At 66.3% G+C, this 115,343-nt stretch carries 94 protein-coding genes (2 of these 94 only partly in view); 59 read left to right on the plus strand and 35 right to left on the minus strand.

Translation table 11 applies throughout. The annotated features are described in order from the left end of the window. From PDM29_RS07375 to PDM29_RS07415, 9 genes are all read left to right on the plus strand, one after another. A protein-coding gene (locus PDM29_RS07375; RefSeq protein WP_311193202.1) for a 2-keto-4-pentenoate hydratase crosses the window boundary here: on the plus strand, positions 1-306 show its 3' portion. 516 nt of this gene lie to the left of the window's left edge; 306 of the gene's 822 nt are visible here — the last part of the coding sequence; its start codon lies off the left edge, out of view; the stop codon is at positions 304-306. Between the two features lie 37 nt (positions 307-343). Further along, a complete protein-coding gene (locus PDM29_RS07380; protein ID WP_311193203.1) occupies positions 344-1,345 on the plus strand; it encodes a TRAP transporter substrate-binding protein in 1,002 nt (333 codons plus the stop codon). 11 nt (positions 1,346-1,356) lie between these two features. After that, on the plus strand, positions 1,357-1,890 hold the full coding sequence (locus tag PDM29_RS07385; RefSeq protein WP_311193204.1) for a TRAP transporter small permease: 534 nt from the start codon (positions 1,357-1,359) through the stop codon (positions 1,888-1,890). Positions 1,891-1,893: 3 nt separating this feature from the next. Beyond that, a complete protein-coding gene (locus tag PDM29_RS07390) occupies positions 1,894-3,177 on the plus strand; it encodes a TRAP transporter large permease (protein ID WP_311193205.1) in 1,284 nt (427 codons plus the stop codon). An 8-nt stretch (positions 3,178-3,185) separates the two neighbouring features. Continuing rightward, positions 3,186-4,769: a family 43 glycosylhydrolase gene (locus PDM29_RS07395; protein ID WP_425508725.1), complete on the plus strand. Its 1,584-nt coding sequence runs from the start codon at positions 3,186-3,188 to the stop codon at positions 4,767-4,769. Positions 4,770-4,810: 41 nt separating this feature from the next. Then, on the plus strand, positions 4,811-5,869 hold the full coding sequence (locus tag PDM29_RS07400) for a LacI family DNA-binding transcriptional regulator (RefSeq protein ID WP_311193206.1): 1,059 nt from the start codon (positions 4,811-4,813) through the stop codon (positions 5,867-5,869). A gap of 181 nt (positions 5,870-6,050) precedes the next feature. Continuing rightward, the gene (kduI, locus tag PDM29_RS07405) at positions 6,051-6,899 is read left to right on the plus strand and encodes a 5-dehydro-4-deoxy-D-glucuronate isomerase (RefSeq protein ID WP_311193207.1); all 849 of its coding nucleotides are present in this window, start codon (positions 6,051-6,053) and stop codon (positions 6,897-6,899) included. Between the two features lie 66 nt (positions 6,900-6,965). Further along, complete coding sequence (gene kduD / locus PDM29_RS07410) at positions 6,966-7,721, plus strand: 2-dehydro-3-deoxy-D-gluconate 5-dehydrogenase KduD (protein WP_311193208.1); 756 nt, start codon at positions 6,966-6,968, stop codon at positions 7,719-7,721. Between the two features lie 121 nt (positions 7,722-7,842). Then, positions 7,843-8,949: a GDSL-type esterase/lipase family protein gene (locus PDM29_RS07415; RefSeq protein ID WP_311193209.1), complete on the plus strand. Its 1,107-nt coding sequence runs from the start codon at positions 7,843-7,845 to the stop codon at positions 8,947-8,949. Positions 8,950-9,139: 190 nt separating this feature from the next. Here PDM29_RS07415 and phhA read toward each other — a convergent pair whose 3' ends face one another. Then, entirely contained in the window at positions 9,140-10,036 is an 897-nt protein-coding gene (gene phhA, locus PDM29_RS07420) for a phenylalanine 4-monooxygenase (RefSeq protein ID WP_311193210.1), read from the minus strand. A gap of 126 nt (positions 10,037-10,162) precedes the next feature. Here phhA and PDM29_RS07425 point away from each other — a divergent pair, with 126 nt between their 5' ends. The 5 genes from PDM29_RS07425 to PDM29_RS07445 all read left to right on the plus strand — a co-directional run bounded on the left by PDM29_RS07425 (position 10,163) and on the right by PDM29_RS07445 (position 14,767). Beyond that, on the plus strand, positions 10,163-10,645 hold the full coding sequence (locus tag PDM29_RS07425; protein ID WP_311193211.1) for an Lrp/AsnC family transcriptional regulator: 483 nt from the start codon (positions 10,163-10,165) through the stop codon (positions 10,643-10,645). Between the two features lie 129 nt (positions 10,646-10,774). After that, positions 10,775-11,629 (plus strand): hypothetical protein, encoded by an 855-nt coding sequence (locus PDM29_RS07430; RefSeq protein WP_311193212.1) that lies wholly within the window; start codon positions 10,775-10,777, stop codon positions 11,627-11,629. Then, complete coding sequence (locus PDM29_RS07435) at positions 11,629-12,912, plus strand: XVIPCD domain-containing protein (protein WP_311193213.1); 1,284 nt, start codon at positions 11,629-11,631, stop codon at positions 12,910-12,912. Before PDM29_RS07430 ends, PDM29_RS07435 begins: the two co-directional genes overlap by 1 nt. A gap of 21 nt (positions 12,913-12,933) precedes the next feature. Continuing rightward, positions 12,934-13,827: a hypothetical protein gene (locus PDM29_RS07440; protein ID WP_311193214.1), complete on the plus strand. Its 894-nt coding sequence runs from the start codon at positions 12,934-12,936 to the stop codon at positions 13,825-13,827. 124 nt (positions 13,828-13,951) lie between these two features. After that, positions 13,952-14,767, plus strand: coding sequence for a hypothetical protein (locus PDM29_RS07445; protein ID WP_311193215.1), 816 nt, complete (start codon positions 13,952-13,954; stop codon positions 14,765-14,767). A 75-nt stretch (positions 14,768-14,842) separates the two neighbouring features. Here PDM29_RS07445 and PDM29_RS07450 read toward each other — a convergent pair whose 3' ends face one another. Continuing rightward, entirely contained in the window at positions 14,843-15,841 is a 999-nt protein-coding gene (locus PDM29_RS07450) for a patatin-like phospholipase family protein (protein WP_311193216.1), read from the minus strand. A 564-nt stretch (positions 15,842-16,405) separates the two neighbouring features. Beyond that, complete coding sequence (locus tag PDM29_RS07455) at positions 16,406-17,434, minus strand: TIGR00266 family protein (RefSeq protein ID WP_311193217.1); 1,029 nt, start codon at positions 17,432-17,434, stop codon at positions 16,406-16,408. A 213-nt stretch (positions 17,435-17,647) separates the two neighbouring features. Between PDM29_RS07455 and PDM29_RS07460 the strand changes: the two genes are divergently transcribed. Continuing rightward, entirely contained in the window at positions 17,648-19,915 is a 2,268-nt protein-coding gene (locus PDM29_RS07460; RefSeq protein WP_311193218.1) for a TonB-dependent receptor, read from the plus strand. 258 nt (positions 19,916-20,173) lie between these two features. On the opposite strand, the gene PDM29_RS07465 is transcribed toward PDM29_RS07460, so the two are convergent. Continuing rightward, a complete protein-coding gene (locus PDM29_RS07465) occupies positions 20,174-21,022 on the minus strand; it encodes an acid phosphatase (RefSeq protein ID WP_311193219.1) in 849 nt (282 codons plus the stop codon). A 232-nt stretch (positions 21,023-21,254) separates the two neighbouring features. Here PDM29_RS07465 and PDM29_RS07470 point away from each other — a divergent pair, with 232 nt between their 5' ends. Then, a complete protein-coding gene (locus tag PDM29_RS07470) occupies positions 21,255-22,136 on the plus strand; it encodes a lipase family protein (RefSeq protein ID WP_311193220.1) in 882 nt (293 codons plus the stop codon). A 10-nt stretch (positions 22,137-22,146) separates the two neighbouring features. Next, entirely contained in the window at positions 22,147-23,355 is a 1,209-nt protein-coding gene (locus PDM29_RS07475) for a DUF4785 domain-containing protein (protein ID WP_311193221.1), read from the plus strand. Between the two features lie 80 nt (positions 23,356-23,435). Here the strand turns inward: PDM29_RS07475 and PDM29_RS07480 are convergent, their stop codons facing one another. Further along, a complete protein-coding gene (locus PDM29_RS07480; RefSeq protein WP_311193222.1) occupies positions 23,436-24,260 on the minus strand; it encodes an ABC transporter ATP-binding protein in 825 nt (274 codons plus the stop codon). Positions 24,261-24,406: 146 nt separating this feature from the next. Between PDM29_RS07480 and PDM29_RS07485 the strand changes: the two genes are divergently transcribed. The 6 genes from PDM29_RS07485 to PDM29_RS07510 all read left to right on the plus strand — a co-directional run bounded on the left by PDM29_RS07485 (position 24,407) and on the right by PDM29_RS07510 (position 32,261). Then, positions 24,407-25,609 (plus strand): DesA family fatty acid desaturase, encoded by a 1,203-nt coding sequence (locus tag PDM29_RS07485; protein ID WP_311193223.1) that lies wholly within the window; start codon positions 24,407-24,409, stop codon positions 25,607-25,609. Next, positions 25,606-25,941 carry an EF-hand domain-containing protein gene (locus PDM29_RS07490; protein WP_311193740.1) on the plus strand — a complete coding sequence of 112 codons (336 nt, stop codon included), beginning with the start codon at positions 25,606-25,608 and terminating at the stop codon, positions 25,939-25,941. Before PDM29_RS07485 ends, PDM29_RS07490 begins: the two co-directional genes overlap by 4 nt. Before the next feature lie 292 nt (positions 25,942-26,233). Next, complete coding sequence (mutM, locus tag PDM29_RS07495; RefSeq protein ID WP_311193224.1) at positions 26,234-27,046, plus strand: bifunctional DNA-formamidopyrimidine glycosylase/DNA-(apurinic or apyrimidinic site) lyase; 813 nt, start codon at positions 26,234-26,236, stop codon at positions 27,044-27,046. Between the two features lie 62 nt (positions 27,047-27,108). Then, positions 27,109-27,675, plus strand: a complete 567-nt coding sequence (locus PDM29_RS07500; protein ID WP_311193225.1) for an ECF-type sigma factor — start codon at positions 27,109-27,111, stop codon at positions 27,673-27,675. Between the two features lie 30 nt (positions 27,676-27,705). Further along, positions 27,706-30,579, plus strand: a complete 2,874-nt coding sequence (locus tag PDM29_RS07505; RefSeq protein ID WP_311193226.1) for a protein kinase domain-containing protein — start codon at positions 27,706-27,708, stop codon at positions 30,577-30,579. Positions 30,580-30,659: 80 nt separating this feature from the next. Further along, complete coding sequence (locus tag PDM29_RS07510) at positions 30,660-32,261, plus strand: OpgD/OpgG family glucan biosynthesis protein (RefSeq protein WP_311193227.1); 1,602 nt, start codon at positions 30,660-30,662, stop codon at positions 32,259-32,261. 114 nt (positions 32,262-32,375) lie between these two features. On the opposite strand, the gene PDM29_RS07515 is transcribed toward PDM29_RS07510, so the two are convergent. Next, positions 32,376-32,996 (minus strand): thymidine kinase, encoded by a 621-nt coding sequence (locus PDM29_RS07515; protein ID WP_311193228.1) that lies wholly within the window; start codon positions 32,994-32,996, stop codon positions 32,376-32,378. Positions 32,997-33,109: 113 nt separating this feature from the next. On the opposite strand from PDM29_RS07515, the gene PDM29_RS07520 reads away from it, so the two are divergent. Together PDM29_RS07520 and PDM29_RS07525 are read left to right on the plus strand one after the other, a co-directional pair. Further along, positions 33,110-35,086: a UvrD-helicase domain-containing protein gene (locus PDM29_RS07520; protein WP_311193229.1), complete on the plus strand. Its 1,977-nt coding sequence runs from the start codon at positions 33,110-33,112 to the stop codon at positions 35,084-35,086. A gap of 8 nt (positions 35,087-35,094) precedes the next feature. Further along, the gene (locus tag PDM29_RS07525) at positions 35,095-35,628 is read left to right on the plus strand and encodes a GNAT family N-acetyltransferase (protein WP_311193230.1); all 534 of its coding nucleotides are present in this window, start codon (positions 35,095-35,097) and stop codon (positions 35,626-35,628) included. A gap of 135 nt (positions 35,629-35,763) precedes the next feature. Here PDM29_RS07525 and PDM29_RS07530 read toward each other — a convergent pair whose 3' ends face one another. After that, entirely contained in the window at positions 35,764-36,417 is a 654-nt protein-coding gene (locus PDM29_RS07530; protein ID WP_311193231.1) for a YceH family protein, read from the minus strand. 102 nt (positions 36,418-36,519) lie between these two features. On the opposite strand from PDM29_RS07530, the gene PDM29_RS07535 reads away from it, so the two are divergent. The 5 genes from PDM29_RS07535 to plsB all read left to right on the plus strand — a co-directional run bounded on the left by PDM29_RS07535 (position 36,520) and on the right by plsB (position 42,927). Beyond that, positions 36,520-37,446 carry a 5'-nucleotidase, lipoprotein e(P4) family gene (locus PDM29_RS07535; protein WP_425508726.1) on the plus strand — a complete coding sequence of 309 codons (927 nt, stop codon included), beginning with the start codon at positions 36,520-36,522 and terminating at the stop codon, positions 37,444-37,446. Further along, positions 37,443-38,162, plus strand: a complete 720-nt coding sequence (pyrF, locus tag PDM29_RS07540; RefSeq protein ID WP_311193233.1) for an orotidine-5'-phosphate decarboxylase — start codon at positions 37,443-37,445, stop codon at positions 38,160-38,162. Before PDM29_RS07535 ends, pyrF begins: the two co-directional genes overlap by 4 nt. A 214-nt stretch (positions 38,163-38,376) precedes the next feature. Then, positions 38,377-39,213: a S1 family peptidase gene (locus PDM29_RS07545; RefSeq protein ID WP_311193234.1), complete on the plus strand. Its 837-nt coding sequence runs from the start codon at positions 38,377-38,379 to the stop codon at positions 39,211-39,213. Positions 39,214-39,292: 79 nt separating this feature from the next. Then, positions 39,293-40,261 (plus strand): hypothetical protein, encoded by a 969-nt coding sequence (locus tag PDM29_RS07550; RefSeq protein ID WP_311193235.1) that lies wholly within the window; start codon positions 39,293-39,295, stop codon positions 40,259-40,261. After that, positions 40,261-42,927 (plus strand): glycerol-3-phosphate 1-O-acyltransferase PlsB, encoded by a 2,667-nt coding sequence (gene plsB, locus PDM29_RS07555; protein WP_311193236.1) that lies wholly within the window; start codon positions 40,261-40,263, stop codon positions 42,925-42,927. Before PDM29_RS07550 ends, plsB begins: the two co-directional genes overlap by 1 nt. Before the next feature lie 35 nt (positions 42,928-42,962). On the opposite strand, the gene PDM29_RS07560 is transcribed toward plsB, so the two are convergent. Then, positions 42,963-43,166, minus strand: a complete 204-nt coding sequence (locus PDM29_RS07560; protein WP_311193237.1) for a YdcH family protein — start codon at positions 43,164-43,166, stop codon at positions 42,963-42,965. 97 nt (positions 43,167-43,263) lie between these two features. On the opposite strand from PDM29_RS07560, the gene ttcA reads away from it, so the two are divergent. From ttcA to PDM29_RS07575, 3 genes are read left to right on the plus strand one after another with little or no spacing between them, the layout of a single operon-like run. Beyond that, positions 43,264-44,127: a tRNA 2-thiocytidine(32) synthetase TtcA gene (gene ttcA / locus PDM29_RS07565; protein WP_311193238.1), complete on the plus strand. Its 864-nt coding sequence runs from the start codon at positions 43,264-43,266 to the stop codon at positions 44,125-44,127. Between the two features lie 13 nt (positions 44,128-44,140). After that, positions 44,141-45,046, plus strand: a complete 906-nt coding sequence (locus PDM29_RS07570) for a recombination-associated protein RdgC (RefSeq protein WP_311193239.1) — start codon at positions 44,141-44,143, stop codon at positions 45,044-45,046. Between the two features lie 55 nt (positions 45,047-45,101). Further along, positions 45,102-45,878, plus strand: coding sequence for a M48 family metallopeptidase (locus tag PDM29_RS07575; RefSeq protein WP_311193240.1), 777 nt, complete (start codon positions 45,102-45,104; stop codon positions 45,876-45,878). A gap of 11 nt (positions 45,879-45,889) precedes the next feature. Here PDM29_RS07575 and PDM29_RS07580 read toward each other — a convergent pair whose 3' ends face one another. Next, positions 45,890-46,759 carry a methylglyoxal synthase gene (locus PDM29_RS07580; protein WP_311193241.1) on the minus strand — a complete coding sequence of 290 codons (870 nt, stop codon included), beginning with the start codon at positions 46,757-46,759 and terminating at the stop codon, positions 45,890-45,892. A 217-nt stretch (positions 46,760-46,976) separates the two neighbouring features. Between PDM29_RS07580 and PDM29_RS07585 the strand changes: the two genes are divergently transcribed. After that, complete coding sequence (locus PDM29_RS07585; RefSeq protein WP_311193242.1) at positions 46,977-47,267, plus strand: hypothetical protein; 291 nt, start codon at positions 46,977-46,979, stop codon at positions 47,265-47,267. A gap of 10 nt (positions 47,268-47,277) precedes the next feature. Here the strand turns inward: PDM29_RS07585 and PDM29_RS07590 are convergent, their stop codons facing one another. From PDM29_RS07590 to PDM29_RS07600, 3 genes are all read right to left on the minus strand, one after another. Next, on the minus strand, positions 47,278-48,723 hold the full coding sequence (locus PDM29_RS07590) for an FAD-dependent oxidoreductase (RefSeq protein WP_311193243.1): 1,446 nt from the start codon (positions 48,721-48,723) through the stop codon (positions 47,278-47,280). A gap of 67 nt (positions 48,724-48,790) precedes the next feature. After that, positions 48,791-53,245, minus strand: coding sequence for a glutamate synthase large subunit (gene gltB, locus PDM29_RS07595; RefSeq protein WP_311193244.1), 4,455 nt, complete (start codon positions 53,243-53,245; stop codon positions 48,791-48,793). Positions 53,246-53,423: 178 nt separating this feature from the next. Continuing rightward, complete coding sequence (locus tag PDM29_RS07600) at positions 53,424-53,837, minus strand: I78 family peptidase inhibitor (RefSeq protein ID WP_425508727.1); 414 nt, start codon at positions 53,835-53,837, stop codon at positions 53,424-53,426. Positions 53,838-53,974: 137 nt separating this feature from the next. Here PDM29_RS07600 and PDM29_RS07605 point away from each other — a divergent pair, with 137 nt between their 5' ends. Continuing rightward, entirely contained in the window at positions 53,975-55,027 is a 1,053-nt protein-coding gene (locus PDM29_RS07605; RefSeq protein WP_311193245.1) for a DNA topoisomerase IB, read from the plus strand. 22 nt (positions 55,028-55,049) lie between these two features. On the opposite strand, the gene PDM29_RS07610 is transcribed toward PDM29_RS07605, so the two are convergent. Beyond that, positions 55,050-55,391 carry a hypothetical protein gene (locus tag PDM29_RS07610; RefSeq protein WP_311193246.1) on the minus strand — a complete coding sequence of 114 codons (342 nt, stop codon included), beginning with the start codon at positions 55,389-55,391 and terminating at the stop codon, positions 55,050-55,052. 154 nt (positions 55,392-55,545) lie between these two features. Between PDM29_RS07610 and PDM29_RS07615 the strand changes: the two genes are divergently transcribed. Then, positions 55,546-56,526, plus strand: coding sequence for an SDR family oxidoreductase (locus PDM29_RS07615; protein WP_311193247.1), 981 nt, complete (start codon positions 55,546-55,548; stop codon positions 56,524-56,526). Positions 56,527-56,549: 23 nt separating this feature from the next. On the opposite strand, the gene PDM29_RS07620 is transcribed toward PDM29_RS07615, so the two are convergent. Continuing rightward, complete coding sequence (locus PDM29_RS07620; protein ID WP_311193248.1) at positions 56,550-57,767, minus strand: Fic family protein; 1,218 nt, start codon at positions 57,765-57,767, stop codon at positions 56,550-56,552. 168 nt (positions 57,768-57,935) lie between these two features. On the opposite strand from PDM29_RS07620, the gene PDM29_RS07625 reads away from it, so the two are divergent. Continuing rightward, entirely contained in the window at positions 57,936-58,322 is a 387-nt protein-coding gene (locus tag PDM29_RS07625; RefSeq protein ID WP_311193249.1) for a BlaI/MecI/CopY family transcriptional regulator, read from the plus strand. 15 nt (positions 58,323-58,337) lie between these two features. Then, entirely contained in the window at positions 58,338-60,164 is a 1,827-nt protein-coding gene (locus tag PDM29_RS07630; protein WP_311193250.1) for a M56 family metallopeptidase, read from the plus strand. An 80-nt stretch (positions 60,165-60,244) separates the two neighbouring features. Here the strand turns inward: PDM29_RS07630 and PDM29_RS07635 are convergent, their stop codons facing one another. The 3 genes from PDM29_RS07635 to PDM29_RS07645 all read right to left on the minus strand — a co-directional run bounded on the left by PDM29_RS07635 (position 60,245) and on the right by PDM29_RS07645 (position 64,325). After that, positions 60,245-60,577 carry an I78 family peptidase inhibitor gene (locus tag PDM29_RS07635; RefSeq protein ID WP_311193251.1) on the minus strand — a complete coding sequence of 111 codons (333 nt, stop codon included), beginning with the start codon at positions 60,575-60,577 and terminating at the stop codon, positions 60,245-60,247. A 218-nt stretch (positions 60,578-60,795) separates the two neighbouring features. Continuing rightward, positions 60,796-61,854, minus strand: coding sequence for a ribonuclease H-like domain-containing protein (locus tag PDM29_RS07640; RefSeq protein WP_311193252.1), 1,059 nt, complete (start codon positions 61,852-61,854; stop codon positions 60,796-60,798). Further along, positions 61,851-64,325: a DEAD/DEAH box helicase gene (locus tag PDM29_RS07645; RefSeq protein ID WP_311193253.1), complete on the minus strand. Its 2,475-nt coding sequence runs from the start codon at positions 64,323-64,325 to the stop codon at positions 61,851-61,853. Before PDM29_RS07645 ends, PDM29_RS07640 begins: the two co-directional genes overlap by 4 nt. A 192-nt stretch (positions 64,326-64,517) precedes the next feature. On the opposite strand from PDM29_RS07645, the gene PDM29_RS07650 reads away from it, so the two are divergent. After that, the gene (locus PDM29_RS07650; RefSeq protein ID WP_425508728.1) at positions 64,518-65,000 is read left to right on the plus strand and encodes a hypothetical protein; all 483 of its coding nucleotides are present in this window, start codon (positions 64,518-64,520) and stop codon (positions 64,998-65,000) included. 21 nt (positions 65,001-65,021) lie between these two features. Here the strand turns inward: PDM29_RS07650 and PDM29_RS07655 are convergent, their stop codons facing one another. Genes PDM29_RS07655 through PDM29_RS07695 form a run of 9 tightly spaced genes read right to left on the minus strand, consistent with a single transcriptional unit; the run spans position 65,022 to position 77,382 of the window. Then, the gene (locus tag PDM29_RS07655) at positions 65,022-66,848 is read right to left on the minus strand and encodes a hypothetical protein (protein ID WP_311193255.1); all 1,827 of its coding nucleotides are present in this window, start codon (positions 66,846-66,848) and stop codon (positions 65,022-65,024) included. Beyond that, positions 66,845-69,010, minus strand: a complete 2,166-nt coding sequence (locus PDM29_RS07660; protein ID WP_311193256.1) for a hypothetical protein — start codon at positions 69,008-69,010, stop codon at positions 66,845-66,847. The genes PDM29_RS07655 and PDM29_RS07660 overlap by 4 nt, the downstream gene beginning before the upstream one ends. Next, positions 69,007-70,131, minus strand: a complete 1,125-nt coding sequence (locus tag PDM29_RS07665; RefSeq protein WP_311193257.1) for a BatA domain-containing protein — start codon at positions 70,129-70,131, stop codon at positions 69,007-69,009. The genes PDM29_RS07660 and PDM29_RS07665 overlap by 4 nt, the downstream gene beginning before the upstream one ends. Next, entirely contained in the window at positions 70,128-71,018 is an 891-nt protein-coding gene (locus PDM29_RS07670; protein WP_311193258.1) for a DUF58 domain-containing protein, read from the minus strand. Before PDM29_RS07670 ends, PDM29_RS07665 begins: the two co-directional genes overlap by 4 nt. Positions 71,019-71,025: 7 nt before the next feature. Continuing rightward, positions 71,026-72,012, minus strand: a complete 987-nt coding sequence (locus PDM29_RS07675; protein ID WP_311193259.1) for an AAA family ATPase — start codon at positions 72,010-72,012, stop codon at positions 71,026-71,028. Between the two features lie 13 nt (positions 72,013-72,025). Next, positions 72,026-72,727, minus strand: a complete 702-nt coding sequence (locus PDM29_RS07680; RefSeq protein WP_311193260.1) for a DUF4159 domain-containing protein — start codon at positions 72,725-72,727, stop codon at positions 72,026-72,028. Positions 72,728-72,740: 13 nt separating this feature from the next. Beyond that, on the minus strand, positions 72,741-74,075 hold the full coding sequence (locus PDM29_RS07685; protein ID WP_311193261.1) for a TldD/PmbA family protein: 1,335 nt from the start codon (positions 74,073-74,075) through the stop codon (positions 72,741-72,743). 20 nt (positions 74,076-74,095) lie between these two features. Next, positions 74,096-75,730: a TldD/PmbA family protein gene (locus tag PDM29_RS07690; protein ID WP_311193262.1), complete on the minus strand. Its 1,635-nt coding sequence runs from the start codon at positions 75,728-75,730 to the stop codon at positions 74,096-74,098. Positions 75,731-75,753: 23 nt separating this feature from the next. Further along, positions 75,754-77,382 (minus strand): TldD/PmbA family protein, encoded by a 1,629-nt coding sequence (locus tag PDM29_RS07695; RefSeq protein WP_311193263.1) that lies wholly within the window; start codon positions 77,380-77,382, stop codon positions 75,754-75,756. A 141-nt stretch (positions 77,383-77,523) separates the two neighbouring features. Here PDM29_RS07695 and PDM29_RS07700 point away from each other — a divergent pair, with 141 nt between their 5' ends. Beyond that, positions 77,524-78,144 (plus strand): DUF938 domain-containing protein, encoded by a 621-nt coding sequence (locus PDM29_RS07700; RefSeq protein WP_311193264.1) that lies wholly within the window; start codon positions 77,524-77,526, stop codon positions 78,142-78,144. On the opposite strand, the gene PDM29_RS07705 is transcribed toward PDM29_RS07700, so the two are convergent. The 3 genes from PDM29_RS07705 to PDM29_RS07715 form a co-directional block, all read right to left on the minus strand. Beyond that, entirely contained in the window at positions 78,145-79,470 is a 1,326-nt protein-coding gene (locus tag PDM29_RS07705) for a type II toxin-antitoxin system HipA family toxin (protein WP_311193265.1), read from the minus strand. A 2-nt stretch (positions 79,471-79,472) separates the two neighbouring features. Then, on the minus strand, positions 79,473-79,730 hold the full coding sequence (locus PDM29_RS07710; protein ID WP_311193266.1) for a helix-turn-helix domain-containing protein: 258 nt from the start codon (positions 79,728-79,730) through the stop codon (positions 79,473-79,475). Between the two features lie 200 nt (positions 79,731-79,930). Next, positions 79,931-83,626 carry an indolepyruvate ferredoxin oxidoreductase family protein gene (locus PDM29_RS07715; RefSeq protein ID WP_311193267.1) on the minus strand — a complete coding sequence of 1,232 codons (3,696 nt, stop codon included), beginning with the start codon at positions 83,624-83,626 and terminating at the stop codon, positions 79,931-79,933. Positions 83,627-83,796: 170 nt separating this feature from the next. Here PDM29_RS07715 and PDM29_RS07720 point away from each other — a divergent pair, with 170 nt between their 5' ends. Beyond that, positions 83,797-84,435 (plus strand): tetratricopeptide repeat protein, encoded by a 639-nt coding sequence (locus PDM29_RS07720; protein WP_311193268.1) that lies wholly within the window; start codon positions 83,797-83,799, stop codon positions 84,433-84,435. Positions 84,436-84,442: 7 nt separating this feature from the next. Here the strand turns inward: PDM29_RS07720 and PDM29_RS07725 are convergent, their stop codons facing one another. Next, positions 84,443-85,930 carry an AAA family ATPase gene (locus PDM29_RS07725; protein WP_311193269.1) on the minus strand — a complete coding sequence of 496 codons (1,488 nt, stop codon included), beginning with the start codon at positions 85,928-85,930 and terminating at the stop codon, positions 84,443-84,445. 133 nt (positions 85,931-86,063) lie between these two features. Here PDM29_RS07725 and PDM29_RS07730 point away from each other — a divergent pair, with 133 nt between their 5' ends. The 9 genes from PDM29_RS07730 (at position 86,064) to PDM29_RS07770 (ending at position 94,969) form a co-directional block, all read left to right on the plus strand. Next, positions 86,064-86,693 (plus strand): nucleotide-binding protein, encoded by a 630-nt coding sequence (locus tag PDM29_RS07730; protein WP_311193270.1) that lies wholly within the window; start codon positions 86,064-86,066, stop codon positions 86,691-86,693. Positions 86,694-86,709: 16 nt separating this feature from the next. Beyond that, complete coding sequence (locus tag PDM29_RS07735) at positions 86,710-87,186, plus strand: SixA phosphatase family protein (protein ID WP_311193271.1); 477 nt, start codon at positions 86,710-86,712, stop codon at positions 87,184-87,186. Positions 87,187-87,285: 99 nt separating this feature from the next. Then, positions 87,286-87,816: a YceI family protein gene (locus PDM29_RS07740; protein ID WP_311193742.1), complete on the plus strand. Its 531-nt coding sequence runs from the start codon at positions 87,286-87,288 to the stop codon at positions 87,814-87,816. Then, complete coding sequence (locus PDM29_RS07745) at positions 87,813-89,879, plus strand: phospholipase D family protein (protein WP_311193272.1); 2,067 nt, start codon at positions 87,813-87,815, stop codon at positions 89,877-89,879. The genes PDM29_RS07740 and PDM29_RS07745 overlap by 4 nt, the downstream gene beginning before the upstream one ends. 26 nt (positions 89,880-89,905) lie before the next feature. Continuing rightward, a complete protein-coding gene (locus tag PDM29_RS07750; protein WP_311193273.1) occupies positions 89,906-90,334 on the plus strand; it encodes a hotdog fold thioesterase in 429 nt (142 codons plus the stop codon). A gap of 42 nt (positions 90,335-90,376) precedes the next feature. Next, positions 90,377-91,168, plus strand: coding sequence for a lysophospholipid acyltransferase family protein (locus tag PDM29_RS07755; protein ID WP_311193274.1), 792 nt, complete (start codon positions 90,377-90,379; stop codon positions 91,166-91,168). A gap of 57 nt (positions 91,169-91,225) precedes the next feature. Beyond that, on the plus strand, positions 91,226-92,215 hold the full coding sequence (locus tag PDM29_RS07760; protein WP_311193743.1) for a YheT family hydrolase: 990 nt from the start codon (positions 91,226-91,228) through the stop codon (positions 92,213-92,215). 62 nt (positions 92,216-92,277) lie between these two features. Continuing rightward, entirely contained in the window at positions 92,278-94,347 is a 2,070-nt protein-coding gene (locus PDM29_RS07765) for a tetratricopeptide repeat protein (protein WP_311193275.1), read from the plus strand. Positions 94,348-94,357: 10 nt separating this feature from the next. Further along, positions 94,358-94,969, plus strand: a complete 612-nt coding sequence (locus tag PDM29_RS07770) for a YbhB/YbcL family Raf kinase inhibitor-like protein (protein ID WP_311193276.1) — start codon at positions 94,358-94,360, stop codon at positions 94,967-94,969. 117 nt (positions 94,970-95,086) lie between these two features. On the opposite strand, the gene PDM29_RS07775 is transcribed toward PDM29_RS07770, so the two are convergent. Together PDM29_RS07775 and PDM29_RS07780 are read right to left on the minus strand one after the other, a co-directional pair. Beyond that, a complete protein-coding gene (locus PDM29_RS07775; RefSeq protein ID WP_311193277.1) occupies positions 95,087-95,917 on the minus strand; it encodes an META domain-containing protein in 831 nt (276 codons plus the stop codon). Between the two features lie 72 nt (positions 95,918-95,989). Next, a complete protein-coding gene (locus PDM29_RS07780) occupies positions 95,990-96,784 on the minus strand; it encodes an undecaprenyl-diphosphate phosphatase (RefSeq protein WP_125360950.1) in 795 nt (264 codons plus the stop codon). 244 nt (positions 96,785-97,028) lie between these two features. Here PDM29_RS07780 and glnA point away from each other — a divergent pair, with 244 nt between their 5' ends. From glnA to PDM29_RS07825, 9 genes are all read left to right on the plus strand, one after another. After that, positions 97,029-98,438 carry a type I glutamate--ammonia ligase gene (gene glnA, locus PDM29_RS07785; RefSeq protein ID WP_282297721.1) on the plus strand — a complete coding sequence of 470 codons (1,410 nt, stop codon included), beginning with the start codon at positions 97,029-97,031 and terminating at the stop codon, positions 98,436-98,438. 301 nt (positions 98,439-98,739) lie between these two features. After that, a complete protein-coding gene (locus PDM29_RS07790; protein WP_185750173.1) occupies positions 98,740-99,078 on the plus strand; it encodes a P-II family nitrogen regulator in 339 nt (112 codons plus the stop codon). Positions 99,079-99,099: 21 nt separating this feature from the next. Further along, a complete protein-coding gene (gene amt / locus PDM29_RS07795) occupies positions 99,100-100,539 on the plus strand; it encodes an ammonium transporter (RefSeq protein ID WP_311193278.1) in 1,440 nt (479 codons plus the stop codon). Between the two features lie 243 nt (positions 100,540-100,782). Beyond that, a complete protein-coding gene (locus PDM29_RS07800; RefSeq protein WP_311193279.1) occupies positions 100,783-101,523 on the plus strand; it encodes an N-acetylmuramoyl-L-alanine amidase in 741 nt (246 codons plus the stop codon). Positions 101,524-101,669: 146 nt separating this feature from the next. Beyond that, positions 101,670-104,396 carry a TonB-dependent receptor gene (locus PDM29_RS07805; protein ID WP_311193280.1) on the plus strand — a complete coding sequence of 909 codons (2,727 nt, stop codon included), beginning with the start codon at positions 101,670-101,672 and terminating at the stop codon, positions 104,394-104,396. 11 nt (positions 104,397-104,407) lie between these two features. Further along, positions 104,408-105,298, plus strand: coding sequence for an endonuclease/exonuclease/phosphatase family protein (locus PDM29_RS07810; protein WP_311193281.1), 891 nt, complete (start codon positions 104,408-104,410; stop codon positions 105,296-105,298). Then, positions 105,298-108,612 carry a GH92 family glycosyl hydrolase gene (locus PDM29_RS07815; protein WP_425508729.1) on the plus strand — a complete coding sequence of 1,105 codons (3,315 nt, stop codon included), beginning with the start codon at positions 105,298-105,300 and terminating at the stop codon, positions 108,610-108,612. The genes PDM29_RS07810 and PDM29_RS07815 overlap by 1 nt, the downstream gene beginning before the upstream one ends. A 160-nt stretch (positions 108,613-108,772) precedes the next feature. Beyond that, a complete protein-coding gene (gene mltA / locus PDM29_RS07820; RefSeq protein WP_311193282.1) occupies positions 108,773-109,930 on the plus strand; it encodes a murein transglycosylase A in 1,158 nt (385 codons plus the stop codon). 102 nt (positions 109,931-110,032) lie between these two features. Beyond that, on the plus strand, positions 110,033-110,551 hold the full coding sequence (locus PDM29_RS07825) for a hypothetical protein (RefSeq protein WP_311193283.1): 519 nt from the start codon (positions 110,033-110,035) through the stop codon (positions 110,549-110,551). A 237-nt stretch (positions 110,552-110,788) separates the two neighbouring features. Here the strand turns inward: PDM29_RS07825 and PDM29_RS07830 are convergent, their stop codons facing one another. The 3 genes in view from PDM29_RS07830 to PDM29_RS07840 are tightly spaced (each overlapping or abutting the next) and all read right to left on the minus strand, a layout consistent with a single transcriptional unit that may run on beyond the window. Beyond that, complete coding sequence (locus tag PDM29_RS07830; RefSeq protein WP_311193284.1) at positions 110,789-113,158, minus strand: response regulator; 2,370 nt, start codon at positions 113,156-113,158, stop codon at positions 110,789-110,791. Further along, positions 113,151-113,624 (minus strand): response regulator, encoded by a 474-nt coding sequence (locus PDM29_RS07835; RefSeq protein WP_311193285.1) that lies wholly within the window; start codon positions 113,622-113,624, stop codon positions 113,151-113,153. The genes PDM29_RS07830 and PDM29_RS07835 overlap by 8 nt, the downstream gene beginning before the upstream one ends. Beyond that, positions 113,621-115,343: the 3' portion of an ATP-binding protein gene (locus PDM29_RS07840; protein WP_311193286.1), read on the minus strand. 515 nt of this gene lie beyond the right edge of the window; the window shows 1,723 of its 2,238 coding nt (coding positions 516-2,238); the start codon falls outside the window, past its right edge — the gene reads right to left on this strand; it ends in the stop codon at positions 113,621-113,623. The genes PDM29_RS07835 and PDM29_RS07840 overlap by 4 nt, the downstream gene beginning before the upstream one ends.

Here is a 115,343-nt window from a genome sequence, read left to right on the forward strand (position 1 = left end):
GGCCTGGTGCTGGGGCCGGAGATTCCGAACTGGACCGCGCTGGACGATGCCCAACTGCGCGCCGAAACCCTGATCGAGGGCACCGTGGTCGGCACCGGCGGTGCCAGCAACCTGCCCGGCGGCCTGCGCGCGGCGTATGCGTTCGCGCTGGCCCGTTCGGCCCGCCGCGGCCGCCCGCTGAAGGCAGGCGAGCTGATCGCCAGTGGTAATGCCACCGGTATCCATGACATCGCCGTAGGCCAACAGGCACTGATCCGTTTCGCCGGTTACGGCGACATTACCTGCAGGGCCATTGCTGCCGGGTAATCCAGCAGCCATGGCGAGTCCGCTTGGGAGGGCGCAGATGTTTACTCGCAGAAAATTCCTGGCCACCGGCGTCGGCGCGCTCAGCGTGCCGCTGTTGGCCGCCTGTTCCAAAGAAGCCGCGCTGCCGGCAGGTGGCCAGCTGCTCACCGCCACCGACGTGCACGTGGCCGATTACCCCACCGTCACCGCGGTGAAGTGGATCGGCCAGCAGCTGGAAGAAAAAACCGGCGGCCGCCTGCGTCTGCGCCAGTACCACTCCGGCCAGCTGGGTCGCGAAAGCGAGGCCATCGACATGGCCCGCTTCGGGGCCATCGATATCACCCGTGTGTACTCGGGCGCGCTGAACAACGCGTTTCCGCTGACCCAGGCGCTGTGCCTGCCGTATGTGTTCGAGTCGGTGGAGCACATGCGCCGCGCGATGGACGGCGGCGTGGCCGAACAGGTGCTGCGCGGCTTCGAAACCCGTGATCTGGTCGGCCTGGCCATTTACGATTCGGGCGCGCGCTGCTTCTACAACACCAAGCATCCGATCGTGGAACCGAAGGACCTCCACGGCCTGAAGCTCCGTGTAGCGAACTCGGACATCTTCATCCAGCTGATGCGTCTGCTGGGCGCGAATCCGACTCCGATGTCGCTGGGCGACACCTTCTCGGGCATGGAAACGCACATGATCGACGGTGCGGAGAACAACCTGCGCAGCTTCCACTCCAGCCGCCACTTCGAAGCGGCGCGCTACTGGTCGCAGAGCGACCACTCCTACGCGCCGGATGTGCTGCTGATCTCGCGCCGCACCTTCGAATCGTTGAGCCCGGCCGACCGCCAGCTGCTGGTGGAAACCGCACGCGCCTCGGTGCAGGTGATGCGGGAACAGTGGGACGCCTCGGAAAGCGTGGCGCGCAAGGCGGTGACCGACTTCGGCATCCAATTCAACGAGGTCGACATGCCGGCCTTCCGCAAGGCCGCTGATCCGCTGTTGCAGCAGTATCTGCAACGCCCGGAGATCGCCGCCCTCACCCGTCGCATCCGCGACTTCGCCTGAGGACTCCGATCATGTCCGAGACGAATGCTGAAACCACCGTCGATACCCGCAGCATGCCGCAGCGTGCGCTGGATCTGATTGCCGACATTGCCATCCATATCGCCGTGCTGGCCCTGCTCGGGCTGGTGGTGGTGCAGGGCTGGCAGGTGTTTGCCCGCTATGTGATCAACGATTCGCCCAGCTGGACCGAACCGGTCACGCTGCTGCTGCTGGCCACCGCGATGAGCCTGGGCGCGGCCACTGGCGTGCACACGCGCCGTCACTTCGGTTTCTTCCTGCTGGCCGCGCACATGAAGCCCGGCCTGCGCCGCATCAACGAGATGGTGTGCTCGCTGGTGGTGGCGGTGCTGGGCGTGGTTATCGCCTGGTGGGCGGGCGTGCTGCTGCTGGATGGTCTGGATATCAAGACCGCCGGTGCCAACCTGCCACAGAGCATCAACTACCTGCCGCTGTCCATTGGCGGCGCGCTGATGGCCGTATTCGCGTTGAACCAGATCGTGCAGGCCACGCAGCCGGCGGTTGAAGAAGCCGAGGGGGACCGCTGAGTCATGGGAATCACCATTCTTTTTGCTGTATTTGCGCTGTTGCTGCTGATGGGTGTGCCGGTGGCCTATGCCTTGGCTGCCGCTGCACTGGCAACCCTGTGGTATCTGGACCTGCCCACCGTGGTGCTGGTGCAGCAGATCTCCGCCGGTACCGGTTCGGCGTCGCTGATTGCAATTCCACTGTTCATCTTCGCCGGCGAGATCATGATGCGCGGCGGCATCTCCGAGCGGTTGATCGGGCTGGCGTCGTCGCTGGTGGGTCGCCTGCGCGGTGGCCTGGGCCAGGTGTCGATTCTGTCCTCGCTGTTCTTCGGCGGCGTGTCGGGTTCGGCCATTGCTGACGTCTCGGCGGTAGGCGGCACGATGATTCCGCAGATGGTCAAGCGCGGCTACGACCGCGACTTCGCGGTCAACGTCAGCATCACCGCCGCGCTGGTCGCACTGCTGGTGCCGCCATCGCACAACCTGATTCTGTTTTCGGCAGCGGCAGGCGGCGGTCTCTCCATCGCCGACCTGTTCGCGGCCGGCATCATGCCCGCGCTGCTGATGACCGTGGCGCTGATGGTCACCGGCTATGCGGTGGCGCGCAAGCGTGGCTATGGCGTGGAAATCTTCCCGGGCTGGCGCGCGGTGCTGTTGCGCATGGTCTCCGCCCTGCCCGGCCTGGGCCTGGTCGCGCTGATCTTCGTCGGTATCCGTGCCGGCATCTTCACCGCCGTGGAAAGCGCCGCGATCGCCGTGGTCTATGCATTGCTGGTGACCACGGTGCTGTACCGCCAGCTCAACTGGCGCGAGTTCATGGGCACGGTGACCCATGCCGCGCGCAGCACCGGCGTGATCCTGTTCGTGATCGCCACTGCGGCCGTGTTCGGCTGGCTGCTGGCCTACCTGCAGGTCCCGGCCGCGGCCGTGGAGTTCCTGCAGTCGTTCGCGCACAGCAAGGTGATGGTGCTGCTGATGATCGTGGTCATGCTGCTGCTGCTGGGCACCTTCATGGACCTGGCACCGATGATCCTGATCTGCACCCCGATCTTCCTGCCGGTGGCCAAGGCCTATGGCATCGACCCGATCCACTTCGGGCTGGTGCTGGTGCTGACCGGCGGCCTGGGTCTGGTGACCCCGCCGGTGGGCTCGGTGCTGTTCATCGGCACCGCCATCGGCAAGATCAGCGTCGGCGAAAGCATGAAAAGCATCTGGCCGTTCTGGTTCGCCGCGCTGCTGGTGCTGATGATCGTCACCTTCTTCCCGCAGCTGTCGCTGTGGCTGCCCCAGCTGCTGCGCGCGTGAGGACCACCATGCATATGAAATCCCTTCTGGCCCCGGTGGCCGCCATCGCCCTGCTCTGGTCGGCCACCACCCACGCCGCCGAATCCACCTCCCCCACCTGGAAGCGCGGTATCGAAAACCAGCGCCAGGCGGATCTGGGCAACGGCACCTTCCTCAATCCGGTGTTCGCCGGTGACCGCCCGGACCCGTCGGTGCTGAAGGACGGCGAGGACTACTACCTCACCCTGTCCTCGTTCGACGCCTACCCCGGCCTGCCGATCTGGCACTCGCGCGACCTGGTGAACTGGCAGCCGCTGGGCCATGCCATCACCAAAAACGTGGGCGCGATCTGGGCCCCGGACATCGTCAAGCACGAAGGCCGCTACTACATCTACTTCCCGGCCCGCACCGCCGAGGCGCGCAGCAACTTCGTGGTCTGGTCCTACAGCATCAACGGTCCGTGGAGCGAGCCCATTGACCTCGGCCTGGCCGGCTACATCGACCCGGGTCATGCGGTGGGTGAAGACGGCAAGCGCTACCTGTTTCTCAGTGGTGGGGACTACGTGCAGCTGGCCGACGACGGCCTGAGCGTGGTCGGCACGCCCAAGCATGTGTACGACGGCTGGAAGTACCCGGAAAGCTGGGACGTCGAGGCGTACGCGCAGGAAGGCCCGAAGATCAACTTCCACAACGGCTGGTACTACATGACCACCGCCGTGGGCGGCACCGCCGGTCCGCCGACGGGGCACATGGTGATCACTGCGCGCTCGCGTTCGATCCATGGGCCATGGCAGAACTCGCCGCACAACCCCATTACCCGCACTCAGTCCAAGGACGAGCCGTGGTGGTCGCGCGGCCACGCCACCGTGGTCGAAGGCACCGATGGGCGCTGGTGGATGATCTACCACGGCTATGAGAACGGTTACTGGACCCTGGGCCGGCAGGCCCTGCTGGAGCCGATCGAATGGACCGACGACGGCTGGTTCGTGGCCAAGGGCGGCGACCTCGGCCAGCCGCTGGCCAAGCCCTCCGGTAGCTCCGTGGGTCCGCATGGCATGGCGCTGTCGGATGACTTCAAGGGCAAGACCCTCGGCTCGCAATGGTCGTTCTTCAACCCGACCCAGGACGAGTACCGCCGCCTGACCTTCACCGGCAACGGCCTGGAGCTGCAGGGCAAGGGCGAAACCCCGCGCGACAGCTCGCCGCTGACCGTGATTGCCGGCGACCAGGCCTACCAGTACGAGGTCGAGATGGACATCGCCCCCGGCGCGGTGGGCGGTGCCCTGTTGTTCTACAGCGACCGGCTGTACGTGGGCGTGGGCAGCAATGGTGAGAAGTTCATCATGCACCGCTACGGCGAGGAGCGCCCTACCCGGCTGGAGCCCAGCCGCAAGGGCGGCAAGCTGTGGCTGCGGGTCACCAACAACCGCCACATCGTGACCATTCACACCTCGACCGATGGCAGGGTCTGGCAGAAGTACCCGGTTCAGATGGAAGTCTCCGGCTACCATCACAATGTGGCTGGCAAGTTCCTTGCCCTCAAGCCGGCCCTGTACGCGGCCGGGGACGGCAAGGTTACCTTCCGCAAGTTCCGCTACCGCGCGCTCGATTGAGCGCAGCGGTAGACTCTTCCGACCCATCCGGTTTGAACTCCATGTCATCGCGCCCCAAGACCGACGCCGCACAGCAGGACCTGCCCAAGGGCAAAGCTGCCACCATCAACGATATTGCGCGTCTGTCCGGGGTCTCCAAGAAAACGGTTTCGCGGATCATCAACAACTCGCCGCTGGTGCGCAAAGACACCCGCGAGAAGGTCGAGGCGCTGATGCGTGAAGTGGGCTATGCGCCCGACCCGCTCGCACGCGGTCTCGCATTTCGCCGTTCGTTCCTGATCGGCATGGTCTACGACAATCCCACCGCGCAGTACATCGTGGACATGCAGTACGGCGCGCTGGATGCATTGCGCGGATCCAGCTTCGAACTGGTGGTGCATCCCTGCGATTCGCGCAGCCCCGGCTACATCGAAGGCGTGCGCCGCTTCGTGCAGCAGCAGAAGCTGCACGGCGTGATCCTGGTGCCGCGTGCCTCGGAAGACCAGGCGCTGGTCGACATGCTGGATGAAATCGGCTGTCGCTTCACCCGCATTGCCTCGCTACCGCTGGACGACACCTCGCAGATGGTGGTCACCCATGACCGCGACGGTGCTGCCGAAGCGGCCGACTACCTGCTGTCGCTGGGCCACCGCGATATCGCCCTGGTGACCGGCCCGAGTGCCTACCGCTCGGCGCACGAGCGCACCGCTGGCTTCATTGATGCGCTGGCCAAGCGCGGCATCGAACTGCCGCCGGAACGCATCGTCGAGGCCGGTTACACCTTCGAATCCGGTGTGGCCGCGGCGGAAAAGCTGCTGCTGGGCAAGCAACGCCCCACCGCCATCTTCACCGGTAACGATGAAATGGCCGCCGGTATCTACAAGGTGGCCCTGCGCGCGGGCATCAACATTCCGCGCGAGCTGTCCATCATCGGCTACGACGACAGCCCGCTGGCCTCTCGCCTGTGGCCGTCGCTGACCTCGGTGCGCCGCCACACCCGTGATACCGGGCGCACGGCCGCCGCCATGCTGATCCAGCCCGACAGCCAGGCCGCGCTGCAGATCGCCAGCGTCCGCCCGCACCTGATCGTGCGCGATTCCTGCCAGCCGCCGGCGGATTGAAGGCGTCCCGACCAACGGTCGGGACCTACCCCCTTCGAAACCCGGTAGGTCACGACCGTTGGTCGTGACCCCCCTCCACCCTGTACCGCACCGCAAAATGACACCGGTTTCCCAGCTGGGTACAATCAGCGGAAATCGTGCCGGGGCCGACCATCGGCCCGCCCCCTGCTCTGGAGACGCCATGTACTGCAAGACCCACTACGCCACCCATCCCGACGCCATCAAGGGTGCCAGCAACGACGACCTGCGCGACCTGTACCTGCTCGACGGTCTGTTCAACGCCGAGACGGTCACCCTGAAGTACACCCACTACGAGCGCTTCGTGCTCGGCGGTGCCGCGCCGGTGAAGGGTCCGGTGTCGCTGCCGAAGCAGACCGAACCGGCCTCGGCCGCCGGTCATCCGTTCCTGGAGCGCCGCGAGCTGGGCGTGATCAACGTCGGTGCCGGCACCGGTACGGTCACTGTCGATGGCACCGTCTACACGCTGGGCCCGAAGGACGGCCTGTATGTGGCCATGGGCAGCGAAGAAGTGGTGTTCGCCTCCAACGACGCCGCCACCCCGGCGCAGTTTTACCTGGCCTCTACCCCGGCCCACGCCCGCTTTGAAACCAAGCAGCTGTCGATCAAGGACGCGGTGGCGCTGGAGCGTGGCGCGCTGGAAACCAGCAACGAACGCACTATCTACCAGTACATCGTGCCGGCCACCTGCCAGTCCTCGCAGCTGCTGCTCGGCCTGACCGTGCTGAAGCCGGGCAGCGTGTGGAACACCATGCCGCCGCACCTGCACGACCGCCGCAGCGAAGTGTATTTCTACTTCGACCTGGGCCAGAACGACCGCGTGTACCACTTCATGGGCGAGCCAGAAGCGCAGCGCCACATCGTCATCCAGAACAACGAAGCCGTGGTGTCGCCGCCGTGGTCGATCCACATGGGTGCGGGCACCAGCAACTACGCCTTCATCTGGGCGATGGGTGGCGAAAACCTCGACTACACCGACATGCACGTGCTGGACATCTGCCAGCTCAAGTAACCCGTATCGCAGCGCCCGCATTGCGCGGGCGCTGCCTGTGCCGCATTGGAAAAGGATCGCAACGCAATGGCTAATCCGTTCAGTCTGGAAGGCAAGATCGCTCTGGTTACCGGTGGCAACACCGGCCTGGGGCAGGGCATCGCAGTAGCGCTGGCGCAGGCCGGTGCCGACGTGGCCGTGGCCGGCATCGCGCCGCCCACCGACACCATCGCCAAGATCACCGCGCTGGGCCGTCGCTGCCTGGCCATTGAAGCCAACCTGATCAGCATCGAACCGGTCGAGCGCGTGGTGCGCGAAACCATCGAAGGGCTGGGCGGGCTGGACATCCTGGTCAACAACGCCGGCCTGATCCGCCGCGCAGATGCAGTGGAGTTCAGCGAGCAGGACTGGGACGACGTGATGAACGTCAACATCAAGTCCGCGTTCTTCATCTCGCAGGCAGCCGGCAAGCACTTCATCGCCCAGGGCAGCGGCAAGATCATCAACATCGCCTCGATGTTGTCGTTCCAGGGTGGCATCCGGGTGCCGTCGTACACCGCCAGCAAGAGCGGCATCGCCGGCATCACCCGTCTGCTCGCCAACGAATGGGCGTCCAAGGGCATCAACGTCAACGCGATCGCGCCGGGCTACATGGCCACCGACAACACCGCCGCGCTGCGTGCCGATGAAGACCGCAACAAGTCGATCCTGGATCGCATTCCGGCCGCGCGCTGGGGCAACCCGGAAGACCTGGCCGGTGCCGCGGTGTTCCTGGCCTCGCGCGCATCGGACTACGTGAACGGTGCGGTGCTGCCGGTCGACGGTGGTTGGTTGGCGCGGTAATCCGCGCGTGCCGACCAACGGTCGGCACCTACCGTTTCGGTGACGCACGTCGAACGCGGTGCTTGAAAACACGGTAGGTACCGACCGTTGGTCGGTACCCTCCAACTCCAGGAGCCCGAACATGCAACGCATCCTGCTCCCGATCCTGCTGTTCCTCGCCCCCCTTGCAACACACGCCGCGCCCCATCGCGTCTTCATCGCCGGTGACTCCACCGCCGCCGAGTATGGCCCGGACCGCGCCCCGCAGGCAGGCTGGGGCCAAGCATTACAGAGCTACCTCGACCCCGCGCAATGGCAGGTGCACAACCACGCCAAAGGCGGCCGCAGCGCCCGCAGCTTCATCGAAGAGAAGCGCCTCGACGCCATTGCCGCCGAGCTGAAGCCCGGCGACGTGCTGTTGATCGGTTTCGGCCACAACGACGCCAAGTTCGAAGACCCCACCCGATACAACGACCCCGCGCAGGCGTATCCGCAGTACCTGCTGCGCTACGTGCAACTGGCCCGTGACAAGCGCGCCACACCGATTCTGGTCACGCCCGCCGCGCGCCTGCTGTACGACTTCGGCTCGCTGCTGGATACCCACGGCCTGTACACCCAGGCGATGAAACAACTGGCGCAGCAGGAAAACGTCGCGCTGATCGACCTCAACGCACGCTCCAGCCAATGGATCCGCGCACTGGGCGAGCAGGGCGCACGTCCGTACTTCCTGTTTGTGCCGGAACAGAACAAGGCCGACGGCACTCACTTCAGCGTGGCCGGTGCCAACGCCGTGGCCTGCCTGGTGGTGCGCGAGTGGGTCGGGCTGCAGCCAGAAATGAAGGGTGCATTGAAGCGCGACATTGATTGCGATGTGACCCAGCCGGCAGGGCAGGGTGCAGACGCTGCCAAGCCGTCCCGCGTGGTGCACGAACGCGACATCGCGGTCAGCCAGCCCGGTCCGCATGGCGGGGCAGGGCCAACCACCGCGTATCCGTTCTTCGCCGAAGACAACCTGCCGTTCGTGCTGCGCAAGCGCGTGCTGCACAAGGGGGCGGGCATTGGCCTACATCCGCAGCACAAGGACGAGATCTATTACATCGTCAGCGGGCAGGGCAGCTATGTGCTGGATGGCAAGCAGTACGACGTGGCGGCAGGGGATGCCCTGCTGACCCGGGTCGGCAGCGTGCACGCGCTGCAGCAGCGCGGCGAGCAGGATCTGGTGGTGCTGCTGGCGTATCCATCCCGGTAGCGCCGGCCGTTGGCCGGCCCATGCGATGTCGAGGGCCGGCCAACGGCCGGCGCTACCGAGGTCCGGGCGACTCGCTAACCTTCAAATGCTCCAGACGCTTTTGAAGGTTAGCGATCTAAACTTCAAAGCCCGGTGAAATACGACACCGCGAAGACTGGTAGGTCACGACCGTTGGTCGTGACCCTGCACATCAAACATCCCCACCTTCCGCCCAGCCTTCGCCCGTGCCCTTGTGGAACACGTGGTCGAAGTCCTGCACATCACCGGCCGGCAGATGCGTCTGCTGTTCCAGCGCGGCATAGATCGGGGTGAAGTCCGGATCGGTCGCCTGCATCAGCTGCTCGAAGCTGTCGATCACGAAGTAGGTCTTCTGGAAGGTGTCGATGCGGTAGCGGGTGCGCATGATCCGCTCCAGGTCAAACCCGATCCGGTTCGGCGCGTCCGACTCCAGCGAGTACAGCGACTCGCCCTTGGACGACACAATGCCGGCACCGTAGATGCGCAGGCCATCCGGCGTGTTGATCAGCCCGAACTCCACGGTGTACCAGTACAGGCGGGTCAGGTTCTGCAGCGCATCCGGGCCGATCGCGTGGGCTTTGACCCCGCCACGGCCATACGCGGCCATGTAGTCGGCAAACACCGGGTTCATCAGCAGCGGCACGTGCCCGAACAGGTCGTGGAACATGTCCGGTTCGGCGATGTAGTCGATCTGGTCCGGGCGGCGGATCCACCAGGTGACCGGGAAGCGCCGATTGGCCAGATGGTCGAAGAAATCCAGCTCAGGCAGCAGCCCTTCCACACCCACCAGCGTCCAGCCCGTGGCGGCACCCAGCACCTCGTTGAGCTGGTCAAAGCGCGGAATCATGTGCGCGCTCATGCCCATCTCGTCCTGCGCCTTCAGGAACTCGTCGCAGGCGCGGCCTTCCAGCAGCTCACGCTGGCGCTGATACAGCGTGCTCCAGGTGGCGTGGTCGTCGGCGCTGTAGCTGTCCCAGGGTTGTTCCACCACGGCGGTGGTATACACCGGCACATAGCCCTTGTCGGTCTCGTGGCGTTCGACGCGGCGGGGGGCGGTGGCGGTTTCCATCGGCGTGGACTCCTGGGAAGTGATTCATGATGCTAGGGCAGGGGGCGCGCAACAGGGTTGCAAAGTTGCACGCATATCCCGGTTTGGCGCAATATCGTTGCGTCCATTCCATGTTGCGGAGCAGCAATGACCGGAGTAACCCAGTTCGACCGCACGGATCTGCGTTTGCTGGCTGAGATCCAGCAGCACGGCCGCGCCACCAACGCCGAGCTGGCCGCCCGGGTGAATCTGTCCGCTTCGGCCTGCCTGCGACGGGTACAGCGGCTCGAGGCGGAAGGGGTGATCGCCGGTTACGGCGCGCGACTGGAACCCAAGCGGATCGGCCTGGGTCTGCAGGCCTTCGTGCGCGTGCAGCTGGAGAAGCACGACCAGCAGGCCATCGCGTTGTTCGCCGACAGCGTGATCGAGTGGGACGCGGTGGTGGCATGCCACGCGCTTACTGGTGATATGGATTACCTCCTGCACGTCTATGTGCGCGACCTCGAACATTTCTCCAGCTTCCTGCTCGACAAGCTGCTCAACGCCGCCGGCGTGGCCGACGTCAACTCGAGCTTCGTGCTGCGTACCGTAAAAGACTTCCAGTCGTTACCGCTGACACAACTCGAGTAGAGCCGGGCTTGCCCGGCTGCTCTTCGCGCACGCATGACGCATCCGGCTTTGAACCGCCCCACACGCGTCCGCCATACTGCAACCAACGCAACCCGCAAGCGCAACCACGGAAAGGACCTGCGACAACCCGTGAACCCGATCGCCAAAACCGTCTGGGCCCTCAGCCTGCTGCTCCCGCTCGCCGCCTGCGCCAAGCAGGAAGCGCCCGCGAAAACCATGACCAACGAGCAGGGCTGCACCCGCATCCGCAGCATCGGTCCACAGGACCCGTACAAGGATCCACCTCCGTTGAAGCAGGCGTGCCTGGGGCCGTATCTGTTGGAGATTCCGCAGAACTACTTCTACAACCAGATCGGCACCGAGCACGACGGCAGCTATGCACTGGCATTGGAGTATCCATCGCTCGAGCCATTCAAGCCGGGAGAGCGGATCGGGCTGAGTGTGGATGTGGCTGTGCGGACGGTCACGGTTAAGTACAGCTACATTGACCGCACTGATCTTGAGACGGTGATGAAGCGAGAGTACACGCCCATGGATCATCAGGTAGGCGATCCTGAGGAGTCGCTCGATACCCGGGTAAAAGGTGAGCTAAAAAACGGCCTAACGCCATACTACGTGGACATGGAGAAGGTGCGCGCCCATTACCTGAAAGAAGGCATGCGAGAGAATGCGCCAGTCTTGAAAACAGACTGGCACACCGACTGGTACCTCGGTCGAGATGGCGATGGCAAGGTGACCACGGTCATCAAGTGCACGCCTCGGGAGATCACCGAGCCGGGAGTCGAGTACCGAGGTGGAAAAATGGTCAAGAGCCATGGGGATGGTCTGGCGGAGTGCGACCACACAATCATGATGGCCGACCTCGACACGATCATAAGGATGAACTATCCCAGAGAAGGAGTGCTTCACTGGCGGAAGCTTGAGACACGTGCTCGACAACTGGTTACCGACTCCATCGTTGATACAAGAAGGGATGCTAAGTGATGCCGGGTTTGAATGAGAAGGACTTTGAGATTCTGAGGAAGTACGCAAAAGACGGAAGCCGTGAGCTCTACTTCAATTACCTCGCAAACAAAGAGGGCAATGATGGGTACGGCTTGCTTGCGTTGGGCGTTGTCAGGAATGACAACGCACCAGGCGCTACGGCCAATCACTTCGCGCAGAACCAGGCCCTGCGGGACGGAAAGCGCTATGGAGAGCGCGAATGGCAGGCATTTGGCGTTGAACTGATCCGGAACGATCTGGCACTGCGAGAAGCTCAGTACAAGGCTGATCGACCCGATCTCGCACTCAATCTTCCGGTGCTGGATGTTCAGAACTCACACGACAAGGCCTTCAGACGCCGTGATATCGATCCCGATGCGTGGACCCCGCGGCAACTGATCGAGGCTGCCCGGCGGCATGGTGGTGAACCGGAGGCAGAGAAGGTCTGGTCGATGATGCTCGACAACCAGGCGCGTGGGCTTGCGCGATTCTTCGTTACATCAGAGAACCTGGCTCACCGTTACAACGATCAGAAGCTCAACGCATCTTCTTACTTTGCCGACATGGGCGTGGCACGGAGCGCTGCGTTTTCCGCAGTGCCAAACACCGATCCCAACACCATTCGACTCGACGGAAAGGAGTATAGCTACCACGCCGCAAGCGATAGCTGGCAAGGTCCGGCACCGATCGAGTCGCGCATCATGGTGAAGTTGAACATTTCCGATCCAGCCATCATCGAGCGCTTGAATGACGCTCGCGATGTCCGACTGGAACGTGATCAGCTGCGGACACAGTTCCATCCGGATGATCCCAACCTGGGAAAATCCATAAAGCAGAGCCCGGCTCTCTTCACCGATGCGGCTCCAAGCATCGACCCGCGCGATACCTCACATCCGCGCCACGCCCTGCACCAGCAATGCGTTGCAGGCGTGCAATCGATCGATGCCCGCCTCGGTAAGCCTTGGGATGTACACAGCGAATGCATGGCCGCGAGCCTGACCACGTTGGCGGCACGCAGCAATCTCGACAGCGTGGATCACGCTCTGCTGAGCGGGCAGGGCACGCGCGCTGATCCCGGCGAATACGTGTTCGTGGTTCAGGGACAATTGAATGACCCGGCGCAGCAGCGTGCGCACATGCCCACTGCCGAGGCCATCGCGACGCCGCCGGAGCAGTCGTTCCAGCAGCTGGCAGAATTGGATGACGCCCGGTCCCAAGAACTGCCGCGGCAACAGACACGTGACCAGGAGCAAGTGGCGCGTGCCCCCACGATGCATGCCTAAAGCGGAAGCAAGAGCTCAATCATGAAAGTGAATTCGACGATTGCATGGACGCTGTGTCTACTGCTGCTGTCTGGTGCTTCGGCCTCTGCCGAACAACAGGACCCGGCCAGCATCCAGACCAACGAGCAGGGCTGCACCCGAATCCGCAGCATTGGCCCGCAGGATCCATACAAGGATCCTACGCCGCTCAAGCAGGCATGTCTCGGACCGTATCTGCTGGAGATCCCTCAGAACTACTTCTACAACAACATCGGCACGGAGCATGATGGTAGCTATGCGCTGACACTGGAGTATCCATTGCTGGAGCCCTTCAAGCCGGGGGAGCGCGTGAACTGGGACTTCGACGTCAACGCTCGAACAGTTACGTTCGACTTCAGCTACATCGACCGTATTGATATTCGCGAAGCCATGCGTCGAAGGTATATCCCTATGGAATACAAGAAGGACGAACCCCAGGAGGGTCTTGAAGGACGCATAAAGGGCGACAAGGTGTATGGCCTCGATCCGTATTATCTGAATATGGAGCTGGTGCGCGCCTACTTCCGCGGGCGCGGTTTCAAAGAGGATGCAAGAATAATGTCGCCCGACCGGCACCATGATTGGTTCCTCTCAAAGAACGACAGCGGAGAAGTCGTGACCGTGATCAAATGCACGCCACAGGAGATAACCTGGTCGGGCGTCGAGTACCGCGACGGGAAGGTTGTGAGAAGCAAGGGGCCAGGGTTTGCGTACTGCAGCCACACGTTGATGATCGCAGAGCTGGATACGCTTATCGAGATGCGCTATCTGCGTGAAGGCATGCAGCACTGGAAGCGCATGGAGCAGCGCGCGCGGGAGTTGATCGCGCAGTTCAAAGTAGAATCAACAGGAAATGCGAAAGCGACTTCGGCTACCGGGCAGAGCCCTGCACTTTGATGGATTACACGAAGTAGGCAGTGGCGCGCGAACAGGCGCAGAAGCCAGGTGCCCCAGACCATCGTAGAGCCGGGCTTGCCCGGCTACCCTTCGCCTGAATCCACGATCCACACAGCAGAACCCAGTGAACCCGCTCTTTCGCATCATTTTGGCACTGTCGCCCGTCGCCCTCTTCATCGCTCCGGCCTGCGCGCAATCAACAGAAACCACCCAGACCAATGAATACGGTTGCATCCGCCGCGTAAGCATCGAGCCGTACGCGCCCGACCAACTACTGCCACCCACCAGCCAGGAATGCCTCGGCCCGCATCTGTTGGAAGTCCCGCGAGACCATCTTTTCAATCCACGCGGGCTGGGCAGCGGCGATGGCTACTCCCTGGCGTTGGACTTCCCGACTCTACAGCCCATCCCAGCGGCTGAGCGAGAGCCGTTCAGTCCGGACATCGTCATGCGTACGGTGACCTTTGACTACCGCCATGTTGACCGTGTCAGGCTCAAGCAGATGTTCCAGCGGGAGTACACGCCGCGCGATGCGGAGAATCATGCTCCGGAGCAGTCTTTAGATACCCGTGTCCAGCAGAGTACACAGAACGGGCTGGTCGCCTATGTTGCCGACATGGACAAGGTGCGTGCGTACTACCGGGCCAAGGGGTACCAGGACAGTGCGCGGGTGATGATGCCGGAGCGGCACAAGGACTGGTTCATCGCGCGCTGTACCGATGGTGAGGTATCAACGGTGATCAAATGCACGCCGAAATTGGCGCAGGATGCGGGCTTCGCGCGATGTGAGCACACGCTGTTGATGGAGGACCGGAAAACGCTGGTCCGGATCAATTATCCGAGCGGCGGGCTGGCGCAGTGGCGGGAGTTTGAAGCGCGTGCGCGCGAGATGGTGGGGGCGTTTCTGGTAGGCACCGATGATCGCGCGGGTGCGGGTTGAGGCGATTTGATGGAGTTGCCGGGCAAGCCCGGCACTACGGGAGTTAGCGAGGCGCCCGGGAAAAGGTCGGCGCCCTCAGGCGCACTTTTCCTTGCGACCCATCAGCTTGCCCATGCGCGAAGGCTCGTCGCACCTGGGAGCCGGCGGCGGCGGTGCTGCTGCGGCCGCACGTGCACGGCGAAGCTGTTCCACCTTGGCGCGAATCTGCGGCATTGCTGCCATTGCGGCCTTCTCGCCTTCCAGGATCGCGTAGCCGCGCTGGCTGAAATCGGCGGCACCGATGTCCAGCACCTTGGGGCGGATGATGATGTCGGCGCGTGCCAGTTCCTGTTCGCCCAGACGCTGGCCCATGATCGCGATCGACTGATTGACGATGCCGAGCATGCCGGTTGGCGACTTGCCGCTGGCCTTGCTGGAGATATCCACCGCGATGACGAAGTCCGCACCCAACTGGCGAGCAGCGTCGACCGGCACCGGGCTGACCACGCCGCCGTCGACGAACATGCTCTGGCCGATCTTCACCGGTTCGAACACGCCTGGAATGCTGCTGGAGGCACGAACGGCTTGGCCCACGTTGCCGCGCACGAACACCGCGCGTTCGCCGTTATCCAGATTGGTGGCTACCGCAGCGAACGGCTTCTTCAGCTTCTCGGCCGGCTTGTTGTTGACCTGCGCGTTGACGTAGTCCTGCAGCTTCTGGCCCTGGACCAGCCCACCCGAGAACAGGCGCACGTCGCGGATGCTGGCTTCGTCCAGCGCCACCGCCTTGCTCTGCATGGCAAACGCATCCATGCCGCTGGCATACAGCGCACCGACCACGCTGCCGGCGCTGGTGCCGGATACCACCACCGGCTCGAAGCCATTGGCCTCCAGCATCTTGATCACGCCGATGTGCGCGAAGCCCTTGGCCGCACCGCCGCCCAGGGCGATGCCAATCTTCACCGGCTTGGCCGGCGCAGCCGGTACCGCCACCGGGGTGACCGGGGTCGGCTTGGTGTTTTCGCCACCGCAGGCGGCCAGCAGGCCGAGCAGGGCAACAGACAGCGTCAGACGGGTGCGGCGGAAGGCGTTCATCGGCAAGCCGAAAAGTGAATGGGCGATAGCATACCGGTAGTGCCGGCCGCTGGCCGGCACATGCGCGTCGATTGGTTATGCGAGGTTGCCGGCCAGCGGCCGGCACTACGGAAGGCGGCTTCACCGGTGCGAGAAGAGAGAAGGCCCGCATTCGCGGGCCTTCTCGGTGCCTTTCGGCCATTCGGTACTGCAGGTGCCTTTCGGCCAACGCGGCCACTATACGAGCGCAAGCCAGCCGGGACAAGCGATCGCACCATCGGAACCTCTGAATTATCCTTATTAATCAATATTTTGCACATGGATAAATCCGCTTCTTCCAGCTGCGACATGGACGAAGACAAAGCCGTTTCCGACATCGCACCCTTTGTTTCCAGCAGACCCTAGCAACCGATGCACTTGATGATGGCTCGCTGGATGGCTGCCAGGACATCCCCAGATACCTTCGGAGTGGGATGTCCATGTTGATTGAGGGGGCTTGAGCCTGGCTCGCGAAAAAACATCCATTAGCTCCGGCTGTTACCTAGGACGCCCGCAGCACGCGACCAGTCCATAGAGCAGGGGCGATCAGAACCGGTTATCCCCATCCAGAATCCGCCCCAGGCCGCCCAGCACCGAGCCTTCGCCGCGGTTCTGGCCTCCGCCCTGTGGTGCGGCCATCCACATGCGGCCGGCCAGGCGCGAGAACGGCAGGGACTGCAGCCAGACCTTGCCGGGGCCGGTCAGGGTGGCCAGGAACACGCCCTCACCGCCGAACACCATGCTCTTGATCCCGGCGACCCGGCGCACGTCCATGTTCACCGTCGAATGGAAGGCGACCACGCAGCCCGTGTCCACATCCAGACGCTCGCCGGGAGCCAGCTCGCGCTCGATAACGCAGCCGCCGGCATGGATGAACACCCAGCCGTCGCCCTCGAGCTTCTGCATGATGAAGCCCTCGCCGCCGAACAGGCCGGTCATGATCTTCTGCTGGAAGTGCACGCCGATCTGCACCCCGCGTGCGCCGGCCAGGAAGCTGTCCTTCTGGCAGATCAGGCGGCCGCCGTGCTGGTCCAGCTTCATTGGCAGCACGGTGCCGGGGTAGGGCGCGGCAAAGGCAACCTTGGCCTTGCCGTGGCCGGTGTGGGTGTACAGGGTGGCGAACAGGCTCTCGCCGGTCAGCACGCGCTTGCCAGCGCTCATCAGCTTGTCCATGAAGCCGCCGCCCTGGCCGCTGTGCGAGCCGTCGCCGAACACGGTGTCCATCTGCACGGCGGCGTCCTTGAACATCAGCGCGCCGGCCTCGGCGATCGCGCTCTCGCCCGGGTCCAGTTCGATTTCCACGAACTGCATCTCATGGCCGACGATGCGGTAGTCGATGTCGTCGGCGCGCTGGCTGCGCCCGCCTGAGCCGCCCGGGACCGGCGGCGGGGTGCCCACCGGGCCGGTGCTGCCGGCCAGCAGTTCGGGCACCTCGGCGATCTGCATCCAGCCGCTCATGCCCTCGCACCAGACCAGCGCCTGCCGGTTGGCCTGGGCAAACCGGCGGGCGGAATCGTCGTCCAGCGGCCCGATGCGGTCGGGTTGGCCGGAAAGGTGGAAGTACCACTGGGTCATGGGTAGGGCCTTTGGGTGAGATGGGGACAAGGACGGGCCTGGGAAGCCGATGTGACCGGTAGTGCCGGCCGCTGGCCGGCAACCACGCTGTCCTTCACATCATGGGTCCAAAACGTTGGTAATAAATGTCCGGAATTTGCGACGTTGTTGCTGTGCTGCAACAATTGTCTGGTAGCGCCGGTCCACCACCCCTCCCAACACAGCCTAATCGCCATGTTCCCGAACCGCACTGCCCACGGCCGCACCGCGTCCGTGCACCCCCTTGTTGTTGCCCTTGCCGCCCTGCTGCCATTGACGGCCGCAGCCCAGGACGCCCCCGCCGCCAAGGATCCGGTCGCCCTCGATACGTTGCAGGTAACGGCACAGCGCCGTGTGGAGAACGCCAAGGACGTGCCGGTTTCGATCTCGGCCATCCAGGGTGAAAAGCTTGACGTGCTCGGCTCGGCCGGCGATGACATCCGCTTCCTGTCGGCGCGCGTGCCCAGCCTGAACATTGAATCGTCCTATGGTCGTGCCTTCCCGCGCTTCTACATCCGCGGCCTGGGCAACACCGACTTCGACCTCAATGCCTCGCAGCCGGTTTCGCTGGTGTATGACGATGTGGTGCAGGAAAGCCCGCTGCTGAAGGGCTTCCCCCTGTTCGACCTGGCCGGCGTGGAAGTCCTGCGCGGCCCGCAGGGCACGCTGTTCGGCCGCAACACCCCGGCCGGCGTGGTCAAGTTCGATTCGGCCCGTCCGTCGCAGGACGCCGATGGCTACGTGAAGGTGTCCTACGGCACCTACGACACCTGGAACGTGCAGGGCGCGTACGGCGGCCCGCTGACCGACCGCTGGTCGGCGCGCGTGTCGGCGCTGTACCAGCGCCGCGACAACTACGTCGACAACACCCGCCCGAACGCCCCGGCCGAAGGCTTTGAAGGCTATGACGAGTCCGCCGGCCGCGTGCAGTTCCTGTACGAAGGCGACGAGTTCGAAGCACTGTTCAACCTGCACAAGCGCAAGCTCAACGGCACCGCGCGTCTGTTCCGGGCCAACATCATCCAGCCGGGCAGCAACGCGCTGGTGGAAAACTTCGACCGCGACAAGGTCTCCAATGACGGCGTGAACTTCTCCGAGCTGGACACCTGGGGCGGCAGCGCGCGCCTGCAGTGGAATCTGGGCAGCGTCACCCTGCACTCCATCACCGGCTATGAAACCGCCGAATCGCTCAACCACGGCGACATCGACGGCGGCTACGGTGCCAGCTTCCTTGGCGACGGCAATTACGGCCCCGGCTTCATTCCGTTCCCGTCCGAGTCGGCCGACGGTCTGCCCGACCACCGCCAGTGGACCCAGGAATTCCGCGTGGAATCCAACGAATGGGGTCGTTTCGACTGGCAGGCCGGCGTGTTCTACTTCGATGAAGACGTCACCATCGACAGCTTCAACTACGACTCGCTCACCCCCGGCAATCCGCAGACCGGCCACGCCGTGCAGAGCCAGCGCAACAAGGCTTGGGCGGTGTTCGCGTCCGGCGACCTGGACGTGACCGACAAGTTCAAGCTGCGTGCCGGCGTGCGTTACACCCAGGACAAGAAGGACTTCACCGCCAGCGTGCTGCAGGCGGTGCCGGGTGGCACCCCGGTCAGCGGCCCGTACCTGGCCAAGACCGATGTCGATGATGTCAGCTGGGACCTGAGCGGTGTCTACCAGATCACCGACAACCTCAACGCCTATGCGCGAGTGGCAAAGGGCTTCCGCGCGCCGTCGATCCAGGGCCGTCTGGCCTTCGGTGGCGTGTCGCAGGCCGATTCGGAGAAGGTGATCTCGTACGAAGCCGGCATCAAGGCCGACCTGTTCGACCGTCGTGCACGCCTGGGCTTCAACGTGTTCCGCTATGACGTCGACGGCCAGCAGCTGATCGCTGTCGGTGGTGCCAACAACACCGCCACCCTGCTCAACGCCGACAAGACCGTTGGCCAGGGTGTGGAGCTGGACTTCGAGGCCTACCTGACCGACCACGTGCTGCTGACCCTGGGCAGCAGCTACAACGACACCGAGATCAAGGACCGCGACCTGGCGGTGGCGATCTGCGGTGGCGGCTGCACCATCACCGACCCGACCACGGTCATCAATGGTGGCACCTACGCACTGGTCAACGGCAACCCGCTGCCGCAGGCACCGAAGCTGATCCACAACCTGACCCTGCGTGCGGGCTTCCCGCTCAATGACGCCAGCGAGCTGTACGTGTACACCGACTGGGCCTACCGCAGCCCGGTGAACTTCTTCCTGTATGAGTCGCCGGAGTTCCGCAGCCGCTCGTCGCTGGAAGGTGGCCTGCGCCTGGGCTACAACTGGGAATACGGCCAGTACGACGTGGCCGTGTTTGGTCGCAACCTGACCAACCAGACCCGCGTGGTCGGTGCGATCGACTTCAACAACCTGACCGGTTTCCTCAACGAGCCGCGCACGTTTGGCGTCGAGTTCACCGTGAAGTTCTGATGCAAGCGGCGCGGAGAAATCCGCGCCGTTTTTGTTTGGGTAGAGTCGACCCTTGGTCGACTGCTCCTCGTTCCGGCGTCATGAACCCCTGACGCGTGGCTTCGGTTGGGTTTAAACGTCGGCCAATGCAATGGAACCGGCCTGTCGCGGTGCTGGACGCTTGTGCCGCGCGTTGCGCGGTTGCCACGCATGGCGTGGCACTACGAATTGCTGGCGAACGCGGTCAGATCCGGATACCGCGGCATGGTGCTTCGGACATTACAGCGCGCTGTCTGGGCGCACCTTCAGCACGGCTTCTTCGGTCGCGCAATCGCGGCTGGAATGTGCGCCGCTCGCACGGGCGGCGGCGATTTCTTTGCGCGCCGCGGCCAGATCCCGCTGGAATTCCGGGTTGTCGTGCAGGCGCGCCACCGCCGCCGCACCCATGAAACGCCCCTCCAGAATGTCGCTCTGCCAGTGCACGTTGCACACCAGGCGGCTTTCGCCGTAGTTGCGGCCGCGCAGCTGGATGGCGTCGGCACGCTCGGGCACGATCTCGGAAAGAATCAGCGCCCAGGCCCAGCCAATCGACGTGTGGCCGGACGGGTAGGAGCCATTCTTGCGCAGCCCTTCCTCATCGTCCGGGGTGCAGGTGGGCTCGCCGTTGACCATGAACGGCCGCGCGCGCTGGTAATGGTGCTTCGCCACCCGGGTCGCCGCGCTGGCGTCAATCCGGCTGCGTTCCAGAAGGCGGTACAGCGCCGGGGTCTTCTGCGCGTCCACATCCATCCCGATCGCACAGGAGAACTGGTTGGCCCCTTCCGGGAAGCCCAGCTCCGCATCGGTCGTGGCCTGGGCGAAGCGCGGGCTGCCGCGCAGCGCACGCGCCTCGCGGCTGATCTGGTCGTCCAGGGCGGCAGCGGCCGACCCGGCAACCGGTGGGGCGGGCACCAGGTTCAAACTCGCTGGCACATCGCGGACCGCCAGGTAGCCCACCGCCTTGGTCACCACCGACGCCTCCACCGGCGTGCCCTGCGGGGCGGCCGTGGTGGCACAGCCGGCCAGAACCGACATCACGGCGGCAGCCAGGGCGGGGCGCAGCAGCGCAGATGGGGTGAACAACGACATGGGCAGTACTCGGCAACGATGAGCCCGCATGATCGCAGCTTCATCGGCCCCTGCCAGCGGCCGCAGGTCATGCCGCCAGACCCGGCATAACCCGTGAGAGTGGTTGCAGATGCAAGGAATACGGCACTGGTTCACGGAAATTCACGCGCCGCCCGGCATAGCTTCGGCCCCGGCAGCTTCCCCACGAGGGTGCCGGCAATCAGGGGGATCACCAAACATCCGGAGACACTCGATGCAAAGCAAAGCAGTGGGGACGGGGGCCATGCTGGCCCTCGGCTTGATGCTCACCTGCGCCAGCGCGCACGCCGCCGACGTGGTGGGCGTGGCCTTCGTGCACGGCACGGGCAAGCAGACCGACGCCCGCACCGACTACTGGCAACCCGGCATCATCGACAACGTGCGCCAGGGCCTGCCCAACAGCAGCAACTACACGGTCATCAACTGCGATTTCGAGCAGTACATGTGGAAGCCGGAAGCCGCCGGTTGCCTGGCCACCCAGCTCACCAGCTTCATCAACAGCAAGGGCATCACCAGGCTGGTGGTGATCACCCATTCCAACGGCGGCAACGTGGTGCGCTGGATCCTGTCCAACCCCACCTACGACAGCCGCTACCCGAAGCTGATCCAGACCATCAGCAAGGTCACCGCGCTGGCCCCGTCCTCGGCCGGCACGCCGCTGGCCGACGCCGTGCTCAACGGCAATGTGTTCGAAGCCTCGGTCGGCTGGTTGCTCGGCTACCAGAACGACGCCGTGCGCATGCAGCAGGTCGGCTGGATGGCCACCTACAACGCGCAGAACCTGTACGGCACGGCCGGCCGCCCGGCATTGCCCAAGCCGTTCCGCGCGGTGGTGGGGTCGGATGTAGATTCGGCGGTGTGGGACAGCGACAGCTACTGCGGCGGCTATCCGCTCAACGTGGGACTGGAGTTCACCCAGAACTGGTTGAACAGCTGCTCCGACGGCTTCCTGGAGTGCAGCAGCCAGCGCGCCGCGGGCACCGTGCTGTTCACCGACACCGCGCGTACCGCCGGGGCCGAGCCGCTCAGCCACAACCAGAGCCGCCGCGACTGCTTCGGCCTGGGCACGATCCTGCGCAACGACCTTACCCTTTAAGGAGCACGACATGACCTCACCCGTGAAACTTGCGGCGGCCATGGCCGTCGCCCTCGCCGCCCTGCCATTGCACGCTGCGCAACCGCTTCAAGCCGCCCGGAGCACCGACCAGGTGCCGAACCGCGTCGAATCTGCCCCACTCCCAGCCGATGCCGGCGAGCGCGAACCGGTCAGCTTCGCCTGGGCGCTGGATCCGACCCAGGCGCTGTCCGACCCGGCCCCGTTCGTGGCGATCAGCCGCAGCTACTGGGAAATGGTGGACGGCAGCGCCTTGCAGCAGGGCGTGGCGCTGCCGATGACCGCCCCCGACGCCGTCATCCAGGTCAGCCCGGCCCCAGGCGCACGCACCCTCACCCCCGCGCAGTGGCAACTGCGTGACCCGGCTGGCACCCTGAAGGTCGAGCAGGTGGTCGACAGTCAGCAGTTGCAGGCGGCCGGCATGTCGGTGAACGCCGGCACCGGCATGGCCCGCACCGGCAAGACCGCCGCTGCCGGCACCTACCGGCTGCAGAGCGCGCAGGCGCAGGGCCGCTACGTGGTGCAGGTGCTGGAACCGAACAGCCCGATCAGCCTGCGCCTGCAGGGCAGCCGCGACCAGGTGCTGGCCGGCGGCACGTTGACCGTCAACGCACAGCTGGTGGATGACGGCGGCAGCGCCCAGAGCGGTGCCGCGCGCAATCTCGTCCGCAGCCTGCCCGCTGGCGGCGAAGCACTGCTGGTGGCTCCAGACGGCCGTAGCTGGCCGGTGCCGCTGCAGGCGGGCAAGAACGGGCTGACCGCGCAGGTCACCGTGCCGCAGGACGTAGGCAACACCCAGGGGCTGTGGGAACTGCAGACCTTCATCAGCGCCAATGGCGTGCAGCGCGACGCCAAGATCGCCTTCGCCGTGGCCCAGGCCACCGCACGCTTCAGTGGGCAGGTCCAGGCCGACGCCGGCAAGCGCGTGCTGCAGTTGCCGCTGCAGGTGGGCGCGCCGGGCCGTTACGAGGCCCGCGGCACGCTGTACGCCACCGGGCCGGACGGCCAGCTGCGGCCGGTGGCGCAGGCGCACAGTGCGGCGTGGTTTGCGACGGCCGGTGCCGGCACGTTGAGCCTGCCGTTCGACAGCGTGGCCCTGCCGAAGGGATACGGTGCGCCGTTCCAGGTGCGCGCGCTGGAGCTGCGGGATCAGACCCGCATGGCCCCGATCGAATCGCGCGCGGTCGCGGTGTCGTTCTGAACAATGACGGGATGGGGCTTCGGCCCCGTCCCGTCGGTGTCGCACGATGGGTAGTGCCGGCCGCTGGCCGGCAACCCGACTTAGTCGGCAAATGCAGTCAAATGCCCGTTGTGCTCCTGCACCCGCACCGGCCCACCGAACACCTCGGATAGCGGCGCATCGCGCAGCAGCTCGGCGCGCGGCCCATCAGCCACAATCCGCCCCGCACGCAGCAGCACCACCCGCTCGATCTCCGGAATCACTTCCTCGATGTGGTGGGTCACCAGCACCAGGGTGATGCCCTGGGTCGCCAGCGAGCGCATGGTGCTGATTAGCTGCTGGCGCGCCACCAGGTCCAGCCCGGTGGACGGTTCATCCAGCAGCAGCGCCTGCGGCCGGTTCACCAGTGCCCGCGCGATCAGCACACGGCGGGTCTCACCCGCAGACAGCTCCGCATAACCACGTGCCAGCAAGGGCAGGGCACCGGTCAGGGCCAGTGCCTGGCGCGCCCGCTCGCGCATGTCGGCGGTCACTTCGCGGAACGCGGGCACCACGAAGCTGGCGAAGAAGCCGGTCAGCACCGCCTCTTCCACGGTCAGCCCGGGCATATCCGAGAGGTTGGCGCTGAGGTCGCCGGTGACGATGCCCAGCTGCGAACGCAGCCGGTCCACCTGCCAGCGGTTCTGGCCCAGCACCTTCACTGCAACCGTGCCGTCGGCATGCGCCAGCGGGTACAGCTCGCGGGTGATCAGCTTGATGAAGGACGACTTGCCGCACCCGTTCGGGCCCAGCAGGGCGGTGTGCTGACCCTGCGCGATGCGCAGGCTGAGGTCATGCAGCACCCGCACCTGGCCGCGGATGACGCAGGCACGGTCCAGTTCGATCAGCGGGGCGGGGCTTACGGCGGCGGGAACTGCAACGGTCATGAATAGGGGGCCGGACTCACGAAGGACGAAAACAACTGAATGACTGCGCAAAAATGGCACCAGAGGGATGCAGTTTGCAACGTCTGCCCCCATCATGGGCGTACGTGACCCTGTCCATCTGCTGGCCGAAGGCCTGGAGTTCTGCAATGCCCGAAATGCTCATCAACTTCCTGACCGGCGGCGTCGCTGGCCTTGGCTGGTGGGGCATGGCGCTGGTGCTGCTGGTGTTCACCCAGCTCACGATCTTCGCTGTGACGCTGTACCTGCATCGCAGCCAGGCGCATCGGGGCGTGGATTTCCACCCGGTCATCTCGCACTTCTTCCGGTTCTGGGTGTGGCTCACCACCTCGATGATCACAAAGGAGTGGGTGGCCATCCACCGCAAGCACCACGCCAAGGTGGAAACCGAGGAAGACCCGCACAGCCCGGTCACCAAGGGCATCGGCACCGTGTTCTGGCGCGGCGTGGAGCTGTACCGTGAAGCCCGCACTCTACGCGCGGACATCGACCAGTACGGCCGCGGTGCGCCGGAGGACTGGATCGAGCGCCACCTGTACACCCCGCACGCCAACCTGGGCCCGGTGGTGCTGTTCTTCGTCAATCTGCTGCTGTTCGGCCTGCCCGGCGTGGCCCTGTGGGCGATCCAGATGGCCTGGATTCCGTTCTGGGCAGCGGGCGTGGTCAACGGCTTGGGCCACTGGTGGGGCTACCGCAACTTCGAATCCGCCGACACCTCCACCAACCTCACCCCGTGGGCGTTCTGGATCGGCGGCGAAGAGCTGCACAACAACCACCATGCCTTCCCCAGCTCGGCCCGCTTCTCGATGCGCCGCTGGGAGTTCGACATCGGCTGGGCCGCGATCCGCGGTCTGCAGGCCGTGAAGCTGGCCAAGGTGCTGCGCGTGGCCCCGAGCATGGACGTACGCCCGAACATCGCCGTGCCGGATGCGGAAACCCTGAAGGCGCTGCTGTCGCACCGCTTCCAGGCGATGACCGACTACCAGCGCAACGTGTTCGTGCCTGCGCTGCGCGAAGAAGCTGCATTTGCCGGGGCCAAGCTGCGCAAGCTGCTGCCGCGCCGCATGCGCCGTGGCCTGGTCAACGACGGTCGCTGGCTGAAGCCGGCCTGCCGTGCGGAGCTCAACAGCTGGGTGGAGCAGCGTCCGCGCATCCGCGTGCTGGTGGAACACCGCGCGCGCCTTTCCGCGCTGCTGGAGGCTCGCAGCAACGACGCCGCCGAACGCCTGAAGGCGCTGCAGGCCTGGTGTCAGGACGCGGAAGCCAGTGGTATCGCCGCGCTGCAGGCCTATGCAGCGCGCCTGAAGGGCTATGCGTTGACGGCGCACTGACGGTGCGTCGTCTGCTCTGCACCGCGCTGCTGCTGGGCAGCGCCGTGGCCCACGCCCAGGTCGCCGATACCGGCACCTATCTGCAGCGCATGGACACCGACGCTGACGGCAAGGTCAGCGTGGATGAGTATGTGGCGTGGATGATGTACGCGTTTGACCGCATGGACCGGAATGGCGACGGCGTGTTGAGCAGTGATGAGCTGCCGGGCGGGAAGGGCAAGCCGATCACCCGCGAGCAGCAGCGGCAGACGATTGTGGAGCGCTTCCACAAACAGGATGCGAACAAGGATGGGTTCCTGAGCGCGAAGGAACTGGCTGCCCCGCCGCGGTGATGCGCCCCGGCGCAACCGGTTCAATTTCTCCGCCGGGCACGCGCCCGGCGAACAGCGCAATCGACCTGCGCACGTAGCAATTCGTAGTGACACGCCATGCGTGTCAACCGCGCGCAGCGCGGCACAAGCGCCCGAAGCCACGATCAACACGGCACCTGGTTGCGGCCGGCGTTTATCGTTGACCGAAGACCTGGGTCAGGCGTTCGCGATGCAGGATCGAAGAGCGGACGCGCATGGCGCGTCCCACGGTGATACGCCATGCGTGTCACGTCGGCAGCGGTAGAATCCCCCCATGCCCGAACTGCCCGAAGTAGAAACCACCCGTCGTGGCCTCGCGCCGCACCTGGAAGGCCGCCGCATTCACGGCGTGATCCTGCGCCGGCCTGACCTGCGCTGGCCGATCCCCGACGAAATCAGCACCCTGCTGCCGGGCCAGGCGATTGAAGGCGTGCGTCGCCGCGCGAAGTATCTGCTGCTGGACACCGCCATCGGCAGTGCGGTGCTGCACCTGGGCATGTCCGGCAGCCTGCGGGTGCTGCCGGGCGACACACCCGTGCGGGCGCACGACCACGTCGACATCAGCCTGGACAACGGCCGCCTGCTGCGCTTCAACGACCCGCGCCGGTTCGGCAGCCTGCTCTGGCAACCGGCGGGGCAGACCCACGAACTGCTGGCCGGGCTGGGCCCGGAACCGCTGGACGACGTCTTTGACGGTGAGTACCTGTTCCAGCGCAGCCGCGGCCGCAAGGCCCCGGTGAAAACCTTCCTGATGGATCAGGGGATCGTGGTCGGGGTGGGCAACATCTATGCCGCCGAAAGCCTGTTCATGGCCGGCATCAACCCGCTGCGTGAAGCCGGCAAAATCTCGCGTGAGCGCTACCTGCGGCTGGGCGCGGCAGTGAAGCAGATCCTCGGCCACGCCATCACCCGCGGCGGCACCACCCTGCGCGACTTCATCAATCCGGACGGCGCGCCTGGTTACTTCGAGCAGGAGCTGCTGGTTTACGGGCGTGAAGGCGAGCCCTGCCGGCAGTGCGGGCGGCCGCTGCGCCACGCCACCATTGGCCAGCGCGCCAGTGTGTGGTGCAGCCATTGCCAGCGCTGAGTCGCACTTTTAGCCTCACGCGGGCGCTATAGTCGGCCCAACGTCACCGGCGGGGGTTTGGCATGGACGAAGGCCCGGATATCACCGTATGGCTGGATTCGGCCCGCTCGGGCGACCGTGCCGCGCTGGATCGGGTGCTGACCCTGCTGTATCAGGAGCTGCACACGATGGCCCGGCGCCAGCTGGCCGGCCAGCAGGGCCGTACCCTGGACGCCACCTCGCTGGTGCACGAGTCCTACCTGAAGCTGCTGGGCGCACGCGGCGCGGCACGCTTTGAAGACCGCGCGCACTTTTTCGCCTATGCGGCCTCGGCCATGCGCAGCGTGGTGGTGGATTACGCCCGCAACCGGCTGGCCCGCAAGCGGGGCGGTGATCTGAAGCGGGTCGCGGAGATTCCCGAGAACAGCAGCAGCGGCGTGCGCCTGGACGAAGACCTGCTGGCGCTGGACGTGGCGCTGGCCCGCCTGCAGGCGGTGGATGGGCACCTGGCCAAGGTGGTCGAGCTGCGTTATTTCGCTGGGTTGTCGGAGCAGGAAATCGCCGATCTGTGCCAGCGTTCGGAACGCAGCATCCGCCGTGACTGGCAGAAGGCGCGGCTGTTCCTGCTGGCCTCGGTGCGCGAAGACTGAGCGGTTCAACGGCGGTCGGAGATCGATCGTATGGAAGCAGGGCGCTGGCAGCAGTTGTCGTCGCTGCTGGATCAGTTGCTGGAGTTGCCACCCGACCAGCGCGCCGCGCGCCTGGCCCGGCTGCACGCGTCCGACCCGACCCTTGCCGGGGAAGTGGAGCGGCTGCTGCAGCATGAAGCCGACAGCCACGATTTCATGGCCCAGCCGCTGTGGACGGCGGCACCGGAAGACAGCCGTGAGGGCACGCGCATCGGCCCCTACCGCCTGCTGCGCCGGCTGGGCGAAGGTGGCATGGGCGAGGTCTGGCTGGCCGAACGCGCCGACGGGCTGTACGAACGCCAGGTCGCACTGAAACTGTTGCGCAGCGGCTATGCCGACCCCGGCCTGCGCCAACGCTTCAGCCGTGAACGCGAAATTCTGGCGCGCCTGCAGCACCCGCACCTGGCGCAGTTGCTGGACGCCGGCATCGATCTGCAGGGCCAGCCCTATCTGGCGCTGGCCTACGTGGAAGGCGAGCCGATCACCGACTACTGCCAGCGCCTGCAGCTGCCGCTGGAGCGCCGGCTGAAGCTGATGCAGCAGGTATGCGCGGTGGTCAGCCACGCGCACGCCAACCTGATCGTGCACCGCGATCTGAAGCCTTCCAACATTCTGGTCACTGCAGACGGCGAGGTGAAGCTGCTGGATTTCGGCATTGCCAAGCTGCTTGATGACGAACAGCCGCGCGATCCTGGGGCGCACCCGCCCACCGAAGCGCGTGCGTTCACTCTGCACTACGCCGCGCCGGAGCAGGTGCGCGGCGAACCGGTGACCACGCTGACCGATGTGTACTCGTTAGGGGTGGTGCTGTTCGAGGTCATCACCGGACGCAAGCCGTATCGGCTGCGCCGCCTCAGCGACGCCGAATGGGAGCGCTCGATTCTGGAGGTGAACGCCCCGCGCGCATCGAGTCTCCTGTTACGCACCGACCCTGGTAGTGCCGGCCGCTGGCCGGCAACCGCAGCCGACCCCGAACCAAGTGCCGCCACACGTCGCCTGGCACGCCGCCTGCGCGGCGACATGGACACCATCCTGCTGAAGGCGCTGCAGAAGGAACCGGCGCAGCGCTACGCCTCGGTGGAGGCGTTGTCGCAGGACGTGCAGCGCTTTCTGGAGGGACGCCCCATTCACGCGCGCCCGCAGCGCGCGCTGTACCGGCTGCGCAAGTACCTGGGCCGGCACCGCTGGGGCGTGGCATTGGGCGCGGTCAGCGTGTTCGCCCTGCTGGTGCTGGCGGTGCTGGCCGTGTGGCAGATGCAGCAGGCGCGGCGCGAGATTGCCCGTGCGCAAGCCATGCAGGACTTCACCATCGGCCTGTTCGACCGCGCTGCCAGTGCGCGACACGGCAGCTTCGACGTCCGCCAGATGCTGGCGACCGGGCAGCAGCGTGGCGAAGCCGAACTGGCCGACCAGCCCTTGCCGTTGGCCGACCTGGAAGGGGTGATCGGGCGGCTGCGCATTGGCCTTGGCGATTACCAGCTGGCGCTGCAGACCCTGGACCGGCAGCGCGCGCTGCTGGAGCAGGTGGACGATGTGCCGCCGGAACTACAGCTGGAAGCGGTCACCCAACGCGGGCGCGCGTTGCGCATGCTGGGGCGCTCGCGCGAATGCGTAGCCCACCTGAGCCCGATGCAGGCGCTGGCCGCGCAGTACCAGCACGCGTTCCCTTCGCTGGTGGCCGAATACCACGCCCAGCTGGGCCGCTGCCAGCAGTTGCTGGGTTACAGGGGGCCCGCACGCGAGGCCTTTACCCAGGCGCTGAGCCTGCGCCGCGACCTCCTCAAGGACACCACCAGCACGGCGGAAAGCCTGGCCGACCTGGCCGCGCTGGACAGCGACGAAGGCCGTACCCAGGCCGCATTGGCGGGCTATCGGCAGGCGCTGCAGCTGCTGCAGCTGCGCACCAGCGAGCGTGACCCGCAGCGGGTCACCCTGCGCCGCCACCTGGGGGAAACGCTGGCCGCGCAGGGTGACCTGGACGCGGCCTCGCAGCACCTGCACATGGCGTGGAACGACGCACTTGGCCTGTACGGCCCCGACCACCCGGAAACCCTGGGCATCCGCCGCCTGCGCGGCACGTTGGCGCTGCAACGTGGCGACCTGGCTGAGGCCGAAGCGACCCTGCAGGAAGTACATCGGCTGACCCGGCTGGCGCTGGGCGATCGGCACCGCGATACCGGGGCCAGTTGGAACGCCATGGGCCACCTGGCACGAGAGCGCGGCGACACCGCGCAGGCAGTGGAGGATTTTGCCCGTGCGGTGGAGATCTGGCGTCAGCCCGATTGCGTAGGCCTGCTGCCGCTGGGGCTGTACGACTACGGCGTGGCGCTGGCCGACGCGGGGCGATGGGAGGAGGCGCTGGCGGCGCTGCGCGAAGGCCGCCAATGGCTGGCCGCGCAGCGCGGCGAAGACGATCCCATGGTGCAGCGCGCCGACTGGCGGATGGCCGACATCCTGGGAGCCCGGGTGGACCCGGTGGATGCCGGGCAGCGCCTGGCCGGGCTGATGGCACGACCAGCGCGCGGCGGGCCCGAAGCGGTGCTGCAGCAACACGCCGTCCAGCTGGCCTGGGCACGCAACCTGGTGCGGTTGGGGCAGAGCGTGGAAGCCGAGCGCGTGCTGGCCCAGGTGGTGGCCGTACCGGGTGCCGACCCGCGCACGCAGCAGCTGCGCTGGCGGGCGCGCCTGCTGCAGGGTCAGCTGCGCTGCAGCCAGGCCCCGCCGCGAGGCCGCGCGGCGCTGCTGGCGCTGCGTGACGACGTGCGCAGGCTTCGACCGGAGGGCGGCCGGGTGGCGCGCAGCATCGAACTGGCCCTGGGCGACTGCGGTGACGGGTCGCTGCACAGGGTCGCGTCGCGAGACTGAACGCTCCCCATTCATCACAGCGGCGATTTAACGTTCGCGTGCCTATGATGGCCGGCCCTTTCCTGCCTTTGCTGCCCTGCATGCAACGACGCGACTTCATCCGCAACGCTTCCCTGGCCCTGGCGGCCATCGGTTTTCCCGCGCTGCCGGCCTGCGCCGCGCAGGGCAACCAGGTGGGCCTGCGCCGGCTCGGCCAGCCGCAGCCGTTCGACTTCGCCACGCTCAAGGGCCAGGCCCGCGCGCTGTCCGAAGCCGCCTACAAGAGTCACCGCCGCACCCTGCCCGGGCCGCTGGAGGCGTTGGACTGGGACCAGTACCAGTCCATCCGCTACCGTCAGGACCACGCGCTGTGGGCCGACCAGCCCGGTCGCTTCCAGGCCAAGTTCTTCCACCTGGGTCTGTACTTCCATTCGCCGGTGCGGATGTTCGACGTGGTCAACGGCATCGCCCAGGAACTCGCCTATGACCCGGCCGCGTTCGACTACGGCAAGAGCGGTCTGAAGGGCAGCCACCTGCCTGCCGACCTGGGCTTTGCCGGCTTCCGCCTCAACACCCGCCAGGACACCGACCGCGACTTCGCCGCGTTCCTGGGGGCCAGCTATTTCCGCGCGGTCGGCAAGGAAGGACAGTACGGCCAGTCCGCGCGCGGCCTTGCGATCGACACCGGCATGGACCGTCCGGAGGAATTCCCGGACTTCATTGCCTATTTCCTGGAGCAGCCGGCCAAGGACTCCAACACCCTGGTGGTGTACGCCCTGCTGGATTCGCCCAGCGTGGCCGGTGCCTACCGCTTCGCCATCACCAACGGCGATGTGCTGTTGATGGACGTGGACGTGGCGCTTTATCCGCGCAAGACCATCGAGCGCCTGGGCATCGCACCGTGCACCAGCATGTACCAGGTGGGCGAGAACGACCGCCGCATGGCCTGGGACTGGCGTCCGGAAATCCACGATACCGACGGCCTGTCGATGTGGACCGGGGCCGGCGAGTGGATCTGGCGGCCGCTGAGCAACCCGCGCCAGCTGCGCTTCAACATGTTCGTGGACAACAACCCGAAGGGCTTCGGGCTGCTGCAGCGCGACCGCAATTTCGACCATTACCAGGACGACGGCGTGTTCTACGAGAAGCGCCCGTGCCTGTGGGTGGAACCGAAGGGCCAGTGGGGCAAGGGCTCGGTGCAGCTGGTGGAAATTCCCACCGTGGACGAGACCTTCGACAACATCGTCGCGTTCTGGAACCCGGAAGCCAAACCCCAGCCGGGCCAGGAAATGCTGCTGGGCTACCGCCTGTACTGGGGCGCGGAACCGCCGGCACGGCCGCCGCTGGCCCAGGCCGTGGCCACGCGCACCGGGCTGGGCGGGGTGATCGGCAAGAAGCGCGAGTACTTCTCGTGGCGTTTCGCGGTGGACTTCGAAGGCGGCGAGCTGGCCGCGCTGATCGACAAGGGCGAAGTGGAAGCGGTGGTGCAGACCAGCCGTGGTCGCACCGAGATTGTCTCTGCGCGTCCGCTGCGCGAGATCAAGGGTTACCGCGCCATGTTCGACCTGGTGCCGCCGGATGATTCCACCGATCAGATCGATATTCGTCTGTATCTGCGCAGTGGTGGCAAGACGCTGACGGAGACGTGGCTGTATCAGTACAACCCGCCGCCGGCCGGTGCGCCGGAGCGGACGTTGTATTGATCAACGGCGTACCGACCAACGGTATGCCCATCTACGATGGGCACCCTTCGGGCCGTCGGCAAGCGACGTTAGGAATGGCTTACGCCATTCCTTGCGGTACCTACCGGCTGCGCTTCACAACGGCAAGGCGGCCTGCATGGGCTCGATCCGGCCTTCGCCGCGCGTGATCTTCTTGAACTCGGCGCGGCTCACCGATACGTAGCGCTCGTTGCCGCCAATCTCCACCTGCGGGCCGTCCTGCACCGCGTGGCCGTGTTCGTCCACGCGCACGGTCATCGTGGCCTTCTTGCCGCTGTGGCAGATGGTTTTGATCTCCTGCATCTCGTCGGCCCAGGCCAACAGGTACTGGCTGCCCTCGAACAGCTCGCCGCGGAAGTCGGTGCGCAGGCCGTAGCACAGCACCGGAATGCGCAGCTGGTCGACCACCTCGCTGAGCTGCCAGACCTGGCTGCGGCTGAGGAACTGTGCTTCGTCGACCAGCACGCAGCCCAGCGGGCCGTGCGCGTCCAGATCCTGGCGGATCAGCTGCTCCAGATCGGTCTCGCGGTCGAACGCGATGCCGTCGGCCTTCAGCCCGATCCGGGAGGCGACCACGCCGCGCCCGGCGCGGTCGTCCAGGCGCGGGGTCAGGATCGCCACCCGCATGCCGCGCTCGCGGTAGTTGTGCGCCGACTGCAGCAGCGTGGTGGTCTTGCCGGCGTTCATCGCCGAATAGTAGAAGTAGAGCTTGGCCATGCTGGGGATTTTAAACGGCTGGAAGGGGGTTGTTCAGTCTGGTTGTTCAGCCGGGCAAGCCCGGCTCTACGGGGGGCACGACCCCGGTACAATGCCGGCTCCACGGAGAAGGCATGCACGGTCTCAACCCCCCTCAACGCGCCGCAGTGCTGCACTGCGAAGGTCCCCTGCTGGTGCTGGCTGGCGCGGGCAGCGGCAAGACGCGCGTGATCGTGGAAAAGATCGCCCAGCTGATCGCCAGCAAGCGCTATCCGGCGCGACGCATCGCGGCGATCACCTTCACCAACAAGTCGGCCAAGGAAATGCGCGAGCGTGTGGGCAAGCGCCTGCACGGCGATGACGCCGACGAAGTGACCATCTGCACCTTCCATGCGCTGGGGCTGAAGTTCCTGCAGATCGAACACGCGGCGGTCGGGCTCAAGCGCGGCTTCTCCATCTTCGACGCCGACGACGCCACCTCGCAGGTCAAGGACCTGATGTACGGGGCCAAGCCGGACGACATCGAGGACGTGAAAAATCTGATCTCGCGCGCGAAGAACGCTGGCCTGTCGCCCGAACAGGCAATGGCCGAAGCGCGCAGCAACCGCGAGAAGGAAGCGGCCAGCGTGTACGAGCGCTACCAGCTGCGCCTGACCGCGTTCAACGCGGTGGACTTCGACGACCTGATCCGCCTGCCGGTTCAGGTGCTGGAAGAACACCCGGACATCGCCCTGGCCTGGCGCGAGCGCATCGGCTACCTGCTGGTCGACGAATGCCAGGACACCAACGACGCCCAGTACCGGCTGCTCAAGCAGCTGGCGGGCAGCGCGGGTAACTTCACATGCGTAGGCGACGATGACCAGTCCATCTATGCGTGGCGCGGGGCAAACCCGGAAAACCTGCAGCAGATGGCGCGCGACTACCCCGCGCTTGAAATCATCAAGCTGGAGCAGAACTACCGCTGCTCCAACCGGGTACTGCGCGCGGCCAATGCGTTGATCGCCAACAATCCGCACGAACACCTGAAGAAGCTGTGGAGCGACCAGGCCGACGGTGAACGCATCCGCGTGTGGGAATGCCGCAACAGCGAGCACGAGGCAGAAAAGGTCGCCGCCGAGATTTCCTATCTCGCCACCTCCAAGCAGATTCCGTGGAGCGACTTCTGCATCCTGTTCCGCGGCAACTTCCAGTCGCGACCACTGGAAAAGGCGCTGCAGCTGGTACGCGCGCCGTACCACATCACCGGCGGCACCGCCTTCCTGGAGCGCCAGGAAGTGAAGGACACGCTGTCGTGGTTGCGCCTGCTGGTGAACCCGGACGACGACACCGCATTCATGCGCGCGGTGCAGTCACCCAAGCGCGAAGTGGGCGCGGGCACGCTGGCCAAGCTGGCCGAGCTGGCCTCGGAGAAGGACATGCCGATGGCGCAGGCGGCCGAAGCCCTCGGCGCGCTGGCGCAGTTGCCACCGCGCGCGGCCAACAGCCTGAGCCGATTCACCGACATCCTGCGTGACCTGCGTGCGGGCATGCCCCAGCTCAGCTCCGGAGACCTGGTGCGCAAGCTGGTGAAGGACTCCGGGCTGGTGTCTGAGCTGCGCAGCAGCTGCAAGGAAGAGTCCACCTACCAGCGCCGCCTGGGCAACCTGGAAGAACTGGCGCAGTGGTTCGAGGGCGGTCCGCGCGGCGCGTCCACCGCCGATCTCGCCGCGCAGCTGGCGCTGCTGTCGCGCAACGACAAGGATGACGGCGGCAACCAGGTGCGCATGATGACGCTGCACGCCTCCAAGGGCCTGGAATTTCCGTACGTGTTCATCGTTGGCTGCGAGGACGGCGTGCTGCCGCACCAGGTCAGCCTGGACGAAGGCACCCTGCAGGAAGAACGCCGGCTGCTGTACGTGGGCATCACCCGCGCCAAGGTGCAGCTGTGGATGAGCTACAGCAAGCTCACCCGCAAGTTCGGTGAGCACGTGCGGCTCAAGCCCAGCCGCTTCTTCGACGAGATTCCCGCCGAAGAGATGCAGCGCGACGGGGCCGATCCCGTCGCCGATGCCGCGCGCAAGAAAGAACGGGCCAACGCGGGACTGGCCGCGATCCAGGCGTTGTTCGACTAGGAGATGCCATGTCCGCCCTGATCCAGACCGATCGCCTGCACCTGCGTCTGATCGACCCCGACCACGACGCCGCTGACATGTTGGCCCTGCTCAACGAGCCGGGCTTCATCCGTAACATCGCCGACCGCGGCGTGCGCACGCTGGCGCAGGCACGCGATTACACCGCCGAGCGCGTGTTGGGCAGTTACACGCTCAACGGGTTCGGCATGTACGCGATCATCCGCCGCAGCGACGGCGCGTGGCTGGGCAATGCGGGGCTGGTGAAACGCCCGGAGCTGCCCGGGCCGGATATCGGCTATGCGTTGATGTCGCAGTACGAGGGGCAGGGCTATGCCTTCGAAGCTGCACGTGGCGTGCAACATTACGCGCGTGACCGGCTGGGATACCCGGAACTGTACGGCATCGTGGCACCGCATAACGCGCGCTCGGCGGCGTTGTTGCAGAAGCTGGGGATGGAGCCGCGCGGTCGCTTGCGCTTGCCGCCGCCGGTGGATGAAGAAGTATTGGTGTTCGCCACACCGGGTGCGTTGGCATTGGGGTGATCTGACGCTATCCGTTGGACACGCATGGCGTGTCCCTACACGACCGACGTCCCGCCGAACCGCCCGCACATTCGAACGACCCGCCGCGTAGTGACGCGCCATGCGCGTCAACCGCGGACCGTCATCGCGCGGGCATCAACCGCGCCCCAACAACTCCGCCACCTGCGCCTGTAATTCCGCCACAGTCGCCTCCAACTCAGCCACGCGCGCCTCCAACCCGGCATTACCGCCGCCCGACACCGGCGCAGCCCTGTACGCCTCGGCCAGCGCCTCTACATCCACCGGCCCACCCAGCAGGTGCATGAACCGGTCCTCGCGCTGCCCGCTGGCACGCGGCAGTTGTACCGCCAATCCGCGCTGGATCATCCGCTCCAGGTGGTGGCGCAGTTCGTCGGCGTCCTGGAACTGGAACAGGCGCTCGCTGCGGGTCAGCAGTTCACCCGTGGTCTGCGGGCCGCGCAGCAGCAACAGACCCAGCAGGGCCAGCTGCTGGCGGGTCAGGTCCAGCGCGCTGCCGGCGCGGTGCTCGAAGCGCTCGGCACGCGAGGAAAACTGCTGCCGGGCCAGGCCCAGGCCCTCCAGCTGGCGCAGCGCATGGTGCACGTCGCCGGCCGACAGCTGCATCACCGGTTCGCGCGCGGTTTTCTGGTTGGCCGCCACCTGGGTGGCATTCACGGTCAGCGGGTAGGCGTCCGGGGTGGTGGCCTCTTTCTCGATCAGGCAGCCCAGCGCGCGGGCCTGGGCCGCGTTCAGCACGGGCAGGGCGGGGGTCTGGGTGTCGTCGTTCACGGGCGCGCTCCGGGGCGTTCAGGGGCGTGCAGCATAGCCGAGGCCCGCAGCGGCCATGAACCGCACGGCCTTACCCGGTAAACTGGCGCGAATCTGTTGCTGGTGAGCCACATGCGTCGTTCTGCTGCCGTATCCCTGTCCGTTCTTGCCTGCGCCGTGATGGCGCTCAGCGCCTGCAAGCGCACCGAGACCGCCGCCGCTCCGGCGGAGGCCGCCCCGGCTGCTGCGGCGGCGAAGCCCGAGGCGGCCGATGCCACCGCCAACGACAACCTCAACGCGGTGCTGTGGATGCAGCGTTCGCAGGAATACCGCGCCATCACCGAGCAGACCTACCGCTCGGCCGCCGACCACCTGGACAAGGCGCTGAAGGAAGCGAACTGGGACGCACTGGTGCCGGAAGAACGCGGCAACGACGCCAAGGGCCTGAAGCCGGCCGTCGTGCTGGACGTGGACGAGACCGTGCTGGACAACTCGCCCTACCAGGCGCGCCTGGTCCGCGATGGCAAGGAATACGACGAAGTGACCTGGGCGCAGTGGGTCGCCGAGAAGAAGGCCAAGGCCATTCCGGGTGTGGTTGATTTCGCCAAGGCGGCCAACGCCAAGGGCGTGACTCTGCTGTACATCTCCAACCGTGCCGTGCACCTGAAGGAAGCGACCCTGGCCAACCTGCGCAGCGAAGGCCTGCCGGTGGCCGATGACAGCGTGTTCCTGGGCCTGGGCACGGTGGTGGAAGGCTGCGAGCAGAACGGCAGCGAGAAGAACTGCCGTCGCCGCCTGGCCGGGCAGAAGTACCGCGTGCTGATGCAGTTCGGCGACCAGCTGGGTGACTTCGTGGAAGTCACCGCCAACACCAACGAGGCGCGCGACGCCCTGCAGCAGCAGTACCACGATTGGTTCGGCGAGCGCTGGTGGATGCTGCCCAACCCGAGCTACGGCGGCTATGAGCCGGCCCAGTTCAACAACGACTACAGCCAGTCGCGCGAGGCGCGCCATGACGCCAAGCGTGCTGCCCTGGACTACGCGCCGTGAGCCGCGCACCGCTGCCGCTGCGTGATGACGAGCGCCTGATCTTCGCGCTGGACGTGCACGGCCAGGAGGAAGCGCTGGCCTGGGTCGACCGTCTTGGCGATGCGGTGTCGTTCTACAAGATCGGCATGGAACTGCTGGCGTCCGGCGAGTACTTCCAGGTGCTCGACGCGCTGGCCGCACGCGACAAGCGCGTGTTCGTCGACCTGAAGTTCTTCGACATCCCCGCCACGGCTGCCGCCGTGATCAAGCGCCTGTCGCAGTGGCCGGTGAGCTACGCCACCATCCACGGCTGGCACCCGGCCATGATGGAGGCCTGTGCCGCCGCGAACAGCAGCGACATGCGCCTGTTGGCGGTGACCGTGCTGACCTCGATGGGCCACGACGACCTGCGCGGCATGGGCATCGACCGCGAACCGGTGCAGGTGGTGGTTGAGCGCGCGCTGGCCGCCCAGGCCGCCGGCATCGACGGGGTGATCGCCTCCGGCCAGGAAGCCGCACCGATCCGTGCCGCGACCGGGGCCGGTTTCTCCATCGTCTGCCCGGGCATCCGCCCCGGCGGTCCGGTGGGCGATGACCAGAAGCGCACTGTGGGCGTGGCCCAGGCCTTTGCCGACGGAGCCGATGCGATTGTGGTCGGGCGTCCGATCCGGCTCGCGGCCGACCCGCATGCCGCTGCCCTGGCGATCCAGGACGAGATCCGCAGCGCACTGCGGTAGGGATACTCCCACACAGCGGAACCACGTCCCGGTTCCGCTGTGAACCCGCATCCAGTATTGAAGCCATCAATCGAACTGCCGGACGGGTTGCGCGGAAAAGCGTGACCGGCTTTGCAGTTCCGTGCCGGCCCTTTGCCGTCGAATCGACCCCGATCCCGCCCGCACCCACCCGGCGAGGCGACGGTCGATTCCATTCTGCAAAGGAAGTTGCTGCATGCATCGCACTTACCGCCCGGCGCTGGCCGCCGCGCTGATCACCGCTCTGTTCCCGCTGTCGGCGCTGGCGGCACCCGCCGCTCCGGATCTCCCGGCTGAGACCGCCGCCCCCCGCATCATCGGCGGCCAGGATGCCGAGCCCGGACAGTACCCCTTCATGGTCAGCCTGCAGCGTCTGCGCCGCGGCGACACGGATCACCTGCGGCACAGCTGCGGGGCCACGCTGATCTCGCCGTCCTGGGTGCTGACCGCAGCCCACTGCGTGGACGACGTGCGCGCCAATGACCTGGCCGCGGCCACCGGGCTGCATACCCTGGACACCGCACCCCGCCGACGCGTCTCCAACGTCAAGGCCATCCATGTGCACCCGGCCTACGACGCCACCACGCTGGTCAACGATGTTGCCCTCGTCCAGCTCAAGCGCCCGGTAGCCAAGGCAGAAACCGTCGACATCCTGCTGGAAGGGGACGGCACCTACCTGCGCCCGGGACGCTCGTTCACCGTCACCGGCTGGGGCGTGACCGACATGGATGCCGATGACCTGCCCACCGTGCTGCAGACGGTGCAGGTGCCGTTCGTGGGCTTCAAGCAGTGCGCCCAGGCCTATCCGGACCTGCAGGCGGGCACCGCCATCTGTGCTGGCACCGAGGGCCGGGACAGCTGCCAGGGCGACTCGGGTGGGCCGTTGATGGTCCAGCGCAAGGGCCGCTGGACCGTGCTGGGCACGGTCAGCTGGGGCGAAGGCTGTGCCCTGCCGGGCCTGCCCGGGGTCTATGCGCGGCTGTCCAACGGCCATGTGCGTGACTTCGTGCTGGCCACCTGGACCGGCGACTGAGTCCCCCCGGACGGCGGCGCGGTAGACGCCGCCGTCCACCTCGCGGCAAGATGCGGACCGGTCCGGGGAGTCCGAATTCATGTCCATGCCGTTGATGCCGGGGCGCTGCCGCCACTGGGTGTTGTCGCTGTCGTTGTGTGGGGTGGTGGTACTGGCAGGCTGCAAAAAAGACGCCATTGATCCGGCCGCACCCGCGTCCGAACCGGTGGCGGCGCTGCAGCAGCTGGCCCGCCATGTCGCCGATGACGACCTGGTGGGCTATGCCCGCGCCTCGGTGCCGGCAGACCAGTACGCCCGCCTGGAGGCGGCCTGGGCGGCCGGCCACAGCCGCTGGCCGCTGACCGAGCTGCCGCTGGACGGCCAGCTGCTGCCGCTGCTGGCCAACCTGTCGCAGCCGGATGCACCGCAGCGCCTGCAACGCTCGTTCAAGGCGCAGATCGCCGGCCAGGCCGGGCAGGTGCGCCAGGCCGCACATTCGATGGGGTTGTTCGGGGTGCAGTACCTGCGCAACCAGGCCGACTACAGCGAGGAAGAGCGCGCCCACTACGTGCAGCTGGTGGAGGTGCTGAGCCGCTGGGCCGGGGCCGCGCCGCTCACCGACAAGCAGCGCGCCACCACCACCATCACCCTGCTGACCGCCACCGCCAGCACCACCGGGCTCAGCACCGACGCCCAGCTGCAGGCGGCCGGCATGGAGCAGAGCCTGCGCCAGCTGGGCCCCTTCCTGAAGGCGGTCAAGACCGCACTGGCCAGCTATGGCCTGCCTCTGGACACCTCCCTGCGCGAGGTGCGCGGCGAGTTGGTCAGCCAGGACGGCGACACCGCGGTGGTCCACATCCAGTACCCGCTGGCCAGCGAAACCATCGACGCGCAGGTGCACATGACCCGCCGCCAGGGTCACTGGTACCTGACCCGGGTGCTGGAAGACACCGACGCCCTGCTGGCCGCCGCCGATGCCGCGAAAGCTGAACAGGATGCGGCAAAAGCGGCCGAAGCAGAGGCCGCCGCCAGCGTCAAGGACGATGCTTCCGCACCGGCTAAGCCATAATGAAGCCGATGCCGAACCAGAATTCCCTGCCTTTCCCCGGCGAAGAGCCGCCCAAGACGCCCGTTGATGGGGCGTCGCCCGACACCGCACCCGTGACCCCGGCCGCCGCCGAGGCTGCGCCGGTGGACGCCGAGCCGGCCGCCATCGTGCCCGGCCCGCGCGCGCCGCAGGGCCGCCGCCCGTGGTGGGCGCGCCTGCTGGGCCGGCTGGTGGAGCCGTGGCTGTCGCTGAAGATCGAACCCGAACACCCCGGCCAGTACAACGACGGCCGCCCGGTGATCTACGTGCTGGAGGACTACGGTCTGTCCAACGCGCTGATCCTGGACAAGGCCTGCCGCGATGCCGGCCTGCCGTCGCCGCTGGTGCCGATCGCCGGTGACCCCACCGGGCGCAAGCGCGCCTATGTGGCGCTGTCACGGCGCAGCAGCAGCAACTCGCTGATTCCCGAACAGCGTGGAGCCAAGACCCACTCCGATTCGCTGGCCAAGGTGCTGCAGGCCCATCGAACCCGCGACGAGCTGGACGTACACCTGGTGCCGGTGTCGATCTTTGTCGGCCGTGCACCGGATAAGACCAGCGGCTGGTTCGCGGTGCTGTTCTCGGAAAACTGGGCACTGGTCGGCCGCTTCCGCCGCCTGCTGGCGGTGCTGCTGAACGGCCGCAGCACCATCGTGCGCTTCGCCCCGCCGATTTCGCTGCGGTCCACGGTGAACGAGGGGCTGGACCCCGAGCGCACTGTGCGCAAGCTGCAGCGCGTGCTGCGCACCCATTTCCGCCGCATCCGCGAGTCGGTGATCGGGCCTGACCTGTCCACCCGCCGCCTGCTGGTGGACAAGGTGCTGGACGCCGACACCGTGCGCGAAGCCATTGCCTCGCAGGCCAAGCGGGACAACTCCAAGCCGGCCGACGCCTGGAAGAAGGCGCATGCCTACGCCTGGGAAATTGCCGCCGACTATTCCAGCCCGGTGGTGCGTTCGGCCAGCTTCATGCTCAGCCACGTCTGGAACCGCATCTACGCCGGCGTGCTGGTGCACCACCTGGACAAGTTCAAGGCCGCCGCGCCGGGCCACGAAGTGGTCTACGTGCCCAGCCATCGCAGCCACATGGACTACCTGCTGCTGAGCTACCTGCTGTACGACCGCGGCATCGTGCCGCCGCACATCGTGGCCGGCATCAACCTGAACCTGCCGGTGGTCGGCACCCTGCTGCGCAAGGGCGGCGCGTTCTTCATCCGCCGCTCGATCCGTGGCAACGCGCTGTATTCGGCGGTGCTCAGCGAGTACGTCGCCCAGCTGGTGGCCGGCGGCTACTCCATCGAGTACTTCGTCGAAGGCGGGCGCTCGCGTACCGGCCGTCTGCTGCAGCCCAAGGGCGGCATGATCTCGATGACACTGCGCGCGTTCCTGCGCCAGCCGCGCAAGCCGGTGCTGTTCCAGCCGGTGTACATCGGCTACGAAAAGCTGATGGAAGGCGGCAGCTACCTGGACGAACTGTCCGGCCGGCCGAAGGAAAAGGAATCGATCTGGTCGCTGCTGTGGGGCATTCCCAAGGTGCTCAAGCAGAACTTCGGCCAGGTGGTAGTGAACTTCGGCGAACCCATCGAGTTGAACCGCGTGCTGGCCGAGCAGGCCCCGGAATGGGCCGGCCAGCCGGTGGGCGAGGATGAGAAACCCAGCTGGCTGTCGGGCACGGTGGATCACCTGGCCGAGCGCATCCAGGTGCACATCAACGCCGCTGCCGACGTCAATCCGATCAACCTGCTGGCACTGGCGCTGCTGTCTACGCCCAAGCATGCGATGGGCGAGGCCGACCTGATCGCGCAGATCCAGCTGTGCAAGACCCTGCTGGGGGAAATGCCGTATTCGGACCGGGTGACGGTGACCCCGCATTCGCCCGAGCGCATCATCGCCCACGCCGAGGAAATCAACGTCCTCACCCGCATCAAGCACCCGCTGGGCGACGTGCTCAGCGTGAGCGGCGACACCGCGGTGCTGCTGAGCTACTTCCGCAACAACGTCATCCACCTGTTCACCGCGTCGTCGTGGGTGGCCTGCTGCTTCCAGAACAACCGTCGCATGAGCCGCACCGGGCTGGTCCAGCTGGGACGCACGGTGTACCCGTTCCTGCAGGCCGAGCTGTTCCTGCCATGGACCGAAGACCAGTTTGCCCAGCGCATCGAGCAGACCATCAACGTGTTCGTGCGCGAGGGCCTGCTGCAGAACGTGAACGACGACGACGGCGGCATCCTGGCCCGCAATACCGGGCAGACCGACGAAGTGTTCCGCCTGCGTGCCATCGGCCATTCGCTGCAGCAGGCATTCGAGCGTTACTACATCGCCATTTCGGTGCTGGTGAAGAACGGCCCCGGCACGCTGGGTGCGGCCGAGCTGGAAAGCCTGTGCCAGCAGGCGGCGCAGCGCCTGAGCCTGCTGTACGCGCCGGCCGCTCCGGAGTTCTTCGACAAGACCCTGTTCCGTGGCTTCATCCAGAAGCTGCGCGAGCTCCGCCTGGTGTGGCCGGACGAGAACAGCAAGCTGCTGTTCGACCAGCGCCTGGATGCGTGGGCGAAGGATGCCAAGTTCATCCTGGGCCGCGAATTACGCCACACGATTGAACGTGTGAGCCCGGAAGCGGCGAAGCCCGAAGAACCGGTGGCGCAGGATTGATACCGGCGTGACGACCAACGGTCGTCACCCACCGGTTACGCCGGCTCGTCCGGAATCAGCATGTCTTCCAGCTTGGCGATGCAGTCCTTCAGCCGCAGCTTGTCGCGCTTGAGTCGCTTGAACTCCAGCTCGTCCTCGCCATTGGCGGCCATCCGCTCGATCCGCTGGTCGAGCTCACGGTGCTCCTGCCGCAATACGGCAAGACGGGCGCTGATCTGATCGGGCGTGTAGGTTTCCATCAGCTGTCGAGCATACACACCCGGCATGAAGCGTGGGGGTGAACATGGTCATCGGACCGGTCGCATCCCCTGCGATGCGAGCCGGTAGAATGACAAGATGTCCGTCGTCCTGCCCCTGCCCGATCCTGCTCCCCGCGCCGCGCGCGCGGACGCGGCCGCGCAGGACAAGCTGGCGCGCCAGCTGCGCCGCCAGGTCGGCCAGGCGATTGCCGATTTCGGCATGATCGAAGAGGGCGACCGGGTGATGGTCTGCCTGTCCGGCGGCAAGGACAGCTACACCCTGCTCGACGTGCTTTTGCAGCTGCAGAAGAAGGCTCCCATCCGCTTCGAACTGGTTGCGGTGAACCTGGACCAGAAGCAGCCCGACTTCCCCGCCCACGTGCTGCCCGACTACCTGCGCGGTATCGGCGTGCCGTATCAGATCATCGAACAGGACACCTATTCGGTGGTCAGCCGGGTCATTCCGGAAGGCCGCACGATGTGTTCCCTGTGTTCTCGGCTGCGTCGCGGCGCGCTGTACCGGCACGCGGCCGAGCATGGCTTCAGCAAGATCGCGCTGGGCCACCATCGCGACGACAGCGTGGCCACGTTCTTCCTCAACCTGTTCCACCATGCCAAGCTGTCGGCGATGCCGCCCAAGCTGCGCAGCGACGATGGCCAGCATGTGGTGATCCGGCCGCTGGCTTACGTGAGCGAGGCCGACATCAGCGCGTATGCGCAGGCGAAGGCATTCCCGATCATCCCGTGCAACCTGTGTGGCAGCCAGGACAACCTGCAGCGCCGCCAGGTGCAGCAGATGCTGCAGCAGTGGGAACAGCAGCACCCCGGCCGCATCGACCAGATCGCGCGCGCGCTGGGCAACATCCATCCCTCGCAGCTGGCCGACCCGGCGCTGTTCGACTTCCTGGCGCTGGCCCCCGTGCCCGCGCGCGCAGATACGCCTTCATCCTTCACGAACTGACTTCCGGAATTCCATGTTCTTTCGCAACCTGACGCTGTTCCGCTTTCCCACCGCCACCGATTTTTCCGAAGTCGACACCCTGCTGCCGCAGGTGCTGCTGAAGCCGGTCGGTCCGCTTGAAATGACCTCGCGTGGTTTCATTTCGCCGTTCGGCCGCGACGAAAAAGAAGTGTTCTCGCACCGCATCGGCGATGCCCTGTGGCTGGCCGTAGGCGGTGAAGACAAGATCCTGCCCGGTGCGGTGGTCAACGACCTGCTGGCACGCAAGCTGGAAGAGATCGAAGAAAAAGAAGGGCGCAAGCCCGGCGGCCGCGAGCGCAAGCGCCTGAAGGACGACCTGCTGCACGAACTGATGCCGCGCGCCTTCGTGAAGAGTTCGCGTACCGACGCGCTGATCGACCTCACCCACGGTTACGTGGCAGTGGACTGCTCCAGCAGCAAGAAGGGCGAGAACGTGATGTCCGACATCCGCAGCCTGCTCGGCAGCTTCCCGGCGATGCCGCTGAATGCCGAAGTGGCCCCGCGCTCGATCCTGACCGGCTGGATCGCCGGCGAGCCGCTGCCGACCGGGCTGAGCCTGGGCGAAGAGTGCGAGATGAAGGACCCGGTGGAAGGCGGCGCGGTGGTCAAGTGCCAGCACCAGGAGCTGCGCTGCGACGAGATCGACAAGCACCTGGATGCCGGCAAGCAGGTGACCAAGCTGGCCCTGGTGTTCGAGGACAACCTGTCGTTCGTGCTGGGTGACGACCTGATCGTGCGCAAGCTGAAGTTCCTGGACGGCGCGCTGGACCAGCTGGAACACGCCGACGACGACGGCCGCCGCGCCGAGCTGGACGCCCGTTTTGCCCTGCAGAGCGGCGAGATCCGTCGCCTGTTCCTGCTGCTGGAAGAGGCCTTCAAGCTCAGCAAGGCGGATTGATCGCCTTCGTCCCGCCTGAACATGCGCCGGCCCCGGTCGGCGCTATGCTGTACCCATGTCCGGACTCCTCCGCCGCCTGATCTCACCGGCCCCGCCCACCCTGCAACGCGACACCGTTCGCCTGCGCCTGGAGGATGCCGAAATCGATGTGCTGCGCGTGCGCGATCCGCGCGCGCGCCGGATCAAGCTCAGCGTTGACGAGCGCGGCGTGCGCCTGACCCTGCCGCCGCGCGCCAGCCTGGTGATGGGTGAACGCTTCCTGCAGGAACACCGGGGCTGGTTGTCCGAGCAGCTGCGCAACTACCAGTCGCACAATCTGCCGCCGCCGCTGGTGATCGGCGAGCCCGGCCTGTTGCCGCTGCGCGGGGAACTGCTGCCGCTGCGCTGGGAAACAGGCCGCTATGCGCATTTCGAGCTGGGCGTGGACGAAGCCTGCCTGCATTGGCCGGCGCGCGGTACCGATGCCATGCTTAAGCGAACGCTGCGCGAGTTCTATGAGGCGCAGACCCGCGCCGATGTCGGCCAGTGGCTGCCGCGTTATCTGCCCGGTCTGCCGCGCGCACCGGCGCGGCTGCGTCTGAAGGTGATGTCCTCGCAGTGGGGATCACTGGCCCCGGATGGCAGCATGGCGCTGGACCTGGCGTTGGTGCTGGGGCGCCCATCGGCGTTCGAGTACGTGCTGGTGCACGAGCTGTGTCACCTGATCCAGGCCAATCATTCGCAGGCGTTCTGGGACGAGGTGGAACAGCGGTTCCCGGCGTGGCGGAAAGAGCGGGATTATTTCCAGCGCGAGGGGCGCAAGCTCAAGGCGATGCTGCGGCAAATGTTGTAACCCCCGCGACGTCACCCCGCGCGCTTTGCAGCGGCCTGGGCCCAGCGCGCGGCTACGCGCGGGGCGGTGATGCACACCGCCTGGTCGGTCACCGTGGTCACCGCGCGCTCCAGCAGCTGGATGTCAGCTTCATGCTGGCGCGCCACATGCGGGTCTTCGAAGAAAATCGCGCGCTGGCAGCGACCTTCCAGCACCCGGTCGGCAATCTGCGCGTCGCCGCCCATCGGGCCGCTCTGGTAACGGGTCACCCATTCCTGGTCCTGCGGCCAGCCTTTGCTCCAGGCCAGTTCGTTCAGCCGCTGCCCGGTGGTGCCGGTGCCCACGCGGTGCTGGAAACGCGCCAGCACGTCGAAGTGTTCATCGGCAAAGGCCAGCATGGCCGGCTTCATCGCATCGTGGGCGATCAAGGCCAGGGTCTGCTGTTCAAACGCATGCAGGTCGTCCGCGCCGGCGTCTGCCGCTAGCCCCGCGTGCACCCGTTCCACCTCGATCCAGTCACGCGCGGTGGCGACGGTGGAGATGAACGGCTTGCCGTGGATCACGCACTGGCGCTTGAGCGCGGTGGCTTCGGGGAACACAGAAGACGGGTCTACCGGGTCCATGAGGTAGATCGCGCCGTCCAGGGTGCGCTCGGGTGTGCCCATGCCCACCACTTCGGCCACCAGCTTCATCAGGCCGCCCTCGCGGCCGTTGGGGTAGCGGTGCAGGGCAGGGAGGTCCTTGAGGAAGCCCAGGCGCTGGATGGCGTCGTAGGTGCGTCCCACCGCATGCAGTTCAACGCCCAGTTCGCGCAGTCCCGCCTCGCAGGGGCCGAGCCAACGGAACAGCGCGGCGTGCTTGTCATGGTGGTGCAGACGGTTGGCGGCCAAGCCGATGCGCATGGGGCGTCCTTGGGGATGTGATGCCCGACAGTGTAGGGCGATCACCGGTGGCGTAGTGACGCGCCATGCGCGTCAACGCGCCCTGTGATCACCCGTAGAGCAACGCCCTGCGTGGCTGCCCAAGGCCTTCACACCTTTTCGTAGAAGTTGCATAGCCCAAAAACGGGCCACAACCGACATTGACGCCCTCCCAACCGTCAATCAGGACAACCCCGCCATGACCGTCGCCGTTTCCCCCATCGACCCGTCCGTGAAGTCACTGGCCGCCGACCGCAGCGCCCGCATCCGCGCCCTGGGCCGCCTGCTGCGCCACGCCAGCACCGGCGACGCCGATGTACTGCTGGCCGGGCTGGCGCGCATGCTGGACGCGCATATCGGCCACGACCATGGCGATGACGCCAGCAATGGCCGCATTCGTGATCAGCTGGATGAGATTGAGCTGCTGCTGGCGTTGGAGATTGAACGCGCCGGGGTGCGGGTGGGACCGCTGTTGTCCAGCGCAGCTTGATCGCAGGCAATCACGCGCAGACCAGCTGCACGATACTCGCAGCCGCATCCCGCCCTTCGGCCACCGCGGTGACCACCAGGTCCGCCCCGCGTACCGCATCGCCACCGGCAAACAGCTTTGGGTGCGCGGTCTGATACGGCAGACGGCCGGCACCCCCGGCGAGAATGCGGCCGTTGTTCCCGGCTTCCACGCCCTGCGCGGTCAGCCAGGCCGGTGCGCTCGGCGAGAAGCCGAACGCAATGATCACCACGTCCGCTTCCAGCAGCGACTCGCTGCCCTCAATGGCGACCGCGTTGCGACGGCCCTGTGCATCCGGCTCGCCGAGCTGGGTTTCCACCACGGTCACGCCGATCACTTCGTCATCCGCACCCGCCTCGATCGACAGCGGCTGACGATTGAACAGGAAGCGCACGCCTTCCTCGCGCGCATTGGCCACCTCGCGCGCTGAGCCGGGCATGCTGGCCTCGTCGCGGCGGTAGGCACACGTCACCCGTGCCGCGCCCAGCCGCACCGCGCTGCGCACGCAGTCCATGCCGGTGTCGCCGCCACCCAGCACCACCACGCGCTTGCCTTCCAGGTCCGGCAGCGCCATCTGGTCTTCCCAGCCGGCAATCGGCCGACCCTTCGGGTCGTCGCCACTGACGATGCGGCTGTTCTGGACCAGGAACGGCAGTGCCGGCAGCACGCCCTTCAGATCCTGACCGGGCAGGCCGCCGTCGGTGTAGCGGTACGCGCCGGTGCCCACGAACACCGCGTCGTACTCGGCCAGCAGGGTGTCCATCTCGATATCGCGGCCAATTTCCACGCCCAGCCGGAACTGCACGCCCATGCCTTCCAGCACGTGGCGGCGGCGGCTGATCACCGCCTTGTCCAGCTTGAAGCTGGGAATGCCGAACTGCAGCAGACCGCCGATCTGTTCGTAGCGGTCATACACCACTGCCTGCACGCCGGCGCGCGCCAGCCGGTCGGCGCAGGCCAGACCGGCCGGGCCGGCCCCGATCACCGCCACGCGCTTGCCGGTGGACTCCACCGCGCCCAGGTCCGGCGTCCAGCCGGTGGCCAGGGCGGTGTCGACGATGTACTTCTCCACCGCGCCGATGGTGACCGCGCCGAACTCCTCCAGCGTGCAGCTGCCTTCGCACAGGCGGTCCTGCGGGCACACGCGGCCGCACACTTCCGGCAGCGGGTTGGTGGAATGGCACAGCGTGGCTGCTTCGTGGATGCGGTTTTCCTGCACCAGCTGCAGCCACTGCGGAATGGCGTTGTGCACCGGGCACTTCCAGCTGCAGTACGGGTTGCCACAGTCCAGGCAGCGGCCGGCCTGGTACTGCGCGTCTTCCTTGCCGAACGCGCCGTACAGCTCGCCCCAGTCGCCGGAGGTGCGCAGTTCCACCGGAATGCGCTGCGGCATGGTCCGGGGCAGGTCGAGGAATTGGAAGGCTTGCTTGCGGCTCATGGAGTGACCCTGGAATGCTGGGGTTGCCGGCCAGCGGCCGGCACTACCGGTTTTGTTCTGGCGGAGGTCAGGCGGCGCGGCGCAGCGATTCGGTCAGCGACTCGATGCTGGCGGCCTTCGGTTTGACCAGCCAGAACTTGCCGACGTAATCGCGGAACTCATCGAGAATCTGCTGCGCCCAGATGCTGCCGGTCAGCTCGCGGTGGCGGCTGATCAGCGTATGCAGGTGCTGGCGATGATTCTCGAAGCCCTCGGCGGAAATGCGGTGGATGTCGATCAGCTCGTGGTTGTAGCGGTCCACGAAGTCGCGGTCGATATCCAGCACGTAGGCCAGGCCGCCGGTGAAGCCGGCCCCGAAGTTCAGCCCGACCTTGCCCAGCACCAGCACGATGCCGTCGGTCATGTACTCGCAGCAGTGGTCGCCTGCGCCTTCAATCACCGCCAGCGCGCCGGAGTTGCGCACGCCGAAGCGTTCGCCGGCACGGCCCGCGGCAAACAGCTCGCCGCCAGTCGCGCCATACAGGCAGGTGTTGCCGATGATCGCGGTGTTACGTGCTTCGAAGCGTGCCCCACGCGGCGGACGCACCACCAGGCGGCCACCGGCCATGCCCTTGCCGACGTAGTCGTTGGCTTCGCCTTCCACTTCCAGGTTCAGCCCGCCAACGTTGAACGCGCCGAAGCTCTGTCCGGCGGTGCCGCGAAAGCGCAGGGTCAGCGGTGCTTCGCTCATGCCCTGGTTGCCATGCGCGCGGGCAATGGCACCGGACAGTCGCGTGCCGATCGAGCGGTCGGTGTTGTGGATCAGGAAGCGGTGTTCGCCGCCCAGCTTGCCGGCAATCGCCGGAGCCAACAGCCCGTCCATCTGCGTGGCCAAGCTGTCGGGCGATTCGTACAGGCGCTGCGCGGCGCAGTGGCTGCCCGGGAACGACGCCGGCTTCAGCAGACGGCCCAGGTCGACCTTCACGCCGGGGCGCGGGGCTACTTCCAGCTGCTGCAGCAGGTCGGTACGACCGACGATTTCATCCAGCGAACGCACACCGAGGTACGACAACCAGCCGCGCACTTCCTCGGCCAGCAGGCGGAAGAAGTTCTCCACACGTTCCGGCAGGCCGGTGAAGTACTGCGCGCGCAGGCGGTCATCCTGGGTGGCCACACCGGTGGCGCAGTTGTTGAGGTGGCAGATGCGCAGGTACTTGCAGCCCAGCACGATCATCGGCGCAGTGCCGAAGCCGAAGCTGTCCGCACCCAGCAGCGCGGCTTTGATCACGTCCAGGCCGGTCTTCAGACCACCGTCGGTCTGCAGCAGGGTGCGTTCGCGCAGGTCGTTGGCCACCAGCGCCTGGTGCGACTCGGCCACACCCAGTTCCCACGGCACGCCGGCATAGCGGATCGAGCTGACCGGGCTGGCCCCGGTGCCGCCGTCATGGCCGGACACCGTGATCAGGTCCGCGCCGGCCTTGACCACACCGGCGGCAATCGTGCCGACGCCGGCGTGGCTGACCAGCTTCACCGACACCAGCGCGCTCGGGTTGACCTGCTTGAGGTCGTAGATGAGCTGGGCCAGATCCTCGATGGAATAGATGTCGTGGTGCGGCGGCGGCGAGATCAGGCCGATGCCCGGCTTGGCGTAGCGCAGCCGCGCGATCAGTTCGTTGACCTTGTGGCCCGGCAGCTGGCCGCCTTCACCAGGCTTGGCCCCCTGCGCGACCTTGATCTGCAGCACTTCGGCGTTGACCAGGTATTCGGCGGTGACACCGAAGCGGCCCGAGGCCACCTGCTTGATCTTGCTGCGCTTGTTGGTGCCGTAGCGGGCGGGATCTTCGCCGCCTTCGCCGGAGTTGCTGCGCCCGCCCAGGCGGTTCATCGCAATCGCAAGCGCTTCATGCGCTTCCGGCGACAGCGCACCGAGACTGATCGCGGCGGTGTCGAAACGACGGAACAGGTCTTCGGCCGGTGCCACCTCACTCAGTGGCGTGGGCGTGGGCGCGGCCTTGAGCTGCAGCAGGTCGCGCAGCGCCGACACCGGGCGGCCGTGCACGGCCTCGCAGTAACGCTGCCAGTCGGCCGCATCACCGCTGCGCGCGGCGCGCTGCAGGGTCATGACCACGTCCGGGTTGTACATGTGGTACTCGCCGCCGTGCACGTACTTGAGCAGTCCGCCCACTTCGGGGTGCAGCAGGTCGTTCCAGGCGCGTACGGTCAGTTCGCGGGCTTCATCATCCAACCGGGTGAAGCCCACGCCAGCCACGCGCGAAGCCGTGTCCGGGAAGCACAGGTCGACCACTTCATCGTCCAGCCCGACAATCTCGAACAGCTGCGCGCCGCGGTAGCTGGCCACGGTACAGATGCCCATCTTCGAGATGATCTTGGACAGGCCCTTGTAGATGCCCTTGCGGTAGCTGCGGCCGATCTGCGACTGCTCGCCGCCCTTCTTCAACTGCAGGATGCCGCGACGGCCCAGGTCGAACAGGGTCTGGTAAGCCAGGTACGGATACACCGCGGTCGCACCGAAGCCGAGCAGGCAGGCCATGTGGTGCGGATCGCGCGCGGTGCCGGTTTCCAGAATCAGGTTCACGTCGCAGCGCAGGCCGGCGTTGGACAGGTGATGATGCACCGCACTGGTGGCCAGCAGCGCATGCACCATCGGCCGGTCGGCCACCGGGTAGCGGTCGCTGAGCAGCAGCATGACGATGCCTTCGCGTGCGGCCGCTTCGACCTCCGCGCAGATACGTTCGATACCGGCCTTCAGCCCTTCTTCCAGGCTGTAGGAGAGGTCGATCAGGCGGTTGCGGTCGGTGTACTGCGGCATCTTCAGCAACTGGCGCAGCTTGCGCTGGCTGAGCACCGGCGAATTGAGGATGACGTGGTTCACCGTCTCCGCGCCGGCATGGAAGATGTTGGTCTCCTTGCCGAGCTGTGTGGTCAGCGACATCACGCAGTCTTCCCGCAACGGGTCGATCGGCGGATTGGTCACCTGCGCGAAGGCCTGGCGGAAGTAGTCGTAGAGCGGGCGGCTGTGTTGGCTGAGCACCGCCATCGGGGTGTCGTCGCCCATCGAGCCGGTGGCTTCCTGCTCGGTTTCGGCCAGCGGGCGCAGCACCTGTTCCACTTCCTCGGTGCTGAGCTGGAACAGCTTGTGGTAGCTACGCAGGGTGCGTTCGTCGAACGGTTCTTCGACCAGCGACGGGTCGATCAGCTCGGTCTGCAGGTAGGTCACGCCCTGCTGCAGCCACTGCTTGTACGGCGCACGGCCGCGGTTGATGCGGTCGATGGCATCCGAGTCGAGCAGGTCACCGCGCTTGAGGTCAATGGCCATCATCTCGCCAGGACCCAGCTTGCCCTTGCGCACCACGCGCTCGGCCGGCACTTCCCACACGCCGGCTTCGGAGGCAATCAGGAAGTGGCGGTCGGAGGTCAGCATCCAGCGCGCCGGACGCAGGCCGTTGCGGTCCAGCGTGCAGGCGGCATAGCGGCCGTCGCAGGCGACGATGCCGGCCGGGCCATCCCACGGCTCGCTGTTGAGACCGTAGAACTCGTAGAACGCGGCCAGGTCGGCGTCCTTGAACTCCAGCGACTGCGTCGCCGGCGGCACCAGGATGCGCAGCGCCTGGATCAGCTCCATGCCGGCGCTGACCATCAGCTCCAGCATGTTGTCCAGGCTCTGCGAATCCGAGCCGTGCATCGAGATCACCGGATCGAACTCGGCAATGTCGAAGCGCGGGGTCTTCCACACCTTGCTGCGCGCCTGCGCCCAGCGCCGGTTGCCTTCGATGGTGTTGATCTCGCCGTTGTGGGCGAGCATGCGGAACGGATGCGCCAGCGGCCAGCGCGGCAGCGTGTTGGTCGAGAAGCGCTGGTGGAAGACGATCGCGCTGGACGCCAGGTCACTGCGCTGAAGGTCGGTGTAGAACCGGCTCAGCTTGTCCGGCAGCACCATGCCCTTGTAGCTGATGGCATTCGGGGTGAGCGTGGTGACGTAGAAATCGGCGTGTTCGCGCAGCTGCTGTTCGCTGCGACGGCGTGCCAGGAACAGCGCCAGGGTGAAGCCGGCTTCGTCCTGGCCGGGACCGGCGTCGACGAACAACTGCTCGATATGCGGCAGGGTGTCGCGCGCCAGCTGGCCGCAGACACTCGGGTCGGTCGGGACCACGCGCCAGCCCAGCGGCTGGCAGCCGGCATCGCGCAGGGTCTGTTCAAGGGTGGCGCGGCAGTGCGCGGCAGCGGTTTCATCGTGCGGCAGGAACACCACGCCGGCGGCGTGCTGTGCGCCCAGCGTCAGGCCGGCTTCGGCGGCGAGGGCTTTCAGGAAAACGGTGGGGCGACGCAGCAACAGGCCGCAGCCGTCACCGGTCAAACCGTCGGCGGCGACGCCACCACGATGGGTCATGCGCGAGAGCGCGGCAATGGCGGTATCGACCAGCAAGCGGGACGGCTGGTCGTCGAGCTGCGCCACCATGCCAAAACCACAGGCGTCGCGTTCGTCTTGCGGGTCGTAAAGCCCTTGGCGGTTGCGGGGGGCCATGTCTGCCTCTAAGTCGGGTGAGCGGCGACAGTCGTCCCCGCTCAGTCCGTTTGAGCGCAGCTGAAGGCACCGGATGTTTCGACTAGATCACAGTTGCTGCGACGCCGCAATACACGGTTGCACTCGAAACCAGCGGCGCTGAAAACAGCTGCAGACGCCGCTGGAAACCCGCCCCAATTCAGCCGCAGCGCACGCCGGTGACGACGTTCTTGTCGTCCAGTTCCACGTTCAGGCGCTCACCCAGGAACTCCATCGTGGTCACGTCGTTGGGATGCAGCACACGCACCTGCTTGGCCGCCGAATCCTGTTGCGCCTGGCCTTCCATGCCGTCGCTCCAGGGCTGGCCGATCAGGCTCTGCACCTGGGTGGCGTCGCAGTTGCCGACCGGCGGTGCCTCGGTGGCCTTGCCTGCTTCTGCCGGTGCCGGCGCGGAGGCCTCTTCAGCGGCCTTCTGTGCGTGGGCGGTGGCCGCTTCCTGCTCGTCCATCGGCGGGGCCTTGCAGGCACCGAGCAGCAGCAGGGCGGGAACCAGGGCCGCTCCCATCAGCAGGGGACGGAACGAACGGGGGGCGCGGGAAGACAGAGACGACATCGAGACTCCGGAAGGTGGAAGACCAGGAAGCCATGGAGCATATCGCCAACCAGGGTGTGAGGTGTTTGTCTTCTGTTATTGACGCGCCGGAGGCAACGCGGTCACGACACTGACCTTCCCGGTTCCGATGTCTGTCCATGCCTGTCCGACGCACTGCCACCCCCGAAGCCCAGGCCGCCCGCGCGGCCGGCCTGCGCTATGTCAGCGACGAGCAGCCGGGCATAGCCCGCCGCCGTGCCGGCAAAGGCTTCAGTTACCGCGATGCTGACGGGCATGCAGTGCGCGACGCGGCCACGCTGGCGCGGATCCGCGCGCTGGCGATTCCGCCGGCCTACACCGACGTCTGGATCTGCGCGCTGGACAACGGCCACCTGCAGGCCACCGGCCGCGATGCGCGACGGCGCAAGCAATATCGCTATCACGCCGACTGGGCGCGGGTGCGCGGCGACGGCAAGTTCGACCGCGTGATTGCCTTCGGCAAGGCGTTGCCGGCGCTGCGGCGACGGCTGCGCCGCGACATGAAGCTGCCCGGCTTCCCGCAGGACAAGGTGCTGGCCATTGTGATCTCGCTGCTGGCCGACACCCTGGTGCGGGTAGGCAACCCCGAGTACGCCCGCGACAACCGCTCCTATGGGCTGACCACGCTGCGCAACCACCATCTGGCGCTGGTCCGTGGCGGGCGCGCGCGCATGCACTTCCGTGGGAAATCGGGCCAGGTGCAGGACGTGGAAATCGATGACAAGCGGCTGGTCGAACTGATCCGGCGCTGCCAGCAGTTGCCCGGGCAGGCGCTGTTCCAGTACCGCGACGACGACGGCTCCCTGCAGCCGGTGGATTCGGGGCAGGTCAACGCCTACCTGCGCGACGCCATGGGCGAGGATTTCAGTGCCAAGGACTTTCGCACCTGGGGCGGCACTGTGGCCGCGCTGAAACAGTTCGCTGCGACCGAGTTACCGGACAAGCCCAGCGAGCGCGCATTGGCGACGCTGCAGAAGCAGGTCGTCTGTGAAGTGGCCACCCTGCTGGGCAACACGCCCTCGGTGTGCCGCAAGGCCTACATCGACCCCAGCGTGTTTGAAGGCTGGCGTGCCGGCAGCCTGGCCAAGCTGGCCGGCCTGCGCGGCGAACGCCAATGGGAAGCGGCCACGCTGCGCTTCCTGCGCAGCGCCCGGAGGGTGGCAAAAGCGTAGAGCCGGGCTTGCCCGGCTCCGACTACCCGCAATAAACAGCCGTAATGTTGTTCGTCCGCCCGGTCTCAATGGTCAACCGCTCACCACCCGTTTCCGCCCCCGGCGACGGATTGGCCACCCCACTCGCGGTGGCCCCGGTCTCCGCCTGACGCGATCCGATCACCTGCACCTGCAGGCTGTCGCTGTCCACCCGCGCGCGTTCCACGGTGGCATCGGAGGCGGCCAGCCCAACCGCACCGCGCACCTTGTCCACATGGCACTGGCCGGAGATCACGTCGTCGATGGGTTGAACACTGGCGACCTGGGAGGTGCTGCAGGCGGAAAGGGCAGTCAGTGCAATGAGTGCGAGCAGGGGACGGAACATGGGGGCAACTCCAAGGATACGTGTCCACACGATGCCGCTGCCCGCGTCTGCGGCAGATGAACGTACACGGCAGACCGACATGCCGTTCACCGTCGCTGACCAGCGCGGTGGCGACACTTCCAACGTATCCGGACACGCAACGAAGGAGCCGCGCATGGCCACGGCCAAAAAGACCCGCACCGCCCCCACGGCTGCCCGCCAGCGCCGCCTGCAGGATCAGGAGAAGGTCAAGGACGCCCACGCCTCGAAGAAAAGCGCGAAGAAGGCAACCCAGGCCGGCTCCCGCAGGCAGCCGGAGAACATGCCGGCCCAGCATCTGGCCAAACCCGGCAACGAGCACGAACTGCAGCTGCAGCCCCGTTTCCTTGCGCCCGACTACGTGGGCAGCGGCAAGCTGCAGGGCAAGCGCGCCATCATCACCGGTGCTGACTCCGGCATCGGTCGCGCGGTGGCGGTGTTGTTCGCGCGCGAAGGCGCGGACGTGGCCGTGCTGCATCTGGATGAGGACGAAGACGCTCGGATTACCCGCGAACATGTGGAGGCCGAAGGCACCCGTTGCATCGTCATCAAGGGCGATGTCCGCGATTCCCGCTTCTGCGACAGGAGCGTGAAACAGGTGGTCAAGGCCTGGGGCGGAGTGGACATCCTGGTCAACAACGCCGCTTTCCAGCTGCACTGCCATCGCCTGGAGGACCTGGAAGACGCGCACCTGCAGGAAACCCTGCAGACCAACATCGCCGGTTACATCCAGATGGCTCGTGCGGTGCTGCCGCATCTGGAGGAGGGCGACTGCATCATCAACACCGGTTCTGAAACCGGACTGTTCGGCAGCAAGTCGCTGATCGACTATTCCTCGACCAAGGGTGCCATTCACGCCTTTACCATGGCATTGGCCAGCCAGTTGCTGCCGCGTGGGATCCGGGTCAACGCCGTGGCCCCCGGCCCGGTGTGGACGCCGTTGAATCCCGCCGACAAGCTGGCTCCTGATGTGGCCGAGTTCGGGAAGAACAGCGACATGGGGCGTGCCGCGCAGCCGGAAGAGCTTTCGCCGGCCTACGTGTTTCTTGCCTCGCCGATCACTGCCAGCTACATCAGTGGCGTGGTGTTGCCGGTGATGGGCGGGCCGCACGGGTGAGGAGCAGCCGGGCAAGCCCGGCCCTACGTCCGGACTTGGATTCCCCCACCGTCGTCGCGCAGCAGCGCAATATATTGAGAGTAGCTGTAGTTCTGATTTCTTGCCCGTCCGCTGGTCTCCACCAGGACGTTCACTTGCTGGAGGGTTTCGATCGCCTTGGCTGCGGTTGGAAAAGAAACACCGAGTACTGCTCGGGCATGATCGACTGACAGCCGGGGCATCGTCGGCAGCAGTTCGAACAGGCGAAACGCTGTGAGTGTGGTGGTTGCACACGACAACACCCGCTTGCGGTCCTCCGCGATAAGAGCAGCTACGCGCACGATGCTGTGCTGCGCGTCCTCAGCGGCCGCCTCGACAGCTTCCAGAAAGAAGGTTACCCACCCCTCCCAATCACCTCTTACCCTGATGGCGTTCAGCCTTTCGTAGTACTCAAGCTGGTGTGATTTCAGGTACCCGGAGACGTAGAGCAGAGGTTCGGGAAGCAGCTTCCACGCTTCAAGAAGAACGGCAATCAACAGGCGTCCAATGCGGCCGTTGCCGTCCAGAAAGGGATGGATGGTTTCAAACTGCGCATGAACAAGCGCGATGCGTACCAGAGGCGGAATCTCCGACGCATCCTGAGGAAGGTAGTTTTCCAGCGCATGAAGTGCCTGCGGAACCAGATGTGGAGGCGGCGGAATGAACCGCGCAGTCGCTGGACGGCTACCGCCTATCCAGTTCTGACTGCAACGCACGCCGCCTGGGTTTCTGGCCGCGCCCCTTACCCCCGTCATCAGCAAACGGTGGGCATCTGTGAGCAGCCGTATCGACAGCGGCAACCCGCGATCACTACGCAGCTCATCGCGCGCAAATCTGAATGCGCGAAGGTAGTTTGTGACCTCTTCGACATCATCCGCATTGGCCACAGCAAGGCCCGCCTCGCCGTCAAACACGTCGGTCAGAGTTGCCTGCGTGCCCTCAAGCTGGGACGTGAGCAGCGCTTCCCGGCGAACTGCGCTGTAGATCAACCACTCACTGGAGGCCACCAGTCCAGTCATGCCAGACAGGCGTGCCAAGGCAACTTCCGCCCTGCGGTTTGCCTCGAGGTAACAGTTTGGGTCCAGTGCTGGATCAGCGGGAGGCAAACCATGCGGTACAAAGGCCTGGATCGCTTCACCCACGACGGTAGTGTTCACATAGGAACCTGTGGTCCTGATCATCGTGGCTGCCTCGGACACCGGATAGGCGCTAGTAAAGGGCATTTAAACAACGCTCCTGGTTATTAAAGCATCCTTTAACAATGGTGCCAGAGGCGCAGTCGGGCTTTCATAAAACGCGCATTGACCGTTCGTCGGCCGGCATCCTCCGGCACTTGACGACAGTTGTAGTCACGGGCATGGTGGCGACACGTGTAGTCATCGGAGCGTGTCATGCGTGGGAAGACCATCGGGGACCAGGAACTGGCCCTGCTGCAGTACATAGCGGAACAGGAAACGGCCAGTGTCGGCGAAGTGGCTGCCGGGTTCGGTGAGTCGCGCGGGCTGGCCCGCTCGACCGTGCTGACCATGATGGAACGCCTGCGCGGCAAGGCTTACCTGACCCGCGAGCAGGTCGACGGCGTGTACCGCTATGCCGCCACCGGCGAGCAGGACACGGTGGTGCAGGGCGCGGTGGCCAGCTTCGTGGAAAAGACCCTGCAGGGCTCGGTATCGCCCTTCGTGGCCTTCATGTCGCACAAGGCGGAAGTGAGTGATCAGGAACTGGCTGAGCTGGAAGCCCTGGTGGCCCAGTTGCAGTCGCGTCGGCGGGAGGGCTGAGCGATGGAAACGATGATGACCGAACTGCTGGTGCGGCTGGGTTGGACCAGCTTGCAGAGCGCCGTGCTGGTGGCGCTGGTGTGGGCGGTGTGCCGGTGGCTCCCACGACTGCCCGCCGCCACGCGCTGCCGCCTGTGGTGGCTGGTAGCGCTGCAGGCGGTGCTGGGGTTGGTGTGGAGCAGCCCGCTGGAATTGGCGGTGCTGCCGGCTCCTGACATCAACACCGCCGTGATGGCCGCGCAGCCGATGCTGCAGCAGGCAACGGCACTGGCCCCGATGGCGGTTGAAACTGCGCTGCCTTCCAGTTTCGCGCTGGTTCCGGCGGCAGACGCCCCGGCGTGGCCGCTGCTGGTGTTCGCACTGTGGGCGTCGGGCGTGCTGCTGATGCTGGTGCGCAGCGTACACGCCTACCGGCAGAGTCGCGCGCTGGTGCGCAATGCCGTCCCGTGCACTGACGATGGCCTGCAGCAGGCACTGCAACTGGCAGCCGAAGCGCATGGCCTGACGCGTGCGCCGCAGCTGAAGATTTCCGCGCAGATTCGTTCGCCGCAGCTGATCGGGCCGTGGAATCCGGTGCTGCTGCTGCCGGCGCACGAGCTGCCGACGATGGCCGCTGACGACCTGGATATGGCGCTGACCCATGAGCTGGTGCATCTGCAGCGCCGTGATCTGTGGTGGGGGCTGCTGCCGGCACTCGCGCAGCACCTGCTGTTCTTCCACCCGCTGGTGCACCTGGCGGCCCGCGAGTATTCGCTGGCCCGCGAGGAAGCCTGCGACAGCGCGGTGGTGGCCGGCCATGGGCACTGCCGCCATGACTACGGTCGCCTGCTGGTGCAGCTTGGTGTGGCTCCGCGCCCGGCGGTCGGCGTTGCAAGCGCGTCGCCGAACTTCCGCAGCCTGAAGCGACGTCTGCAGACCCTGCAACAGACCGGCACGCTGCCGCGTGTGGTGTCGGTCGGGGTGACCGCCCTGTTCGTGCTGGTTGGCGTGGCTCCGCTGCGACTGGTGGCCGCCGTGCCGCTGCCACCACCCGCTCCGCCCGCACCGCCGGCGCTGGCCGCGCCCGCCGTTCCGGCCGCGCCGGCCGCGCCGGCTGCACCCGCAGCTCCTGCCGTGCGCGCCATGCCGGCACCGAGCGGTGTGCCGGCTCCTGCGCCTGCCCCGAAACCGGTCGCCGCTCCACGCCCACCGGTAGCGCCTGCAGCCCCGGCCGCCCCCCTGGCTCCTCCGGCACCGGACGCTGAGACGCGTTCCGTCACCCGGACCCACATGGTCACCACCGGTCGCCTGGATCTGTCGCACCAGCCGCCGCAGGCCTTCGTGCTGCTTGACCGGGAAAACAGTTTCTTCGTCGACGGTTCGATGGCCGACATCGAACAGGCCAAGCGCGATGCCAGTGGCAGCAACCGCGTGCTGTGGGCGCGGCGCGGCAACCAGCGCTATCTCATCAATGATCCGGCGTTGATGAAGTCACTCACCCTGGCGCAGCAGGAGGTCGCAAAGCTGGGACATGAGCAGGGGCTGCTCGGTACCCGTCAGGGTGAGCTGGGCAAGCGCATGGGCGAAATCTCCCTGCAGGCCAGCCGACAGGCGATGGCGTCACTGGATGCCGCCGAAATGGCCAACCAGGCCGCACGCCACGCCAGCGCGCAGGTGGAGGCAGAAATGGCGACGGTCGGTGCGAAGCAGCAGCAGGCGCTGGCTCGCCAGCAGCAGGGTCTGGCGCGTGAGCAGCAGGCGCTGGCACAGCAGCAGAGCCAGGTGTCGGCGAAGATGGCGCGTGACATCCGCAGCGCGATTGATCAGGCCCTGGCCAACGGCACCGCGCAATCGTTGCGCTGAAGGGAGGGGGCGTGGTGACACGAATGACGTGTCACCACGGAGGTCGGGACGCGCCATGCGCGTCCGCGCGGTCCGAACGATCAATTACACCCGATGCGCTCGATCCGGTTCTGCGCATCCACATGGATGGTCAGACGGTCCTCGCGGAAATCCATGGTCACCGCCATGTTCGGCTTGACCACGCGCGCATGTTTGGCTCCGCTGTCCTTGACCGCCTTTTCCACCGTCGCCGCATCGGCGACCTTGCCGACCAGACCCTCCACGGCCTCGGGCCGGCACGGCGTAGGCGTGCTACCCACCGGCACCGGGTCAACCACCGCCTGCGGCGGCTCTTCGGCATTGCTTTTGGGTGGCTGGCTGCAGGCAGCCAGGGGCAGTGCACAACTGACCAGCAGCAACAAAGAAAGGCGCATGGCAAGCTCCTACAAGGTGGTGGTGCGCACAGCATGCACCGCCCTGGCTGCACCTGATGTCAACAGCATCGCGATCCCGTAGTGCCGGGCCTTGCCCGGCACCGAAGCGCCCGCGAAAGGCCAGCCTCTGTAGAGCCGGGCTTGCCCGGCTGCGGGTCGGTGCGGAAAGCAGCCGGGCAAGCCCGGCTCTACAGGCGTACCCGCCAGCGGCCGGATATCTACGACTGCAGCGCCAGCGTTTCCCGCTCGCGCTGCTCCTCGGCTACCAGCCGCAGCATCAGCTGGGCCAGGGTCACCACGTCCTGGTGGTTGTGCTCGGCGACGCGGCGCAGATTCACCGCGCTGCCGCCGCGCAGGTAGTTCAGCCACGCCGCTGGCGCTTCCGAGCCGGGCAGGTCGTCCTCGCGCACGATCTGCAGCAGTTGCCGCTCGATGGTGGCCAAGCGGCAGTTCTCCCAGGTGCCGCGATAGCGGCGTCGGGTCGGGAACAGCAGGTCCACATGGTCCAGCGCACTGATCGGTTCGCGCTGACGCGCCAACCGGTACCGGGTCTTCAGCAGCGGTGCGTCGTAACACCGCCCGTTGTAGCTGCAGAAGACCGTGGACGGCTGCAGCCAGCTGGCGAAGGTGCGCAGCATCGCGGTTTCCGCGGCCATGGTGGTCATCAGCAGCTGGCGGATGCGCAGGCCGGTGCCGCGCCCGGCATCGTGGTGCCAATCCGCGGCACCGATCATGAACGCGCGCGTGCCAGTACCGCCGGCCAGACCGGTGGTTTCGGTATCGAAGAACAACAGATCCTGCGGCTGCACGGCTTCGCCTTCGCGGCGCGCGAATGCCAACGAAAGCGGCGCAGTGGGAATGGCCTGTGGCAGGAAGGCTTCAATCAGGAACAGTCCGTCGGCGATCTGCTCGCCCGGCACGTGACGGTCCTGTTCGGATGCGCGCGGACGTGCGCTGGCAGTTCCGCGCTCGCGCAGACCGAGCAGGCGATGCAGACCGCCGACATCTGGTTTGCGCAGTGCGGGTGCGGGTGCGGGTGCCGCGGGGGCGGCCGGCGGTGCGGCAACGCCGGTCGGCTTGTGCTTGATCTCCTGATCGACCCAGGCAAATACGGAATCCGGCGCAGGCTTGCGCGCACGCGCCTCATTGGCCGCCGGCGGCAAGGCAGGTTCCGCTGCAGGCGACGTTGGTGCGGGCGTGGACGCCGATGGCGACGCCTGCGTGGCATCACCGGCCTGTCGCCGCAGCAGGCGCAGCTTGTCCAGGCTCAGGCTCAAAACGGCACGACCTCCACGTCAGCGTGGTGTGCTGCGTCGGGCAACGCCTGCGCATCGAACAGGTCCAGTACTTTCAGGGCCAGCGCCTTGGGGGTGGTTGCGTCTTCTTCCTGACCGGCCAGCACCGGCCCCACGCAGGCCGGGCAGCCGGCGCGGCAGTCGCAGCGCTGCACCAGCTCGCGTGCGCGCAGCAGCAGTTCGGCCTGTCGCGTCCACAACGGCTCGCTCAGGCCCACGCCGCCGGGGAAGTTGTCGTACAGGTACACCGTGGGTACGAACTGCTGCTGCAGTTCAATCGCACTGGCATCGAACTCGGCACCGCGCAACTGGCCGCGGCCGCTCTGGTCGGCCACCGCGAACCACGCACCGTCTCCGTTGCCCACCGCCTTCTGCAGGTCGCGGGCATCGGCCATCACCGCCACCGTGGCCACGATGTGCAGGGCGTAGGCCGCGCCCAGGAACCCATCCAACGCTTCCTGTTTTGAATCGAATGCAGTCAGCAGCAACGCCTGCGGCAGCTGCCACCACACCGCCGTGGTGTGCAGTTCCTGATCGGGCAAATTGACCGGGCCGTAGCCGATGTTCTCGTGCGTGTAGTAGCGGATCTTCTTGTAGCCGGCCACGCGCCGCACCACATGTACTTCGCCGTGGTGTGAATCGCCACGACCGGCCACGCAGCCGTCAAAGCGGTCCAGCACCTTGAGCTTGGTGAAGTCGATGCTGTCGGTGTAGTAATCCACATGGGTTCGGGTGACGTAGGCCTTGCGGCCTTCCCAGTCCAGTCGTTCCACCTGGTAAGGCGTGGACTGCACCATATGGATCGCGCCTTCGTACAGGGTCAGCGCGGCAGCGGAGTAGTCGACTTCGGCGATGATCTGCTGCTTGCCGTCGCTACGGTCCACCACCACGAAGTTGCCGTCGGCCACCGAACGCAGGCTGACCGCGTTGGCCGGGTAGCTGTCGGCAATCCACTCCCAGCGGTCGCCCTCATGATGCACCACTTCGGTTTCCGCCAGAGCCTCCAGGAACACCAGCGGATCGATCGGACCGAACGGGTCGCCGGCCAGGAACGGCAGTTCGAACGCGGCGCAACGGATGTGGTCGAACAGGATCAGCGGCTGGTCCGGTGCGATACGCGCATGCTCCGGCGAGGCGTCGGCAAAGAAATCAGGGTGCCGCACCACGTACTGGTCCAGTGGCTGCGAACTGGCCACCATCACGCCCAGCGCGGGCTGCTGGCGGCGACCGGCGCGGCCGAAGCGCTGCCAGGTCGCGGCCACGCTGCCGGGGTAGCCGTTGAGCACCACCACGTCCAGGCTGCCGATATCCACGCCCAGCTCCAGCGCCGAGGTGCTGACGATGCCGTCAATGTTGCCGGCGCGCATCGCGCGTTCGGTCTCACGACGTTCGGTCGGCAGATAGCCGCCACGGTAGGCGCGGATGCGCGCGGGCTTGCGCGGGTCGTGGTCGAAGATGTCTTTCAGGTACTTGGTCAGCACTTCGACCATCAACCGGCTCTGCGCGAAGATCAGTGTCTTCAGGCCGGACTTGATCGCAATGCGCGCGATGCGGTTGCTCTGCGAACGCGCCGAGGCCCTCAAGCCCAGGTCGGCGTTGACCACCGGCGGGTTCCACAGCAGCACATGCTTGGGGCCACTGGGCGCACCGGATTCGGTGATCGCAGTGACCGGTGCCTCGATCAGCCCTTCCGCATGCGCCTTGGGGTTGCCGATGGTCGCCGAGCACAGAATGAACTGCGGCTCCACGCCGTAGAACGCACAGATGCGCTTGAGCCGGCGCAGCACGTTGGTGACATGACTGCCGAACACGCCGCGGTAGGTATGGACTTCGTCGATGACCACATAGCGCAGGTTCTCGAAGAACTGCGCCCATTTGGTGTGATGCGGCAGGATGGCCTGGTGCAGCATGTCCGGGTTGGAGACCACGATGTCGCCGTGCAGGCGGATCGCCTGCCGCGCATCGCCCGGGGTGTCGCCGTCGAAGGTAAAGGCTTTGACGCCGAGATCGCCGGCGCGGTTCAACTCCAGCAGCTCGGCGACCTGGTCCTGGGCCAGCGCCTTGGTCGGGAACAGGTACAGGGCCTTGGCATTGCCCTGCATGGCCGCACTGACCACCGGCAGGGTGTAGCACAGCGATTTGCCGCTGGCGGTCGGGGTGACGATGGCGACGTGCTCGCCGCGCTGGGTGGCGTCCCAGGCTTCGGCCTGGTGGCTGTACAGCTGCTCGATGCCGCGCGCCTTCAATGCGGCGGTGAGCGCGGCGGGCACATCGGCCGGAATCGGCGCGTAGCGGCCCTCGCGACCGGGAATCGTAAAGCTGCCGGTGATGCGGTCGGCATAGCGCCGTTGCAGCCGTGCGGTCAGCAGCGCGCCATCCCGCGAGGGCAACCCCTCGGTGGTGGACAACCGGCGCTCGGCGTCTTCGGTGCGCTTGGCGAGTTCGTAGGCCATGGAAAAACGGTCTGCAAAGGACAGCAGATAAGCATATCGTCGTCTCATATCCCGAGACACCGCTGCCTCGGCTTGCGGCGCGCCTCCGGCAGCGCCGGCCGTTGGCCGGCCCACGCGGTGCCTGCATCCACGTGAGCTGAAGCATTCATAAAAAACGAAATCTGAAGCCCCCATCCGTATCCTTGCTCGAGGATGCAAGGTCACGGAGCGGCAGAAGTGGCAACACGTGCAATTCAGGCAATAGCATTGGCCAGCGCGCTACTGGTCGGCACAGCACATGCCCAATCGCCGCCTGTCACCCCACCGGTCGAACCGCCAGCGGCCACAGCGACCACACCGGCGGCCAATAACGACAACGTCACCACCCTCGGCGAAGTCCGCGCCGTCAAACCCGAAGACGAGCCGCTGGACCTGTACCGCTTCAAGAACCCGGTGCAGCCCGCCCCGAACCGCTTCAGCCGCACCTGGAGCGAGCCGCCATCCCCGGAACAGGTCAGCCTGAGTGGCGGCTACCTGATGATGGGCATCAACGCCGCCCTCGGCGCAGCCGGCAAGGGCATCCACAAGCTGACCGGCGGCCGCGACCAGATCCAGTCGGCCACCGCCCGCCCGCCACCCGAGCTGACCGAAGCGCAGCAGCAGCGCGCCCTGCAGCATCAGGACGGCACGCCGTAGAGCCGGGCTTGCCCGGCTGCTTTAAACGGCCGGTCGCCGTCGCTCCAACCACCACAGCAGCCCTGCCACGGCGACGAACGCCAGCAGCCAGGGCCAACGCGGGCCGGGGACCGGCACAGGCGAACCCGAGGGGGCTGCGCCGGCCCGCGTGAGTCGCTGTGCCGTGGTCTGCCGCACCTGCTGGCGATGCAATGACGCCGCGCCTGCCGGATCAAACACGTAGACCGACTGCGCTGCCTCACCCTGCTTCAGTTGATGCCAACCGGCGGCGGTGGGCCAGTAGCCCGCGCAGCGCTGCCTGCCGCTGGCCGGATCGATCTGCAACGTCACCTTGCCACCTTGCGGATCAATCATCTGCGCGCCGTCGGTGACCTGGCAGATCGACATACGCTCGCCAGACCACGGCGTGGTCGCTTCGACACGCGCCGCAACGTCGGCTGGTAGAGCACGCGCCACCTGTGCGAACACCGACGACCACAGTTCGGCATAACGATCATCGCGACCGGCCAGCACCAGCCGGTAGCTGTCGCTGATCGGCAGCACGGCCACGCGCCCGCGTCCCACGCTGCGCCAACCGCCCACGGGCTGACCCTTGGCATCCTGCAGCATCGCTTCCGCGCCGGAGGTGCTTGCGTCGAACCGCTCCAGCGTCGGTGGCACGCTGCTGTGCGAGGCGGCATTGGCTTCATCGATGTAGGCGGTGCTGTCAGTCGCGGCGCGTGCCGGCCCTCGTCTCGCCTGCAGCAGCGAACCTTCCGGGTCGGAGGGCAAGCTGAGCGGTGCCGCGCGCGTGCCGCCGCTGACCGCCACGCCCCAGCTGCGCAATGTCTGCCGCGCGCTGTCGCTCAACGGACCACTGCTGCGAACCAGAACGCCGAGCCCATCGCGCAGGGCCTGCTGGATCAGACTGCGCTGTGACGCGCCCAATGCTGTGACACTGCGCTCGTCGAGCACCAGCACATCCGTGGCGGCCAAACGCGCCGCCGTCAGCGCTACCGGTGCATCACCGAGCATCACCCCACCGCCGGCACTTGCCTGCATCTGCACGGTCAAGCCGGTGTCGGTGGCCCAGCGCCGCAGGTACTTCCATTCCGGGCCCGGCGCGGCCGCCAGCATCAGCACGCGCGGTGCCGGCTGGGCCACGGTCTGCAGCGGCACCGGCACGCTGTCCACGGTGTGCTGCTGGGCATCGAGCAGGCGCAGGGTGAATTCGCTGCGGCCGGCGTCGCGGGCGCTGCCTTGCAACCGGACGTTGCCCTTCGCATCGAGCGGTGCGCGATCCACCACCACGCCGGCCGGATCCAGCAGTTCGGCGCGTGCGTTGGCGACATCCTGCGCGCGCGCGTCAACGGCGAACAATCCGCCCGGAGCGGTGATCGCCGGGGGCTGCAGGTCCACCCAGCCGCGTGGGGCGGGCGCAGGTTGAAGGGTGACGTGCGCGGGCAGCGCGGTGTCGCGGTCACGTGCGGCCAGGCCGTCGCCGACCAGGGTCAGGGTGCTGCTGCCCGGGTGTTGGCGCAGGGCGCTGGCGAGGTCGGGCGCATGCGGAGTGCCGGCGGGGGCGTTGGCTTCCGGCAGGGCGATGACCGTGGCGTTGGGGGGAAGGGTGCCCGCCGAGCTGGCGTTTGCGGTCAGTACGACCAGGTGGCCGGCCTCTGCATTGCGGGTGGGCGGTTGCAGGGTGAAGTAGAGGAGGGCGGCGGCCAGGGCCTGCAGGAGGAGCAGGATGGGTAGGCGTAGACGGTTACGCGCGGAGAGCAGCCGGGCAGAGCCCGGCTCTACGAGGCGAAGGCTTGCGGTGAGGACAATGACGACAAGCGCGAGGGCGATCCAGAGGGAAGTGCTCATCGGGTTCCCTCCAGCGCATCCAGGTAGCGTTGCGCCATCGGATCGGGCGCTTCCCGACGCTGCACCTGCGGCGACGGCCGCAGCAGGGCGCGCCACAGCTGCGCGCGCAGGGTGGCGCGGCAGGTGCTGCAGTCCGGGGTCAGGCGCAGTTCTTCAATGGCCGCCGCGAGGCTGAGCGGATCGGTGAGGCGCGACTGGTTGCGGCCCAGCCAGGTGCTCAGCGCATCCAGGTCCGGCGTGTTGCCAGCCTCGCCCAATTGCTGCCAGACCGCGACGATGGCCGGGTCGGGTGCCTCCAGCGGCGCAATCGACAATGTGCGGCTGCCCAGGTCGTCGCGTTTGCCGCTCATGCGGCGGCCCTCGTCGATCGGCGGCAACTCCGGGCCGACCCGCGCCAGATAGATACGCTCGGCCTGCTGCACCTGTTTGATGAATTCCAGCGCCTTGTACGCGAAGGGCAACGCCTGCTGCGGGCGGCCCTGGCGCAGCTCGCCCTCGGAGGACCACATCTGATCGAGCGCGGCCTTCAATGTCGCGCGGGTCTGTGGGTCGAGCAGCGTTGCCGCTTCGGCATGATCGTGCGTATGGCCGTACTCGCTGAGCACGTCGGTGGCGCTGCCGAACACCGGCTGGCCTTCTGCCTTGGGCGCGCCATGATCGTGGTCGTCATGGCCACCGGCGGCGTGTTCGTGATCATCGCCATGGGCATGGTCGTGATCGTCATGGTTGTCGGCCGGTGCATCGCTGGTGGGCAGGCTGTCGCTGGTCGGCGGTGGTTTGGCCGCGCCTTCCGCTTCCTCCCCCAGGAACTGGCCATAGCGCAGGCGCAGGATGCGCTGGTCCACGCCGATGGCATCGGAGCGTTTGACGAATTCCTCGGCCGACAACGCGGGCCGCGCTTTGATCAGCGCTTCGGCGTCGATGATGATCTGGCGCTGGCTGCGGAAGTACGCCGGCAGCGTCTTCTTGACCATCCCTTCCATCGCCTCACCCAGCACCTGTTCCTCACTGGGCAGGCGCAGAATCAGGCTGGTGCTCTGCGCAGTCTGTGCCTTCGGGGTGTGGTTGTCGCGCACGTGCAGCTGCGCGATCACGTCGTTGCCCGGCTGCGCACCCAGCGCGGCGAGATCCAGCGTGCGCGCAAAACGGCGCAGGGTGGCCGGGCCGCTGCCGGTCAGGGGGATGCGCTGCTCGCGGAAGGTGATGTTCTCGCCACTGCCCTGGGCCAGGGTGACCTGCAGTTCGGCCGTCGCGGCAACACCGAAGTCGTCGCTGGCTTCGAACTGCAGCGCCCACTGACGCTGGTTGGGGGCCGCCAACACCAGCGTCCGGTCGGGCGTGATCACGCGGACGCTGGGCGGCCGGTCCGGTGCCACGTCCAGTCGGTACAGGCGCGGCTGCACCAAAGCCGGTTCGGTGACGATGCGATACAGCGTGGGGCGGGTGGCCTTCCATTGCGCAGTCCACGCTTCGCCGTCGCGCTTCAATGCAATGCGGCTGCCGTCATGCAGCTGCAGCGCGGCCGAGGTGGGCGTGCCATTGAAGCGCAGTGACCACGACAGGGCGCTGTCCTGCGCCATCTTGGCATCCAGCGCTGTCTGCGTGCGTACCGCCTGACCCGTATACGCAGGTGCCTGGATCTGCAGGCGTGAGGATTGCAGGCGTGTTGCCACCGCGCTCACAGCATCGGCAGCGGCCGGATCGCGCAGCGCCGTCGTGGACATGCCGTCGCGTGGCCAGCCCAGTGCCAGCGCGATCACCAGCAGCCCACCCAACCAGCCCAGCAGCAGACTGCGCCACGGCCAGCGCGGTCGCAGGTCCGGCATGGCCTTACCGAGCGCCTCGTGCAGACGCGCGCGCTGCCGCAGTTGCAAGGGATTGAGTGCATCCGTCGAGGCGAACAGCAGGTCGCTGCTGTCCTGTACGACCGCGTGGTTGTCGAGCTGTCGCACCAGCCAGCGGCGGTCCAGCTGGCGGGCCTTCCAGGTCGCAAGGCCCACCACCAGCAACAGGCACGGCAACGCGATGGCAGTGCCCAGGTTGAGCCCGGCCAGCCGCACCGCCACGGCGGCGGCGGCCAAGGCGAGCGGAAGCAGCAAGGCGAGGGTGATCCATGCCTTGCGGCGGCGTGCCTGCTGCCACGCGCGCTGCACGGCGATCATGCCGGCCTCCCGCGACGTATCGAAGTCGCCATCCAGCGCTCCACAGCGAACAGCAGCACAACCAGGGCCAGCAGCCAGAAGCTCAGATCCAGTGGTTGCGCGGCAGGCGGTGCGGCACCGGTCAGCGGTTGCTGTGTGACCGCAGAGGCAACCTGCGGCACCGGCACAGGCTGCAGCAGGTCGAGCAACCGCCGCGGAAAATCGGCTTCGCGCAGGATCGGCAGCGTGGCCGGCGACAGGCGCTGGCCGAAGCGCAACACCTGGCCGCGCCCCAGCGCATGGCGGGTCATCGCGACGTTGCCGCTGGCATCGCGCAGCACCGGCACGCCGTCGCCCGGCGCTGCGGCAGCAGCGGTGACCAGCACGCTGCCACCGTTCTGCACCCAGGTCTGCCAGGTGGCGGGCAGGGCGGCATTGTCCAACCACACGCCAACCTGCCCCGTGGCGGGTGCTTCATCACCGGCCATTACAGCGGATAAGGGCTGGCCGTTCCACGCACGCTGCACGGCCTCCAGCACGCGCTGTGTCTGCGCGTCGTCGGCGGTACCTGCCACGCGCAGCAGCGGTGCATCAGAGAACGCGGCAACAGCTGGCAATGGATGGCGCACGCTGCGCCAGTCCACCAGGCGCGACAGGCGGGCGCGTTCCCCATCCAGTCCTGGCATCGGGTCAGGCACATACACCGTCAGTGCCGCACCGGCCGGCATGGCCTGGTCCAGCTCGCGCAGCAGGCTGGCCAGCGGCTGCGGCCCGGTGGGAGCCGGTTGTTCCAGCGAAGGGAACCCAGGTGCGAGCCAGCGGCCCTCGCTGCCGTCATCCACCGACGGCGGTGTCAGGCCCGGGGTGACCACGACCCACGGGGCGGTGGGTGTCGCCGCGCCGTGCAGCAGCGGCTGTGCCAGCAGCAGCGCCAACACCGTCAGCAACAGCAGACGCACCAGCAGCAGTGGCCACTCATCGAAGCGGATACGCTGCCGCGGCTGTGCCTTGGCCCGCAGCCAGCGCAGCGCCGCAAAGTCGAGCGGCGCGTAGTGGTGTCGACGGGCGAGGTGTATCAGCAGTGGCACCACCAGCGCTGCCAGGGCCAACAGCCCCAGCGGGAACAACAGCGACAGGCTCATCGGGCGCTCCCGGCCAGCTGGCGCAGCGGTGCATCCAGCGGCTGGTCGGTATGGGTCACCACATGGGCGATGCCGCCACGCTGCAGGCGCGCCTGCAGCACTGCCTGTGCTTCGGCAAAGCGAGCCAGATAGTCGGCCCGGACCGCGCGGCCGTCGCCAAGCAGTTCCTCGCCGATTTCCGGATCGCGGAAGCGATGCCCGTCGGTGAACGGGAAGTCGCGCTCGTCAGCGGTCAGGATCTGTACCTGCATCACGTCACGGCGGGCGGCGGCCAAGCGCTCAAGCAGGACGGTACCGGCCTCGTCGAAGCCGTCGCCCAGGGCCACCAGCAGGTCGGTGGACTGTACGCGTTCCCAGACCGGACGCAGGGCCTCCGCTGCGGGCCAGCGGCCCTGCGCACGCAGGCGATGCAGCAGCAGATGGATGCGGTCGCGCTGGCGCGCACCGCTGCCGGCGGCCACCACCTGCACGCCGTCGCCGTTGACTGCGATCAGCCCGAAGCGGTCGCCCTGCTGCAGGGCCAGTTCCACCACGCATGCGGCGGTGGCGTTGATGTGGTCCAGGCGCGAGCGCTCGGGACGCGCGCGGTCGCGCTGGCCCGCCGACGCGGTGGCATCCAGCAGCAGCCACACGGTGACCGGACTCTCGCGCTCGGATTCGCGCACGAAGAAGCGATCCGAGCGCGCGTACAGCTTCCAGTCGATCTGGCGCAGCTCGTCACCGGGCTCGTAAGCACGGTACTGCGCGAACTCCAGACCCGCGCCGCGGCTGCGACTGGCGTGTTGGCCGATGCCCTGCGCTCCGCTGGCACGACGCGGCAGCAGCCGCAGCGCCTTCAGGCGGCTGCGAACGTCGGCCGGGATCGCAATCGGGGCGTGCGCGTTCACTGCGTTCTCAGGCGGGGAAGGGCACGGCCTGCAGCAGCGCGGCGATCACATCGTCGGCGCTTTTCTGTTCGGCCTCAGCCGCGAACGAAAGCAGCACGCGGTGACGCATCACCGGCGCGATCAGCGCCTGCACGTCGTCGCGGGTGGCGGCGAAGCGTCCCTGCAGCAGCGCCCGGGCTTTCGCCGCCAGTACCAGCGACTGTCCGGCGCGCGGGCCGGCCCCCCACTTGATCCAGTGGTTCACGGCCTGCGGCGCGCCCTCGCCGGGGCGGCTGGCACGCACCAGCCGGGTGATCCAGCTCAGCACGTCCTCACTCACATGCACCTGGCGTACCGCCGCCTGCAGCGCCAGCACGTCGTCGGCCTCCAGCACCTTCGGAACCTTGGCGCTGGCGCTGCCGGTGGTCTGCACCAGAATGTCGTGCTCTTCCTGTTCGGTCGGGTAGTCCACCCGCACATGCAGCAGGAAGCGGTCCAGCTGTGCTTCCGGCAGCGGGTAGGTGCCGGCCTGTTCGATCGGATTCTGCGTGGCCAGCACGAAGAATGGAGCGGGCAGGGCGTGGGTGGTGCCGGCGTAGCTGACGGTGCGTTCCTGCATCGCCTCCAGCAGTGCCGCCTGGGTCTTGGGCGGGGTGCGGTTGAGCTCGTCGGCCAGCAGCAGGTTGGTGAAGATGGGTCCCTGCTGGAAGCGGAAATGCCGATGCCCGGTGCCGTGGTCTTCCTCCAGCAGTTCGGTCCCCAGAATGTCGCTGGGCATCAGGTCGGGGGTGAACTGCACGCGCCGGAACTGCAGTTCCAGCGCCTGACCCAGCGAGCGCACCAGCAGGGTCTTGCCCAGCCCCGGCGCGCCTTCCAGCAGTACATGGCCACCGGCCAGCAGGCCGATCAGCAGCTGCTCGACGACGGCGTGCTGGCCCACCACGGCCTGGCCCAGTGCCTCGCGCAACGGCTGCAGCTTGGGCAGAAGATCATCAATCCGGCTGTCGGTATTCATTGGGTACCCGTATCTAATTGTTCAACGCATACATCACGATATTGACCGCGAACTTCGTGTTGTCCTCAGCCAAAAACCGCTTGTTGCGCCAGTCGTAATCCCATTCGCAACCGTAATCCTTGTTGCTGTACAACACGCCCAGTCGCCCATCGACCTCGATGCCTTTCAGATAGTCGTGCACCAGGTCGTCACCCCAACCATTGAGCTCGAAGCCAGTGGCCGGCGGTCCGTCGGGAAACCGGAAGAAACTCCGATACAGCGCATGGTTGTTGGGAAGCTTCTTCAACGCCGAAGGTCCAAACAACTTGGCCATCTGCGCTTCGAACGATTTGGCGAACAAGCCATCAATGTCGTGATTGCAGTCATCCACGAACACAAACCCGCCATTGCGCACATAGCGCACGAAGTTCTGCCGCTCAGCCGCATTGAACTCCACCAGCTTGTGCCCGGCCAGATAGCAGAACGGCGCTTCCAGCATGCGCGGGTCCGACAGCGCGATGACATGCTCGGTCGGGTCCACCCGCAATGTGGTGTAGTCGATCAGCGAGGTGATGACGTTGGACGGCATGCGTGCGTCCACGTCCCAGTCGCCGGAGTCGTACTTCAGGCGGGTGAACCAGAAGTCGTAGCGCCCGGCCTGGGCGCGGGCGAACGAGGGCAGTGCCGCCAGCGCGGCACCGCCCAACATCAGGCGCAGGAACTGCGCCCGGTTCATGCCGGTGCGGTCATCAGACCGCGTCGGACAGCGAGGTGAAGGTGAAGTCGCGCAGCTTCATCGGCGGAATCATCATCACAAAGGTGGACTCGTCACCGGCCACGCGTACTGGCTTGCCCAGCTCTTCAATGTTGTTGAGCATGATCACCGGCGATTCGTTGAAGCGGAAGTTCTTCACCGGGTGCTTGATCTGGCCGTTCTCGATGTAGAAGGTGCCGTCGCGGGTCAGGCCGGTCAGCAGCACGGTCTGCGGGTCGACCATGCGGATGTACCAGGTGCGGGTGACCAGGATGCCCTTCTGGGTGCCACGCACCAGTTCAGCCGTGCTCTTGTCACCACCGCTCATCAGCAGGTTGCCCGGGCTCGCCTTGGCGGTCTTGCCCTGCTTCTGCGCCCAGAAACGCGAGTAGTCCAGGTTGGCGACCTTGCCGTTCTCGATGATCGCCAGGCGCTCGCGCGGCAGGCCCTCGTTGTCCCACGGCAGCACCGGCGCATCCGGGTGCCACGGGTCGGCATACATGTTCACGCGCGGGTCGTAGACCTGCTCGCCGAGCTTGTTGCCGCCGCCCTTCTTCGACAGGAAGCTGCGGCCTTCGTCGGCCGAGCGCGCGCTGAAGAAGTTCATCATGAAGCTGATCAGACCCGCCGCCGCCGCCGGCTCCAGGATCACCGTGTACTTGCCCGGTTCCAGCGCCTTGGCTTCGGCCGATTCGGTGGCCTTGCGCATGGCGATGCGCACGTCCTGGTCGGCCTTGAAGTCGGCCGCGTCCTTCAGGTTGCGGCCGACCCAGCCCGAGCCGCGGCCGTCTTCGGTACGCACCGTGCAGGTGTAGTCGAAGGCGGTCGCGCGCTGGTAGGCGAAGTTGCCGTTGCTGTTGGCGGTGGCGTAGAAGCCTTGGCTGTCCTCAAGGAAGCCAGCGGCAATCAGGCCATTGCCACGGCACGGTGCAATCGAATCGGCGGCGACCTTGGCGCGGAACGCCGGATCGATGGCCGCAGTGGATTCGCTGAAGGTCGGGCTGGCCTTGTAGGTCTGCTTGCCGATGGCCGGCATGAACTCCGGGTTCTCCGGGGCCAGGCGGGCCAGGTCTTCGGCGCGGCGGACCACGCGTTCCAGCGCGGCGTCGTCGAACTCGTTGATCGAGGCGGTGCCCACGCGCTTGCCGAAGGCCACCGTGACGGCCAGTTCGGTGTCATCCACGATGCCGCTGGTGGAGACGTTGTTCAGCGCGAAACGGATGTTGCCCTTCAGATTGCCGGTCAGCGCGGCGGTGCACTCGTCGGCCTTGGACAGCTTGATGACCTTGTCGAGGATGGCCTTGGCCTGGGCTTCGGTGAAGATACTCATGTATAGGGGCTCCTGACCGGTCAGCCGAGGCTGCGGGCGGTGTTGATGACGTTGATGCCGTTGAAGCGGGCGGTGGACGAACCGTGCGAGACCGCCGAGACCTGGCCCGGCTGGCCCTTGCCGTCGAAGAACGAACCGCCCAGGCGGTAGTCGCGCTCATCGGCCACGGCCACGCAGGCGTTCCAGAACTCCGGCGTGCGGATCTGGTAGGCCACGTCCTCGATCATGCGGGTGATCTGGCCGTTCTTGATTTCATAGAACAGCTGGCCGCCGAACTGCGCGTTGTAACGCTGCTGGTCGATCGAGAACGAGCCGTCGCCGATGATGTAGATGCCGTTCTCGACGTCCTTGATCATGTCGGCCACGCTCAGCGGGGTCTTGCCGGGAGCCATCGACACATTGGCCATGCGCTGGAACTGCACGCTCGACCACGAGTCGGCATAGCAGCAGCCGTCCGATTCGGTCTTGCCCAGAATGTGCGCCTGGTCGCGGATGGTCTGGTAGTCCACCAGCTTGCCGTTGCTGATCAGGTCCCAGCGCTTGGTCTTGACGCCTTCGTCGTCGTAGGCAACTGCGCCGAGGCTGCCCGGCTGGGTCTTGTCGGCGAAGATGTTGACCAGGTCGCTGCCGTACTGGAAGCGCTGTTCGCGCTTGTCCAGGGTGGCGAAGCTGGTGCCGGCGTAGTTGGCTTCGTAGCCGAGCACGCGGTCCAGTTCCAGCGGGTGACCCACCGACTCGTGGATGGTCAGCCAGGTGTGCGACGGGTCGAGCACCAGGTCGTACTTGCCCGGCTTCACCGACGGAGCCTTCAGCTTCTCCTGCGCCTGCTTGGCGGCGGCGATGGCGTCTTCCTTCATGTCGTAGGACGAACCGTAGTTCACCACGCCGTTCGGGGTCAGTACCTTGCCGGCGGCGGCACCATCCAGATACTCATAGCCCATGCCCATCGGCGAGGACAGCCCGTCGCGGGTGCGGAACTTGCCGCTGGCCTTGTCGATGGCGGTTACCGTCATCGGGGCCCAGATGCGGTGCACGTCCTGATCGATGTAGGAGCCATCGGTGGACGCGAAGTACTTCTGCTCGTTGACCAGGAACAGCATCGAATTGACGAAGCTGGCACCCGCCCCGATCGCGGCGGCGTTGACGTCCAGCAGCAGCTCGACCTTGTCCTTGATCGGCACTTCCATCGCATTCTTGCGGATCGGGGTCTTCCAGCTCACCTCGCCCACGCCTGGGGTGGCAGCCAGCTGGACCGGGGCGGTCTGCACGCCGGCGTTGGCCTTGGCAATGGCTACCGCCTGCTGCGCGGCCTTGGCCACATCGCCCGGGCCAAGCTGGTTGGTGGCGGCAAAGCCCCACGCACCGTTGACGATCACGCGGATGCCGACACCGGTGGATTCGGTGTTGACCACGTTCTGCACCTTGTCTTCGCGGGTGATCACGAACTGGCGCAGGTAGCGGCCGATGCGCACGTCGCAGTAGGTGGCTCCGCCCTGGCGGGCAGCGGCCAGGGCCGCGTCGGCCAGGCGCTTCTTCAGCGCCGGGTCGAGCGTGCTCTGAAGCTGCTCGGCGGCGATCACCTTGCCGAAGAACGACGGCACGATCAGGCCGCCCGCGGTAAGCCCTGTCAGGGCAAGAAAGTCACGTCTTTGCAAGGCAGTTCTCCGTGTGATCGCACTCAGCCCAGGCTTCGCGCGGTGTTGATGATGTTGATGCCATCAAATCGTGTGGTCGACGAACCGTGCGAGACCGCCGAAACCTGCCCGGGCTGTCCCTTGCCGTCGAAGAAAGAGCCGCCGAAGCGGAAGTCGCGCTCGTCGCAGATCGCACTGCAGGCGTTCCAGAACTCCGGCGTGCGGATCTGGTACGCGGCGTCCTCAACCATGCCGGCGATCTGGCCGTTCTTGATCTGGAAGTACAACTGGCCGCCGAACTGTGCGTTGAAGCGCTGCTGGTCGATGGAATACGAGCCACGGCCGTGGATGTAGATGCCGTTCTCCACGTCCTTGATCATGTCGGCCACGCTCAGCGGGGTCTTGCCCGGAGCCAGCGACACATTGGCCATGCGCTGGAACTGCACGCTGGACCACGAGTCGGCATAGCTGCAGCCATGCGATTCGTTCTCGCCCAGCAGGTGCACCTCGTCGCGGGTGGCCTGGTAGTTGACCAGGATGCCGTCCTTGACCAGGTCCCAGCGCTTGGTCTTGACCCCTTCATCGTCGTAGCCGACCGCACCCAGGCTGCCCGGCGAGGTCTTGTCGGCGAAGAAGTTGACCCGCTCGCTGCCCCAGCGGTAGCCGGCGTCGCGCTTGTCCAGGGTGGCGAAGCTGGTACCGGCGTAGTTGGCCTCGTACCCCAGCACGCGGTCCAGTTCCAGCGGGTGGCCGACGTTTTCGTGGATGGTCAGGAACAGGTTGGACGGATCCAGCACCAGGTCGTACTTGCCCGGCTTCACCGATGGGGCCTTGAGCTTCTCGCGCGCATGGCGTGCGGCGGCAATGGCATCCTCGACCGGGTCGTAGGAATCGCGGTAGGCGGTGATGCCGCCGGGCAGGGCGATCTTGCCGCTGGCGTCGCCGTCCAGGAACTCATAGCCCATGCCCATCGGCGAGGACAGCCCCGCACGGGTGCGGAACTTGCCGCTGGCCTTGTCGATGGCGGTGGCGGTGAACGGCAGCCAGATGCGGTGCACGTCCTGGTCGATGAAGGAGCCGTCGCTGGAAGCGAAGTACTTCTGTTCGTTGACCAGGAACAGGGTGGAATTGATGAAGTTCGCGCCGGCGTTCAGCGCCGCGGCGTTCAGGCTGAGCAGCAGGTCCACCTTCTCCTGCACCGGCACGGCCATCGCGTTCTTGCGGATCGGGGTCTTCCAGCTGACCTCGCCCACGCCCTTGACCGGGGCCAGCTGCACCGGCTTGGTCTGCAGGGCGGCATTGGCGCGGGCAATGGCCGCGGCCTGGTTGACCGCCGCCAGCACGGCGGCCGGGGTCTGCTCGCGGGTGGCAGCGAAGCCCCAGGCTCCGTTGACGATCACCCGGATGCCGATGCCCGAGGACTCGCTGTTGGTGACGTTCTGCACCTGCGCTTCGCGGGTGATTACCGCCTGGTTGAGGTAGCGGCCGATGCGCACGTCGCAGTAGCTGGCTCCGGCGCGCTTGGCGGCGGCCAGTGCGGCCTCGGCCAGTACCTTCTTGCGGCCTACATCACCCGGCTCCAGCAGCTGCTCGGCAGCGATCAGCCGCGCATGCGGCAGCATCAGGCCAGCCAGGCCCATCCCAGACAGGGTCAGAAACTCACGACGTTGCACAGCAGGCAGTTCCCCAGCAGCGGTTTCGGGCCAAAGCCGTCAACCTTGGACAAGTCCTCGACTTTCAGGGGAGCGCCGGGAGTGGCACAAGTGACTCCGGTCATGGTTCGATGTGCGCTGTGACGACAATCTGCAACTGACATGACCCAACAGCGATGGTCCGAGGCCTGCGAGCGCAACCGCGACCCGATTCTGGCGGTGCTGCGCCCCCACCTGCAGGACCGACAGAGGGTGCTGGAGATCGGCAGCGGCACCGGTCAGCACGCCGCGTACTTTGCCAGCCAGCTGCCGCATCTGCAGTGGCAGGCCAGCGACCACCCCGATTACCTGCCCGGCATTGCCGAGCGCCTCGCCGAGGCCGGGCTGCCGAGCGCGCCGCCGCCGTGGCCGCTGCAGGCGGTGCTGGAGCCACAGCCCGGGCTGGCCCCGTGGCCGGCCGACGCGGGCAGCTTCGATGCGGTGTACAGCGCCAACACCCTGCACATCATGAGCTGGGCGCACGTGCAGGCGCTATTCGCCGGGCTGCCAGCGGTCATGGCCCCCGGGGCTCTGCTGTGCGTGTACGGGCCGTTCAATTACGGCGGGGAGTACACCAGCGACAGCAACCGGACGTTTGATATGTGGTTGAAGGACCGCGACCCGGCCTCGGGCATCCGCGATGCCGAGGCCGTGGATGCGTTGGCCGCCGCGCAGGGGCTGGTGCTGGTTGACGATGTGGCGATGCCGGCGAACAACCGCCTGCGGGTATGGCAGCGCAGCTGATCAGGCGTCGGGTGCCATTGCTGACAATCGCGCTGATGCGGCGCGGAGCCCGGTGAAGATTGGCCGGGCGACTTCCTGCGGGAATCCAGGTGGAAGCTCCTGCTCCACTTGGCGGATGGCCGGTTCAACACGTGCGAGCAGTTCCTCGATCCAAGGCTCGGCCCCGGCGCTGATGCCGCACTTTCGAGCGGTCTCATTCCAGTGCCGTCGCCGGATCCCCGATAGTTTGCGATGGCGATTCTTGCCTCGCAGTGACATGGCCAACTGCGCCTCGTGTGGATCCAGCAAGCCCGGACCGCGCCCAAGGATCGGATAGACCGAGAGGACATCATAGACCGGCGTCAGCCGGAACCGGCCTTCCGCTTCAATATGCACACTGAAGTTCTTGGCGTGGCCATCGGTGGCGGCCAGCATCCAGAACAGGATCTGCACCTTGAAGAACGTTGCCCGGTCGGTCGCGTCTTCTGATTGGCGAAGCAGATCCATGATCTCGACAATGCCAGGGCCGCCCTCGACCTCGTACTTGCTGGCGGGAGGCAGTCCAAATACCTGGCACATGTCTTCCTGTGGCAGCCTTAGCCACCACGTTCCATCGCGCGCAAGCCGACGGTCGAAGCGCTCCACGATCAATGCACGCTGCTCGTCGAACGTGCCCATGGAGGTGGATGCAACGGGAATGCCGAACGCACCGATCAGGTGCATGCACAGCCACTCGTTCTCGACCGAGAGCTGCATGTCGGCCTGCATGTTTCCTACCAGTCCCAGTGGAAGCTTGAAAATGTGCGTGCTGGGTGTGCTACCGCTTGGCAGGCCCCAGCCATCGGCATGCCGCAGCAGGCCGGTCTTCTCCTGGGCACCGGCAATCGAGATGCGGAACTCGTCACTCTGATCAGCAGCACTGCCCGGCAATGGCGAGGTGGTCACCCCGCGCAGAATCGCGGCCACATCGCTGTCATCGAGTGGACGGTAATCGATGCGGTGCAGCTCACCGGGTGTCGCTCCTTGTGGCAGAAGCTGCACGGCACCGACACAGTCCCGGCCGATGGCCTGCAGCAGGTCGAAGGTGCCCGTGCTGCGTGTGCCGAATCGGTTGCGGATACGAGCGCGGATGCTCGCGTTGTCGGGCAGAAGGTTATCGAAGTAGTCGAGAACGACCTGGCCGCGATGACTTTCTCCTGCGGGCAGCAGCGGTAGTGAAAGCGACAATGGACGTGGGGCGGGGGACGCCAGCCACGATGCCGCGTAGGTGAGCCGTGGTGTGGCATTGGCTGCATCGTGCCAGGTGGCGACCTCCAGGCCGTTCATCCAGACCGTGAGTGCGGCCATGTCTACCATTCCTGCTCAGGTGGAGCAGCCTTGCGGACTGCGGGGTGCAGGGATACTTCCAGACCCAGCACCGCCCAGACTTTCATCAATCGATCAAATGTTGCCGATTGCGGCTCGCGTTCCAGCGCGCTGATGGCCTGGCGTGAAACCCCAAGCCGAGTGGCCAGTTCCGCCTGGCTCAGGCCCGCGCTCTTGCGGAAGGCACGCATGAGTGTGGAGAGCTGCTGGGGGGTACGTACTACGAAGTTGTCCGCGGTCATGGCCGTGCCCCTGCTCATTCGGCTGGATACGCAATTTATAAGTTGCATTCCAATTATGCAACTTATAAGTTGCTTGTTCGAAAAGCAATCTATACCTAGCATGTTGGAAATGCAATATATAGGTTGCCAATGGCCAAATCAAAGCCACGCAGCCGCGTAAGCGAACGGCGACATCAGCAAAATGTCAGTGTTCGCTTACATCAAGCCACCTGCACGATGTGCAGCGCCTTCGGGTTCCGCCACTGCGCCAGCAGGGCGGCTTCCCGTGCCTTGGCGGCGTGCAGGTGCGCTTCCTTGACGTGCCCATAGCCGCGGATGTGCTCGGGAATGCTGGCAATTTCCACCGCCAGCGCCACCCGGTCGTCGTCCAGCCCGGCCAGCAGTTCGTCCACGGTGCGTGCGTAGTCCTCGATCAGCTGGCGCTCGCCGCGACGCTCCTCGGTCCGGCCGAACATGTCGAAGGTGCCACCGCGCAGGAACTTCAGCTTCGCCAGCAGGCCGAACGCCTTCATCATCCACGGGCCGTATTCCTGCTTGATCAGCCGGCCCTGTTCGTCCTTCTTGGCGAACAGCGGCGGAGCCAGGTGGAAGCGGACCTCGAAATCGCCCTCGAACTGCTGCTGCAGGCGGCGCTGGAACTCGCCGCTGGTGTACAGGCGGGCTACTTCGTACTCGTCCTTGTACGCCATCAGCTTGAAGTAGTAGCGGGCCACAGTCTCGGTCAGCGCGGTGCTGCCGGCCTTGTCCCACTCGGCTGCGCGCACCTTGTCGACCAGCGCGCGGTAACGCGCGGCATAGGCGGCGTCCTGGTAGTCGGTGAGGAAACGCACGCGGCGCTCGATCAGCTCGTCCAGCGAACGCGACAGGCGCTCGTCGTCCAGCGGCAGGAAGGCCACGTCGCCCTGGCCAGCACGGCCGGGCAGGCCGCGCAGCTCGCGCTCGTCGCCGGTGTTGCGCGGAGCCGCGTTGGCTCCCCATTCGTTGCCTTCCCACTCGCCCGGCGGCAGATCGTGCAGCGGGCCCGGAGTGCGCTCGGCATCGGTATGGCCGTTGCGCACCAGCCCGGCCGCCTGCTGCACCGCCTGCGGGTCCACTGCGGCCAGCCGGCCCCAGGCGAACGCCTGCTGGTTCATCGCCACCGCTGCGCCGTTGAGCTCGATCGCGCGCATCAGCGCCTCGAACGAGATCGGCACCAGACCCTGCTGCCACGCATAGCCCAGGATGAACAGGTTGGACGCAATGGCGTCGCCCAGCAGCGCGGTCGCCAGCTGGGTGGCGTCCAGCAGCAGCGGATCACGGCCGCCCAGCGCCACGCGGATGCCGGCAATGATGTCGGCGGCCGGGAACTGCATGTCCGGGCGGGTGGTGAAGGTACCCGGCATCGCTTCATAGGTATTGAGCACCACCTGCGAACGCTCGGCGCGCACCTTGGACAGCGCCCAGTAGTCGTTCACCACCACCATGTCGCAGCCCACCACCAGGTCGGCTTCGCCGGCGGCGATGCGCACCGCATGGATATCTGACGGCGTGCGCGCAATGCGGATATGCGTGGTTACCGCGCCGCCCTTCTGCGCCAACCCGGTCTGATCCAGCACGGTCGCGCCCTTGCCTTCCAGATGACCGGCCATGCCCAGCAGTGCGCCGATGGTCACCACGCCGGTACCGCCGACGCCAGTGATCAGGATGTTCCACGGTTGTTCCAGGGTGCTGCGGAATACCGGGGCCGGCAGGTTGTCCAGCAGCGCGCTGCCATCACGGCGCGCGCCCTTGCGCGGCGTGCCGCCGTGCACGGTGACGAAGCTGGGGCAGAAGCCGGTGGTGCAGGAGTAGTCCTTGTTGCAGTTGGACTGGTCGATGTCGCGCTTGCGCCCGAACTCGGTTTCCTTGGGCAGCACCGACACGCAGAAGCTCTTCTTGCCGCAGTCGCCGCAGCCCTCGCAGACCAGCGAATTGACCACCACGCGCTTGGGCGGGTCGACCAGCTTGCCGCGCTTGCGACGGCGGCGCTTTTCAGTGGCGCAGGTCTGTTCGTAGATCAGGATGCTGGTGCCCTTCACCTCGCGCAGCTGCTTCTGCACCGCATCCAGCTCGGCGCGATCAAAGAACTCCACGCCTTCGGGGAACAGCTCGCGCTTGTTCCATTTACCGATCTCATCGCTGACCAGCATGATGGTCTGCACGCCTTCGGCGCGCATCTGGTGGGCGATCTGCGGCACGGTCAGGGTGCCGTCCACCGGCTGCCCACCGGTCATCGCCACCGCGTCGTTGTAGAGGATCTTGTAGGTGATGTTGACCCCGGCGGCGATCGCCTGGCGGATCGCCAGCGAGCCACTGTGGAAATAGGTGCCATCGCCCAGGTTCTGGAACACGTGCTCGGTGTCGGTGAACGCTGCCTGGCCAGCCCAGGTGACACCTTCGCCGCCCATGTGGGTAAAGGTGTCGGTGCTGCGGTCCATCCAGGTCACCATGTAATGGCACCCAATGCCGCCCAGCGCGCGCGAGCCTTCCGGCACACGGGTGGAGGTGTTGTGCGGGCAACCGGAGCAGTAGTGCGGCACGCGTGGGAAGCTGGCGCGCGGCAGCGCAAGCTCGGCTTCCTTGGCGTCCATCCAGCGCAGGCGCTGTTCGATGGATTCGTTGCTGAAGAAGCGCTGGATGCGGCGGCCGATCACCCCGGCAATGGTGGCGGGGGTCAGCTCGTTGGTGGACGGCAGGATCCACTGGCCCTGTTCGTCGTACTTGCCGACGATGGACGGGCGCGGACCGGCGCTGGCGGGCCAGTTGTAGAACTGCTCCTTCATCTGGCGCTCGATGAAGGCACGCTTCTCCTCCACCACCACGATGTCTTCCAGCCCTTCGGCGAAGCGCGCGATGCCCACCGGTTCCAGCGGCCAGGTCATGCCGACCTTGTACACGCGGATGCCGATATCGGCGCAGGCGCGTTCGTCCAGGCCCAGGTACTCCAGCGCCTGCAGCACGTCCAGATAGCTCTTGCCGGTGGTGACAATGCCCAACCGCGCGCGCGGCGAGTCCATCACGATGCGGTCGATCTGGTTGGCGCGGGCAAAGGCCTGTGCGGCCTTCACCGCATAACGGTGCAGGCGCATTTCCTGGTCCAGCGGCGGGTCCGGCCAGCGGATGTTGAGGCCACCGGCCGGCATCTCGAAGTCTTCCGGCAGCACGATGCGCCGTGCGAACGGGTCGACCTGTACCGACGCCGACGATTCCACCGTTTCGGCAATGGTCTTGAAGCCGATCCAGCGCCCGGTGTAGCGGCTCATCGCCCAGCCGAGCAGACCCATGTCGAGGATGTCCTGCACGCCGGCCGGATTGAGCACCGGCATCATCGCGCTGACGAACTCATCCTCGCTGCCGTGCGGCAGGGTCGAGCTGCGGCAGGCGTGGTCGTCGGCGGCCAATGCCAGCACGCCGCCGTGCACCGAGGTGCCGGCCGCGTTGGCGTGCTTGAACACGTCGCCGCAGCGGTCTACGCCCGGGCCCTTGCCGTACCACATGCCATAGACGCCCTGGACCTTGGCCCCGGGGAACAGATTGGTCTGCTGGGTGCCCCACACCATGGTGGCCCCGAGGTCCTCATTCAGGCCCGGGGTGAACTTCACCTTGGCCGCTTCCAGGTGCTTGCGCGCCCGCCACAGCTCCAGGTCGAAGCCGCCCAGCGGGCTGCCGCGATAGCCACTGATGAAGCCGGCGGTGTCCAGGCCGGCGGCCTGGTCGCGCAGCTGCTGCATCAGCGGCAGGCGGACCAGCGCCTGCACCCCGCTCAGGTAGATGCGGCCGTCGGTACGGGTGTACTTGTGGTCCAGCGTGTAGCTGTCATCCAGCGCGCCGGGCTGGTTGGCGGACGAGGGCGAGGTGAGTTCGGCGGTACTGGTCATGGCTGGCCCGGAATGACGGCTGGCACGGCCGCGCAGAGGCGACCGGAAAGGTGCGGATTGTAACAGTGACGCAATTTCCACACTTTTCATGACCCCAAGGGGTCGCATCCGGGCGCGTTCTGCGGTTAGGATCGGGGAGGGAGGTTGTGTGACAACCTGGGGGAATTTGTATGGCAGTGGCAAGAAACGTGCTGTCCAGCATGGTGCTGGCGGCGGGGATGGCAGTGTTCGGGGTGGCAGCGCAATCGTTGCCGACACTGCAGGAGTTCTACTTCGATGACGACACCGCCGCGGCCGCACCGCAGGTGGTGCCGGCTGATGCCCCTGATCTGGTCGATCAATTGATGAAGCAGCGCGAGCGCGGCCGCAAGGCGCTGGACGCCACCGTGCAGCTGGCCGGCGTGGCCTACGCGCAGGGCCGACCAGAGCTGGGGGCGGAGCTGTACGGCGCGGCTGAAAAAGAGGCAGGTGCCAATTCGCTCCCCGGTCGCATGGTGCGCTGGAACAAGGGCTGGGATCTGTACCGCTCCGGCGATATCGACGGCGCGCTGACCGCGTGGCACGAGGCCCAGGCCGGCATGCGTGGCAATCCTTCGTGGGTTCCACCGACACTGGCGCTGGCACTGTGGACGCAGGGCCGCAAGGACGAAGCCGTGAAGTGGTATGCCGCCGCCGTACGCACCGAGCCGCAGCGTTGGAGCAGCAGTGCCGGTTTCGCCCAGCAGTTGCCGACCTGGCGTGACGCCGAGCGCGCCACGCTGGCCGAAGTGCAGCAGGCCTGGGCGACCAATCCGCCGGTCTGGCCGTAACCCGGTATCAACCGTCGGCGCTGACCGTCCGCCCGCGCGCCCAGTCGCGCAGGGCGGTGACCTGTTCGGCCATCAGCACCGACAACGGCCGGCTGTTGCGGATTTCCTGCATCAACAGGTCGGTGTCGAGCACGCGTTCTTCGGCATGCGCCGCGTAAAGTCCTGAGACGACCGCCTGTTCGATCTCCGCACCGGAGAACCCGTCACTGGCGGCCGCCAGCGCCGGCAGCGCGAAGTCGTCGGCGTTGAGCTGGCGGCGGCCCAGGTGCAGGCGCAGCAGGTCCACGCGGGTGTTGGCGTCGGGCAGGTCGACGAAGAAGATTTCGTCAAAGCGGCCCTTGCGCAGCAGTTCGGCGGGTAACTCATGTACCTGGTTGGCGGTGGCCACGATGAACACCGGCTCCTTGCGTTCGGCCAGCCAGGTCAGCAGATATCCCAGCACGCGGCGTGAGACACCACCGTCTTCGCCGCCGCTGGCCAGGCCTTTCTCGATCTCGTCGATCCACAGCACGCACGGTGCCAGCTGCTCGGCCGAGGTCAGCGCCTGGCGCAGGTTTTTCTCCGTCTCGCCATGGAACTTGTCGTACAGGCTGCCGAAGTCCAGGCGCAGCAGCGGCACACCGAAGCCAGCAGCCGTAGCTTTGGCCAGCATGGACTTGCCGCAGCCCTGCACACCCAGCAGCAGCATGCCCTTGGGCGGGTCCAGGCCGGCGGTGCCAGCCGAACCGCCCAGGAAGATCGAGCGGCGCTGGTTGACCCAGCGCTTGAGCCGGTTGGCCCCGGCCACGTCGGCGAAACGCGTGGTGTCGTATTCGTAGTGCAGGTGCCCGGCGCGGTTGAGCAGTTCGAACTTCAACCGCGCCAGCTGCGGCAGGTCGTCCTGGCTGAGCGCGCCATCGGCGAAGATCAGCTGGCGGGCAATGCGGCGTGCGTCGACCATGCTCAAGCCGCGCAGGTTGCGCAGGATCAGCTGCACCGCTTCATTGTCCACCTCGACCCGCTTGCCGCCGTTCTCACGGGCATAGGTCGCCGCTTCCTCGCGCAGCATCTTCAGCAGCGCGTTGAGGTCGGGCAGGCGTGGGTTGAAGCGGGTGGCCAGCGCTTCCAGCTCAGCCGGCAGCTCGACCTTGGCCCCCACCAGCACCAGCACGTGCGCTTCGCAATGGCGGCGCTGGACCAGATCACGCAGCGCGCGCTGGTGGCTGGCATAGCCCAGGTAGGGGTGGAAATCGAGCAGCAGGTAGATGCCACGCTGCTCGGCCTGGCGGATCATCTGCAGCGCGGAACTGGCGTCGGGCGGGCCAATGGCGTCGTCTTCCTTGTCCATGTCGATCCGGCGCAGGCCCTCGGTAATCGACCAGCGATGCAGGGCCCGCCATACGTGCATCAGGGTCTGGCGGAAAAGTTCCACCACCCGGCCCTCATCCTGGGTCTCGATGACAATCAACGGCGTATTGGCGCGGATCAGTGCGCTCAGATCCTGTAGCTCGCTCATGGGGCCTGCATTCCTTTGGATCGCGCACGATAGCAAAGCGCCGCAGGTGGGAGGAGGTTCAGCCGCGCGACTATCTCCGTCACGGGCACCGGTGTACGCTCAAGCCAGGTTCCCCATCGGAAGCGAGGCGTGCATGAAGACGATCCTGGTCGCCGGTTCCAAGGGTGGCGTGGGCAAAACCACCGTCGCCACCCACCTGGCGGCCTCTGCCGCCCTGGCCGGCAAACGGACCGTTCTGGCCGACGCCGACCCGCAGGGGTCCAGCACGCGTTGGGCCGAGCGCCGCGCCGGGCTGGAAAGCGCCGTGTTGCCGATCGAGGCCACCGGCAAGAAGGGCCTGAAGAAGGTGCCTGATGATACCGAGGTCCTGATCATCGACGCTCCGGCCGGCGCGCAGGCCGGCGAGCTGGAGGCCTTTCTGGACGTCGCCGACGCCGTGGTGGTGCCGGTGCTGCCGTCCGCCCTGGACATCGAGGCCATCGTCGGCTTCCTAAACAGCCTGGCCAAGGTGCCCCGGGTCCACAAGCGCAAGCTGCCGGTGGGGCTGGTGCTCAATCGCACCAAGCCGTGGACCCAGACCTCGCAGCAGGCCCTGAGCATGCTTGCCGACTGGCCCTACCCGGTGGTGGCGCAACTGCGCGACACCCAGGGCTATGTGGTCATGACCGGGCTGGGCCGCAGCGTTTTCGACTACCGCTCCGCGCAGGTGCGCGAGCATCAGAGTGACTGGGAGCCACTGCTGCAGTGGCTGAAGCAAGACTGATTCACAAGGAATCCCTATGCGAGAACTGATACTGCTGCGCCACGCCCATGCCGAACCGGCCAGTACCGGCCAGGCCGATCTGGACCGACCGTTGTCGGCCACAGGACTGGCCGAAGCCGAGGCCGCCGGCAAGTGGCTGAAGGAAAACAATCTGCTTCCGGACTGCGTGCTTTGCTCGCCGGCGCGGCGCACCCGCGAGACGCTCGAGGCGGTACTGGCGGCAACGGGCGTGGTCGAACATCGGCTGGAAGACGGCATCTACGACGCAACCCCTGGCAAGCTGACCGAGCTCGTGGACGAGCGCCGCGACATCGAGCGCCTGCTGGTGGTGGGGCACAACCCGGGTCTGGAGCAGCTGGTGGCATTCATGACCGAAGGCAGCACCAGCGAGTACCGCGGCATGCCGCCGGCCGGCATTGCGGTGCTGCAGTTCGACCGAGAGGCCGCCATCGAGCCCGGAGTGGCGAAGCTGACTGCATTCTGGTGGCCGTAAGCCGTGAAAGCAGTACAAATCGGATTGGGCTGTCTGCTTGGGTTGGCGACAGGTACCACGCTTGCCGAACCGCCCGTCCCGGCCTCGCCGCCCAATCCCATCGCCGCCGCCGCCCAGCCCCCGCAACAGGTGCTGGCGGTGGACACGGCCCGCTCACACTTCGGCTTCGAGATACGCACCCGCCTGGGCCAGCGCATCGAAGGCGTGTTCCCGCGCTTTGAAGGGCGGGTGGACGTCCTGCCGGACGGCCGCCACCAGGTCCACCTGCGGATGTTCAGCCGTTACGTGGAAATTCCCGGCAAGGCCCGCTACACCGGCTGGATGCGTGGCGAGGAGTTCTTCGACGCCGACCGCTACCCGGTGGTCGAGTTCGATTCGTTGCCGTATTGGCCGGAACTGGTCAACAAAGGCGGTGGTATCGAGGGCCGGCTGATCCTGCGCGGGGTCTCGCACCCCGAGGTGCTGAAGGTGGAACCGGCGGCCTGCCCCCGGGCCGGGTATGATTGCGATGTGGTCAGCCGCGGTACCGTGCAGCGTGGCCGGTATGGAATGGACAGCTGGCAACTTGCCCTGAGTGATCGAGTGACCTTCGTATTGCGTGCCCGCCTCACCGAGGCGGCCAAACCGTGAATCTGCTGCTGCGGCTCCTGGCGCTGGCAACCGTGTTGCTGGGCAGTGGATGTGCGTCCCTGTCCAGCGCCGAGCGCGAGCGCGCCGCCGGTATTGCCGCCCAAGCCCGCTCGCAGCAGGTGGACTGCACCCGGCCCGACCGCTGCGCGCAGGATTCGCCGCTGCGCGCGCTGGGCGGCCAGGCCTTTACCGAGTCCACTCCGGAAACCCCGCGCCACTACGCCACCATCCTCGACGAGGGCGAAACCTCGCTGGTGGCGCGCATCAACCTGATCCGCAGCGCCACCCGCAGCATCGACCTGCAGACCTACATCTTCGACAAGGACGACAGCGCCCGGCTGGTGCTGGAGGAACTGCAGGCCGCGGCACGGCGCGGGGTCAAGGTGCGGGTGCTGATCGACCAGCTGTCGGCCATCTCCGACCTGCAGATCCTCGGTGCACTGGCCAGCAGCCACCAGAACGTCCAGCTGCGGGTGTACAACCCGACCTTCGGCAAGGCCAAGCTCAACTACTTTGATTACGCCGGCAGCGTGCTGTGCTGTTTCCGCCGCTTCAATCAGCGCATGCACAACAAGCTGCTGGTGATCGACGACGCATTGGGCGTGGTCGGCGGGCGCAACTACCAGGACGACTATTACGACTGGGACAGCGAATACAACTTCCGCGACCGCGATGTAGTGGTGGCCGGCCCGGAAGTGCGGGCGATGGCGGTGAACTTCGATGCGTTCTGGCACGCGCCGCGCAGCGTGCCGGCCGAGCGCCTCAACGACGTCGGCCGCACCCTGCTCACGCAGGGCGCGCCGGCCATGCCGCCGCTGGACTACCGCCACCCCGAACGCGTGGACCAGGTCAGCGACGAGGCCAGCGATCCCGACTACGTGCGTCGCACCTTCGTCGATACCGCGTTACCGGTGGCCTCGGTGCGCTACGTGGCCGACCTGCCGCGCAAGCATCGCCGCGAGCGCGCCAGCCAGCCGGCCAACGGCCAGCACGTCACCGAACCGCAGCTGGACGCACTGATTGCCAGTGCGCAGAGCGAAGTGCTGCTGCAGACGCCCTATCTGGTGCTGTCCAAGCCGGCGCGCAAGCTGTTCAAGGAACTGCGCGTACGCGAGCAGGCCCCGCGTGTGGTGGTGTCGACCAACAGCCTGGCCGCCACCGACAACCCGATCGTGTATGCGCTGTCCTACAAGTACAAGCGCCGCAACCTGCGCGAGCTGGGCTTCAATATCTACGAATTCAAGCCGTTCCCGCTGAACGCGCCGGTGGACTACCGCAACCTGCTGCCGGCCCCGCTGGGGGTACCACCCAGCGGCGAGCGCCGCAGCAGCCTGCTCGGTGGCAGTGCCGCCGGCAGCAATGCGCGCAGCAGCGGCAGCCGTGGTTACAGCGATCGGCCCGTGCCCGCCGCCGATGCGGATGCGGAGACCGACGCCGACAGCCGGCCGCAACCGCAGCCCACCCCAGGCCCGGCCGCGCGCCGCCGTACCGACGGCAGTGTGGTCGAACGGCGCGTGCTTCGTGCCGAAACGCGGCCGTCGTTCCTCGGTACCAAGGCGGTCAACAAGCCGCTGCCGGTTACCCGCAGTGGCGCACGCATGGGGCTTCACGCCAAGTCGCTGGTGGTGGACCGCCGGGTCGGCGTGATCGGTACCCACAACTTCGACCCGCGCAGCGAGAACTACAACACTGAAGGCGCGGTGGTCATTGATGACCCCGCGTTTGCTGAAGCGTTGGCCCAGAGCATCCTGCGCGACATCGAGCCGGACAACTCCTGGACCGTGGCCCCACGCACCAAGCCGCCGGTGCTGTCAGGCCTGAACTACAGCGTGGGCAAGGCCTCTGAAGCGCTGCCGGTGCTGGACTTCTGGCCTTGGCGCTACGCCACCGACTACGAGTTCCAGCCCGGCCCCGAGTGCCCGGCACCGCTGCCGCGGCAGCACGCAGATTTCCACCGCTGCTACACCGCCGTGGGCGACTTCCCGGAAGTGAACGTCGGCCCGAAGTGGCTGCTGGTGCGTATGCTGACTGCCTTCGGTGCCGGCCTGGTGCCCATTCTGTAACCCTGCTTTCTGTACGGAGACGCTGCATGCCCCAGGTTTTCCGCGAGCCGGTGTCGATCGATGCCCTCAACGCACTCAGCCGCAACACCCTGATCGAACATCTGGGCATTGTGTTCACCGCCGCCGGCGAGGACTGGGTCAGCGCCACCATGCCGGTGGATGCGCGTACCCGCCAGCCGTATGGCCTGCTGCATGGCGGTGCCTCGGTGGTGCTGGCCGAAACCCTGGGCAGCAGCGCCGGCAATCTGTGCGTCGACACCACAAAGCAGGTGTGCGTCGGGTTGGAGATCAATGCCAATCACATCCGCGCCCAGCGCAGTGGCACCGTCACCGGCACCGCCCGGGCCGTGCATGTGGGCCGCAGCACCCATGTGTGGGACATCCGCATCGAAGACGAGGCCGGCAAGCTGGTCTGCACGTCGCGGCTGACCCTGGCCGTGGTCCCGGCGGCCTGAGAACAGCTGGCAGACCCCGCTGTGCTGGAGTATCGTGCCCGGATGACTTCCCCCACTTCGGCCCCGCGTGGCGGCGTGGCGCGTGTGTGCCGTTACCTGTACCGCGTTCCCTTGCTGCTGGTTCACGTCCTGCTGTTCCTGCCCCTGACCCTGATCGGCATGTTGCCGTTGTGGGCGCATGTGCGCGTGGGTGATCGCGCACTCGGACACGCCGTGGTCAACGCCTGGCAGGGCGGGCTGATGTGGATCTTCGGTTTCCGCCTGCAACGCATTGGCACGCCGTTGCCGGGTGCGGTGCTGTTCGTTGCCAATCACGTCAGCTGGGTGGATATCAGCGTGCTGCACAGCCAGCGCATGATGGGCTTCGTGGCCAAGCGCGAGATCGCCAGCTGGCCGGTGGTCGGGTGGCTGGCCGCACGCGGGCAGACCATCTTCCACCAGCGTGGCAGCACCGAGTCGTTGGGTGGGGTGATGCAGGTGATGGTCGAGCGCCTGCAGGAAGGCAAGGCCGTGGGCGTGTTCCCGGAAGGGCGCACCCGGGGCGGCACCGAGGTCGGGCCGTTCCATGCGCGTATCTTCCAGGCTGCGGTGGAAACCCATGTGCCGGTGCAGCCGGTCGCGCTTCGTTACGGCTGGCAGGGTGATGCCCAGACCATCGTGGCGTTCGGCCCGAAAGAGAGCTTCTTTGCCAACTTCCTGCGCCTGCTCGGTGAGCCGGCGCGGCGGGCCGAGGTGCATTTCCTCGACCCCATTGAAACCCACGATCTTGAAGGCCGTCGCCGCATCGCCGAAACTTCGCGTGCGCGCATCGTGGCGGCCATGACGGCCGAGTAAGGCGATGGCGCCCGTTCCCGCGCCATCGTCGTTGTCCGTAACAGGCTCGCGCCCATGTTGACCGCTGCCGACTACCGTCCGCCGCGTTGGCTGCGCAATCCGCACCTGCAGTCGATGCTCAGTTCCAGCCGCATGCGCATGCAGCGCGGCCTGGTGCTGCTCGCGGCAACCGGGGCGGTGACCGAAGAACTCATTCTTGACGGCGGCGAAGGCGTACGCCTGCAGGGCTGGCACAGCCGCATCGAAGGCCGTGAACCGGTCGGCATGGCGCTGTTGCTGCACGGCTGGGAGGGCAGTGCCGAATCCAGCTACATGCGCATGACCGCCGCGCGCATGCTGGAGTCGGGTTACGACGTGATCCGGCTTAACTTCCGGGACCATGGCAATACCCATCATCTCAACCCGGGCATCTTCCACTCCAACCGGATCGAGGAAGTGGTGCAGGCCGCCGGGGACATCGCCCGGCGCTGGCCGCAGCTGCCATTGGTGGCCGCCGGCTACTCGCTGGGCGGCAATTTCGTGCTGCGCCTGGCGCTGCGCGCGCCCGACGCCGGCGTGCCGCTGCGCCGGGTCGCCTCGGTATGCCCGGTGCTGGACCCGGCCATCACCATGGAAAGCATCGAGAACGGGCCGGCGATGTACGACTGGTACTTCCGCCGCAAGTGGGCCGGGTCGCTGCGCCGCAAGCGCGACCTGTTCCCCGAACTGAGCGACTGGGACGATCGCGTGCTGAAGCTGGACATCCGCGCGCTGACGGCCTGGCTGGTCGAGCACCACACCACCTACGGCTCGCTGCAGGCCTACTTCGACGGCTACTCCATTGCCGGCGACCGCCTGGCTGCGCTGAGCGTGCCGGCTGACATCCTGATGGCCGAGGACGACCCGGTCATTCCCTATGCCACCTTCAACGGCTGGTGCCTGCCTGCCAGCGCGAAGCTGGACATCGCCCCGTGGGGCGGCCACTGCGGGTTCCTGGAGAACTGGCGCGGCGACGGCTTCTCCGAACGCTGGGTGGCCGGGCGACTGGGCTGCGAAGCCCTGCGCTGAAGCGGGTAGGGCCGGCCGGCAGGGTGCCTTACAATCGGGGTTTGAGCCCAAGCCGGACTGTCATGCAAGACCAGATTGTTGATGCCCTGCGCCGCAATGCGGCTGATGAAGCCGTGCAGCTGGCGCGGGAATGGACCCAGAACGAACCGGCGCAGCCGCAGGCGCACCGTTGGCTGGCCCTGGCCCTGCAGCAGCAGGCCCAGTACGACGCGGCGCTGGAAAGCCTGCAGCAGGCACTGGGGCTGGACCCGGACAACGCCGAACTGCACCTGCAGCACGCCGGCCTGCTGCTGGCCCTGCGCCAGTTCGATGCCGCCGGCAGTGCGCTGGATCGCACCGCCACCCTCAACCCGAATGAGCACTCGGCGTATGTGATGCAGGCGCACCTGGCACTGGCCCGCAACGACGTGGACGAGGCCGAGCGGATCACCCGCCTGGCCGCCCGTGTCGATGAAGACCATCCTGAAGTGGTCGCGCTGCTGGGCATGATCGCGCTGCGCCGCAACGACCATGACCGTGCCCTGGCGCTGCTGTCGGCCGCCAGCCAGATGCTGCCCAACGATGCGCGCGTGCTGTACGCGCTGGGCTTCGCGCACATGGGCAAGGGCACCCTGGCTTTCGCCGAGCAGGCCTTCCGCCGCGTGCTCGAGCAGAACCCCAGCATCACCTCGCTGCACGGCCTGCTGGTGCAGCTGGCGCTGCGCCAGGGCAACGTGGATAGTGCCGCGCAAACCATGGGCCAGCTGCTGGCGCGTCCGGACAGCGACTCGCCCGGCCTGCGCCGCCTGGCCGGCGAACTGGCCCTGCAGGCCGGCCAGCCGCTGCAGGCGCTGGAACACCTGCTGCCGGTGCTGGAGCAGTGGCCGGGCGACCGCCAGACCCTGCAGCTGCTGCTGCTGGCCTGGCAGCGCCTGGGCCGCGAAGCGCAGGCACGCGAGGTGCTGGATGCTGCGGTGGACACCCACCCGCAGGAGCACAACCTGTGGCTGGCGCGCCTGTCGGTGGAACCGGTCGGCAGTGAAGACGCCACCGCGGTGGTGGAGCGCTGGCTGACCGCCATGCCGGAGCACCTGCCGGCGCTGGAAACCCGCATGCGTCTGCATGACATGCAGAACGACGCCGAAGGTGCCGAAGCCGTGGCACGTCGCATCGTGGCGCTGGAACCGGGCCGCGTCACCGGCGAGACCCGTCTGGTGGAAGCCCTGCTGGCACGCGATGCCGATGCGGCCATTGCCCACGTGCAGGCACTGATGGACACGGCCCCGGACGCGGCGAAAAACGACCTGCGCGCGTGGCTGGGTGCGGTGCAGGACCGCGCCGGCCGCCCGGCCGATGCGCTGGCCACCTGGGCCGGCCTGCATGCCGACGAAGCCGCGCGTCGCCTGCCGCTGCCGCCGCAGGCCAAGGCTCCGCTGAGCTGGCCGGACAAGGGCGAGGTTGCCGAAGACGTTGCCGCACGCCCGATGTTCGTCTGGGGTGCCCCGGGTTCCGGCGTGGAGCGCGTGGTCGCCGCCATCGCCGCTGCCAGCCCGGTGCTGCGTGGCGACCGCTTCGGTCCCACCCCGCCCAATGACGCCTTCCAGAGCTACCACACCCTGCAGGACCTCTCGACCGGCAAGCTGGACCCCGTGCAGCTGGTGACCCGCTGGCGCGAAGCGCTGGCCGAGCGCGGTCTGGCCGACGCCAACGTGATCGACTGGCTGCTGTGGTGGGACAACGCCCTGTTGTGGTCGCTGCGCCCACAGCTGCCGGAAGGTCGCCTGCTGGTGGTGCTGCGTGATCCGCGCGACATGCTGCTGCAGTGGCTGGCGCACGGCGCACCCGCTCCGTTCGCGGTCAACTCGGTGAGCGAAGCAGCCGAATGGCTGGCGCGCGCGCTGGCCCAGGTCGCCACCCTGCACGAACAGGACCTGTACCCGCACGCGCTGGTGCGCATCGACAACATCGGCAACGACCCGGCGGCCATGGCCGAATATCTGGGCGGGCTGTTCGGCGTGGTCATGCCGCCCGCGCAGACCCTGGGTCCGGCGCGCCTGCCGGCAGGTCACTGGCGCAATTACCAGAACGAACTGTCTGCCGCGTTCGCGCAGCTGACGCCGGTGGCGGTCCGTCTGGGTTACTCGGAAGCGTAAGGAGCCCCCCATGAAGTTGAGCAGCACCAGTCTGGTCAATGGCCAGCCGATTCCCGCCGCGTTTGCCGCCGGAGATGCCAACGGCTTTGCCGGCAACCGCAACCCGCAGCTGGCCTGGAGCGAGGTGCCCGAGGGCACCCGTTCGTTCGCGCTGCTGTGCATCGACCCCGACGTGCCCACCGTGCCGGAAACGGTCGGTCGCCATGACCGCACGGTGCCGGCCGACCAGCCGCGCGCACCGTTCACTCACTGGGCCATGGCCGATATTCCGGCCGACGTACGCGAGCTGGCCGAAGGCAGCTGCAGCGAAGGCTTTACCGTGAAGGGCAAGCCGCAGCCGGCCGGTCCGGCCGGCGCGCGCCAGGGTTTGAACGACTTCACCGGCTGGTTTGCCGGCAATGCCGACATGGAAGGGCAGTACCTGGGCTATGACGGCCCGTACCCGCCGTTCAACGACGAGCTGGTGCACCGGTACTTCTTCCGCGTGTTCGCGCTGGACGTGGCGACGCTGGAGCTGCCGACGCCGTTTACGGCGGCCGATGTGCAGCGGGCGATGCAGGGGCATGTGCTGGCTGAGGCTTCACTGCACGGCACGTATACGTTGAATCCGGCGCTGGTGTAATCCCGCGTGGTACCGACCAACGGTCGGTACCTACCGAACCGTCGGAAACCCGGTGGGGGCCGACCGAATTGTTTGAACCCGGTAGGTGCCGACCGTTGGTCGGCACCCAACGCGGGATTACTTCTCGACCGCCGACTCCACCACCATGTCCAGCACATACGCCTGCGACGGCGCATCCGCCGGCGGGTTGGCAATCGCAAAGCGTTTCACCCGCAGCACATTGCGGGTGCCCGGCGCATGCGTGTAACCCTCGATGCTGCTGTAGAAGTTCTCGAATGCCCCCGGCGTTCCGACCTTCAAGCCCTTGTCGTCGAACTTCACTTCGCGGGTCTGCAGGCACTGCATGTCGCGGATCAGCGGATGCGGGCAGGGCTTGGTCTGCGCGGCCACTTCAATGAACACCGTCTCGCCCGGACCGCCGAAACGCGTTTCCGCGGTCGGTCGCGGCCCGAACACCAGCACGTCGCCGCTGGCGGTGTGCAGGGTCAGCTGGTCATTGCTGCCGAGGTCGGCCTTCAACGCGCCTTCCAGGCGTGAACCCACTGCCTGGTCCAGCGCCATCAGTGCCTTGTCAGTGCAGGCCATCATCGTTGAGGCCAGCGGCGAGATGGTCAGCGTGCCGTCGGCCAGGGTGTAGCCGCCGCCCATGCGGTTGCAGGTATTGCTGACCGCCACGCGGCCGTCCACGAAGTCCAGCGTGACCGGCTTTTCGGTGCGTGCGAACAGCGCATCAATGCGCTTGCCGCTGCTGTCGGTGGCGCTTTCCAGCACCCAGTGGTTGGCCAGCAGCTGCTGCGCGTCCAGCTTCGCCACCGCCTTCTGGTCGGCGGCGGCGGTCGGGGCCGGGGCCAGTTCGTCGCGGCCCGGGCCACCCGGTGCTTCGTTGGACGGGTTGCTGCAGGCGGCCAGCAGGGCCAGCGGCAGAATCAGCATCAGGTTGCGTTTCATGAGCATCTCCTTGAAGAACGCGGGATTGAACGCGGGAACCACCCGGATGGGGTTGCCCGCGCGCCGGCCTGTTCAGCTACCGGCAGGCAGCCACAGCAGCAGCCCCACGCCCAGCGCGATGCGGTAGAACGCAAACGCGGTGAACCGGTGCTGCTTGATGTAGCCCAGCAACCACTTCACTACGACGAAGCCGGTGATGATGGCGGCAACAAAGGCCACGCCCACGTCGGTCCAGTTCTCGCTGGCCAGCTTGCCGTCTTTGGCCAGCTCCAGGAATGCGTAGGCACTGGCGGCGAACATGGTGGGAATGCCGACCAGGAACACGAATTCAGTCGCCGCCGCGCGCCGGCTCAGGCCGAACAGCATCGCCACAAAGATCGCTGAAGCCGAGCGCGAAGTGCCCGGGAATACCCCGGCCACCACCTGCGCCAGGCCCACCAGCACCGCCACCGTCCAGGTCACCTCGGTGCGGTCGGGCAGCTTGGCGGTGCGCGCTTCCACCAGCAGCATCCAGATGCCGCCGATGATCAGCGCCCACGCAATCGGGGTGACCGTTTCCGGCAGCTCCCAGCCGGCCAGTCGCACCGGCAGGCCCACGACCGCCGTGACCAGGAACGCGGTGCCCAGCTTCAATACGTAATCGCGGTTGGCCTTCTCATGCAGACCCGTGGCCAGCTGCCACAGGCGCTGGCGGAACACCAGGGTGATGGCCAGGATCGCACCGGCCTGGATCACGATGTTGAAGAAGTCCGAGCGCTCGCCCAGCCAGTGCTGGGCGATCAGCAGATGGCCGGTGCTGGAAATGGGGAGGAATTCGGTAAGACCTTCAAGAATGCCCAGCAACAGGGCGGAAAGCAGATCGGACATCAGAGAGCTCGGTTGGGAACGTAAAGCCGGGCTTGCCCGGCTGCGCGTAAGGACGTTGTCCAATATAAAACATCCCACCACGCACCAAATGTGTGCACGATCCGGCCAATGCACCGCAATGGTGCGCACCGTTCAGGGGAGGTCCACCGCCCCAGCCAGCCAAATCAACAACTTGTGAAGCCCGAAAAGTTGGCACGGGGATTGCTGTATGTACCCAGGCAATCACCCATTCGAGGTTTCACCGATGTCCGTGGAAAATGTTGAGAAGCTGATCAAGGACAACCAGATCGAGTTCATCGACCTGCGCTTTGTCGATATGCGTGGCGTCGAACAGCACGTCACCTTCCCGGTCAGCATCGTGGAGCCGTCGCTGTTTGAAGAAGGCAAGATGTTCGACGGCAGCTCGATCGCCGGCTGGAAGGGCATCAACGAATCCGACATGGTCCTGCTGCCGGATCCGGCCAGCGCCTACGTCGACCCGTTCTACGCCGACCCGACCCTGGTGATCAGCTGCGACATCCTCGACCCGGCCACCATGCAGCCGTACGGCCGCTGCCCGCGCGGCATCGCCAAGCGCGCCGAGGCCTACCTGAAGTCCTCCGGCATTGCCGAATCCGCTTTCTTCGGTCCGGAGCCGGAATTCTTCATCTTCGATTCGGTCCGTTTCGCCAACGACATGGGCAACACCTTCTTCAAGGTCGACTCCGAAGAAGCCGCCTGGAACACCGGTGCCAAGTACGACGGTGCCAACAGCGGTTACCGTCCGGCCGTGAAGGGCGGTTACTTCCCGGTTCCGCCGACCGACTCGCTGCACGACCTGCGCGCTGAAATGTGCAAGACGCTGGCCCAGGTCGGCATCGAAGTGGAAGTGCAGCACCACGAAGTGGCCACCGCCGGCCAGTGCGAAATCGGCACCAAGTTCAGCACCCTGGTGCAGAAGGCCGACGAACTGCTGCGCATGAAGCACGTCATCAAGAACGTCGCCCACCGCAACGGCAAGACCGCCACCTTCATGCCCAAGCCGATCGTCGGCGACAACGGCAGCGGCATGCACGTGCACCAGTCGCTGTCCAAGGGCGGCACCAACCTGTTCTCCGGCGACGGCTACGGTGGCCTGAGCCAGCTGGCGCTGTGGTACATCGGCGGCATCTTCAAGCACGCCAAGGCCATCAACGCCTTCTCCAACTCCGGCACCAACAGCTACAAGCGTCTGGTTCCGGGCTTCGAAGCCCCGGTGATGCTGGCCTACTCGGCCCGCAACCGCTCGGCCTCGTGCCGCATTCCGTGGGTCTCCAACCCGAAGGCGCGCCGCATTGAAATGCGCTTCCCGGACCCGATCCAGTCCGGCTACCTGACCTTCACCGCGCTGATGATGGCCGGCCTGGACGGCATCAAGAACCAGATCGACCCGGGCGCACCGAGCGACAAGGACCTGTACGACCTGCCGCCGGAAGAAGAAAAGCTGATTCCGCAGGTCTGCTCCTCGCTCGACCAGGCCCTGGAAGCGCTGGACAAGGACCGCGAGTTCCTGAAGGCCGGCGGCGTCATGAGCGACGACTTCATCGACGGCTACATCGCGCTGAAGATGCAGGAAGTGACCAAGTTCCGTGCGGCGACCCACCCGCTGGAATACCAGCTGTACTACGCCAACTGAGCAACCAGGTGGCGACGACGAAGGACATCCCTCCCACCTTCGTCGTCGTCACCGTTCTGCCGCTGGGGAGTGGCAGGGCGCACCACCGTTTCACGTAACACCAGGGGCAAGAGAGACCGGACGCTGCATGGGCCTTCCTCCCTCCCGCGTCACCGCTGGCGTCGCCCGTAACGGGCGTCGGCACGGCGTGGTCCACGCATCGTTCGGCGCGACAGCCGGCGGCCATGTGCAAGTGGCCGCCGGTTGACCTGACGCCGGCCTGCTACGGCAGGCCGGTTCCATCCACCATCGGGACATGCGCATGAAACTGATCTCCGCCATCATCCGGCCGTTCAAGCTCGACGAGGTCCGCGAGGCCCTCTCCGACGCGGGCGTGTCGGGCATCACCGTGACCGAAGTGAAAGGCTTCGGCCGGCAGAAGGGCCATACCGAGTTGTACCGCGGCGCGGAGTACGTCGTGGATTTCCTGCCGAAGATCAAGATTGAAACCGTGGTCACCGACGACCGCCTGGATGCGGTGGTTGAAGCGATCCAGAACGCGGCCGGCACCGGCAAGATCGGTGACGGCAAGATCTTCGTTACGCCTGTGGAACAGGTGGTGCGCATCCGCACCGGCGAAATCGGCGCAGACGCGCTCTAACTCTCACTCGGAGTCCCCAGCATGAAGACCTCTTTGTTGACCGGGTGGCAGGCCCGGTTCCACGCCGTGTGCCTGATGATGCTGCTCAGCGCATTGGCCGTGGGCGCATTCTCCAGCACCGCACATGCCCAGGCCCAGGTGGCACCAGTCGCGGAAGAAAACGTCGCGGTTGAGCCGCTGCCTGATCCCGCCGCTGCAACGGCCGCTGCAGCACCCGCAGAAGAAGCCGCCGCCGCGCCCGCCTTCGACCATGGCGACGTGGCCTGGATGCTCACCAGCACCCTGCTGGTGCTGCTGATGGTGGTGCCCGGTCTGGCCTTGTTCTACGGCGGCCTGGTGCGTTCCAAGAACGTGCTCTCGGTACTCAGCCAGATCCTGGTGGTGTTCTCCCTGGTGCTGATGCTGTGGGTGGCCTACGGCTACAGCGCGGTGTTCAGCGAAGGCAACGCCTTCTTCGGCTCATTCACCCAGTTCGCCTTCCTCAAGGGCTTCGCGCCCGACTCGGTTGGCAACACGCCGATTGCCGGCCTGCCGGATTATCTGTTCGTCGCCTTCCAGTCCACCTTCGCCGGCATCACCACCGCGCTGATCGTCGGTGCCTTTGCCGAACGCATCAAGTTCAAGGCGGTGCTGTTGTTCTCGGCCCTGTGGTTCACCCTGAGCTACATCCCGATGGCCCACATCGTGTGGGGCGGCGGCTACCTGGGTGAAATGGGTGCGATCGACTTCGCCGGCGGCACCGTGGTGCACATCAATGCCGGCGTCGCCGGTCTGGTGGCCGCCTACTTCGTGGGCAAGCGCATCGGCTACGGCCAGACCGCGCTGAAGCCGCACAACGTGCCGTTCACCTACATCGGCGCAATGCTGCTGTGGGTGGGCTGGTTCGGCTTCAACGCCGGTTCGGCAGCTGCCGCCGACACCGTTGCCTCGCTGGCCTTCATCAACACGATCCTCGCCACCGCCGCTGCGGTGTTGGGCTGGACCCTGGTCGAAGCGGTGAGCAAGGGCAAGCCGTCCGCACTGGGTGCCGCTTCGGGTGCCGTGGCCGGCCTGGTCGGCATCACCCCGGCCTGCGGTACCGTCGGTCCGCTTGGTGCGATCGTCATCGGCCTGGTCGCCGGCGTGGTCTGCGTATGGGGCGTGACCGGTCTGAAGCGCCTGCTGCGCGTGGATGACACCGCCGACGTGTTCGGCGTGCACGGCATTGGCGGCATCGTCGGTGCCATCCTCACCGGTGTGTTCAGCGCACAGTCGCTGGGCGGCACCAAGGCGGACCTGGATATTGGTCACCAGGTGTGGGTGCAGGTGGTCAGCGTCGGCTTCACCATCGTCTGGTGCGCCGTCGTCACCGCCGCCATCCTGCTGGTGGTCAAGCTGGTGGTCGGCCTGCGCGTCACCGAAGAAGCCGAACGCACCGGCCTCGACGTGACCTCGCACGGCGAATCTGCGTACGAGGTGTGATGCACGACGTGGTGCCGGGCATGGCCCGGCACTACAGAAAAATCGCAATCCGTAGTGCCGGGCCATGCCCGGCAACCGCAGCAAACCCGAACGAAACACGGTAGTGCCGGCCGCTGGCCGGCAACCTCAGCAATATCAGATACAAGAAACGAGAGAGAGAAGCTGTCTTGACCGGCGATTCCCAAGATCGCCGGTCTTTTTCTTTCATTCGCACCGCACGCCCCAATCGGCCACAATCGGGCCATGCGCCGATTCCGCCTCCTGTTCGCATTGCTCGTCACGCTGCTGCTCACCAGCTGCGCCACCACTGACATCCGCAGTCCGCTCGCCACCTGGGTGCCATCCCCGAACCACAACGAGCGCAAGCCGGTCATCATCGTCCTGCACCACACTGACCAGGACAACGTGCAGCAGAGCCTGCACACGCTGCGCACCGCCAACAGCGGCGGCAAGGTCAGCTCGCACTATCTGGTCGGTTCCGACGGACACATCTACCAGCTGGTGGCCGACAACCGCCGTGCCTGGCATGCCGGTGGCGGGCGCTGGGACTCGCTGAGCGACCTCAACTCCACCTCGATCGGCATCGAGATCGACAACGACGGCAAGACGCCTTTTGAACCGGCGCAGATTGCCGCGCTGATCCGGCTGCTGGACGATGTGTGCACCCGATTGGGAATCCCGCGCAGCCAGATCATCGCGCATGCGGATCTGGCTCCGACGCGCAAGAGCGATCCCAGCCGCTATTTCCCGTGGAAGCAATTGGCCGAGGCGGGATTCGGGTTGTGGCCGCGCGTAAGCGATGGGCCTGCGCCGGCCGGATTTGATGCGATGCTGGCGCTGCAGGCGTTCGGCTATTCGCTCGCGAACCGGGAGGCGGCGGTGGGCGCTTTCCATCGGCGCTTCCGTGGGCGCGACGATCTGCCGCAGGTGCTGGATGCGGAGGACGCACGCATTCTGCATTCGTTGTTGTTGCAGATGCGTTGATCGCCACGCCCTGCGTGGCTTCGCCGTGCCCGATTCGTGCGGCACCTCACAGTTCCGCCCCAACCCACCACAAAACTGGAATCCCACTGTCACATCCAACCCATACGCTAGCGGTTTAGATCGATCTAACCAAGGAGATTCTGCGTATGTCGTCGTACCGCCCGTCGTCGTTCCCGTCCGCGCACACCGCGCATTTCAAGTCGCGCAGCGCAGCACCGGCAACGAGGACCGGCTTGGCGATTGCGCTGTTGCTGGCGATGTCGCAGCTGCACGCTGCGCCGCTGGATGATGTCGCCGATACCGCTGCAGCCCGCCCAGGTGCTGCAGCCGACGCCACCACCCTCGACGCCCTGCAGGTCACCGCCAACGCCGGCGTTACCGCTACCGCGGTCGACGCCAAGCGACGCTCGTCCGTGCTGGTGGACTCCATTGACCAGGAAAGCATCCAGGTCACCAGCCAGGAAAACTCCATCGCCCAGCGCCTGGTGGTGGCTCCCGGCGTCAGCCTGATGCGTGACGAAGACCAGCCGCGCTACGTGACCGTGCGCGGTATTGCCGCCAATCTCAACAGCACTACGCTGGATGGCATCACCATGGCGTCGGTCGGTGACGAAGGCGGTGGCGAGCGCAAGATCAACCTGCAGCTGATTCCGAACGACATCGCCGCGCGCATCGACATCTTCAAGACCTTCAGTGCCGAGCAGAACCCGGACAGCATTGGTGCCGGCATCAACCTGGTCAGCGGCAGCGCCTTCGACAAGCCGCGCAATTCGCTGCACCTGGATGCCAGCGTCAATTACCATGCGCTGAGCAATGACGACGGCCGCAACAGCATGTCGCAGGCCACCGACCGCTGGGGCAGTGGCCTCAGCGGCTCGTACAGCACCACCTTCGGAAGCAGCGACCAGTTCGGCATCACGCTGTCCGCACGCAATCAGGACTTCCAGACCTCACAGAACAAGCTCTTCCAGAGCTCGCAGCAGTTCTTCGACAACCAGGGCAACTACATCTCCGGCCCGCTGGAGAACCTGGGTTGGAACGGCATGTCCGCGCCGAACAACTTCGCCTACTACGCCGACAACCGCTGGATCCGCACCTACGGTGGCTCGGCGAAGCTGGAGTGGATGCCCAGCGACAGCCCGTTCCGCGCCTCGGTGCTGATGTACAACTACGGCATGGAAGAGCGCCGCACCGAGAACGGCTACGAGTTCATCACCCAGCGCAACGTCACCGACCAGACCCCGGTGTCCGGAACCAAGGGGATTGATTCGCTCAACGTCATCTTTGAAAACAAGGTCTGGGCCCGCAACAACCGTGGCGTGCTGGGCGGCATTGAATGGGAGCAGGACAACCAGTGGCTGGCGCTGCGCGGCGGCTACACCCGTGACCGTATCAACGCCCACGGCCGCAGCACCCGCCTCACCGCCAAGCCGGTCGGCCAGAGCCTCACCTATGCCTCGCCCGGCGTGGCCGAGATCTACAACATCACTGGGCTCAGCGACCCGGGCATCATCGACAGCGCTCGCTACGACCTCAACAGCGCCAACGAGTCTCAGACCTACGGTACCGCCGAGGTGCGTGACGTGCGTCTGGATCATCGCTGGAACGTCGGTCCGGATGCGCGCGGCTTCGGCATCGCCAGCGGATTGGAATACAAGCGCCTGGAAGTGGACAGCGACATCACCCGTCGCAACAACGTGGCCGGCGGCGACTTCAGCGACTATCTATACCAGCCGGGCTTCCGCTACCCGAAGTCGCAGTACGCATTGCCGTTCTTCGACTACCACGCCTTCATGGCCAACGGCGGCTGGGACGCGCTGCCGGTGGACCAGACCGGTTCCACCTATTCCAGCCTGGCTTCTGACTTCCGTTACCTGGAAACGGTCAAGAACGCCTACGTCTCGTTCCATTACAGCACCGACTTCCTCGAAGCGGTGGCCGGTGTACGCTACGACGACACCACGTTTACCGCGCACACACCGGCGATTACCGCCGGCGTCGTGACCGGTACGGGCCGAAAGGGCGGTGGCTATGACAACCTGCTGCCGTCGCTGAACCTGACCGCGCATCTGACCGACGAGATGAACCTGCGCTTCAGCGCCAGCAAGTCCATCGGTCGCCCGATTCCGTCCAACATCGCCCAGGCCGAAGTGGTCAACTGCGACGGAGACAGCGGCGACTGCACCATCTCGCGCGGCAACCCGGATCTGAAGCCGCAGCGCTCCACCAACTTCGACCTGTCGCTGGAGAAGTACTTCAACGACGGCCGCGGCTACGCTTCGCTCGCCGTGTTCCACAAGGACATCACCGACAACATCGCCGGCATCACCACCGAGTTCACCGACGACCAGGGTCGTGTGACCAGCATCAACACGCCGCAGAACCTCGAGGATTCCAGCGTGCGCGGTGTCGAGCTGTCGCTGATCAACCGGGACATGATCCTGGGCGACCACCGCTTCGACGTACTGTTCAACGCCGCGCAGATGGACGGTGAAATGGTCTACCGCTATACGGGTGGCGAACGCACCATCCACCAGCTGGCCTCGCAGCCCAAGACCATTGCCAACCTGGGTATCACCTGGCATATGCCGTGGTTGAACACCAGCCTGACCGTCAGCGAGAACTACACCGGAAAGCATATCTTCACCATCGGGGCCAACAGCTGGGGCGACCGAGGCTTCCGCTCGCGCTACGTCACTGATGTGTCGCTCAAGACCCGCATCAATGACAGGTGGTCCGTGGGCCTCACCGCCGCCAATCTGTTTGGCGAGGACCAGTACCAGACCGTCGGCGACAACTTCGAGTACATGCGCAACCTCAACAACTACGGTCCCACATACGCGCTGCACGTCAGCTACGACCTGAACCCGTAAGGACGCCCACCATGACCGCACACCGCCTGCGTGCCCTGTTTGCCCCACTGTTGTTCGTACTTGTAGTCGGCGTGCTGTCGGCGTGTGCATCGTCCCCCCGCCCGGTTGCGGCGGGGGAGTCGGTCTCGCTGCGGGTGATGACCTTCAACGTGCGCTACGCCTCGCCCAACGATGGGGTGAATGTCTGGGAGAACCGCCGCGCCCTGACCTTGAAGACCATCGTCGACCAGCAGCCCGACCTGGTCGGCATGCAGGAACTGCTACTCGGCCAGGCCACCTGGCTGGACCAGCAGCTGCCGCACCACGCCTGGTTCGGCAAAGGGCGTAATGGCAATGAAGTGGACGGCAACGGCAACGAACACATGGGCCTGTTCTACGACACCCGCCGCTTGACCCTGCTGCGCCAGGGCGACTTCTGGTACTCGGAAACGCCCGACGTGCCCGGCAGCGCCAACTTCGACGGCCCCATGCCGCGCATGGCCACCTGGGGCGAGTTCGAGGACAGGCGAAATGGCAGGCGCTTCTTCCTGTTCAACACCCACCTGCCGCACACCGACGCTGCCGAGGTCCTGCGCGAGCGCTGTGCGCGGCTGCTGCTGGCCCGCATCCGGCAGCTGGCGGGTGATGCACCGGTGGTGGTGACCGGTGACTTCAACGCGCACCCCGACGGCCCGACCCACACGCTGCTGACCGCTCAGCTCTCCGACGCCTGGGAACAGGCACCGCAGCGTAGCGGCCCGGAGAAGACCGCGCATGCGTTCACCGGGAATCCGGACGCGCGCATCGACTGGGTGCTGTACCGCCAGTTCGGCATCCGCTCGGTGCATTCGGTGGATGCCCACGAGGGCCCGCTGTATCCGTCCGACCACTACCCGGTGGTCGCTGAACTGACGTGGCTGTGATGCGCAGTTGCACGGTGCTGCCCCTGGTGGGGCTGATGGCGGTGTCGTCGGTGCACGCCGCACCGGCCGGATTCACCACCTCCTTCGAGCCCGCCCAACCGGCGGTGCAGGACACCGGCGGCGCGCTGCAGCTGCGCACCGGCACTGGCCCGAAGCAGCCGTACGCGGCCAAGGCCGAGGTGGGCTACACCGGCCTGCATGCCTTGGAGTACCAGGGCAGTGGCCGCCAGCGCCTGTTCGATGTGGATGTTCGGATCGAGGCCGACACCACCTTGTTCTGGTCAGTACTGCCGGAGATCGTCGATGGCGACTCTGTGACATCGACCTACGTCTCGGTGGATGCTGTTCTGGACGATGGCACGCGCCTGTCCCGCCTGCCGGTGCGCGACCAGCATGGCATCGCGCTCGGTGCCACAGCGCAGGGCGAGTCCAAAACGCTTTTCCCGCAGCAGTGGGCATACAAGCAGGTGCGCCTGGGCGATGTGCCCGCGCTGCGCGGTAGCCGCGTCGTGGCACTGGAACTGGAGGTGCAGCCGGGGCAGGGCGGCAAAGCGCAGGGCTGGCTGGACGACGTAGGCGTGCAGTCGATCGCCCCCGCCGTGCGCCGCCGTCCCAGCGACTGGGTGGTGACCACGCGTGGCACCCAGTCCAACAGCCGCTTCTCGCGCGGGAACAATATTCCCGCCGTGGCTGTGCCGCACGGATTCAATTTCTGGACCCCGGCCACCAACGCCGGTTCGCTGTCCTGGCTGTACGCCTGGAACGAACACAACGACCAGGCCAACCGGCCGCGTCTGCAGGCGTTCTCGCTCAGCCACCAGCCCAGCCCGTGGATGGGCGACCGTCAGACCTTCCAGGTGATGCCCTCCAGCAAGCGCGGTGTGCCCGAGGCCGACCGGGTGGCGCGTAGCCTGGCCTTTGATAGAGCAGATGAAGTGGCGCGCGCGCATGAGTACCGCGTGCGCTTCGACAACGGCATCACCGCCGCACTCGCCCCGACTGACCATGCTGCCGTGTTCGAGTTCGGGTTCCCGACCGACGGTGACGCCAACCTGCTGTTCGACAACGTCGATGCACGTGGCGGCCTGACCCTGGACGAAAAGACCGGCACGCTGAGTGGTTACACCGATGTGCGCAGCGGCCTGTCCACCGGCGCAACGCGCATGTTCGTATACGCCCGTTTCGATCAGCCCTGGCAGCGCAGCGGCCTGATCGACACCGGCCGCCCAACCGGCTACATCAAGTTCGCGCCGGGCACGCGCGCGGTGACGATGCGAATGGCCACGTCGCTGATCTCGCTGGAACAGGCACGCCACAACCTGCAGCTGGAAGTCGCCGCAGACGACAGCCAGACCACGGTGGCCGCGCGCGCCGCTGACCAGTGGGACGCACTGCTCGGCCGCGTCCAGGTGGACGGGGCCAGCGAAGACCAGCGCATCACGCTGTACTCCAACCTCTACCGGCTGTACCTGTACCCCAACTCCGGCTCGGAGAATGCCGGCAGCGCGGCAGCCCCCGACTGGCGCTACGCCAGCCAGAACAGCGGATCCTCCGACAATGCGCAGGGCAATGCCGCGCGCAGCTTTGCCCCGGTGCGCGACGGCAAGGTGCTGGTCAACAACGGCTTCTGGGACACCTTCCGCACCGTGTGGCCGGCGTATGGCCTGCTGACCCCGGACCACGCCGGCAGCCTGATCGACGGTTTCCTGGAGCAGTACCGCGCCGGCGGATGGGTGGCACGCTGGTCCTCGCCCGGCTATGCCGACCTGATGGTGGGCACCAGCTCGGACGTCGCCTTCGCCGACGCCTGGGCCAAGGGCATCACCGGATTCGATATCCCGCTGGCGTATCACGCGGCACTGAAGAACGCCACGGTGATGCCGCCGGACCGCCACGTCGGGCGCAAGGGCATGGCCCACTCCACGTTTGACGGTTACATGAGCACCGACATCGACGGCGGCATGTCGTGGACGATGGAAAGCGCGCTCAACGATTTCGGCATCGCGCAGATGGCCCAGGGGTTGGCCGCATCCACGCAGGACCCGAAACTGCAGCGCCGCTATGCCGACGAAGCGGCCTACTTCGGCTATCGCGCCGCCAGCTACGCCACCGTGTTTGATTCCAGCGTTGGTTTCTTCCAGGGGCGTAACCGGGCAGGGCAGTGGCGCGTACCCGCCGCCGACTACAACCCGAAGGTGTGGGGCAACGACTACACCGAATCCAACGGCTGGACCTTCGCCTTCACCGCGCCGCACGACGGCAACGGCCTGCTCGCGCTGTATGGAGGCCGTCAGGTGCTGGCCGACAAGCTGGATGCATTCTTCAGCACGCCGGAAACCGCTGACGTAAAGCTCTCCGGACCGCGTGGCTACCTCATCCACGAGATGACCGAGGCCCGTGATGTGCGCATGGGCATGTACGCGCACAGCAACCAGCCCGCACACCACATTCCGTGGATGTACCTGTACGCCGGGCAGCCGTGGAAGACCCAGCGCATCGTGCGCGACGTGCTGGACCGGCTGTACCTGGGCAGCGAGATCGGCCAGGGCTACCCCGGCGACGAGGACAACGGCGAGATGTCGGCCTGGTATGTGCTGGCAGCCATGGGCCTGTACCCGCTGCGGATGGGCTCGCCGGATTATGTGATCGGTGCGCCATTGTTCGAGCGGCTCACGCTGGAACTTCCGCAGGGCAGTCAGCTGCGGATCCATGCGCGCAATGCAGGTCGCGACAGCCCCTACGTGCAGTCGCTGCGGGTGAACGGCAAACCCTGGTCGAAGACCTGGATTCCGCACCAGCTGCTGGTGCAGGGAGCGACGCTGGAGTTCGTGATGGGGCCCAAGCCTTCCGCCTGGGGCAGTCGTGTTGAAGACGCACCGCCGTCGTTGACCCCGGCGGGGCAGCGGCCGAAGACGCTGGTGGATGTGATCGACGCGAGCGCCAAGGTTAGTGCGACGTCGCTGGCAGCGCCGGAGGCGCTGACCGACAACGACGCGCGTACCGCTCTGGCGCTGCGGGGGGAGCCGATTGAGGTGACGGTTGCGCTGTCATCCGCGGCAGAAGCGCGGTTCTACACCCTGACCAGTGCTGAGCGGCCCATCGCGGTGGCCGATTGGGCATTGCAGGGCAGCGCCGATGGCATGCAGTGGCAGACGCTGGATACCCGCGAAGGCGAGGCGTTCGAGTGGGGACACCAGACCCGGCCGTTCCAAATCGCGCAACCGGGGCGCTACGCGCATTACCGGCTGCGGATCACCATGCCGGGTCGCGTGGAATTCGCCGAACTCGAGTTGTTGCAGCCAGCGCCGAAATAACGCGCACGAATGAACCCCCGTAGAGCCACGCCCTGCGTGGCTTCGACCAACCCAAACGTCCCGTAGTGACACGCCATGCGTGTCATCGCGGACCCCAATCCGCCCAGCCACGCAGGGCGTGGCTCTACAATCGGGGTTCAAGACGCCACGCAGAGATCCCATGAAGGTCCCGCGCCTCACCGCCGCACTCTTCGGCCTGGCCCTCCTGGCCGGCTGCACCACCACCACTCCGCGCACCGACGCACCGACCCCAACCAAACCAGCCACCAGCCCCTACGCCAAGGCCACCTGGTCCGCATTACCCGCGGTCACCGACGCCGACCTGCAAGCCGGCTTCACCGCCTGGCGCAGCGCCTGCACCCGCCTGAAGTCTGATCCCACCTGGGGCCCGGTCTGCACTGCCGCCCCAGCCGCGAACGCCAGCGCCACCGACATCCGCACCTTCCTGCAGTCCAATCTCGACGTCTACGCCCTGCGCGCCGGCGGCCACAAAGCCGATGGCCTGATCACCGGCTATTACGAACCCGTCTACGCCGGCAGCCTCACCCGCACCGCAACCGCCACCGTACCGGTCTACGGCGTACCGACCGACATGGTCATCGTGCAGCTGGACAGCCTGTACCCCGAACTGAAGGGCAAGCGCCTGCGCGGCCGCGTCGAAGGCCGCGTGCTCAAGCCCTATGACGACGCCGCCACCATCAGCGCCAAGGGAGCCAAGGCTCCCGTGCTGGCTTGGCTGACCCACCCGATGGACCTTCAGTTCCTGCAGATACAGGGCTCTGGCCGCATCCGCCTGAATGACGGCCGCCAGCTGCGCATCGCCTACGCCGACCAGAACGGCCATCCCTACCGCCCGATCGGCCGCTGGCTGGTGGAGCAGGGGGAGCTGAAGAAGGAAGACGTCACCATGGACGCCATCCGTCAGTGGGCGGAAACGCATCCCGCGCGCGTGCCCGAGCTGCTGGCCAGCAACCCCAGCTACGTGTTCTTCACCGAAGGCCCCGCCGGCGACGAAGGCCCACGCGGCTCGCTCAACGTACCGCTCACCGCCGGCTACAGCGTCGCCGTGGACCGTACCGTAGTGCCGCTGGGCAGCCTGCTGTGGCTGTCCACCACCCGCCCGGACGGCAGCCCCGTGGTGCGCCCCGTAGCCGCACAGGACACCGGCGGTGCCATCGCTGGCGAGGTACGTGCCGATCTGTACTGGGGCACCGGCGACGCCGCCGGCAAGCTGGCCGGCGACATGAAGCAGAAGGGCAACCTGTGGATGCTGTGGCCGAAGGGCACGCCACTGCCAACACCGACTGCCACTCCATGATCGGTAATCGGTAACCGATGACCGATGATTCGTAGAGCCGGGCTTGCCCGGCTGCTTCCTGCGCAGACCCACCACACCGGACAACCCGGCCCAAGGAAGACCATGCCCATCATCTTCATCACGCTGTTCGTGGTCTTCGCCCTGGAGCAGTTCCTTCTCTACCGCTGGTCCACCTCCTACTTCACCCAGGGCATCCGCATCTTCACCGCCCGCATCCCCGCCAACGCCCCGTCCCGTGCGTTGCTGTTACCCAACAGCCTCGAACGTGACGTCGCCCCTTTGACTTCCACCACGCTGGCCTTCTACCCGCTCACCCAGCACCGCATCGCCTTCCGCGAAAGCTTTGCCGGCAGCTTCACCAACCCTCACCAGCGCTACTACCCGGTGATGCGCGGCCTGATCGAAGTAGATGCGCGGCGCGATGAGATCCGTGTGCACGGCCTTTGCAACTGGACCGTGCTGGTGCTTCCACTGGTGTTCCTGATGCTGGCGATCGTCGGTGCCGACAGGATCACCGCCATCGTCGCCGCGCTGGGCTTCCTGGTGGTGTTCGCCATCGGTTACTCGATCCAGCGCAAGGCGTACTTCAAAGTGGTGGAAGCGGTGAAGGCCCAGTTATGAAAGCGCCTGACGGAAGTCCTCGCACGCCACATATTCAACGCGGTTGATCGGAACGGCCGGATACGACGTTCGTCCGGCCCATCCAAGCGTCGGATTCTGGATAAGTCCATGCGTTAAAGGGCCGATCCTTGTTATCAGCAGTCGTCTTGCGACCGACTCTACCCCCGGGCGTGCCGCCCGGTAGAGACGCGCCATGCGCATCTGCGGATTGCGCGGGGATCGCCGTGCCGCGCCCCATCAGGGCGCTAACGCCGACCGGATCGCACCGGCCAGATCACTGCGCGTGAATGGCTTGGCCAAAATCGTGCTCTGCCGCCCGATCGCGCCGCTGGCATCAATGTCGCGCGGATACCCGGAGGTGAAGAGCACCTTCAACTCCGGCTTGCGTTCCAACACGCGCTTGGCCAACTCCCAGCCCGACATGCCCGGCATCACGATGTCCGAGAACAGCAGGTCCACGCTCACATCCGGCCGTTCCAGCAGGCGCAGCGCCGAAGCGCCGTCATGCGCTTCCAGCACGCGATAGCCCAGCTGCCGCAGCGTATCCACGGTGTACGCGCGTACATCGTCGTTGTCTTCGGCCACCAGCACGGTGGTTTCCGGCTGCGGCTCGTAGCCCCCCAGTGCCGAAGTTTCCACCGGGCGGTCCGTCGGCAGCGTCGCCGTCGAACGCGGGAACAGCAGCGTGATCGAGGTGCCCACGCCTTCCACCGAGTCCAGCAGCACATGCCCGCCGGACTGCTTGGCAAAGCCATACACCATCGAAAGCCCCAGCCCGGTGCCGCGACCGACTTCCTTGGTGGTGAAGAACGGCTCGAACACCCGCGCCATCGTGTCGGCCGACATGCCGGTGCCGCTGTCCTTCACCCGCACCATCGCGTACTGGCCGGGGCGCACGTCCGGATGACGGGTGGCGACATCGTCATCCAGATGCACGTTGTCCACTTCGATGGTCAAGCGCCCGCCATGCGGCATCGCATCGCGCGCATTGACGGCGAGGTTCAGCACCGAGGCTTCCAACTGGCTGGGATCGATCTCCACGCACCAGATGTCCGGACTGTTGACCACTTCCAGCTGAACCAGTTCGCCCAGCGCGCGCTGCAGCATGTCACGCATGCCGTCGACCTGGGCGTTCAGATCCACCGGCAGGTTCTTCAGCGGCTGCCGGCGTGAGAACGCGAGCAGGCGCTGGGTGACGTTGGCCGCGCGCATCACGCCCTTCAACGCGTTGTCCAACGCACGCGAAGAACCTTCAGCGACATCACCCAGACGCTCGGTGAGCATCTTGGCGTACTCCACGTTGCCCGCAACCACGGTCAGAATGTTGTTGAAGTCGTGCGCGATGCCACCGGTCAACTGGCCCACCGCCTCGATCTTCTGGCTCTGCCGCAGCGCGGCTTCGGCCTGCCGGCGTGCGGTGGTTTCCGAGGCTTCCGACACCACCGCGGTGATGTTGCCTTGATGGTCCTGCAGCGGCCGGAACGAAAACTCGAAATTGCGCTTTCCGGTGGGCAGGCGAAGCTCCAGCTCGTGCCGCGAAGCCTTGCCGGATGCGGCCTGCAGCACCGCCTCGCAGACAATGGCTGGCGCGCCTTCAGTGCCGGCAAACCAGGCCGATTCATAGAACAGCTGCCCACGCACTTCCGGCTTGCTCGCCAGAATGGCCGACAGCGACGCCGAGTTGGTATCGATGATGTGGCCGTCGGTGCTCAACAGTGTCTGGTGCTGGAAGCTGGACTCAAACAGCGCCTGCAGGCGGCTGTCGCTCTGGTGCAGCGCAGAGGTGCGCTCGTCGACCTGGCGCTCCAACGCCGCATTGCTGGCCTTCAGCGCGGCCTGTGCCTGTTTCAGCTCGGTGATGTCGCGGGCCATGGCGTAGTAGCCCAGCACTTCGCCATCAGCGCCGAACTCCGGCACCAGGTCTACCTGCGCATGGCGGGTGAGCCCGCTGCGCTGCGGCATGCTGATCTCAAAGTTCACCCGCTCGCCCTGCAGCGCCCGATCCAGATAGGGCTGCACTTCCTCGAAGGCCGGTTGGCCGACCACGTCGCCAGCACGCCGGCCAATCACCGTTTCCGGCGCATGGCCGTACCAGTCCTGGTAGGCCTGGTTGACGAACTGATAGCGGTGCTCGCGGTCCAGGTGCGAAATGAGTGCTGGCAGCGAGTCGGTGATCAGCTTCAGGCGCTGCTCGGCGCGGGCCAGCTTCTGGCGTTCTTCCGATTCTGCAATCGCACGCACCACCGCGTCGGGCAGGCGCTGCAGGCGCGACTTCACCACGTAGTCGCGCGCGCCGCGCTTGAGCGCCTGCACCGCCAGTTCCTCGGTCAGCGTGCCGGAAACGAAGATGAAGGGAATCTGCGGGGCCAGCTCACAGGCCAGGGTCAGCGCGGCGTCGCCGTCGAAGCCCGGCAGCACGTGGTCGGCCAGAATCACGTCGAAGTCGTGCTGCTCCAGCGCCTGGCGCATGCCATCGTGCGACCACGTGCGCTCGGCCGTGAATGCAACGCCGGCACGCTCCAGCTGCGCGGTAATCAGCTCCGCATCCAGTGCGCTGTCCTCCACCATCAGAATGCGGATGGTGCGGCTTACTGCACCTTCAGCCATCTTTGCGGCTCTTCGCACCAAACAATGTGCCCTGCGGTGGCGGCTGGTTGGTGATGCCCCAGAACATGCCCAGCCCCTGGATGGCTTCCAGGAATTCCTTGAAGTCCACCGGCTTCACCACGAAGGCATTCACACCCAGTTCGTAGCTGCTCACCAGGTCGCTCTCTTCGCGCGAAGACGTCAGCATCACCACCGGGGTGCTGCTCAGCGCCGCGTCGTTGCGAATCTCCTGCAGCACTTCCAGTCCGTTGAGTTTGGGCAGCTTCAAATCCAGCAGCACCACCACCGGGCCGCCGTGATTCAGACCCGCATACGCGCCTTCGCTGCGTAGATACTGCAGCGCTTCCACGCCGTCACGCACATGCGTGACTTCGTTCAGCAGCTGGCAGCGGGCGAGGGCGGCCAGGGTCAGTTCGGCGTCGTTGGGATTGTCCTCAACGAGCAGAATTGGCCGAAGGTCTTTCATGCAGTGTCTCCGTGATGCAGGGGAATGGTAAAGAAGATGGTGGCACCCACACCCAGCTCGCCCTGCGCCCAGACGCGACCGCCGTGGCGGGTGATGATGCGGTGCACGTTGGCCAGGCCGATGCCCGTGCCTTCAAATTCGTCGCTGTGATGCAGCCGCTGGAACACGCCGAACAGCTTGTCCACGTAGCGCATGTCGAAGCCGCAGCCGTTGTCCTTCACGAAGAACACGTCTTCGGTTGCGGTGCGTTCGTGGCCGACCTCAATGGCCGGTGCAGGGGTGTCGCGGGTGAACTTCAGCGCGTTGGACAGCAGGTTCTGCCAGACCAGCCGCAGCATGCCGGGGTCGGCTTCGACCCGTGGCAGCGGCGCGATCTTCCAGGTGATGGCGCGGCCTTCGGCTTCCATCTCCAGCGTATGGCGAACATCTTCCACCAACGTGCCCATCTCCATGTTGATCTGACCCATGGTGGACCGGCCCATCTGCGAGAAGCTGAGCAGGTCATCCACCAGACGACCTGCTGATTTTGCCGACTCGACGATAGTGTCGACGAATCGCTTCTCTGAACTGTTCAGCTTGTCCTGCGCCGACGACCACAGCAGCTCGGAATAGCCCACGATGTGGCGGAACGGCGCACGCAGGTCGTGGCTGACCGAATATGAGAACGCCTCCAACTCCTTGTTGCTGCGTACCAGCTGTTCGTTCAACGCCGCCATCTCTTCGGCCTTGCGCAGCACGATGTCGACAATGGCCGTGCGCAGTTCCAGCGCCGCGTCCTGGTCCACCGCGTCCCAGGGCAGGGACTGCTGCTGCACGGTTTCTTTCCAGCTTTCAAAGGACGTACGTGGCGAAAGCGGCCCGCCGGTGTCCTTGCGCGGGTCACCGCCCCAGCGCACCGTGCGCACCACCTCCGGCCGGAACCAGATGACGAAGCTGTCGTGCACCTGCGAAATGGAGATGGCCAGCACGCCGCTGGCCACGCCGCTGAAGGCCGCTGCCTCTTTCCAGCGCCCGCTCAGCGAATCGGTCTGGAACAGGTCGCCCTCGTGCGGCTGCACCGCCAGCCACTGCACCAGTGCCATCACCTGCGCCTGGCTGGGGCATTCGCCGTGCAGCAGGCAGGCCCCGCGGTGCACGATGGCCGCGCCGCTGGACTGGGTAAGCGCCAGCAGGCTCTTCGCATCGCGGCCCAGCGCGCTCATGAAATCCGTATCGCCGGCCATCTGCGCCAACAGCCGCACCTGGATCGCCCGGCGTGCAATGCGCTGCTCCACGCCCAGGGCGCGTTCCTTCAGCGAGATCTGCAGCGACAGAATCTGGCCGATGAACTCACAGGCCGTGCGCACGTGGTACGGCACCCGCATCGGTTGCTGGTTGTGGCAGGAGATCAGCCCCCACAGCTCGCCTTCGCGCAGCAGCGACACCGACATCGACGCGCCGGTGCCCATGTTGCGCATGTACTGCAGGTGCACCGGCGAGACGCTGCGCAGCATCACCGGGCTCAGGTCGGTGGGCGCGCCCTCGGCGCGCTCGGCCGAACGCAGCAGTGGCACGGGCTGGTAACTGTTGTCGGCAATCAGCCGCACCCGGTTCTGGCGGTACAGGGCACGGGCCTGGGCCGGGATGTCCGATTCCGGGAAGCGCAGGTCCATGTACGAAGGCAGCAACTCGTTGTTGCGGTGCTCGCCCACCACCGCGCCGTTCCATTCCTTGTCGAAC

The sequence above is a fragment of the Stenotrophomonas oahuensis genome, assembly GCF_031834595.1.
GTDB lineage: Bacteria > Pseudomonadota > Gammaproteobacteria > Xanthomonadales > Xanthomonadaceae > Stenotrophomonas > Stenotrophomonas oahuensis.

Coding starts and splice junctions, on each gene's coding strand:
- PDM29_RS07645 (WP_311193253.1), bottom strand. CDS start 64,325: ATGGCCTACGAACTCGCCAAGCGCACCGAAGACGCCGAGCGCCGGTTG.
- PDM29_RS07705 (WP_311193265.1), bottom strand. CDS start 79,470: ATGGCCGCACTCACGGTCTGGATGAACGGCCTGGAGGTCGCCACCTGG.
- PDM29_RS07830 (WP_311193284.1), bottom strand. CDS start 113,158: ATGGCTGAAGGTGCAGTAAGCCGCACCATCCGCATTCTGATGGTGGAG.
- PDM29_RS07460 (WP_311193218.1), top strand. CDS start 17,648: ATGTTCCCGAACCGCACTGCCCACGGCCGCACCGCGTCCGTGCACCCC.
- PDM29_RS07735 (WP_311193271.1), top strand. CDS start 86,710: ATGCGAGAACTGATACTGCTGCGCCACGCCCATGCCGAACCGGCCAGT.
- PDM29_RS07525 (WP_311193230.1), top strand. CDS start 35,095: ATGTCCGCCCTGATCCAGACCGATCGCCTGCACCTGCGTCTGATCGAC.
- PDM29_RS07615 (WP_311193247.1), top strand. CDS start 55,546: ATGGCCACGGCCAAAAAGACCCGCACCGCCCCCACGGCTGCCCGCCAG.
- PDM29_RS07655 (WP_311193255.1), bottom strand. CDS start 66,848: ATGAGCACTTCCCTCTGGATCGCCCTCGCGCTTGTCGTCATTGTCCTC.
- PDM29_RS07650 (WP_425508728.1), top strand. CDS start 64,518: ATGCAAGGTCACGGAGCGGCAGAAGTGGCAACACGTGCAATTCAGGCA.
- PDM29_RS07660 (WP_311193256.1), bottom strand. CDS start 69,010: ATGATCGCCGTGCAGCGCGCGTGGCAGCAGGCACGCCGCCGCAAGGCA.
- PDM29_RS07700 (WP_311193264.1), top strand. CDS start 77,524: ATGACCCAACAGCGATGGTCCGAGGCCTGCGAGCGCAACCGCGACCCG.
- phhA (WP_311193210.1), bottom strand. CDS start 10,036: ATGGAAACCGCCACCGCCCCCCGCCGCGTCGAACGCCACGAGACCGAC.
- PDM29_RS07585 (WP_311193242.1), top strand. CDS start 46,977: ATGACCGTCGCCGTTTCCCCCATCGACCCGTCCGTGAAGTCACTGGCC.
- PDM29_RS07550 (WP_311193235.1), top strand. CDS start 39,293: ATGTCCATGCCGTTGATGCCGGGGCGCTGCCGCCACTGGGTGTTGTCG.
- PDM29_RS07835 (WP_311193285.1), bottom strand. CDS start 113,624: ATGAAAGACCTTCGGCCAATTCTGCTCGTTGAGGACAATCCCAACGAC.
- PDM29_RS07440 (WP_311193214.1), top strand. CDS start 12,934: ATGAAAGTGAATTCGACGATTGCATGGACGCTGTGTCTACTGCTGCTG.
- PDM29_RS07520 (WP_311193229.1), top strand. CDS start 33,110: ATGCACGGTCTCAACCCCCCTCAACGCGCCGCAGTGCTGCACTGCGAA.
- PDM29_RS07805 (WP_311193280.1), top strand. CDS start 101,670: ATGTCGTCGTACCGCCCGTCGTCGTTCCCGTCCGCGCACACCGCGCAT.
- PDM29_RS07380 (WP_311193203.1), top strand. CDS start 344: ATGTTTACTCGCAGAAAATTCCTGGCCACCGGCGTCGGCGCGCTCAGC.
- PDM29_RS07625 (WP_311193249.1), top strand. CDS start 57,936: ATGCGTGGGAAGACCATCGGGGACCAGGAACTGGCCCTGCTGCAGTAC.
- PDM29_RS07790 (WP_185750173.1), top strand. CDS start 98,740: ATGAAACTGATCTCCGCCATCATCCGGCCGTTCAAGCTCGACGAGGTC.
- PDM29_RS07590 (WP_311193243.1), bottom strand. CDS start 48,723: ATGAGCCGCAAGCAAGCCTTCCAATTCCTCGACCTGCCCCGGACCATG.
- kduD (WP_311193208.1), top strand. CDS start 6,966: ATGGCTAATCCGTTCAGTCTGGAAGGCAAGATCGCTCTGGTTACCGGT.
- PDM29_RS07605 (WP_311193245.1), top strand. CDS start 53,975: ATGCCTGTCCGACGCACTGCCACCCCCGAAGCCCAGGCCGCCCGCGCG.
- PDM29_RS07570 (WP_311193239.1), top strand. CDS start 44,141: ATGTTCTTTCGCAACCTGACGCTGTTCCGCTTTCCCACCGCCACCGAT.
- PDM29_RS07775 (WP_311193277.1), bottom strand. CDS start 95,917: ATGAAACGCAACCTGATGCTGATTCTGCCGCTGGCCCTGCTGGCCGCC.
- PDM29_RS07620 (WP_311193248.1), bottom strand. CDS start 57,767: ATGCCCTTTACTAGCGCCTATCCGGTGTCCGAGGCAGCCACGATGATC.
- PDM29_RS07455 (WP_311193217.1), bottom strand. CDS start 17,434: ATGACCCAGTGGTACTTCCACCTTTCCGGCCAACCCGACCGCATCGGG.
- PDM29_RS07730 (WP_311193270.1), top strand. CDS start 86,064: ATGAAGACGATCCTGGTCGCCGGTTCCAAGGGTGGCGTGGGCAAAACC.
- gltB (WP_311193244.1), bottom strand. CDS start 53,245: ATGGCCCCCCGCAACCGCCAAGGGCTTTACGACCCGCAAGACGAACGC.
- PDM29_RS07810 (WP_311193281.1), top strand. CDS start 104,408: ATGACCGCACACCGCCTGCGTGCCCTGTTTGCCCCACTGTTGTTCGTA.
- PDM29_RS07450 (WP_311193216.1), bottom strand. CDS start 15,841: ATGAACGCCTTCCGCCGCACCCGTCTGACGCTGTCTGTTGCCCTGCTC.
- PDM29_RS07725 (WP_311193269.1), bottom strand. CDS start 85,930: ATGAGCGAGCTACAGGATCTGAGCGCACTGATCCGCGCCAATACGCCG.
- PDM29_RS07560 (WP_311193237.1), bottom strand. CDS start 43,166: ATGGAAACCTACACGCCCGATCAGATCAGCGCCCGTCTTGCCGTATTG.
- PDM29_RS07765 (WP_311193275.1), top strand. CDS start 92,278: ATGCAAGACCAGATTGTTGATGCCCTGCGCCGCAATGCGGCTGATGAA.
- PDM29_RS07395 (WP_425508725.1), top strand. CDS start 3,186: ATGCATATGAAATCCCTTCTGGCCCCGGTGGCCGCCATCGCCCTGCTC.
- PDM29_RS07720 (WP_311193268.1), top strand. CDS start 83,797: ATGGCAGTGGCAAGAAACGTGCTGTCCAGCATGGTGCTGGCGGCGGGG.
- PDM29_RS07825 (WP_311193283.1), top strand. CDS start 110,033: ATGCCCATCATCTTCATCACGCTGTTCGTGGTCTTCGCCCTGGAGCAG.
- PDM29_RS07755 (WP_311193274.1), top strand. CDS start 90,377: ATGACTTCCCCCACTTCGGCCCCGCGTGGCGGCGTGGCGCGTGTGTGC.
- PDM29_RS07575 (WP_311193240.1), top strand. CDS start 45,102: ATGTCCGGACTCCTCCGCCGCCTGATCTCACCGGCCCCGCCCACCCTG.
- PDM29_RS07500 (WP_311193225.1), top strand. CDS start 27,109: ATGGACGAAGGCCCGGATATCACCGTATGGCTGGATTCGGCCCGCTCG.
- mltA (WP_311193282.1), top strand. CDS start 108,773: ATGAAGGTCCCGCGCCTCACCGCCGCACTCTTCGGCCTGGCCCTCCTG.
- PDM29_RS07580 (WP_311193241.1), bottom strand. CDS start 46,759: ATGCGCATCGGCTTGGCCGCCAACCGTCTGCACCACCATGACAAGCAC.
- PDM29_RS07715 (WP_311193267.1), bottom strand. CDS start 83,626: ATGACCAGTACCGCCGAACTCACCTCGCCCTCGTCCGCCAACCAGCCC.
- PDM29_RS07415 (WP_311193209.1), top strand. CDS start 7,843: ATGCAACGCATCCTGCTCCCGATCCTGCTGTTCCTCGCCCCCCTTGCA.
- PDM29_RS07665 (WP_311193257.1), bottom strand. CDS start 70,131: ATGAGCCTGTCGCTGTTGTTCCCGCTGGGGCTGTTGGCCCTGGCAGCG.
- ttcA (WP_311193238.1), top strand. CDS start 43,264: ATGTCCGTCGTCCTGCCCCTGCCCGATCCTGCTCCCCGCGCCGCGCGC.
- PDM29_RS07685 (WP_311193261.1), bottom strand. CDS start 74,075: ATGAGTATCTTCACCGAAGCCCAGGCCAAGGCCATCCTCGACAAGGTC.
- PDM29_RS07385 (WP_311193204.1), top strand. CDS start 1,357: ATGTCCGAGACGAATGCTGAAACCACCGTCGATACCCGCAGCATGCCG.
- PDM29_RS07635 (WP_311193251.1), bottom strand. CDS start 60,577: ATGCGCCTTTCTTTGTTGCTGCTGGTCAGTTGTGCACTGCCCCTGGCT.
- kduI (WP_311193207.1), top strand. CDS start 6,051: ATGTACTGCAAGACCCACTACGCCACCCATCCCGACGCCATCAAGGGT.
- PDM29_RS07485 (WP_311193223.1), top strand. CDS start 24,407: ATGCCCGAAATGCTCATCAACTTCCTGACCGGCGGCGTCGCTGGCCTT.
- PDM29_RS07480 (WP_311193222.1), bottom strand. CDS start 24,260: ATGACCGTTGCAGTTCCCGCCGCCGTAAGCCCCGCCCCGCTGATCGAA.
- PDM29_RS07515 (WP_311193228.1), bottom strand. CDS start 32,996: ATGGCCAAGCTCTACTTCTACTATTCGGCGATGAACGCCGGCAAGACC.
- mutM (WP_311193224.1), top strand. CDS start 26,234: ATGCCCGAACTGCCCGAAGTAGAAACCACCCGTCGTGGCCTCGCGCCG.
- PDM29_RS07400 (WP_311193206.1), top strand. CDS start 4,811: ATGTCATCGCGCCCCAAGACCGACGCCGCACAGCAGGACCTGCCCAAG.
- PDM29_RS07770 (WP_311193276.1), top strand. CDS start 94,358: ATGAAGTTGAGCAGCACCAGTCTGGTCAATGGCCAGCCGATTCCCGCC.
- glnA (WP_282297721.1), top strand. CDS start 97,029: ATGTCCGTGGAAAATGTTGAGAAGCTGATCAAGGACAACCAGATCGAG.
- PDM29_RS07800 (WP_311193279.1), top strand. CDS start 100,783: ATGCGCCGATTCCGCCTCCTGTTCGCATTGCTCGTCACGCTGCTGCTC.
- PDM29_RS07630 (WP_311193250.1), top strand. CDS start 58,338: ATGACCGAACTGCTGGTGCGGCTGGGTTGGACCAGCTTGCAGAGCGCC.
- PDM29_RS07675 (WP_311193259.1), bottom strand. CDS start 72,012: ATGAATACCGACAGCCGGATTGATGATCTTCTGCCCAAGCTGCAGCCG.
- PDM29_RS07510 (WP_311193227.1), top strand. CDS start 30,660: ATGCAACGACGCGACTTCATCCGCAACGCTTCCCTGGCCCTGGCGGCC.
- amt (WP_311193278.1), top strand. CDS start 99,100: ATGAAGACCTCTTTGTTGACCGGGTGGCAGGCCCGGTTCCACGCCGTG.
- PDM29_RS07425 (WP_311193211.1), top strand. CDS start 10,163: ATGACCGGAGTAACCCAGTTCGACCGCACGGATCTGCGTTTGCTGGCT.
- PDM29_RS07435 (WP_311193213.1), top strand. CDS start 11,629: ATGCCGGGTTTGAATGAGAAGGACTTTGAGATTCTGAGGAAGTACGCA.
- PDM29_RS07390 (WP_311193205.1), top strand. CDS start 1,894: ATGGGAATCACCATTCTTTTTGCTGTATTTGCGCTGTTGCTGCTGATG.
- PDM29_RS07475 (WP_311193221.1), top strand. CDS start 22,147: ATGACCTCACCCGTGAAACTTGCGGCGGCCATGGCCGTCGCCCTCGCC.
- PDM29_RS07710 (WP_311193266.1), bottom strand. CDS start 79,730: ATGACCGCGGACAACTTCGTAGTACGTACCCCCCAGCAGCTCTCCACA.
- PDM29_RS07505 (WP_311193226.1), top strand. CDS start 27,706: ATGGAAGCAGGGCGCTGGCAGCAGTTGTCGTCGCTGCTGGATCAGTTG.
- PDM29_RS07545 (WP_311193234.1), top strand. CDS start 38,377: ATGCATCGCACTTACCGCCCGGCGCTGGCCGCCGCGCTGATCACCGCT.
- PDM29_RS07780 (WP_125360950.1), bottom strand. CDS start 96,784: ATGTCCGATCTGCTTTCCGCCCTGTTGCTGGGCATTCTTGAAGGTCTT.
- PDM29_RS07600 (WP_425508727.1), bottom strand. CDS start 53,837: ATGTCGTCTCTGTCTTCCCGCGCCCCCCGTTCGTTCCGTCCCCTGCTG.
- PDM29_RS07465 (WP_311193219.1), bottom strand. CDS start 21,022: ATGTCGTTGTTCACCCCATCTGCGCTGCTGCGCCCCGCCCTGGCTGCC.
- PDM29_RS07680 (WP_311193260.1), bottom strand. CDS start 72,727: ATGAACCGGGCGCAGTTCCTGCGCCTGATGTTGGGCGGTGCCGCGCTG.
- plsB (WP_311193236.1), top strand. CDS start 40,261: ATGAAGCCGATGCCGAACCAGAATTCCCTGCCTTTCCCCGGCGAAGAG.
- PDM29_RS07470 (WP_311193220.1), top strand. CDS start 21,255: ATGCAAAGCAAAGCAGTGGGGACGGGGGCCATGCTGGCCCTCGGCTTG.
- PDM29_RS07750 (WP_311193273.1), top strand. CDS start 89,906: ATGCCCCAGGTTTTCCGCGAGCCGGTGTCGATCGATGCCCTCAACGCA.
- PDM29_RS07610 (WP_311193246.1), bottom strand. CDS start 55,391: ATGTTCCGTCCCCTGCTCGCACTCATTGCACTGACTGCCCTTTCCGCC.
- PDM29_RS07815 (WP_425508729.1), top strand. CDS start 105,298: ATGCGCAGTTGCACGGTGCTGCCCCTGGTGGGGCTGATGGCGGTGTCG.